The 114,053-nt window shown below is 65.3% G+C and carries 103 protein-coding genes, 3 tRNA genes and 2 pseudogenes (2 of these 108 cut by a window edge); 66 read left to right on the top strand and 42 right to left on the bottom strand.

Features of this window, described 5'->3' with window-relative positions:
- Both IEX72_RS04465 and IEX72_RS04460 read left to right on the top strand, forming a co-directional pair.
- Positions 1–45, top strand: partial view of a DNA-3-methyladenine glycosylase family protein gene (locus tag IEX72_RS04465; protein WP_188786177.1) — the final stretch only. The gene continues 921 nt to the left of window position 1, outside the view; 45 of the gene's 966 nt are visible here — the last part of the coding sequence; its start codon lies off the left edge, out of view; it ends in the stop codon at positions 43–45.
- A 59-nt stretch (positions 46–104) separates the two neighbouring features.
- Positions 105–557 (top strand): DUF555 domain-containing protein, encoded by a 453-nt coding sequence (locus IEX72_RS04460; RefSeq protein ID WP_188786176.1) that lies wholly within the window; start codon positions 105–107, stop codon positions 555–557.
- Positions 558–668: 111 nt separating this feature from the next.
- Here IEX72_RS04460 and IEX72_RS04455 read toward each other — a convergent pair whose 3' ends face one another.
- Positions 669–905, bottom strand: a complete 237-nt coding sequence (locus IEX72_RS04455) for a UPF0058 family protein (protein WP_188786175.1) — start codon at positions 903–905, stop codon at positions 669–671.
- Between the two features lie 250 nt (positions 906–1,155).
- On the opposite strand from IEX72_RS04455, the gene IEX72_RS04450 reads away from it, so the two are divergent.
- Entirely contained in the window at positions 1,156–1,563 is a 408-nt protein-coding gene (locus IEX72_RS04450) for a translation initiation factor IF-2 subunit beta (protein WP_188786174.1), read from the top strand.
- 24 nt (positions 1,564–1,587) lie between these two features.
- On the opposite strand, the gene IEX72_RS04445 is transcribed toward IEX72_RS04450, so the two are convergent.
- From IEX72_RS04445 to malQ, 5 genes and pseudogenes are all read right to left on the bottom strand, one after another.
- The gene (locus tag IEX72_RS04445; RefSeq protein WP_188786173.1) at positions 1,588–1,767 is read right to left on the bottom strand and encodes a DUF7836 family putative zinc-binding protein; all 180 of its coding nucleotides are present in this window, start codon (positions 1,765–1,767) and stop codon (positions 1,588–1,590) included.
- Positions 1,768–1,842: 75 nt separating this feature from the next.
- Positions 1,843–2,841 (bottom strand): transcription initiation factor IIB, encoded by a 999-nt coding sequence (locus IEX72_RS04440; protein WP_188786172.1) that lies wholly within the window; start codon positions 2,839–2,841, stop codon positions 1,843–1,845.
- 236 nt (positions 2,842–3,077) lie between these two features.
- Positions 3,078–3,785 (bottom strand): DUF6663 family protein, encoded by a 708-nt coding sequence (locus IEX72_RS04435; RefSeq protein WP_188786171.1) that lies wholly within the window; start codon positions 3,783–3,785, stop codon positions 3,078–3,080.
- A gap of 85 nt (positions 3,786–3,870) precedes the next feature.
- Positions 3,871–4,134, bottom strand: a pseudogene (locus IEX72_RS04430) (PfkB family carbohydrate kinase); the annotation flags it as partial.
- A 68-nt stretch (positions 4,135–4,202) separates the two neighbouring features.
- Positions 4,203–5,699 carry a 4-alpha-glucanotransferase gene (malQ, locus tag IEX72_RS04425; RefSeq protein WP_188786169.1) on the bottom strand — a complete coding sequence of 499 codons (1,497 nt, stop codon included), beginning with the start codon at positions 5,697–5,699 and terminating at the stop codon, positions 4,203–4,205.
- Between the two features lie 225 nt (positions 5,700–5,924).
- Here malQ and IEX72_RS04420 point away from each other — a divergent pair, with 225 nt between their 5' ends.
- Positions 5,925–6,821: an SDR family oxidoreductase gene (locus IEX72_RS04420; protein WP_188786168.1), complete on the top strand. Its 897-nt coding sequence runs from the start codon at positions 5,925–5,927 to the stop codon at positions 6,819–6,821.
- 59 nt (positions 6,822–6,880) lie between these two features.
- Here IEX72_RS04420 and IEX72_RS04415 read toward each other — a convergent pair whose 3' ends face one another.
- From IEX72_RS04415 to IEX72_RS04400, 4 genes are all read right to left on the bottom strand, one after another.
- Positions 6,881–7,954, bottom strand: a complete 1,074-nt coding sequence (locus IEX72_RS04415; protein WP_229663737.1) for an outer membrane protein assembly factor BamB family protein — start codon at positions 7,952–7,954, stop codon at positions 6,881–6,883.
- 285 nt (positions 7,955–8,239) lie between these two features.
- Complete coding sequence (locus IEX72_RS04410; RefSeq protein ID WP_188786166.1) at positions 8,240–9,535, bottom strand: ArsA family ATPase; 1,296 nt, start codon at positions 9,533–9,535, stop codon at positions 8,240–8,242.
- A 176-nt stretch (positions 9,536–9,711) separates the two neighbouring features.
- Positions 9,712–9,909: a hypothetical protein gene (locus tag IEX72_RS04405; protein WP_188786165.1), complete on the bottom strand. Its 198-nt coding sequence runs from the start codon at positions 9,907–9,909 to the stop codon at positions 9,712–9,714.
- 172 nt (positions 9,910–10,081) lie between these two features.
- Entirely contained in the window at positions 10,082–11,206 is a 1,125-nt protein-coding gene (locus tag IEX72_RS04400; protein WP_188786164.1) for a pyridoxal phosphate-dependent aminotransferase, read from the bottom strand.
- A gap of 109 nt (positions 11,207–11,315) precedes the next feature.
- Here IEX72_RS04400 and IEX72_RS04395 point away from each other — a divergent pair, with 109 nt between their 5' ends.
- Positions 11,316–11,678, top strand: coding sequence for an Hsp20/alpha crystallin family protein (locus tag IEX72_RS04395; protein ID WP_188786163.1), 363 nt, complete (start codon positions 11,316–11,318; stop codon positions 11,676–11,678).
- A gap of 6 nt (positions 11,679–11,684) precedes the next feature.
- Here the strand turns inward: IEX72_RS04395 and IEX72_RS04390 are convergent, their stop codons facing one another.
- On the bottom strand, positions 11,685–12,557 hold the full coding sequence (locus tag IEX72_RS04390; protein ID WP_188786162.1) for an ATP-grasp domain-containing protein: 873 nt from the start codon (positions 12,555–12,557) through the stop codon (positions 11,685–11,687).
- Between the two features lie 55 nt (positions 12,558–12,612).
- On the bottom strand, positions 12,613–13,143 hold the full coding sequence (locus IEX72_RS04385) for a 50S ribosomal protein L16 (RefSeq protein ID WP_188786161.1): 531 nt from the start codon (positions 13,141–13,143) through the stop codon (positions 12,613–12,615).
- A 188-nt stretch (positions 13,144–13,331) separates the two neighbouring features.
- On the opposite strand from IEX72_RS04385, the pseudogene IEX72_RS04380 reads away from it, so the two are divergent.
- A pseudogene (locus IEX72_RS04380) lies at positions 13,332–14,720 on the top strand (IS4 family transposase).
- A 51-nt stretch (positions 14,721–14,771) separates the two neighbouring features.
- On the opposite strand, the gene nucS reads toward IEX72_RS04380, so the two are convergent.
- The 4 genes from nucS to IEX72_RS04360 all read right to left on the bottom strand — a co-directional run bounded on the left by nucS (position 14,772) and on the right by IEX72_RS04360 (position 17,280).
- Positions 14,772–15,518 carry an endonuclease NucS gene (nucS, locus tag IEX72_RS04375; protein WP_188786160.1) on the bottom strand — a complete coding sequence of 249 codons (747 nt, stop codon included), beginning with the start codon at positions 15,516–15,518 and terminating at the stop codon, positions 14,772–14,774.
- An 87-nt stretch (positions 15,519–15,605) separates the two neighbouring features.
- Positions 15,606–16,052: a VanZ family protein gene (locus IEX72_RS04370; protein ID WP_188786159.1), complete on the bottom strand. Its 447-nt coding sequence runs from the start codon at positions 16,050–16,052 to the stop codon at positions 15,606–15,608.
- Positions 16,053–16,080: 28 nt separating this feature from the next.
- Positions 16,081–16,905 (bottom strand): aldo/keto reductase, encoded by an 825-nt coding sequence (locus IEX72_RS04365; RefSeq protein WP_188786203.1) that lies wholly within the window; start codon positions 16,903–16,905, stop codon positions 16,081–16,083.
- Between the two features lie 180 nt (positions 16,906–17,085).
- The gene (locus tag IEX72_RS04360; RefSeq protein ID WP_188786158.1) at positions 17,086–17,280 is read right to left on the bottom strand and encodes a cold-shock protein; all 195 of its coding nucleotides are present in this window, start codon (positions 17,278–17,280) and stop codon (positions 17,086–17,088) included.
- Between the two features lie 641 nt (positions 17,281–17,921).
- Here IEX72_RS04360 and IEX72_RS04355 point away from each other — a divergent pair.
- The 5 genes from IEX72_RS04355 (at position 17,922) to IEX72_RS04335 (ending at position 22,940) form a co-directional block, all read left to right on the top strand.
- Entirely contained in the window at positions 17,922–19,175 is a 1,254-nt protein-coding gene (locus tag IEX72_RS04355; protein WP_188786157.1) for an ABC transporter substrate-binding protein, read from the top strand.
- 28 nt (positions 19,176–19,203) lie between these two features.
- Positions 19,204–20,268 carry an ABC transporter ATP-binding protein gene (locus tag IEX72_RS04350; protein WP_188786156.1) on the top strand — a complete coding sequence of 355 codons (1,065 nt, stop codon included), beginning with the start codon at positions 19,204–19,206 and terminating at the stop codon, positions 20,266–20,268.
- A gap of 5 nt (positions 20,269–20,273) precedes the next feature.
- Positions 20,274–21,206 (top strand): ABC transporter permease, encoded by a 933-nt coding sequence (locus IEX72_RS04345; RefSeq protein WP_188786155.1) that lies wholly within the window; start codon positions 20,274–20,276, stop codon positions 21,204–21,206.
- Positions 21,207–21,208: 2 nt separating this feature from the next.
- A complete protein-coding gene (locus IEX72_RS04340; protein ID WP_188786154.1) occupies positions 21,209–22,021 on the top strand; it encodes an ABC transporter permease in 813 nt (270 codons plus the stop codon).
- A 184-nt stretch (positions 22,022–22,205) separates the two neighbouring features.
- Entirely contained in the window at positions 22,206–22,940 is a 735-nt protein-coding gene (locus IEX72_RS04335) for a helix-turn-helix domain-containing protein (protein ID WP_188786153.1), read from the top strand.
- Here IEX72_RS04335 and IEX72_RS04330 read toward each other — a convergent pair.
- Positions 22,937–24,265 (bottom strand): glutamine synthetase family protein, encoded by a 1,329-nt coding sequence (locus tag IEX72_RS04330; RefSeq protein ID WP_188786152.1) that lies wholly within the window; start codon positions 24,263–24,265, stop codon positions 22,937–22,939. The two genes, IEX72_RS04335 and IEX72_RS04330, sit on opposite strands and share 4 nt — an antisense overlap.
- A 379-nt stretch (positions 24,266–24,644) precedes the next feature.
- On the opposite strand from IEX72_RS04330, the gene IEX72_RS04325 reads away from it, so the two are divergent.
- The 3 genes from IEX72_RS04325 (at position 24,645) to IEX72_RS04315 (ending at position 28,901) form a co-directional block, all read left to right on the top strand.
- The gene (locus tag IEX72_RS04325; protein WP_188786151.1) at positions 24,645–26,093 is read left to right on the top strand and encodes an aldehyde dehydrogenase family protein; all 1,449 of its coding nucleotides are present in this window, start codon (positions 24,645–24,647) and stop codon (positions 26,091–26,093) included.
- Complete coding sequence (locus IEX72_RS04320; protein ID WP_188786150.1) at positions 26,090–27,559, top strand: M81 family metallopeptidase; 1,470 nt, start codon at positions 26,090–26,092, stop codon at positions 27,557–27,559. Before IEX72_RS04325 ends, IEX72_RS04320 begins: the two co-directional genes overlap by 4 nt.
- A gap of 148 nt (positions 27,560–27,707) precedes the next feature.
- Complete coding sequence (locus IEX72_RS04315; RefSeq protein WP_188786149.1) at positions 27,708–28,901, top strand: iron-containing alcohol dehydrogenase family protein; 1,194 nt, start codon at positions 27,708–27,710, stop codon at positions 28,899–28,901.
- Positions 28,902–28,973: 72 nt separating this feature from the next.
- Here the strand turns inward: IEX72_RS04315 and IEX72_RS04310 are convergent, their stop codons facing one another.
- Entirely contained in the window at positions 28,974–29,771 is a 798-nt protein-coding gene (locus IEX72_RS04310; protein WP_188786148.1) for a zinc ribbon domain-containing protein, read from the bottom strand.
- Between the two features lie 179 nt (positions 29,772–29,950).
- Between IEX72_RS04310 and IEX72_RS04305 the strand changes: the two genes are divergently transcribed.
- Positions 29,951–30,652 (top strand): TVP38/TMEM64 family protein, encoded by a 702-nt coding sequence (locus tag IEX72_RS04305; protein ID WP_188786147.1) that lies wholly within the window; start codon positions 29,951–29,953, stop codon positions 30,650–30,652.
- A gap of 60 nt (positions 30,653–30,712) precedes the next feature.
- Complete coding sequence (gene uvsE / locus IEX72_RS04300; protein WP_188786202.1) at positions 30,713–31,606, top strand: UV DNA damage repair endonuclease UvsE; 894 nt, start codon at positions 30,713–30,715, stop codon at positions 31,604–31,606.
- Between the two features lie 19 nt (positions 31,607–31,625).
- Here the strand turns inward: uvsE and IEX72_RS04295 are convergent, their stop codons facing one another.
- Complete coding sequence (locus tag IEX72_RS04295; protein ID WP_188786146.1) at positions 31,626–32,180, bottom strand: GNAT family N-acetyltransferase; 555 nt, start codon at positions 32,178–32,180, stop codon at positions 31,626–31,628.
- Positions 32,181–32,233: 53 nt separating this feature from the next.
- Positions 32,234–32,881 (bottom strand): hypothetical protein, encoded by a 648-nt coding sequence (locus IEX72_RS04290; protein WP_188786145.1) that lies wholly within the window; start codon positions 32,879–32,881, stop codon positions 32,234–32,236.
- 107 nt (positions 32,882–32,988) lie between these two features.
- Here IEX72_RS04290 and IEX72_RS04285 point away from each other — a divergent pair, with 107 nt between their 5' ends.
- The 5 genes from IEX72_RS04285 to IEX72_RS04265 all read left to right on the top strand — a co-directional run bounded on the left by IEX72_RS04285 (position 32,989) and on the right by IEX72_RS04265 (position 40,201).
- Positions 32,989–33,297, top strand: coding sequence for a hypothetical protein (locus tag IEX72_RS04285; protein WP_188786144.1), 309 nt, complete (start codon positions 32,989–32,991; stop codon positions 33,295–33,297).
- A gap of 251 nt (positions 33,298–33,548) precedes the next feature.
- On the top strand, positions 33,549–34,316 hold the full coding sequence (locus IEX72_RS04280; RefSeq protein ID WP_188786143.1) for a DUF429 domain-containing protein: 768 nt from the start codon (positions 33,549–33,551) through the stop codon (positions 34,314–34,316).
- 79 nt (positions 34,317–34,395) lie between these two features.
- Complete coding sequence (locus IEX72_RS04275) at positions 34,396–35,793, top strand: sulfatase family protein (RefSeq protein ID WP_188786142.1); 1,398 nt, start codon at positions 34,396–34,398, stop codon at positions 35,791–35,793.
- Positions 35,794–36,122: 329 nt separating this feature from the next.
- Positions 36,123–39,332, top strand: a complete 3,210-nt coding sequence (locus tag IEX72_RS04270; protein WP_229663734.1) for a right-handed parallel beta-helix repeat-containing protein — start codon at positions 36,123–36,125, stop codon at positions 39,330–39,332.
- A gap of 119 nt (positions 39,333–39,451) precedes the next feature.
- Positions 39,452–40,201 (top strand): pirin family protein, encoded by a 750-nt coding sequence (locus IEX72_RS04265; RefSeq protein ID WP_188786141.1) that lies wholly within the window; start codon positions 39,452–39,454, stop codon positions 40,199–40,201.
- 94 nt (positions 40,202–40,295) lie between these two features.
- On the opposite strand, the gene IEX72_RS04260 is transcribed toward IEX72_RS04265, so the two are convergent.
- Positions 40,296–42,101, bottom strand: a complete 1,806-nt coding sequence (locus IEX72_RS04260; protein ID WP_188786140.1) for a formate/nitrite transporter family protein — start codon at positions 42,099–42,101, stop codon at positions 40,296–40,298.
- A gap of 176 nt (positions 42,102–42,277) precedes the next feature.
- Here IEX72_RS04260 and IEX72_RS04255 point away from each other — a divergent pair, with 176 nt between their 5' ends.
- The 13 genes from IEX72_RS04255 to IEX72_RS04195 all read left to right on the top strand — a co-directional run bounded on the left by IEX72_RS04255 (position 42,278) and on the right by IEX72_RS04195 (position 63,742).
- The gene (locus IEX72_RS04255) at positions 42,278–42,796 is read left to right on the top strand and encodes a PAS domain-containing protein (RefSeq protein WP_188786139.1); all 519 of its coding nucleotides are present in this window, start codon (positions 42,278–42,280) and stop codon (positions 42,794–42,796) included.
- A gap of 101 nt (positions 42,797–42,897) precedes the next feature.
- Positions 42,898–43,608: a restriction endonuclease gene (locus IEX72_RS04250; RefSeq protein WP_188786138.1), complete on the top strand. Its 711-nt coding sequence runs from the start codon at positions 42,898–42,900 to the stop codon at positions 43,606–43,608.
- A 461-nt stretch (positions 43,609–44,069) separates the two neighbouring features.
- Positions 44,070–44,321 (top strand): tyrosine-type recombinase/integrase, encoded by a 252-nt coding sequence (locus tag IEX72_RS15150; RefSeq protein WP_229663733.1) that lies wholly within the window; start codon positions 44,070–44,072, stop codon positions 44,319–44,321.
- A gap of 64 nt (positions 44,322–44,385) precedes the next feature.
- A complete protein-coding gene (locus tag IEX72_RS04240; RefSeq protein WP_188786137.1) occupies positions 44,386–45,225 on the top strand; it encodes a BrxA family protein in 840 nt (279 codons plus the stop codon).
- Positions 45,225–48,944, top strand: a complete 3,720-nt coding sequence (locus tag IEX72_RS04235) for a hypothetical protein (RefSeq protein ID WP_188786136.1) — start codon at positions 45,225–45,227, stop codon at positions 48,942–48,944. Before IEX72_RS04240 ends, IEX72_RS04235 begins: the two co-directional genes overlap by 1 nt.
- Positions 48,941–49,528 (top strand): BREX protein BrxB domain-containing protein, encoded by a 588-nt coding sequence (locus IEX72_RS04230; RefSeq protein WP_188786135.1) that lies wholly within the window; start codon positions 48,941–48,943, stop codon positions 49,526–49,528. Before IEX72_RS04235 ends, IEX72_RS04230 begins: the two co-directional genes overlap by 4 nt.
- A complete protein-coding gene (locus IEX72_RS04225) occupies positions 49,528–53,325 on the top strand; it encodes a hypothetical protein (protein WP_188786134.1) in 3,798 nt (1,265 codons plus the stop codon). Before IEX72_RS04230 ends, IEX72_RS04225 begins: the two co-directional genes overlap by 1 nt.
- 102 nt (positions 53,326–53,427) lie before the next feature.
- A complete protein-coding gene (locus IEX72_RS04220; RefSeq protein ID WP_188786205.1) occupies positions 53,428–53,586 on the top strand; it encodes a hypothetical protein in 159 nt (52 codons plus the stop codon).
- A gap of 90 nt (positions 53,587–53,676) precedes the next feature.
- On the top strand, positions 53,677–53,844 hold the full coding sequence (locus IEX72_RS04215) for a hypothetical protein (protein WP_188786133.1): 168 nt from the start codon (positions 53,677–53,679) through the stop codon (positions 53,842–53,844).
- 5 nt (positions 53,845–53,849) lie between these two features.
- A complete protein-coding gene (locus IEX72_RS04210; RefSeq protein ID WP_188786132.1) occupies positions 53,850–54,356 on the top strand; it encodes a hypothetical protein in 507 nt (168 codons plus the stop codon).
- 81 nt (positions 54,357–54,437) lie between these two features.
- On the top strand, positions 54,438–58,673 hold the full coding sequence (pglX, locus tag IEX72_RS04205; RefSeq protein ID WP_188786131.1) for a BREX-5 system adenine-specific DNA-methyltransferase PglX: 4,236 nt from the start codon (positions 54,438–54,440) through the stop codon (positions 58,671–58,673).
- 2 nt (positions 58,674–58,675) lie between these two features.
- Positions 58,676–60,826 carry a BREX-5 system phosphatase PglZ gene (gene pglZ, locus IEX72_RS04200; RefSeq protein ID WP_188786130.1) on the top strand — a complete coding sequence of 717 codons (2,151 nt, stop codon included), beginning with the start codon at positions 58,676–58,678 and terminating at the stop codon, positions 60,824–60,826.
- A 6-nt stretch (positions 60,827–60,832) separates the two neighbouring features.
- On the top strand, positions 60,833–63,742 hold the full coding sequence (locus IEX72_RS04195) for a helicase-related protein (RefSeq protein WP_188786129.1): 2,910 nt from the start codon (positions 60,833–60,835) through the stop codon (positions 63,740–63,742).
- A 1,021-nt stretch (positions 63,743–64,763) separates the two neighbouring features.
- Here the strand turns inward: IEX72_RS04195 and IEX72_RS04190 are convergent.
- Together IEX72_RS04190 and IEX72_RS04185 are read right to left on the bottom strand one after the other, a co-directional pair.
- Positions 64,764–64,837 (bottom strand) — tRNA-Phe (locus IEX72_RS04190).
- A 313-nt stretch (positions 64,838–65,150) separates the two neighbouring features.
- A tRNA-Val gene (locus IEX72_RS04185) sits at positions 65,151–65,223 on the bottom strand.
- An 82-nt stretch (positions 65,224–65,305) separates the two neighbouring features.
- Here IEX72_RS04185 and IEX72_RS04180 point away from each other — a divergent pair.
- The 4 genes from IEX72_RS04180 to IEX72_RS04165 all read left to right on the top strand — a co-directional run bounded on the left by IEX72_RS04180 (position 65,306) and on the right by IEX72_RS04165 (position 68,637).
- Positions 65,306–65,827 carry a DUF192 domain-containing protein gene (locus tag IEX72_RS04180; protein WP_188786128.1) on the top strand — a complete coding sequence of 174 codons (522 nt, stop codon included), beginning with the start codon at positions 65,306–65,308 and terminating at the stop codon, positions 65,825–65,827.
- A 45-nt stretch (positions 65,828–65,872) separates the two neighbouring features.
- On the top strand, positions 65,873–66,142 hold the full coding sequence (locus IEX72_RS04175) for a DUF7538 family protein (RefSeq protein ID WP_188786127.1): 270 nt from the start codon (positions 65,873–65,875) through the stop codon (positions 66,140–66,142).
- 88 nt (positions 66,143–66,230) lie between these two features.
- The gene (locus IEX72_RS04170; RefSeq protein WP_188786126.1) at positions 66,231–68,171 is read left to right on the top strand and encodes an ABC transporter ATP-binding protein; all 1,941 of its coding nucleotides are present in this window, start codon (positions 66,231–66,233) and stop codon (positions 68,169–68,171) included.
- Positions 68,172–68,259: 88 nt separating this feature from the next.
- Complete coding sequence (locus IEX72_RS04165; RefSeq protein ID WP_188786125.1) at positions 68,260–68,637, top strand: truncated hemoglobin; 378 nt, start codon at positions 68,260–68,262, stop codon at positions 68,635–68,637.
- A 96-nt stretch (positions 68,638–68,733) separates the two neighbouring features.
- On the opposite strand, the gene IEX72_RS04160 is transcribed toward IEX72_RS04165, so the two are convergent.
- Positions 68,734–69,540, bottom strand: a complete 807-nt coding sequence (locus tag IEX72_RS04160; RefSeq protein ID WP_188786124.1) for a shikimate dehydrogenase — start codon at positions 69,538–69,540, stop codon at positions 68,734–68,736.
- 134 nt (positions 69,541–69,674) lie between these two features.
- On the opposite strand from IEX72_RS04160, the gene IEX72_RS04155 reads away from it, so the two are divergent.
- The 3 genes from IEX72_RS04155 to IEX72_RS04145 all read left to right on the top strand — a co-directional run bounded on the left by IEX72_RS04155 (position 69,675) and on the right by IEX72_RS04145 (position 72,789).
- Entirely contained in the window at positions 69,675–71,030 is a 1,356-nt protein-coding gene (locus IEX72_RS04155) for a sodium:calcium antiporter (protein ID WP_188786123.1), read from the top strand.
- A gap of 61 nt (positions 71,031–71,091) precedes the next feature.
- Positions 71,092–71,754: a DUF309 domain-containing protein gene (locus IEX72_RS04150; RefSeq protein WP_188786122.1), complete on the top strand. Its 663-nt coding sequence runs from the start codon at positions 71,092–71,094 to the stop codon at positions 71,752–71,754.
- A 189-nt stretch (positions 71,755–71,943) separates the two neighbouring features.
- Positions 71,944–72,789, top strand: a complete 846-nt coding sequence (locus tag IEX72_RS04145) for a pentapeptide repeat-containing protein (protein ID WP_188786121.1) — start codon at positions 71,944–71,946, stop codon at positions 72,787–72,789.
- Between the two features lie 29 nt (positions 72,790–72,818).
- On the opposite strand, the gene IEX72_RS04140 is transcribed toward IEX72_RS04145, so the two are convergent.
- Positions 72,819–73,181: a hypothetical protein gene (locus IEX72_RS04140; protein ID WP_188786120.1), complete on the bottom strand. Its 363-nt coding sequence runs from the start codon at positions 73,179–73,181 to the stop codon at positions 72,819–72,821.
- 336 nt (positions 73,182–73,517) lie between these two features.
- Here IEX72_RS04140 and IEX72_RS15345 point away from each other — a divergent pair, with 336 nt between their 5' ends.
- Positions 73,518–73,640 carry a hypothetical protein gene (locus tag IEX72_RS15345; RefSeq protein ID WP_268238873.1) on the top strand — a complete coding sequence of 41 codons (123 nt, stop codon included), beginning with the start codon at positions 73,518–73,520 and terminating at the stop codon, positions 73,638–73,640.
- A gap of 158 nt (positions 73,641–73,798) precedes the next feature.
- On the top strand, positions 73,799–74,005 hold the full coding sequence (locus tag IEX72_RS04135; RefSeq protein WP_188786119.1) for a hypothetical protein: 207 nt from the start codon (positions 73,799–73,801) through the stop codon (positions 74,003–74,005).
- Between the two features lie 144 nt (positions 74,006–74,149).
- Here IEX72_RS04135 and azf read toward each other — a convergent pair whose 3' ends face one another.
- On the bottom strand, positions 74,150–74,929 hold the full coding sequence (gene azf, locus IEX72_RS04130) for an NAD-dependent glucose-6-phosphate dehydrogenase Azf (protein ID WP_188786118.1): 780 nt from the start codon (positions 74,927–74,929) through the stop codon (positions 74,150–74,152).
- Positions 74,930–75,024: 95 nt separating this feature from the next.
- Between azf and IEX72_RS04125 the strand changes: the two genes are divergently transcribed.
- From IEX72_RS04125 to IEX72_RS04105, 5 genes are all read left to right on the top strand, one after another.
- Positions 75,025–75,384 carry a dihydroneopterin aldolase family protein gene (locus tag IEX72_RS04125; protein WP_188786117.1) on the top strand — a complete coding sequence of 120 codons (360 nt, stop codon included), beginning with the start codon at positions 75,025–75,027 and terminating at the stop codon, positions 75,382–75,384.
- A gap of 90 nt (positions 75,385–75,474) precedes the next feature.
- A complete protein-coding gene (locus IEX72_RS04120; RefSeq protein ID WP_188786116.1) occupies positions 75,475–75,921 on the top strand; it encodes a DUF5790 family protein in 447 nt (148 codons plus the stop codon).
- Between the two features lie 83 nt (positions 75,922–76,004).
- Positions 76,005–76,472, top strand: coding sequence for a helix-hairpin-helix domain-containing protein (locus IEX72_RS04115; protein ID WP_188786115.1), 468 nt, complete (start codon positions 76,005–76,007; stop codon positions 76,470–76,472).
- A 10-nt stretch (positions 76,473–76,482) separates the two neighbouring features.
- Positions 76,483–77,442, top strand: coding sequence for an aminotransferase class IV (locus tag IEX72_RS04110; RefSeq protein WP_188786114.1), 960 nt, complete (start codon positions 76,483–76,485; stop codon positions 77,440–77,442).
- A gap of 45 nt (positions 77,443–77,487) precedes the next feature.
- Complete coding sequence (locus tag IEX72_RS04105) at positions 77,488–77,898, top strand: Rieske (2Fe-2S) protein (protein WP_188786113.1); 411 nt, start codon at positions 77,488–77,490, stop codon at positions 77,896–77,898.
- A 483-nt stretch (positions 77,899–78,381) separates the two neighbouring features.
- Here IEX72_RS04105 and IEX72_RS04100 read toward each other — a convergent pair.
- The 3 genes from IEX72_RS04100 to IEX72_RS04090 form a co-directional block, all read right to left on the bottom strand.
- A tRNA-Met gene (locus IEX72_RS04100) sits at positions 78,382–78,456 on the bottom strand.
- 71 nt (positions 78,457–78,527) lie between these two features.
- Complete coding sequence (locus IEX72_RS04095; RefSeq protein ID WP_188786112.1) at positions 78,528–78,977, bottom strand: GtrA family protein; 450 nt, start codon at positions 78,975–78,977, stop codon at positions 78,528–78,530.
- Positions 78,978–79,787 carry a glycosyltransferase gene (locus IEX72_RS04090; RefSeq protein WP_188786111.1) on the bottom strand — a complete coding sequence of 270 codons (810 nt, stop codon included), beginning with the start codon at positions 79,785–79,787 and terminating at the stop codon, positions 78,978–78,980. It lies immediately after the preceding gene.
- A 234-nt stretch (positions 79,788–80,021) separates the two neighbouring features.
- On the opposite strand from IEX72_RS04090, the gene IEX72_RS04085 reads away from it, so the two are divergent.
- Positions 80,022–82,484, top strand: coding sequence for a DUF2298 domain-containing protein (locus IEX72_RS04085; protein ID WP_188786200.1), 2,463 nt, complete (start codon positions 80,022–80,024; stop codon positions 82,482–82,484).
- Positions 82,485–82,509: 25 nt separating this feature from the next.
- On the opposite strand, the gene IEX72_RS04080 is transcribed toward IEX72_RS04085, so the two are convergent.
- A complete protein-coding gene (locus IEX72_RS04080) occupies positions 82,510–82,767 on the bottom strand; it encodes an HAH_0734 family protein (RefSeq protein ID WP_188786110.1) in 258 nt (85 codons plus the stop codon).
- Between the two features lie 113 nt (positions 82,768–82,880).
- Here IEX72_RS04080 and IEX72_RS04075 point away from each other — a divergent pair, with 113 nt between their 5' ends.
- Genes IEX72_RS04075 through IEX72_RS04055 form a run of 5 tightly spaced genes read left to right on the top strand, consistent with a single transcriptional unit; the run spans position 82,881 to position 85,134 of the window.
- On the top strand, positions 82,881–83,162 hold the full coding sequence (locus tag IEX72_RS04075) for a 50S ribosomal protein L44e (protein WP_188786109.1): 282 nt from the start codon (positions 82,881–82,883) through the stop codon (positions 83,160–83,162).
- 2 nt (positions 83,163–83,164) lie between these two features.
- Positions 83,165–83,350, top strand: a complete 186-nt coding sequence (locus IEX72_RS04070; RefSeq protein ID WP_188786108.1) for a 30S ribosomal protein S27e — start codon at positions 83,165–83,167, stop codon at positions 83,348–83,350.
- A 23-nt stretch (positions 83,351–83,373) separates the two neighbouring features.
- Positions 83,374–84,174 (top strand): translation initiation factor IF-2 subunit alpha, encoded by an 801-nt coding sequence (locus IEX72_RS04065; protein ID WP_188786107.1) that lies wholly within the window; start codon positions 83,374–83,376, stop codon positions 84,172–84,174.
- A gap of 14 nt (positions 84,175–84,188) precedes the next feature.
- Positions 84,189–84,371: an RNA-protein complex protein Nop10 gene (locus IEX72_RS04060; RefSeq protein WP_188786106.1), complete on the top strand. Its 183-nt coding sequence runs from the start codon at positions 84,189–84,191 to the stop codon at positions 84,369–84,371.
- Between the two features lie 4 nt (positions 84,372–84,375).
- Complete coding sequence (locus IEX72_RS04055; RefSeq protein ID WP_188786105.1) at positions 84,376–85,134, top strand: proteasome assembly chaperone family protein; 759 nt, start codon at positions 84,376–84,378, stop codon at positions 85,132–85,134.
- A 27-nt stretch (positions 85,135–85,161) separates the two neighbouring features.
- On the opposite strand, the gene IEX72_RS04050 is transcribed toward IEX72_RS04055, so the two are convergent.
- Positions 85,162–86,064, bottom strand: coding sequence for a PhzF family phenazine biosynthesis protein (locus IEX72_RS04050; RefSeq protein ID WP_188786104.1), 903 nt, complete (start codon positions 86,062–86,064; stop codon positions 85,162–85,164).
- Positions 86,065–86,165: 101 nt separating this feature from the next.
- Between IEX72_RS04050 and IEX72_RS04045 the strand changes: the two genes are divergently transcribed.
- The gene (locus tag IEX72_RS04045) at positions 86,166–86,861 is read left to right on the top strand and encodes a phosphoribosyltransferase (protein ID WP_188786103.1); all 696 of its coding nucleotides are present in this window, start codon (positions 86,166–86,168) and stop codon (positions 86,859–86,861) included.
- Positions 86,862–86,868: 7 nt separating this feature from the next.
- A complete protein-coding gene (locus IEX72_RS04040; protein ID WP_188786102.1) occupies positions 86,869–87,825 on the top strand; it encodes an AEC family transporter in 957 nt (318 codons plus the stop codon).
- A 441-nt stretch (positions 87,826–88,266) separates the two neighbouring features.
- Here the strand turns inward: IEX72_RS04040 and IEX72_RS04035 are convergent, their stop codons facing one another.
- Together IEX72_RS04035 and IEX72_RS04030 are read right to left on the bottom strand one after the other, a co-directional pair.
- Positions 88,267–88,647 (bottom strand): PIN domain-containing protein, encoded by a 381-nt coding sequence (locus tag IEX72_RS04035; protein WP_188786101.1) that lies wholly within the window; start codon positions 88,645–88,647, stop codon positions 88,267–88,269.
- Positions 88,637–88,876, bottom strand: coding sequence for a hypothetical protein (locus tag IEX72_RS04030; RefSeq protein ID WP_188786100.1), 240 nt, complete (start codon positions 88,874–88,876; stop codon positions 88,637–88,639). The genes IEX72_RS04035 and IEX72_RS04030 overlap by 11 nt, the downstream gene beginning before the upstream one ends.
- 124 nt (positions 88,877–89,000) lie before the next feature.
- On the opposite strand from IEX72_RS04030, the gene mtnP reads away from it, so the two are divergent.
- A complete protein-coding gene (gene mtnP / locus IEX72_RS04025; RefSeq protein ID WP_188786099.1) occupies positions 89,001–89,861 on the top strand; it encodes an S-methyl-5'-thioadenosine phosphorylase in 861 nt (286 codons plus the stop codon).
- A 60-nt stretch (positions 89,862–89,921) separates the two neighbouring features.
- On the opposite strand, the gene IEX72_RS04020 is transcribed toward mtnP, so the two are convergent.
- The 5 genes from IEX72_RS04020 to IEX72_RS04000 form a co-directional block, all read right to left on the bottom strand.
- Positions 89,922–92,105, bottom strand: a complete 2,184-nt coding sequence (locus IEX72_RS04020) for an amino acid permease (RefSeq protein ID WP_188786098.1) — start codon at positions 92,103–92,105, stop codon at positions 89,922–89,924.
- 252 nt (positions 92,106–92,357) lie between these two features.
- Positions 92,358–93,077 (bottom strand): universal stress protein, encoded by a 720-nt coding sequence (locus IEX72_RS04015; RefSeq protein WP_188786097.1) that lies wholly within the window; start codon positions 93,075–93,077, stop codon positions 92,358–92,360.
- Between the two features lie 104 nt (positions 93,078–93,181).
- A complete protein-coding gene (locus IEX72_RS04010) occupies positions 93,182–94,174 on the bottom strand; it encodes a segregation and condensation protein A (RefSeq protein WP_188786096.1) in 993 nt (330 codons plus the stop codon).
- Positions 94,167–97,784: a chromosome segregation protein SMC gene (gene smc, locus IEX72_RS04005; protein WP_188786095.1), complete on the bottom strand. Its 3,618-nt coding sequence runs from the start codon at positions 97,782–97,784 to the stop codon at positions 94,167–94,169. Before smc ends, IEX72_RS04010 begins: the two co-directional genes overlap by 8 nt.
- 29 nt (positions 97,785–97,813) lie before the next feature.
- Complete coding sequence (locus IEX72_RS04000) at positions 97,814–98,266, bottom strand: DUF7518 family protein (RefSeq protein WP_188786094.1); 453 nt, start codon at positions 98,264–98,266, stop codon at positions 97,814–97,816.
- Between the two features lie 225 nt (positions 98,267–98,491).
- Between IEX72_RS04000 and gatB the strand changes: the two genes are divergently transcribed.
- Both gatB and IEX72_RS03990 read left to right on the top strand, forming a co-directional pair.
- Positions 98,492–99,982 (top strand): Asp-tRNA(Asn)/Glu-tRNA(Gln) amidotransferase subunit GatB, encoded by a 1,491-nt coding sequence (gene gatB, locus IEX72_RS03995; RefSeq protein WP_188786093.1) that lies wholly within the window; start codon positions 98,492–98,494, stop codon positions 99,980–99,982.
- A gap of 117 nt (positions 99,983–100,099) precedes the next feature.
- Entirely contained in the window at positions 100,100–102,643 is a 2,544-nt protein-coding gene (locus IEX72_RS03990; protein WP_188786092.1) for a DNA topoisomerase I, read from the top strand.
- A gap of 574 nt (positions 102,644–103,217) precedes the next feature.
- Here IEX72_RS03990 and IEX72_RS03985 read toward each other — a convergent pair.
- Positions 103,218–104,129, bottom strand: coding sequence for a hypothetical protein (locus IEX72_RS03985; protein WP_188786091.1), 912 nt, complete (start codon positions 104,127–104,129; stop codon positions 103,218–103,220).
- 75 nt (positions 104,130–104,204) lie between these two features.
- Positions 104,205–105,893, bottom strand: coding sequence for a hypothetical protein (locus IEX72_RS03980; protein WP_188786090.1), 1,689 nt, complete (start codon positions 105,891–105,893; stop codon positions 104,205–104,207).
- Between the two features lie 557 nt (positions 105,894–106,450).
- Here IEX72_RS03980 and IEX72_RS03975 point away from each other — a divergent pair.
- The 7 genes from IEX72_RS03975 (at position 106,451) to IEX72_RS03945 (ending at position 113,414) form a co-directional block, all read left to right on the top strand.
- On the top strand, positions 106,451–107,311 hold the full coding sequence (locus tag IEX72_RS03975; RefSeq protein ID WP_188786089.1) for an acyl-CoA thioesterase: 861 nt from the start codon (positions 106,451–106,453) through the stop codon (positions 107,309–107,311).
- A 27-nt stretch (positions 107,312–107,338) separates the two neighbouring features.
- Complete coding sequence (locus IEX72_RS03970; protein WP_188786088.1) at positions 107,339–107,512, top strand: hypothetical protein; 174 nt, start codon at positions 107,339–107,341, stop codon at positions 107,510–107,512.
- A gap of 102 nt (positions 107,513–107,614) precedes the next feature.
- On the top strand, positions 107,615–108,118 hold the full coding sequence (locus IEX72_RS03965) for a hypothetical protein (protein ID WP_188786087.1): 504 nt from the start codon (positions 107,615–107,617) through the stop codon (positions 108,116–108,118).
- An 83-nt stretch (positions 108,119–108,201) separates the two neighbouring features.
- Positions 108,202–109,665 carry a UbiD family decarboxylase domain-containing protein gene (locus IEX72_RS03960; protein WP_188786199.1) on the top strand — a complete coding sequence of 488 codons (1,464 nt, stop codon included), beginning with the start codon at positions 108,202–108,204 and terminating at the stop codon, positions 109,663–109,665.
- Positions 109,658–111,175 carry a UbiD family decarboxylase domain-containing protein gene (locus IEX72_RS03955; protein WP_188786086.1) on the top strand — a complete coding sequence of 506 codons (1,518 nt, stop codon included), beginning with the start codon at positions 109,658–109,660 and terminating at the stop codon, positions 111,173–111,175. Before IEX72_RS03960 ends, IEX72_RS03955 begins: the two co-directional genes overlap by 8 nt.
- A 3-nt stretch (positions 111,176–111,178) precedes the next feature.
- Positions 111,179–112,210: an MBL fold metallo-hydrolase gene (locus IEX72_RS03950; RefSeq protein ID WP_188786085.1), complete on the top strand. Its 1,032-nt coding sequence runs from the start codon at positions 111,179–111,181 to the stop codon at positions 112,208–112,210.
- Positions 112,211–112,259: 49 nt separating this feature from the next.
- Entirely contained in the window at positions 112,260–113,414 is a 1,155-nt protein-coding gene (locus tag IEX72_RS03945) for an acyl-CoA dehydrogenase family protein (RefSeq protein WP_188786084.1), read from the top strand.
- Positions 113,415–113,546: 132 nt separating this feature from the next.
- Here the strand turns inward: IEX72_RS03945 and IEX72_RS03940 are convergent, their stop codons facing one another.
- Positions 113,547–113,789, bottom strand: a complete 243-nt coding sequence (locus tag IEX72_RS03940; protein WP_188786083.1) for a PaaD-like zinc ribbon domain-containing protein — start codon at positions 113,787–113,789, stop codon at positions 113,547–113,549.
- Positions 113,786–114,053, bottom strand: the 3' portion of a protein-coding gene (locus tag IEX72_RS03935; RefSeq protein WP_188786082.1) for a Phenylacetic acid catabolic protein. It continues 503 nt past the right edge of the window; 268 of the gene's 771 nt are visible here — the last part of the coding sequence; its start codon lies beyond the right edge, outside the window; its stop codon occupies positions 113,786–113,788. The genes IEX72_RS03940 and IEX72_RS03935 overlap by 4 nt, the downstream gene beginning before the upstream one ends.

Genomic DNA, 114,053 nt, shown 5'->3' with positions numbered 1-114,053 from the left:
CAGACGTACCTGTTTTACTACCTCCGGGCCCGCGGCGACGAGTGAGCGCCGTCGGCGCCCCGGTCGCCGAACCTTTGATGCCACCGGCGACCCTACTTTCGCGTATGGACTGTAGCGTCGTCGTCGAAGCCGCCATTCCGGTGTATGACGTGACGACCGCCGACGAGGCCGTCCGGATCGCCATCTCGAAGACCGGCGGGATGCTCAACCCCGATCTGAGCTACGTCGAGATCTCTATGGGCTCGCGGCGCTCTCCCACCGGCGAGGAGCTCCCACCGGCGTTCATCGCGGCCGACGAGGCCCTGGTCGCCCTTGAGTTGGAGATGACCGTGTTCAACGTCGAACAGGAGGAACACGCCTCCCGGATCGCCCGGAAGGAGATCGGCCAGCGGCTGGAGAACGTCCCGTTGAAAGTACTCTCCGTCGAGGAACTCGACGCGGACGACGACACCGAAACGCGCTCTGACGACGCGGACGACGACGCGAGCGATGCGGGCTCGACCGACGACGCAGACGACCTCATCCCCGAGTTCGACGACTTGGTTGAGGACGGGTGAGCGGGTCCGACCCCGGCGAGGGTGGGTCGGTGGCGGAGCGTGACCGCCGCGAGCCACCTGGCGAAGCCGCAGCTGGATGGGTGGCGAGCCCGGAGAACAGTGAGTGGGAAATCAGTCGGCGGTCGCGGCGACGCGCGTCTGCTCTTCCTCGTCGAAGGATCCCGTAATTCCAGTAATCAGTCGGAAGACAGCGTCTTTATGATCCGTCTTGGATTTGTGGATCGATGTGGGTCGAACACCGAGTTCGTTGTAGGCTTCGAGCGGTACTTCGTTTTCGTCCCACGATTCGACCTGTGTGTGTACCTCCGCAAGCAGGCCGTGAAGGTGGATGAGCTCCTGCTTTTTCATAAGCATCCGTAGTTGAGACTGGAGGGATATATTATTATCCTGAGTCTCGTTAACACGGGACCTCCGGATACTGGCACGAAACGCTCTAATTCGACCGATCCACTGTGTTCGATGATGAAGGATACGGTCGGACTGCCGATCGCCCCACGCCGCGGTCTGTGCGCAGACCGGCCCTCGCACCGGCCCGGGTGGCGCCCGGCGACCGGGTGAGACACGAACGTTTTACACGCCGCCATCCGTCGCGTTGGGTATGGACTACGAGGACCAACTCGACCGCGCACTCGAACGGTCACCCGACATCGCCGACGCCGGGGAGCGCTTCGAGGTCCCCGATCCGGAGGTGCGCGCGGAGGGCAACAGCACGGTCTGGGAAAACTTCGGAGCGGTCCACGACCGGCTGGCGCGCGAACCCGATCACCTGATGCGGTTCCTGCAGTCGGCCCTCGGCACCAGCGCAGCGATCGACGACCGCGGACGGGCCCGGTTCACCGGCGCGTTCAAACAGCGCCGGATCGCCGATGCTCTGGAGTCGTACGTCGGGGACTTCGTCACGTGCTCTGAGTGTCACTCCCCGGACACCCAGTTGGTTGACGAACGCGGCACGACGGTGTTGCGATGCGACGCCTGCGGCGCGATCTCGCCGGTTCCGGAGCTGTAGCCCGCCCGAGACCGGCTGCGACGCCTACTCGAACTGTTTCACCGTGTTGAGGTCGCGTTCGGTCCGCATAAACTCCGCGAGCCGCCGGGTCGCACCGCAGGCCGAACACGTGGAGTTGTTCCGGTGGCCGGGGAGCGACGACGGTTCGTCCTGCCAGTCTTTTCCACACTCGGGACACAGCAGCCTGACGAACGCTTCGACCATACCGCTTGACTCTCCCGGTACGTCAATAAACCTTGGTACAGGACCACACGCGAAACGGGACCGCCTCCGCGTCGTCTACGCCGCCATCCCGGCGTCGCTGGCCTCCAACAGCTCCTTGTACCGGTTCCGGATCGTGACCTCCGAGACGTCCGCGACCTCGCTGACCTGGTTTTGGGTCACCTTCTCGTTGGTGAGAAGCGCCGCGGCGTAGACCGCGGCCGCGGCGAGCCCCACCGGTGACTTCCCGGAGTGGATCGCGGCGCGCTTGGCGCTCTCCAGCAACTCCCGCGCGCGGCGTTCGGCCTCGTCGGAGAGGTCGAGGTCGGACGCGAAGCGGGGGACGTACTGGGCGGGGTCGGCGGGCTCGACCTCCAATTTGAGCTCGCGGACCACGTACCGGTAGGTCCGAGTGAGCTCCATCTTGTCGACCCGGGAGACCCGCTCGATCTCGTCGAGCGACCGGGGCGTGCCGGCCTGTCGGGCGGCGGCGTACAGCGCCGCGGTCGCGACGCCCTCGATGGAGCGGCCGGGCAGCAGGTCCTCATCGAGCGCGCGGCGGTAGATGACCGACGCGGTCTCGCGGACGTTTTCGGGGAGTCCGAGCGCGGACGCCATGCGGTCGATCTCGCCGAGCGCCTGTTTGAGGTTGCGCTCTTTCGAGTCGCGGGTGCGGAACCGCTCGTTCCACGTCCGGAGCCGCTGCATCTGCTCGCGCTGCCGCGACGAGAGGGCGTTGCCGTAGGCGTCTTTGTTCTGCCACCCGATGTTGGTCGAGAGCCCCTTGTCGTGCATGAGGTTGGTCGTCGGCGCGCCCACGCGGGATTTCTGGTCGCGCTCTGCGCTGTCGAAAGCGCGCCACTCCGGCCCGCGGTCGATCGAGTCCTCGTCGATCACGAGACCGCAGTCCGCACACACCGTCTCGCCGCGGGACTCGTCGGCGACGACGTTCCCGCCACACTCCGGACAGACCAACTCCTCGCGTTCCTCATCCGCCGTGTGCTCGTGTTCGTCGACGTCGGCGTCCGTCCGTGCCGCGCTGTACCCCGTTCGGTCTCTGAGTTGTGTGTCGCTCATGGTTGGAAGCGGTTCACCCACGGCCGGAAAAAACTAATATTCGAGACGGACCCGCCGGGGTTGACCTTACCAAGTGTAAGCATCCTATATATTTAAAGCTTCCGTGACAGGTATGTCATTAAAATCAATGTATAGCCCCGTAACACGGTGTTTCAAGCGAATCCGACTGTCTCGAAGCCGGCGATTCGGGAATATATATCACTTCCGTCGATGTGGGGGGCGTCGGTCGGACGGCCTCAGCCGAGCACTCCCTCGCTATCCCCGTAGGTCGTCCGCATCGTCTCCGCTAGCACGCCGTCCCGTCGGAACGCAACGTAGACCACCAGGAACGGCTCGTCAGCCGGACGGAGCACGAAGACGGCCCGCGGCTGCTCTTCCTCCGGTAGCGCCGACGCCGCGTCGTCGACCCGGCTGACGAGCGGCGACAGCGGCGTGACGCCCGTCCGGAACTCCGAAAAGAGATCACGCGCGCCCGACTGTTTTGCGAACACGTAGAGCGCGCCGTTGGGGTCGCCGTCGGTGTCCCGAGTCACCCGCGCGTTCATCCCCTCGTTGTCGGCCTCGGCGACCATCCACGCGTTCTTGGCGGCCTCGAAGATCCCGGTGACGCCGTCGTAGAACTCGAAGACCGTGTCGGCGACGACCGAAAGCGATGTGAACCGGGGGTCACCGTCGCGCCACACGAGCGTTGCGTCCACCAGGCCGCCGGCCCGGAGCCCCTCGACAGCCGTTGCGAGGTCTCCGTCGTACCCCGTCGTGTCGACGTAGACGGGCGCGAACGCCCCCTCGAAGTCCGCGGGGCGATCGGAGTCGCCGTCGGCGGGGGCGTCGCGGTCACCGACCCCACCGCCGGCGTCGAGGGTCACGAGCAACAGTTCGTCGGGCTCCCGCGGCCGCCCGAGCACGCGGTACCGCCCGCCGGTGGTCGGATTCTGTCCGGTCATCGACTCACCGGGAGAGCCCCCGGCGCCGCTTTCGATCACAGACTCGACCTCGTTGGCGGTCACGGCCGCGACATCGCCGTCGACAGTTCGCTTCAGCGACGCCATCGCGGCGCCGTACGCCGTGGCTCCGGAGTTCTCCAGTAACCCGGCGGGCGAGCGGCGACGCCGGGAGCCTCGACAGCCACGTCGTCTCACACCCCAGGCGCGCGGCCGCGACTGCGACCGCGACCGCGACGTTGCTCTCGGCGCCGCCGATCCTGACGTCGAGGTCACGGACCCGTTCGAGGCGCTCACCCCGTGGCGGCGAGAGTCCGCGTATGGTCTCGTCGAAGGTCGCGATGTCCGTCATACGCTCCCGCTTTTTCGAGGGAGCTACATAAGCCCGGGTGTCGCCGCCCACACGCCGGTGGCCCCCCATCAGTTCCGAACGTGCTCGTCTGTGAGCCGCGCGAGGCGCGCCGCGCTGTCGCCGTCGAACGCGGCTTCGGTGCACCGCCACGCCCAGTTTCCGGTCACGGTCCCGGGGCGGTTGAACCGGGCCTCAGTGCCGAGTCCGAGCACGTCCTGGACCGTGGTGACGGCGAGCACCGCGTCGGAGCGCCACACCGCCTCGATCACCGACCAGTTGATGGCCGACCCGTCGGCGCCGATGTTGTAGTGGAGGCAGTCTCGCTGGTGGTCGGGCAGCGACTCGTAGTAGCCAATCACCGTGTCGGTGTCGTGGGTCGAGGTGTAGCCGACGCTGGCCTCGGGGTAGTGCATCGGCTGGTACATATCCCCTTCCTGGCACCAGTCGGCGTAGTGCGGGACCCGCATCGACGGGAACCCGAACCGCTCACGGAGGTCGATCACTCCCTGGTCGAGGAACCCCAGGTCTTCCACCACGAACGGGAGCTCTCCCAACTCCCGTTCGACGGTCTCGAAGAAGTCGTGCCCCGGAGCCCCGCGCCACTCACCGGCCGCCGGGTCGTCGGCGTCGGCCGGGATCGCCCAGTACTCGTCGAACCCTTTGAAATGGTCGACCCGGGCGACGTCAACGAGGTCGAGCAGCCGATCCACCCGACTGAGCCACCACCTGTAGCCGGTCTCCCTGAGTGCCTCCCAGTCGTATACCGGGTTGCCCCACCGCTGGCCGTCGTCGCCGGGGTTGGGCGGGACCCCCGCCACCGCCGCGGGGTCGTGGTCGGCAGTCAGGTCGAAGACTTCGGGGCTCGCCCACACGTCGGCGCTGTCGAGCGCGACGTAGATCGGGAGGTCGCCGACGAACTTGACGCCGCGCTCCGCCGCGTACGCCCTGAGCGCGCGCCACTGTCGGTCGAAGACGAACTGGACGAACTCCCGGTACCGGACCTCCTCGCCCAGCTCCTCGTGGTGGGCCGCCAGCGCGTCGGGGTCGCGGGTGCGGACGGGCTCAGGCCAGTCGGTCCACGCGCCGCCGTAGCGCGTCCGCAGCGCCATGAATAGCGCGTAGTCGTCGAGCCACCCCGACGTCCGCTCCCGGAACGCGTCGAACGCCGCGCGGTCGTCCGCGGCGGCGTCGGCGTGGAACCGCTCGGCAGCCGTCCGGAGCCGGTCGGTCTTGTAGGCTCGGACGCGGTCGTAGTCGACGTGGTCGTTGGGGAAGTCGGGAACCGCGTCACCCCGGACTGCTTCGTCGTCGAGGAGTCCGTCGTCGACGAGTCGGTCGAGGCTGATCAGGAGCGGGTTGCCCGCGAACGCGGAGTACGACTGGTACGGCGAGTCGCCGTGGATCGACGCGGTCGGTCCAACCGGGCAGAACTGCCAGTACGACTGGTCGGCGTCGGCGAGCCAGTCGACGAACGCGCGTGCTCCGTCGCCGAGGTCGCCGATGCCGTGCGGACCGGGCAACGAAGTGAGGTGGCAGAAAACGCCCGCCGATCGATCGAATCGCATACCCGATCCACCGACGCGGGGGAGTTAAGAATGTGGCACTCGGTCGCGACCGGCCGTGTTCCACCCCGAGGCGGGCGCTGCTCGCGACGAACCATCGTAGCGTGGTTTGGGGTGGGTAACTGACTAAGCCCAGGTTCTTTTGTTCCTCTCCGTCCTGTGGTACCCTATGGTTGGTTTGAGGCGTGAGTTCCAGCAAGTGTTGACGGCTTTTTGTAAAATGTTGCTATGACACCGGAGACGGTCCTGATCACCGGCTGTTCGTCGGGGATCGGTCGCGCGACGGCTCTGGAGTTCGTGGAGGAAGACTGGTGTGTCTACGCCACCGCTCGCAACCCGGCCGACATCGAAACGCTCGGCGAGGCCGGGTGTCGGATCGCGACGCTCGATGTCACCGACCCCGACGACGTCGAACGCGTGGTCGGCCGCATCGTCGACGAGGAGGGCCACCTCTCGTGTCTGGTCAACAACGCCGGATACGCGCAGTTCGGCCCGGTCGAGGACGTACCCACCGGACAGGTCCACCGACAGTTCGACGTGAACCTCTACGGCCCCCACCGGCTGCTCCGCGCGGCACTGCCGCACATGCGGGAGCAAGAGGCCGGGACAGTGGTGAACGTCTCCAGCGCCGCGGGGCGGCTGTCGTTCCCCGGCGGCGGGATCTACGCCGGCTCGAAGTTCGCCCTGGAGGCGATGAGCGACGCGCTCAGAAACGAGGTCGACGAGTACGGCATCGACGTGGTCCTGATCGAACCCGGGCCGGTCGAGACGTCGTTCACCGAGCGTGCCGAGGCCGAAGTGTACGGCGGCAGCGCGGACAATGGGGAGGCCGACGGCGACGGGGAGACTGTCGACGGCGGCGATACCGACGACATCGCCGGACTCGACCGCTCCGGCGCTTACGACTCGTTCTACGACCTGTTCTCCGACACACAGTTGGTCGGCGGCGGTGGGCTCGGCGCGATCTCACCCGAGCGTGTCGCCGAGGACATCGTCGACGCCGCCTCCTCGACGAAGCCGAAGGCGCGGTACCAGCCGGGGACCGCCGCACGGGTCGGCGCGCTCGCCCGGTTCCTGCCGTCGCGGTGGCTCGACGCTGGCTACCGGTATCTGCGGAAGCTCTGATAGAACCCGTTCCCCGCCGGACGAGTACCACTCAGTGCAGGCGCTACTACCGAGCATCACTACTCCATCGTTATCGACATAGCTGAAGTTCCTCTCGGAATCTCCGTCTGCGGCCGGTCGCTCGAATCGGCTAACGAGAGGTACAGCTTGGACCCGGAAGCGATCATATCGGAGGGGTTGTCGCTGTTGGACTTCTGTTGTTCGTCGTATATCGGATCTCCACTGCCGAGGTCGATCACGGACAGGTGTCCGGCATCGTCAAATACCCATACGACGCCGTCGACCAGCTCCACACCCCCGTCGTAATCCGAAACTTCCCCGGCAGTCCGGTATTCCCATTCAGCATCCCCGGTGGACGTATCGAAACACCGCACGCCGGTCTTCGTACCGACAACCAGTTTGTTTTGTTCATCCGACACCGCGGGGATGGCCGTGGTACGGCTCGGGACCTCCGTTCTCCAGGACGGCTCAAGCCCGTCGATGCTCAGCTTTGCTACGGAACTCCCCCCGGCGTATATCCAGTCTCCGTCGATCAATGCGTGAGAGAGATCCAGTTCTGTTGTACTGAGCACGCTCCCGGTCGCGACGTCACGGACCTCCACTTTGTTCCCGAACAGCAACAGCTTCTCGCCGTGGATCAGCACCGTCCGAACGAATCTGATGTCGGTGTCCTCGTCGTCCTCGTCGATCGTCGTCTTCGACAGCCGCTCGCCAGTCCGAATATCAACCGTCCAGATGTTCGTCGTAGAGTTGTCAGTGTTCTGTTGAGCAAAGGCCGCATACTGATCCGATGCGGCGAAGGGGTTCGAAGACGTGAACCACTGTGCGAACTCGCCTTCGAGATACCAGAGTTCAGCCCCGTCTCGTGGGTCCACCCCGAACAGCCGTACCGGTTCGTCAGTGTCCGGATCGGACCGTTCGAGAACACATACGACCGATTCAGTCGGTTGGACGGACTGGATGAGATTATCTTCTCGACCGTGTTCCGGCGTGGTTTCCCACTGTAACTCTCCTGTCTCACGGAAGAACTTGCGAACAGTGCTGCCAGACTCGCCGTACAACGAGTTGCGATGAACCTGAATCGAACCCATCTGCCTGTCAGTACTCCACTCGAGTTCAAACAGATCACTCACAGACTGTCGCTGCGGTACCGTTGTGCCGTCGGTGATGGTTGTCGACTGCGTCGTCGCGGTGTCACTGATCGGTGTGGCAGCGTCCGGCCCGGACTCCTGCGTGAGTCGGAGACACCCCGTCACGCTACTACTGCTTGCGAGTGCGGATATCTTCAGAAGATCACGTCGGTGCATCGTGTCCGGTCCTGTTGCCTCTGGAGTATTAAAATATCTGTAGAACGAGGGTTCGTGGATATCCGTACGGCGTCCCTCTGGATGCTCTATGCACCTGTCAGTCCCCGCCCCTTACGCCAGACACGCCGCCACGACGCGGAGCGCGTCGTCGCCGCGAACCTCCTCGGCGAGCAGCGGCACCCGCTTCACGCCGCGGCCGCGGAACAGGTCAGTGGCCCGCCGGATCGCGTCCTGCTGGACCTGCCACCGGCGCTGACAGAACTCACACTCCTCCAGGTTGGGGGAGACGACCCACCGGTCGTCGACCGTCGCCGTTGTCGCGTCGGCGAGATCCTCCATCACCCGGTTGACGACCAGGGTCTGGACGGGGATCCCGAACCCGTCGAGTCGGTCGACCAGCCGTTCGGTCTCGACGACGCTCATCTCTTCGGGGATCATCACGACGCGGAAGTCGGTCTTGTCGGGGTCCCGCAACACGGTCCGAAGGCGCTCGATCCGCTCGCGGAGTTCGTCGAGGTCGGGGCCGCCGGCCCCGTCGGCGCCCATCCCGAACATCCCCTTGACGCCCTCCATCATGCCGGAGAACTGCTGGCGGAGTTTGGCGACTCGGCCGAGCATGGAGTCCATCACCTCCGGGAGCTCCAGCAGCCGAAGGGTGTGGCCGGTTGGGGCGGTGTCGACCACGACACGGTCGAACCGGGGGTCGTCGAGGTACTCCAACAGCTGCTGCATCGCCGCCGCCTCGTCGGCGCCGGGCATCGACCCGGGATCCATCGCCCCCCCGAGGAGTTCGCCCATCCCCCCGAGGTCGCCGAACGGCGACGCGCCGCCCTCGGCACCGTCGGCGTCGAAGGGATTGCCGCCGGCGTCCGGGCCGAGGCCGCCGGCACCGCCTCCACTGCCGGCGCCGCTCCCGCCGTCGAAGCCCCCGCCCGCACCCGTCCCGCCGGTGCCCGTCCCCGGTCCGCTCGCCGCGGCCCCGCCGAACGGCCCCGCGACCGCGGTGTCGGGGTCGATCTCGGCGGCGTAGAGGGGAACGTCCTCGCGGATCCGCGTCGGCTGCGCCGGGACGTCGTAGTCGAGGGTGTCGGAGAGCGAGTGGGCGGGGTCTGTGGAGACCACGAGCGTCGCAGTCCCCGCGGCCGCCGACGCCAACCCGGTCGCCGCCGCCATGGTGGTCTTTCCGACGCCGCCTTTCCCGCCGTAGAGGACGTATTCGGGCGCTTCGACGCCCTCAGGCAGGGTTTCGTCGTCGGTGATCGTTTCGGGGGCGTCCCCCGACTCCGCGTTGTCGACCCCGCCGGCGTCCTCGACGGGCTCAACGTCGATCGTGGTGTCGTCTGTGGGGGGGTCACCCTCGGCGCCCCGCTCTTCGGGGTCGGCGGCGTCGGCATCGGTTCCTGACATACAGGGTGGGAAACGGCGGGGACTTGTGTACTTCCCGGTCGGCTTCCGCCGGCGTCGCCACGCCGTTCCCGGCCGCTGGCGCTCCTCCGATCGGCTCATACTGTCGGCTATAGTCGCGTGACGTATTTCGACACCCCGGGGTGTCGAAAATCTTCACGTAGTTATAGCCGACAGTATCAGAACCCGCCGATCCACAGCACCGCGCCGAGCGTGGCGCACACGACGCCGAGGACAACTCCGGCCGGAAGCCCGAGGCTGCCGCCGATCCCGAGCAGCAGCACGAACGCGACCACCGCCCACCCGAGGACGATCTTCAGCTTTTCCGGCGTCGTCAAGGCGCGAAACTCGCCGACGGGGAGCCATCGACTGCTCATATCACCTCGTTGGTCACCGTACGAACGCAAAGAACTGATGGAATGACTCGGCCCTGCGCGTCACTCCCAACGGCCGATCTGGTGGACCGCCCGGGGCGACAGTCGCCGTCCGGTCGGCCGCAGCCACACCCCCGGCTGCCGGGAGCGGGTCGGGCTCTCCCCGACAGCGCCGTCACCGGCCGTCGAAGTACGCCGCCAACCGGTCGGCGGCCTCGTCGACCCGGTCAGTACACAGGCTGAACCGAATCCACCCGTCGTACGTCTCACCGAACGCCGCCCCGGGCATCGCCGCGACGCCGGTGTCGTCGATCAGCCGCTGCACGTTCGCCAGGGTTCCCGGGAAGCCCTCGAACCGCACGAGGACGTAGAACGCGCCCTCCGGCGTGGTGTACGCCGCGCCGGCGGCGTCGAGCGCGGCGGTGAAGTCGTCGATCCGGCCCCGGATGGTGTCGCGGACAGACTCGTAGTACGCTGGTGGGGTCTCCTCGAGCGCCGCGAGCACGGCCGCCTGCGCCGGTCGGCTGGCCGCGATGTTCACGAGCGTGTGTCTGGTCAGCGCGGCCTCAACCAGGTCCGCCGGGAACACCGCGTACCCGACCCGAAACCCCGTGATCCCGAGCGCCTTCGAGAACGAGGTCGTGACGACGACGTTGTCGCGGTCGAGGGTGACCGCGCTCTCGAACCGCCCCGAAAAGTCGAAGTGGTCGTACACCTCGTCGACCACGAGCAGCGCGTCGACGTCGGCGGCGACGTCCGCGAGTTCCGCCACCGCCTCCAGGCTGTAGACCGCGCCAGTCGGGTTGTTCGGGGTGTTGAGAACGATCGCGGCGGTGTCGCCGGAGGCCGCAGCACGCATCGCGTCGACGTCGACGTGGCCGTTGTCGCCGACGGACACGCGGGTCGTCTCGCCGCCGAGCATCGTCGTCCGCCCGGGGTAGTAGGGGTAGACCGGATCGGTCACGAGGACCTCCGCCCCCGAATCCCGGTCGAGCGCCTCCGCCATCCCGAGGTAGTTGGCTTCGGCGGCCCCGTTGGTCACAATGACCTGCGACTCCTCGACCCCGCGTCGGTCGGCGATCTCCCCGCGGAGCGCCGGCAGCCCCTCCCGCGGCGGATACTGAAACGTCTCGGGGTCGCCGTCGGCGTAGGCGCGCAGTCCCTCCCGGAGCGCCGCCGGCGGATCCCAATCGGGGTGCCCCGAAACCATCCGCACGATGTCGCGGTCGGCCGCGGCGGCGTACTCGATCACGCGCTGGAAGAGCGGCTCCTCGTACGCGTCGTCAGCATCGTCTGCCATCCCGTATACCTCTGCCTCTGCCGTCGGCCGCTCCCGACGTGTGTCTTTCGACCCATCGAGACTGTCGGGGGGAGAAGGCTTTTGATCGGAACGCCCGTATCGGTATTCGATGAGAGACAACCGCGACGACCCGTTCGACGACTTCTTCGAGGGGATCGAGCGGATGATGGACGAGATGACCGGCGACGACGCCGCCGGGTTCACCTCCGAGACGCACGTCGATGTCTACGACGAGAGTGACGAACTCCGGGTGGTCGCCGACCTCCCGGGAGTGCCGAAGGAGGCGGTCGAACTGAAGTGTGACGGCGAGATTCTCACCGTCTCCGCCTCGGGCGAGCGCCGGGAGTACGACGAGCGCATCCGGCTCCCCGCACGGGTCGACGAACACACCGCCTCGGCGACGTTCAACAACGGCATCCTCCAGGCCACCTTCGGGAAAGTCGACGACTCCGCGTCGATCGACCTGGACTGAGCGCGGTCACGCCCGCGATGCCGATCCGGCGGTTCGCCGGATCACCCCCGCCAACCGGTCCCAGAACCCGGCGTCGTACTTCCGGTCGTCGATCGTCGGCCGCGCGTTGGTCTCGGAGACCACCGCCCGTCCACCCGACACGAGAATATCGACCCCAAGGTAGTCGATGTCGAGCGCCTCGGCCGTCTCAAGCGCGAGTTCCCGGAGTTCCGTGCCGACGTCGGTCGCGACGGCGGTCGCCCCGCGGTGGACGTTATGCTTCCACCCGCCCGCCGCCCGCGAAGACTCGGGGCGTCGGCGCTCGACCCCGCCGACGACCGCGCCGTCGACCACCATCAGCCGGTAGTCGCGGGCGTCGGGGAGGTACTCCTGGAGCACGTACGACTTGTCGCCGGTCGCCCGAAAGCCGTGAACCAGGTCGGGGTAATCGGTCACACCGAGCAACGAGTCCGGGTCGTGGACCTTCGCGACGCCGATCCCGCGGGTCGCGGAGTTGGGTTTGATGACGATCGGAAACCCGAGGTCGGTGGCGGCCGCGGCCACGTCGTCGTCCGAAACTGCGTTCGAGACGACGCGGGTCTCCGGGACCGGAATGTCCGCCCGCGAGAGCGCCGCGATCACCCCCGCCTTGTTCCGCGAGGTCGCCACCGCCGCCCGGTCGTTCACCCACGGGAGCCCGCGGCGGCCGTCCACAACGCCGCCGGCCATCAGCCGCGAGGGGTAGACGAACCCCGCGTCGAAGCGACGCTCCGGAGGCCGGCCGGGGTCGACCACCCGTCCCGTTGTTGTGAGGTGCTCGACTGCGATGTCGCGGGCCGCGAGCGGGTCGCGCATTCGGTCAAGCGTCTCGGCGGCGGTGGTCACAGCGAGCCGGAGCATCACTCACACCAGGAGGCGGCGGAACAAAAGCGGGCGGGTCGCGGGCGACCCAGACCTACGAGACCAGCAGCTTTTCGCCCTTCTCGACGTCGACCCGGCACGGCGGCGACATCTTGTTGTACGCGCGGCGCAGCGCGTCCTTCGCAACGTCGGCGTCCTCGGGGTCACAGTAGATCGTGAAGACCCGCTCGCCGTTCTGGACGCGCGCGGCGGTCCCGACGATCTTCCCGAACGCCTGGCGCATGCCGTCGGAGACGCGGTCCGCGCCCGCACCAGTCGCCTGTTTGTTCTCCCGGAGGATCTGGTGGGGGAACTTCCGGAGCACCATCTTGTAGTTCTCCTGGCCCACTTGCTTGAGCATGACGCGATTCGCCGACAGCCGCGCGGATTCGAGCGACCCGTGGCGGATCTGACACTCCTCCTCCAGGCTGAGGCTGATCTGGACCGGGTAGTCCTGCGGCCCGGTCTGGAGGTTACCCATGTTGTGCTGTGCGATCTTCGACCCGGGGATCCCCGTGACGTAATCGCGTCGTGTGTACGACGGCTTCGAGAGCTCCCGGTACATCGAGGCGGGTTTTTCAGACATAGCTACTTGTGAAGCACAAGGCATATTCGGCGTAAAAGCGCTTCGAAGCGTCCGTCCCCCCGACGCGCCGGTGTGGACCGTCCAGTACCACCGCGGTCTCACACGGAATCGAGGAGGTAGCCCACGGCTTCAGTCCTGTCTCTTACCCACAACTCCTATCGCCGTAGTTCGTCGAGAAAGAGACCAAGATGCAGAGCGGTTCACGAAGTCGGCGGACAGATCTAGACGAGGAAGAGCTGTGTCAGACCGATGTCTCTGGCACGGTTCGAAAGGAGTTCCAGTCTGCTGAGTTTGGTGACGAACGGCTCACTAACCGATTGGTGCAAGTCGGAGATCGGCTCGGCAGGGCACCTGCCGAGTCGATCCCGAATGTCTGCGAAGACTGGGCCTCCACAAAGGCTACGTATCGATTCTGTGATAACGAGCGTGTGGACCCAGACGAGATTCTCTCCGCACACAAGCGAGAACAACGCTCACGCGTCGGTAACAACGAGGACCTTCTGGTCGTCTCTGATACGACTGAGCTCGTGTTCCCGAGACATCCGTCCAAGGAAGGACTCGGTGACACCGGCAACTCCAAAACAGATCTCGAAGGCGTCAAGATTCACTCGACGATCGGAGTCGATCCACAGACGCACCATATGACCGGGGTCATCGATCAGTAGTCGCTGATCGAGGACCAACAGGCCAGCATCAAACACGATGCGAATGGGAAAGGTGAGCCAATCGAATTAGAGAGCGAACAGAAAAAATGGATTCGTGGAGACAGGCAAGCCAGCAACTGGCTTGCCGAAGGGATTCGGCCGATATTCATCCACGACCGAGGGGCTGACGCATTTGCGTTCTACCGCGAAGTGACAGACGAGCTTAACGCTGGATTCATCGTCCGTGCGAATCAGAATCGCTGTATTCAGACGCCGTCCGGAACGGACGGGCGTCTGATTGACTGGAGTGAAGAGATCCCTGAACAAGGTCGCACGTCGATAGAGATCGAACAAGGAAGTGGAAGGAAAGCCCGAAAAGCTGAGGTCACCGTCAAAGCCGGATCGTGCGAGCTTCTTCCTCCGCAGAACGATCCAACTCACACGGAACCAGTCGCAGTAAACGTCGTACGGATCGACGAAGTGAGAGAGCAAGACGACCCGATTCAGTGGGTGTTACTCACCACTGAATCGGTCGCTGAATTCAGTGACTCGCTGAGTGTGGTAGAGTCCTATTGCGCCCGATGGACGATCGAAGACTGGCACAAGGTGTTGAAAACAGGGTGCCGGATCGAGGAACGCCGGCTGGAAACGTGGGAACGGATGGAGGTTTTGTTGAGTGTCTATTCGGTGATTGCGTGGAAGGTGCTGGAGCTACGGGAACTTGCTCGGGGAGACGCATACTGCTCACCTGATGTTCTTCTGAGCGAGACTGAGCGGTCAATTCTGGAAACAAAATTTCCAGAATTGACCGATAATGAGGCTCAAGCGTACGCAATTGCGGTTGCGAAGATCGGTGGCTATCTTGACCGGAGCTCTGATCCACCGCCTGGTTGGGAAACGATGTGGAAAGGTCTCAAGAAACTTCAGACATAGGCAGAGGGATACGAACTGCACTCCTGAGAGTTATGCGTAAGAGACAGGGCTTCAGTCGTGGGTCACTGACCCGTCTTCGCCACCGTCCGGCGGTGACAGCGGTACGAACTCCAGATCCTGCTCCGTTAAGAGTGCGGCGGCCCGGTCGGTGACCGACGGCGCCACCAAGATTCCGCGGACGTCCTCGCCGGGGAACTCCTCGTCGACGGCCTCGACGTACCGGCGGAGTTGGCCGGCGGCCGAGGGACCGACCCGCCGGCGCTTCAGCTCCACCACCATCGGCCGACCGTCGGCGTCGTCGCCGAAGATGTCGACCGGGCCGGCGGCGGTTTCCCGTTCGGTCGCGGTCGGGCGAAAGCCCGGTTCCACCGACGAGGGATCGTCGAGGATCCTGGTTCGGAGGTCCTCTTCGCTCCCCGTCAGCGTCAGATCGCTCCGGTCTTCGACCTCGTAGGCCGTTACTTGCTCGAGTTGGCGGAAGCTGACGTCCAGGCGCTCAGACGGCGACGACCGCACGCTTCGGATCCGGAGCCGGCCGTCGCGCACGCCGGCGTGGTGGGTACACCCCGGCGGCTGCCAGTTGACCGGGTTCCGGTTCTCGTCGGTGTGGACCAGGACCGTGCCGTCGGGCTTGCAGACGACGAGTCGGTCGCCGGGGCCGAGGTCCGACGACGCGCGGCCGTCGTAGTCGACGGTGCACCGGCCGAACGCCGTCACCATCCGTCCCTCCTCAAAGGCGGTCTCTACCAGCGCCAGCGCGTCCCGGTGGGCCGGGCGGTGAAGCGTCGTGACCGACATCCGGTATCGACGGGGAGTTGGGGCCCGCGGGATAAAAGCCGCGCGTCCCGGCTGTGGTACCGCTGCCCGCGCGTCCCGGCTGTGGTATCACCGCCGTCGCCGACCGTCGAGTGCTGCGTGCAGCCCCGCACCCACCGTTGCGCCGACCGCGTTGACGAGGGCGTCAGGCGCGCCCGCGGTTCGGGCGGCGACGGGGGCCTGAAGGAGTTCGACCCCGACGCCAACCGCCGTTGCGACGGCGATGGCCGTGACGACGGCCCGGAACCCGTCGGTATTCGGGTCCAGTCCATCGCCGAGCAGCCACGCCAGAACGCCGTACGCCACCAGGTGCGCGGTCGCGAACGCGGCCGCGCCCCCCGTCCCGCCGGCGCCCGCCGTTCGCGACGCTCCGAGTGGCTTCAGGATCGCGGCCGGATCGACGAGCGACGCGGCGACAATCACCAGCGTCCAGGCGACCGCGGCGCGACGCGCGCGGCGTCCGGTGTGGCCTGTTGTCGTCCCGACGGAGGCTCGGGTATCGCTGTCTCCGGTCACGACCTCAGGTGCGAGTCGGTTCTGCTACTCACCGGAGTTCGCCGAGCATGCCGTCGAGCATCGCTCTCCCGGATTTGAGAAGCGACGGCTTGGTGAGCTCCTCAACCTCCGGGCCGGTGAGCTTGAAGTCGAACAGCGCGAGGTTCTGCCTCAGGTGCTCGGGGTCGGTGGTCTTCGGAATCACCGCGACGTCGCGGTGTTGGGTCGCCCACCGGAGCACGATCTGTGCGGGCGTCCGGTCGTACTCCCCAGCGAGCCGCTGGACCGTGTCGTCGTCGAGAACGGTCCCGCGGGCCAGCGGGCTGTACGCGGTCAGGAACGGGCCTTCCCCCTGGCAGTGGCTCAGCATTCCGCGCTGTGGCTTGTAGGGGTGAAACTGGACCTGGTTGGTGAGGATCGGCGTGTCGGCGGCGTCGCGGGCGCGGTCGAGCAGCACTCGCGGGAAATTGCTGACGCCGGCGTGAGAGACCATTCCCTGTTCGACCAGGTGGTCTACGGCGGCCATCGTCGACTCCACCGACACGAGCGGGTTCGGCCAGTGGAGGAGCAACAGGTCGACGTACTCGGTACCGAGACGATCGAGGCTTTCGCCCGTGGAGTCGATCAGGGCGTTGCGGCCCGCGTTCCGGGGAGAGACCTTGGTCGTGAGGAACACGTCGTCGCGGTCGACGGCGGAATCGGTGATCGCCCGCCCCACCTCCCGCTCGTTGTCGTACAGCTGTGCGGTGTCGACGTGGCGGTAGCCGAGGTCGAGCGCGGTCGACACCGTCTCGTAACACTCCGTGCCCGTGAGCTGCCACGTCCCCAACCCGACTGCCGGCACGCGCGCGCCGTGGGCTTCGACGTACTCCATCTCCGCTCCGTCTCGGGTCATACGGGTTGTTGGGCCGCCGCCCCCGAGAACGTGTCGGCAGTCGCAGAGGCGTTCCGGCGCCCACGACCCGGGCGGTTCGACTCAACAGAGGTGAAAGAAGGCTACATTCGGTCGTCGCTCGGTGCGTGCTGTCGGATCGACCATGCGGTCGGGTCCGACTTACAGGCGCTGGAGGTTCGTCGCGCGCGGGCCCTTGTCGGCCTGCTCGATGTCGAACTCCACTTCCTGTCCCTCTTCGAGGTCGGGGCCGCCGATGTCTTCCATGTGGAAGAACACGTCCTCGTCAGCGTCCTCTGTCTCGATGAAACCGTAACCGCCCGTGTCGTTGAAGAAATCAACCGTGCCGTTTGCCATTGCAGTCGTACTCAATCCGCCCGGGGGAATAACGCTTGTGCGATACGAGGTATCACGCCTGATGCCCCCACAACCCGCCGTATCACACCGCGGTTGTCTCGAAGAACCGACTCGATCACCGTCTGATCGCCCCGATTCGGGTCATCCACGTCGACGACCCGACAGTCCGCGCGGACCCCCGACGCTTCCGAGGCATCCTCGAGGGCTCGTTCCCGAACACACCGGTGCACGCGGTTCGAGTCCAGACCTCATACTGTCGGCTATAGTCGCGTGACGTATTTCGACACCCCGGGGTGTCGAAAATCTTCACGTAATTATAGCCGACAGTATCACTCCTCCATCGCGTCTCCGCACCGCACGGGCGACGGGTGTCGATCCCGAACAGTCGGTTCGGACACCATCCGGTTGTGTAATGGCTGTTGTCGGAGCAAACGCTCGAAATTCCATCACAATCCGAAAAAAATACCTCAAAATAACGTCCGTACGGACACTGATATCTGGCCGGACACCCGGTCCATTATAAACAACCGTCGGTTGACGGCACAATGGTAATGACCCGCTCTTCGGGATTTTGTGGCACACCATCGTGTCCGCTGCGTGGACGACTGCCGTCAACACGCGGGTCACGGATGGAGACCACAATGTCACGAGAAATTCCGTTCACACGGCGGGAGTTCACGAAGAGGGCGGCGGCGACGGCCGGGTTGGCCGCGATCGCGGGTTGTACCGGCGGCGACGGCGGGGGTAGCAGCGGCGACGGCGGGGGCAGCAGCGGCGACGCACCCTGGTACCAACAGGAACTCGCCGAAGTCCCGGCCGCGGAGAACGAGGCGCTGTATGAACCCGGCGAGACCGACGAGACCGGCGAGACCATCAATCACCTGACGTGGACGGGCTACGACGCCTCAAACGTCCAGGATCCCTTCCGGAATCAGTTCGAGTGCGACACCCAACTGGATCTGTTCACCTCAAACCCCAAGGCGTTCAACCGGCTTGAATCCGGGGAGTGGGAGCAGTTCCACCAGGCGACGTTCGACATGGCGTGGCTTCCGGACCTCGCGGAGGCCGGCCTCATCCGGCCGCTGAACTACGAGCAGTGGAAGCCGTACACCTTCGACAAGTACATTGACATGTTCACCAAAGACGAAGGGTACGCCTTCGCGTTCCTCAACGAGGACGACTACTCCTTCGACACCGACGGAACGATGTACGGCGTCCCCCAGCGGTTCGGGTGGGCGTCGTTCGTGGTGAACAAAGATACCGTCGCGGAGTCGGACTACGGCAGCTACGACGCCGCGTGGATGGACGGGTACGACGTCGGCGTCTACGACCTGATGTTCTGGGGGATCCAGATCATTATGCTCCGGGAAGGCATCGACCCGTACAAAGAGCACACCGACGAGGAGATCGAACAGGTCCGGCAGGCGACGTTCGATCTGTTCGACAACGCGAAGACGCTGCTCCCGGACTTCGCGTCCATGAACCAGGCCATGAAATCCGGCGAGATCGACATCGGGTTCATCTCCGGCAGCTGGATCAACGGCACGCTCCGACGCGGCGGCGACCTCAACTTCGAGGCCCACGTCCCCGAGGAGGGGTCGGTCATCTGGGTGGAGACGACGTGTATGCTGAAGGGTGATCAACCCACTGTCTCCGACAACTACCTGGCGTACATGCAGCGGGAACAGACCGCCACGAACCTCATGTGGCCCACCTCCGGCGGCACCAACGCCGTCCCCCACCAGACCGCACTCGACGGGGCGACCGACGAGCAGCGGGAGGTCCTCCGGATCGACGACATCCCGGGCATCGTCGACAACTCCGTGTTCTACACCGGGGTGCCGGACCTTGACAAGTTCGAGCCGATCTGGCGGGAAGCGAAGTCGCGGATCTGAGCACGCGGGACGTTCTGACCTTCTTCAAATGCTACAATCAACGAATCTCAGGGCGGAGTATGGGGCGCTCGTGGCGGTCAACGACGTGGATATCCGGATCGAAACCGGCGAGTTCGCCACCATCGTCGGCCCCAGCGGGTGCGGGAAGACGACACTGCTCAGGATGCTCGCGGGGCATCAGGCGCCGACCGACGGACGGATCGAACTCGACGGGGTCGACATCACCGACGCTGAACCCCAGAACCGGCCGACGAGTCTGGTGTTCCAGTCGTGGGCGCTGTTCCCGCACATGACCGTCAGAGAGAACATCGAGTTCCCGATGCGGAACAGCGGGCTGGAGGTCGGCGACCGCGTCGAGGAACTGCTTCGGCAGGTCCGGCTCGACCCCGAGATCCACGCCGACAAGCAGGCAACGGAACTCTCCGGCGGCCAGAAACAGCGCGTCGCCCTCGCGCGGTCGCTCGCGTACGAACCCGACATTCTACTGCTCGACGAGCCGCTGGCGTCGCTGGATTACGTCCTCCGGAAGCGGCTCCAGCGCGAGCTGGCGGATCTCAACGAGGAGTTGGGGATGACGTTCATCTACGTCACCCACTCGCTGGAGTCGGCGCTTCTGATGAGTGACAAGCTGTTCGTCCTCGAGAACGGGAACATCATCCAAACCGGCTCTCCCGAGGACATCTACCGGGCGCCCAACACCAAGTTCATCGCGGAGTTCATGGGCGACGCGAACACGTTCGAGCTCGACGGCGCGACCGAACGCGACGGCAGCTACGAGGTCCACGCGGCACCCTTCGATCAGACGACGACGGTGCCGTACGAGGACGGCCGCGACACGCCGGCGTACCTGGTCGTCCGGTACGACGACACCGCCGTTGGGACCGAACTGACGGCGGACCTCGGGCTCACAGTCGCGGTCGAGAACGTCCTCGTTCGTGGAAACACCGTGTTAGTCGAGTGCAAGCAGCCTGGAGACGACGACGAGTACGTCGCGGAGATGCCGGTCGACGCGTTCAGAGCCACCGGCATCGAGAAGGGCGACACGGCGTACCTCCAGTGGAACGCCTCGAAATCCATCCTGGTGCCGGAGTGATCCCGATGTCGACGCTACAGCGGCTTCGAACCCGGCTGGGTCGGTCCGGTGCCTCCGAGGGTGGGGTCGTCGAGTTGCTCGCCCCGCCGTGGATCCTCCTGGTCCCGATGAGCCTCCTGTTGCTTGTGATGTTTGTCGGACCGATGGTGGCGATCGTCGTCTTCTCGTTCCAGACCGGCAACAGCATCGTCGCAACCCCCCTCGAGTGGTCGATCGCCACCTATGAGGAGGTCGTCGGCGGGGTGATCTCCGGGGAAGGGGTCTACGGCGACGTCCTCGTCAACACCGTCGCGGTGAGCGCCACCACGACAGCCCTGACGTTGATCGTGTCGTATCCAGCGGCGTACGCGCTTGCACGGCGGATCAAACGGTACAAGCTGGTCTTTCTGATGCTCCTCATCATCCCGCTTTTCACCAGCGTGAACATCCGGGTGTTCGGGTGGGCGCTGTTTCTCGTTCAGAACGGGGTGCTCGACAGCATTGTCGGGCTGTTCGGGATCGAGGAGTACGCGTCGCTGATGTACCAACGCTCGACGATCATCCTGGGGACAACGTACGTGTATCTGCCGTTCATGCTGTTCCCGATCTACCTCTCTATGCTGAGCATCGAAGACGCCACCATTGAGGCCGCAGAGGACCTCGGCGCGAGCAGCTACACGCTGTTCCGGCGGATCCTGCTGCCGCTGAGCAAGCCCGGGATCGTGATCGGGTCGCTGTTCGTCTTCGTTTTGAGCCTCGGGGCAAACGTCGAAGCCGAAATCCTCGGCGGCGGATCGATCTTCACAATTGCGAGCAACATCCAGTACTCCTTCGGCTACTCCCAGAACTGGCCGCTGGGGTCGACACAGGCGGTCGGGTTGCTCCTCATCACCGTGGTGTCGGGGATCGTCATCCTTCGGACAATCGATCTGCGTGAGATCGCCGAACGGGGGGACTGAACATGTCAACACGCACCCTCAGCTTCGGCGGCCGGTCGTCGGGGTGGATCTGGTACGGCTACGTCACCCTCGTGGCGCTGTTTCTGATGATCCCGCTCGTGAGCCTCGTGATCGCGTCGTTCTACGACGGCCGGTTCTTCTCGATCGTCGACTACCAGTTCACCCTCGGGTGGTACAACGCGGCGCTGTCCTCGGGTAGCATCCGCCGGGCGTTCACGAACACGCTGTTCATCTCGGTCCCGGTCACCGTCCTGAGTACGATCATCGGGACGGCGGCGGCGCTCGCGTACACCCGCTATGAGTTCCCGTACCGCGAGTCGTTCAAACTGATCGCGCTGCTCCCCATCTTCTTCCCGCTGATCCTGCTGGGGCTTGGGATGTCGATGTGGGCGAGCCAGATCGGGCTCGGCTACGGACTCGTCCCTTCGATCATCGGCGAACTCGTGTGGATCTCCCCGATCGTGATGTTCGTTGTCTCCATTACCGCGCTCGGAATCGACCCGAACACCGAGGAGGCGGCTCGGGATCTCGGAGCCGACACCCTCACGCTCTACCGACGGGTGCTCTTCCCGCTGGTCGCCGACGGCGTGGTCTCCGGCGCCATCTTCGCGTTCGTGTTGTCGTGGAACAACTACTACATCGTGTCGTATCTCTCCGGCCCGCAGAGCACGATCACCACCTGGATCCACGGCCGGATGACCCAGGGGTTCACGCCGGTGGTGCCCGCTGTGGCGTCGCTGATCTTCTACGTCTCGATTCTCCTGGTCGTGGGGGCGATTGTGATCGAGTACCGAAAGGACGACACCGGGGAGTGAGGCTCGAGCCCCCGTCAGGAGGGACGGGCATCCGTCTCGGTTGGTTATACCACGTGACGGATGTCGACACCCCGGAGTGTCGACATCCGTCACGTGACGATAGCCGACCGTATCAACAGCGGACTCCCGACACGCATATGTACCCAAGCGAGTTGAGTTCACACACCTATAGACGGACCACACCATGCTCGAATACACGTTCAGTATCAAACACCACGGGTGCTGGACCGCAGACTTAGTTGAGTCGTACCCGGATCTCCGGGCGACGATCATCTACTCCTACCGGATTGCCGGCACCAGCATCACCATGATCGAGACTGCTGGCATCGACGAGAGCCTGCTCGATGGGCTGGTCGAGTGGCTCGGATCCCACGCGGTGATGAACTCGAGCCAGCTCGTCACGTACGACGAGACGCGCCGGAAGGCGTTCATCAGTCTCGCCGGCGACTACGACACCGACACCGAACCGGTACTGAACGTGCTACTCCGGAACGACTGCTTTCCCACGATCCCCGCAACGGTGGCCAACGGACGGGAGCACTGGAGCGTTCTCGCGTCGAGTCACGAACGGGTCAGCACAGCCCACGACGAGCTCCGCGAGATCGGCTCGGTCAACGTCGATTCGCTCTGTTCGCCGGACCTCGACGCGTTGCTAACCGACCTCACCGGGATCAAGCAGGCGGTTCAGGAGCTTTCGCCCCGACAGCTCGAAGTGCTCTCCCGGGCGATCGAGGAGGGGTACTACGACTCGCCGCGGTCGTGTAACATCGAGGAGTTGGCCGCGCTCGACGACGCGAACACCTCCACGGTGGGTGAACACCTCCGGCGGTCGGAGGCGAAGATCCTCCAAGCCGTCGCTCCGATGCTCGATCGGCCGACACCGGAGGCACGCGGCGCGCCGCGGCGACAGCGGAACTAGAACTCGTCGAGATACTCCTCGCGCTCCCACGCCGACACCTGATCCATCGAGCGGTCGAACTCGTCGCGTTTGAGCGTCACGAACGACTCCACAAGCGCGGGCCCCAGCGCCGCTTCCAGTACGTCGTCATCCGCCAGGTGGTCGAGCGCTGCCCACAACGTCCGTGGGAGGCGCTCGTAGGACTCCTCGTAGGCGTTCTTCGTCGTCGGGTCGCCGGGATCGGTCTCGTTTCGAATCCCGTCCAGCCCCGCCGCCAGTGACGCTGCCAGCCCGAGGTAGGGGTTACACGCCGAATCAGGCACCCGGTGTTCGATCCGCGTGGCCGACCCCAACTCCGGCGGGAGCCGCAGGACCGTCGACCGGTTGTCGGGGCCCCACGCGATGTTGACCGGGGCCCAGATCCCGGGCAACAGCCGCTTGTAGGAGTTGACTGTCGGCGCACAGATCGCGGTCAGCGCCTTCATGTGGTCCAGGAGGCCGCCGACGAAGTGGCGGCCGGTCTCCGAGAGTCCCGACCCGGACGGGTGTTTTCCGGCGGGGAAGTCGATGTCGTCGTCGTCGCTCCGGAACGCGTTTTCGGACCCCTCGAGATCCCACAGCGAGAGGTGGAAATGCAGCCCGTTTGCGTCTTCTCCAGTGTAGGGCCGCGGCATCAGCGACGCCTTGTGGCCGTGCCGGCGGGTGACCGACTTGAGCATGTGCCGGAAAAAACAGATCCCGTCGGCGGTGGTCAGCGCGTTGTCGTACGCGAGGTTGACCTCGTACTGGCCGGGTTGGGACTCCTGGTGGACACCGAGGACGTCGTGACCCGCGGCCTCCATCGCGTTGATCCAGCCGTCGATGAGCGCCGACGCCGTGTCGACGGCGCTGAGGTCGTAGGAACACCGATCGTTGTACGGCTCCCACCCGCCGTCGCCGTCGGGCGAAAGCACGGAGAACTCGCTTTCGACCCCCGCCATCGCGCGGTACCCCTCGTCTTCGAGCTCTTCGAGGATGCCGCGGAGCGCGCTGCGGGCACAGAGATCGAACCGGGTTCCGCCGACGTCGGTCAGGTCGGCAAAGACGGCTGCGGTGTCGTCGGCCCACGCCACGGGCCGCACCGAGTCGGTGTCAGGAATCGCGAGCATGTCCCCGCTTTCCGCACCGTACCGCGGGTCGTCGAGAAGCCCAGGGTCAAGCGTCAGTTCCGCGACGCCGTTCGCGAACCCGACCCCGTCTTCGCAGGCGGCTGCGGCCTGCTCGCCGGGCAGCGTGATGCCGCGGGCGACGCCGTTGAGGTCCGTCCAGACGACGCGGACGTCGTCGTACTCCGAAAGTGTGGCCATCGCACCACTCACGTTGCTATCGGAGTATAGTAGTTCGCCCGTGGGTTTGCGGCCACCTATACGTCGGCCGTCGCGCCGGGGTAGGGTAGTTCACGAGCAACAGCCATGATGATGACGGAGCGATCACCTCGGGACCGCACGCGCTCTCGATCGGCGAGACCGCGGCCTCGTCCAGTTCGGATGGACGCTTCGGGTCGATCGACGTCTCGCTCGTTCCATCGCCGGCGCTCCGCGCCGGCTTCCGGCGGGACTCCCACCCACCGGCGGTTCTCCGGTCGGTCGTCGCGTAACTACACACGGCCCCGCCGGGACGGCTCGAATTTAAACACTCACACATCCACCCGGTAAGGTTTACCACGGGACTCCGCGAGGAGAGAGTGTGCACTCATACGACCTGTTCATCGACGGCGGCGCGCGGTCGACCGCCGGCAGCATTGAGGTTACCGACCCGGCGACGGGCGACCCCGTTGGCCGGGTTGCGCGCGGCGACGCCTCGGACGCCGATGCCGCAATCGCGGCCGCCAGCGGCGCGGCCGACGGGTGGGAACGGACCGCCCCCGGTGACCGCGAGCGGGCGCTCCGGACGGTCGCAGACCGGATCGAAGCCGATGCCGACGCCATCGCGGCGCTTCTCTCCGAGGAGACCGGCAAATGCCTCGCGACGGCCGAAGGCGAGGTCGCCGAGACAGCCGCGCAGTTCCGGTTCTACGCGGGCGTCGCCGACAAGGTACGCGGCGACACGATCCCGACCGCCGCGAACCGCCTGAACTACACCCGCCGAACCCCCTACGGCGTCACCGCGCACATCATCCCGTGGAACTACCCGCTGCTGTTGGGCACACGGGGCATCGCGGCGGCGCTTTCGACCGGCAACACGGTGGTGGCGAAGCCGCCGAGCCACGCCCCGCTGACGACGATGTGGGTCGGCGAGCACCTCGTCGAGGCGCTACCCGACGGCGTCGTGAACGTCGTGGCCGGGCCGGGCAGCGCGGTCGGGTCGGCGTTCACGTCGCACACCGATGTCGACGCGATCACGTTCACCGGCTCGACCGGTGTCGGCCGCGGCGTACTTGAAGACGCCGCAGAACACATCACCCACGTCGACGTCGAACTCGGCGGGAAGTCGCCCGCCCTTGTCCTCCCCGACGCCGACCTCGAGAACGCCGCCCGGGGAGTCGTCGCCGGGATCTTCTCGAACGCCGGTCAGAACTGCGTGGCGACCTCGCGGTGTCTGGTCCACGAGTCCGTCCACGACGACCTCGTGGAGAAACTGGTGAACAAGGCCGAGCGCATCACCCTCGGCCCCGGAACCGACCCCGACACCGATATGGGACCGGTGATCTCCGAGCACGCCCGCGAGGAGATCCTCGGCTACGTCGACGGCGCCGTACAGGATGGTGCGACGCTCCTGACCGGCGGCGGCGTCCCGGACGACCCTGCCCTCGCCGACGGCACGTTCGTCGAACCGACCATCCTCGACGACGTCGAGACCGACATGGCGGTCGGCTGCGAGGAGATCTTCGGGCCCGTGCTCTCGGTCATCCCCGTCGAATCGACCGACGACGCGATCGCGGTCGCCAACGACTCGCCGTACGCGCTCGCGGCGGCTGTCTGGACCGAGGGGCTGGACGCGACGCGGCTGGCCCGGCGGCTGGACCACGGCCTCGTCGCGGTCAACACCTACCCGGTCTCGATGCCGCAGAGCCCGTGGGGCGGCAACAAAGAGAGCGGACTCGGCCGGGAAGGCGGCCTCGAGGGCGCCGACGCGTTCACCACGGTCGACAGCGTGGTGGTCGAGTTCGACGAGCTGGCGGAGCCGTACCGATGACCGACACCGTCCTGCTCGCCCGGCTCAAACACGAGACGAACACGTTCTCGTCGCTGTCGACCGGCCACGAGGAGTTCGCGTCGACCTCGCTGTTCAGGGGCGAGGCGATCGTCCCGGAGTTCCGCGACACCAACACCGACCTCGGCGGCTTCCTCCGGGTGGCCGACGAGGAGGGATGGGAGGTTGTCCCAACGGTCGCGGCCAACGCCACCCCAGGTGGGGTTGTCACCCACGACGCGTTCTCGTCGTTTCTCGACCGAATCCTCGATGGAATCGACGCTCACGACCCCGACGCGATCCTGCTGGGACTCCACGGCGCGATGGTGAGCGAACGCCACCGCGACGGCGACGGCCACATCCTCGAATCGGTGCGGTCGGTCGCGGGCGACGACGTTCCGGTGATGGCGACGCTCGACCTCCACGCCAACGTCTCCGACCGGATGGTCGACCACGCCGACGGCCTCTTCGGGTACGACACCTACCCCCACGTCGACATCGGCAACACCGGCGAAACGGCTGCCCGGGCGATGGCGGCGACCCTGGACGGGAGCCTGGAGCCGACGATCGTGATCGACCGTGCGCCGCTGCTCCCGCCGCTGCCGCCGCTGCAGACCGCCGCTGAGCCGATGGCGTCGCTTCTCGCGACCGCGGCCGACGCCGAATCCGACCGGATCCCGGACGTGTCGGTGCTCGGCGGGTTCGCCCACGCCGACGTCCCCGAGGCCGGATTCAGCGTCGTCGGTGTGGCCGACGAGTCCGCAGCGAGCGAGGCGGCCGGCGCGTGCACCGACCTCGCGGCGGCCGCGGCGGATCGGCGCCACGAGTTCGACCGGACGTACACGAGTGTCGACGACGCCGTCGCGGCGGCCGCAGCGTGGGACCGGACCGACCCGCTGGTGCTCGCAGACATCGCGGACAACCCCGGCGGCGGGAGCGCCCAGGACGGCACCGTGCTCCTCGCGGCGCTGCTGGAGGCGGGCGTCGAGAACGCTGCGGTCGCCGCCATCTACGATCCGGCCGCGGTCGATGCGGCCGCCGAGACAGGGGTTGGCGAGCGGGTCACGGTCGACCTCGGCGGTCACACCGAGCCCAACGGCGACCCGATCACCGTTGAGGGGCACGTCCGACGCCTCTCCGACGGCACCTACCGGAACCAGGGACCGATGTCGACGGGGCTTGAGGTCTCCTTCGGGCGGACAGCGGTGCTCGCGGTCGACGGGATCGACGTGATCGTCGCCTCACACCGCCAGCAGCCGTACGATCCCGAGGCGTTCCGGAGTCACGGGATCGTCCCCGAGCGAAAGCGGGTGTTGGTGCTCAAAAGCACCGTCCACTACCGGGCGGCGTTCGACCCGATCGCCGGCGGCGTCAAGGAAGTGTCGGCGCCGGGGCTGTGCAGCCCCGACCTCTCGTCGTTCAGCTACGAACACGTCCGGCGGCCAATGTATCCGCTGGATCCCCAGTGACCGGGACCGGACCCCGGAGCCGGGAGACGATCCGGACCACCATTTAACAGCCCATTCATGTGAGCCTGAACAGTGATGTGGCGGACTAACGACGGGCCGGACACAACGCCTCGGGGGACCGGCCACCCGAGGAGCGGAGACATTTCCCATGACAGAGTCACTCGAAGCCTGGAACGCCCCGAACCGCATGCTGTTCGGGTGGGGTGCCGTATCGGAACTCGGAAGCTACGTGGCGGAACTCGGGGGCACCCGGCCGTTTCTCGTCACTGACGAGGGCGTCCTCAACGCCGGCGTGCTCGACCCGGTCCGCGAGTCGTTGTCGGCGGCGGGCCTGGAGTACGAGGTGTGGTCCGGCGTCCAACCCGACCCGACCGACGAGGTCGTCCACGCCGCGGCCGACGCCTACGCCGCGGCCGACAGCGACTTCATGATGGGCATCGGCGGCGGGTCGTCGATCGACACCGCGAAGGCGGCGAGCGTTCTCGCGACCAACGACGGCCATATCCTGACGTTCGAGGGCGGCGGCAACGTCCCGAACCCAACGCCCCCGACCGCGTACGTCCCCACGACCGCGGGCACGGGTAGTGAGGTCGGCCACTGGACCATCGTCACCGACAGCGACACCGACGTGAAAGAGGAGATCGGCGACCCGCACCTGCTTGCGGACCTCGCTCTTGTTGACCCGGAACTGACCGCGAGCGCGCCCGCACCGGTCAAAGCCGCAACCGGGATGGACGTGCTCACTCACGCGATCGAGGCGTACGTCTCGATCAACGCCCAGAGCCCGACGTCGGCGCTGGCACTGGACTCGATCGAGACGGTCGGCGCCCACCTGCCGCACGCCGTGGAGTACCGCGGCGGCGACCGCGAGGCGCTCACCGCGATGGCCCGGGCGAGCATGCAGGCGGGGATGGCGTTCAACGGCGCGGGGCTCGGCGCCGTCCACGCCATCTCCCACCAGGTCGGCGCCAGCTTCGGCGTGCCCCACGGCCTCGCGAACGCGATCATCCTCCCGTACGTGATGGAGTACAACCTCCCGCAGGTCCCCGAACTGATGGTCGACATCGCCGAGGCGCTCGGCGAGGACGTCGACCGCGCGAAGCCGGCCGCACTCGAGGGCCGGAAGGCCGTCGCCGCGGTCCGCCGGGTCGGGGATGCGGTTCGGATCCCGGAGACGTTGGCCGAAACGGACGCCGAGCAGGCGGCGACGCCCCGGCTGGCCGAGCAGGCGCTCGACGACGGAAGCCTGACGGGCAACCCCCGAACCACCGACGCCGACGACCTCGAACGGATCCTCGAACGCGCGTTCAACGGGGAACTGGCGTACGTCGAGGAAGACTGATCCGACAGTGTCGCGCGTCCGTGTGCCGAGTTAGGCCCCGTGGGGGCGCTGGATTCCTTTGCGCTGCGGTTTTCACACCAGTTCCGTCGACACCTTCACTGTCGCGTCACAGTACGGACACTCCTTTGTTTCGTCCGCACCAATCGTGTCGATCGCGGATCCGACTGCGTCGACCGCGTTCGACGATCCGGTGTCCGCCTGTACATCCGTCACCTGTCCCTCGACGACCATCTCGACGTTCCACCCGCACCCGGGACACTGGACGTAGGTCTGCTTCCGCTGTTCTTTCCTCTTCCGTTCCTTCCGTTCCCGCTTCCGCCGCTGCTCGTTGACGTACTCCTGGGTCCGGTGCAGCTTTTCGGCGCGGTCGACGTCAGCAGCCGACGCCTTCTCTGCTTTCGAGCCCTGATAACTCGCATAACTGTTCGACAGGACCGAAACGCTCCCCCCCAGGAGCACCCACACCCCCGCAGTGATGAGAACGATGAGCCACATAAACCAGGTGAACAACGTGCCGAGTATCCCGCCGCCTACCATCCCCTGAAGTATGGATATCAACACCCAGCCGACACCGACGAGCGCCACGAGCCCGCCGCCCACGTATTTTAATTTCGAGAGCGAGTTCCGCTCGGCTTTCTCCTCGTGGTCCGCTCCGGCGTCGTACCCGCAGCTGGGACACTCTCTCAGGTCCGCACTGATCTCCGTTCCGCAGTTCTCACAGGGCGCGTTGGGCGCGGCCGAACAGGATTTACACGAGTGGTTGATGATCTTTTCGCCGCATTCGATACAGTCGGACCGTTCTTCACCGCAGTAGTTGCAAAACCATTCGTTTGCTCCCAACGATGTCCCGCAGTTTCGACACGCTGTCACGGCCGAACATAGTTGTGAACTATCAAAAAAATTTGTGGACTCCACGACTGCAGTGGGGTGGTGGACCTCCCACACCGACTCCGTATCGGCAGTTGAGACTCCGTCTACCGGCCGCCGCGGACGGCGCGGCCGAACCGACAGACAAGACTCAAGTCGCCGTGTGACCACTGTCGACGCGAATGCCCGTCTTTTCTTCGAGCCGGGACCGGTGGCGCGGGGTCATCCTCCTCGTTGCCGTGGTGCTCGTCTTCCTTGGACTCTACGTCGGGGCCCGACGGTACGCGCCATTCGTGTTCACCGCCGCGGAGCTCCGGGCCTGGATCGCGCAGTTCGGGCTCTTCGCGCCGTTGGTGTTCGTCCTGATCCAGGCGACCCAGGTCGTGGTCGCGCCGATCCCCGGCCAGGTGGTCGCCCTGGTTGCGGGCTACCTGTTCGGCCCGCTCTGGGGGACGGTCTACAGCCTCACTGGCGTCCTGATCGGGAGCACGGTTGCGTTCAACCTCTCGAAGCGCTACGGCCGGTCGTTCGTCGAGGACATCCTCCACGAGGACGTGGTCACACGGTTCGACGACTTCGTTGACACCGTTGGCGTCCCGGGGCTGTTTGCGTTCGTCATCATTCCCGGACTCCCCGACGACGCGGTCTGTTTCCTCAGCGGGCTCACGAAGTGGCGGCTCCGGACGTTTATTGCGGTTATCGCAGTCGGGCGACTCCCCGCGTACGTGCTCACGGTCTACGCCGGCGGCGAACTCGCCAGCGGCCGGTTCATCGAGGGGATGGCGCTGATCGGCGTCGTGATCGGGGCCTCTGCGATCGGCTACTACAAGCAGGAGGCGGTTCGGGATCTGGTGGCACGGTTGGAACCCCGGCTGCCGTTCTGACCCGCCGGCTGCTCGCGTGGGACCGAACGCGTCTATATGTCGGCGCCCGAAACCCTCGTTGTGTTTGGCTACGCCGCCATGAACCGGACGCTCCGCGAGCACGACCCACCCCGGCGCTGCAACCGCGACATACGCAAACGGACGTGGGAGCGGGAGGGTATCGACCGGGTCGCAGAACTGACCGAGCGGAACTTCGAGGACCTCCGCGCGATCCTCCGGTGGAACATCGACCACGGGATCCGGTTCTACCGGTGTAGCTCGACGCTCGTCCCGTGGAACTCCCAGTTCGAGCTACCGGAACTCCCAAACTACGACCGGATCGCCTCGCTCGCGACACAATGTGGGGCGTTAGTCCGGAACAACGGGATGCGGCTCACCTTCCACCCCGACCACTGGTGCAAACTCGCGAGCGAGTCGGCGGACACGGTTGAGCGGTCCGTCGAGTCGGTCGAACACCACGGCCGGTGGCTGGACCTGCTGGGGCTGCCGCGCTCTCCACGGTACGCGATCAATGTCCACATCGGGGCACACTACGGCGACAAGTCGGCCACCGCCGAGCGGTTCTGTGCGGTTGTCGACGACCTCGCGCCGCGCGCCCGCGAGCGACTGGTCGTCGAGAACGACGACACGGACTCGCTGTGGGGTGTCACCGAACTCGTCGACGCCGTCTCGGAGACGGTCGCGGTCCCGGTGACGTTCGACTACCACCACCACACCTTCACTGCCCGCGGGCACTCCTACCGCGAGGGGTTCGCGGCGGCCAGCGACACGTGGGGCGACGTTCGGCCGATCACACACTACTCCGAGCCGGCACGGCTCCACGACGACCCGGAGGCGCGCCCGCGGGACCACGCCCACCACGTCGCTGGCGTCCCCGAATGGCTCGCCGAACAGTCGGACGTGATGCTCGAGTCCGGTGGGAAAGAACGGTCCGTCCTCCGACTGCGGGACTGACCCCCGGCCCGCGCTCTGTTCACCCGTCGACCGAACGGACCGCGAGCGCCGCCGTACAGACACACGGCGTCCCGCACTTCGGACACGGCCCGTCGGTGTGGCCGGCGATCGACCGCGTGGAGACGATGTCGTACCCGTGGGCAGCCAGGAGCCGTGCCGGCGAGTCGGGACCGCCGTGGAACCACGCGTCGGCGACGAACGCCGCCACCCCCTCGGCGAGACCGATCTCGTGGAGCTGTTCGAGCAGGCGGCTCCCAACCCCCGCCCCGGTGTGGTCCGGCGCCACGTATCCGGCGTGGATGAGGCCGTACCGGGGCGTGTCAGGTATCGACAGCGGGTCTGCGCCGTCGAACAGGTGCATCGCGTCGCGAACGGCCGCCCGCTCCTCGTAGAGGCTCAACGCCATCACTCCGACGACGTCCCCCTCTCTCTCCGCCTCGGCGACGCGGACGAACGTGCCGCTCGTCGGGTCGCCGGTGGGAACGTCGTACGACCACCCCTCGGCGAGGTGAGCGGCGATGATCCCGGCGACCGCCTCCCGATCGGACTCCTGCAACGGGCGCACCGTCCCCATTCGCGTTTCAGACCCCGCTGCAGCGGTATGAGTCTTTCAGTTCGCCCCGCCGGTCAGATCCCGTAGGGGTCGAACGTCGGCCGGGTGTCGGCGTCCAGCGGGCACGCGTACTCCGAACGGAGCCGTTCCGCGAACGCCGTTCCGGACCGGGTGAACAGGAAGACCACGCCGTAGGGGTGCGTGTACGACGACGCGTCCGGGGGGTCGGGATCGAGGAACACCGCCTCAACGGCGGGGTCACCGACCTCCGGGACGGCGTCGAACCGGGGCTCGAGCGGGAGCAGCCCGGTCAGCACGTTCGGCACGAACGCCCCGTTCGGCAGCGGATCACGTGGCTGGACCCCGCAGACGCCGATCCGCTCGTCGGCTTCGGTCACGACGGCGTACGCCGGCTCCGTCAGACCGGACGTCCAGCACGCCCGCGCGAGGTCCGGTGGGTCGACGTCGGTGGCGAAAGCGGTTCGCACCCGCCCGACCCGTTCGACGGCCCCCAACCGCCACGGCTCGGCGTCGTCGTCGGGGTCGCCTTCGAGGGTCGCCTCGACCAGATCCCCGGTCGCTAACTCGTCAACCGCGGGCTGGCGGTCAGGGTAGCCGGAGCTGTAGACCGAGTACAACGTCGGCGAGTCGACGGCCTGGAGGTTGATGTGCGGGACCGACTCGACAACGCGGTACACCCGGAAGCGCCCGGACTGTTCCATACGACACACCGGTCGCGAAGCGGGCTATGGGTTTCGGTCACCCGAACGCGCCGACCCGCCCCACTGGGTGCCGGAACCCCCATACGACTCGGGGCCGTGGCTATTGTATGGACCCATCCCAGGTCGAGACGGCCGCCGACCCGGAGGCGCTCGCGGCGCGGTTGCCGACGACCCCGCCCGCGGGGTGGCAGCGGACGGACAGCGGCGGCGGTATCATCGAGTACCGGCTTCCGGACGAACGGGGGCTCTGTGCCGCCGGCAAGGTGACGGTCAGACCGGACGTTCTCGGCGACGCCGCGGTCCGCGTTGACCTCGCGAAGGGCTGCCGGAGTGCCGGTACGACCTACTACGACACCGTTGCGGCAGCCGCTGCGGGCGTCGCGGAGACACTCGAAACGGCGCCATCGGGCGAGTGAATACACCGAAAACCGGGACTGTGGGGCGACGGGCCCCCGACCGCGTCGACGTCGAAGCGCCGCGGCGTCACGGTCACGTTGCGGTCAGTGATCCGGCTTCAGTTGTGGGTTTCCTCCTCGATGCTGTGTGAACCGCCGCGGCGGTTGCGGCGTGCCGGACGGGCGCCGGACCGCCCGGGATCCGGCGCCACGCCGGCCGTTCGGCGCTCCGTTGATCAAAACCTATTGCGCTGCTCCGAGTGAGAGCCCGTATGGCGAAGTACGTCGGCCTCGATTGGGCCTCGACCGGGTGGTTCGGCGTGGTCTTCGACGACGACGGTGGGTGGGATACCGGCGTCTACCCGTCGGTCTGGAGTGCCTGGAAGTACCACAGCGACGCCGCCCGGATCCTGATCGGCATCCCGATCGGGTTGCCCGCCGACCGAAAGCGAGCCTGCGACGTGGCGGCGAGGCGGAAACTGGGCCGACGCGGGAGCAGCGTCTTTTACACGCCGCTCCGTGCTGCGGTCTACTGCCAGACCCTCGAGAAGGCCAAGGCGGTGAACGAGGCCGGCGCCGACTTCAGCATCCAGAACCAAGCGTGGAGCATTGTCCCCCGGATCCGGGAAGTCGACGAGTTCCTCGACATGTTCCCCAGCGCCCGTGACCGGTTGGTCGAGACCCACCCCGAGGTCTGTTTCTACGCGTTGAACGGTCACACGCCGCTTTCGGAGCCCAAGCGGACACGCGCCGGCGTCCAGCGCCGGATCGACCTCCTCGCCGACGAGGACCCCGACACGCGGGCGGTGTGTGCGGACGCCATCGACCGGTACACCACGCCGAGCTACGCCCCGAGCGTGGGCGGCGCCGACGACGTCGTCGACGCGGTGGCGGCGGCCGTGACGGCACGACGCGGTCCCGAGGAGTGGTCGACGCTGCCGGAGACGCCCCCGGCAGACGACCGTGGGCTGCCGATGCGCATCGTCCACCCCGCCGACACCGCACAGACCCGGCTGACGAACCTGTCGTCGCCGGAGTGACCCGATCCTGCTGCCGGCTGTCTCCGGTCTGACGAGTCGCAACTGTTTTCTTTGCTGTGGTGGTCGTTCACGTAGAACAATGAAGGTACTCTGTCTCGACGTCGACTCCTTTCGCGCGGACCACGTCGGGGGCTACGGCTACGACCGGCCGACCACCCCGAACATCGACGGCCTGATCGACGACGGCGTCGCGTTCGAGCGCGGGTACGTGGCGAACTCGCCGTGTATGCCCTCGCGGGCGGGGTTTTCCTCCGGGCGGTACGGCATCGCCAACGGCGTCGAGACCCACGGCCAGCAGTCGCAGTCGACACACCGGCCGGCCTCGGAGACCGACTGGGCGGGGTCGTGGACCGAGAACCAACCCGGCCGGCCGTGGTGGACGCTGCCGGAGCTGTTCTTCCAGAACCGGATCCGGACCATCGGGGTCTCGTCGTTCCCGCGACACCCCGCGCCGTGGTTCTATCACGTCTGGCACGAGTTCCGCCAGCCACAGGAACCGGACGAGGACATGACCGTCGAGTGGGGGCACGTTTCGTTTCAGACCCCGCGGGCGTCTGCCGTCGTCAACGAATCGATCGACGCGCTCGACCGCACCGACGACGACTTCTTCCTGTACGCGCAGTTCTGGGACCCCCACGCGCCGTACAACCGCTCCAAGGAGGAGATCGACCGGTTCCGCGACGGCGACCTCCCTCCCCACCCGACCGCCGACCAGCTCGAGGAACACCGGACGTGGGACGCGGTTCGGTCGGCGTCTCACACCGGCATCGACTCCCGCGAGGAGCTCGGAGAACTGATTGCGACCTACGACGCCGAGATCAGGTACGCCGACCGCCACATCGGCCGGCTGCTCCAGTACCTCCGCGACACCGGCCAGTACGACGACACCCTGATTGTGTTGCTGGGCGACCACGGCGAGGAGTTCGGCGAACACGGCCTCTACCGCGAGCACTGGTCGACCCACGACGGCACCCAACGGGTCCCCATGGTGATCAAACCGCCCGGCGACACCCCCGTCGAAACAGGGACGCGCGAGCACCTCGTCACCAACGTCGACCTCGCGCCCACGATCGCGGACTACCTGGGCGTCGAACCCCCGGCGCGGTGGCAGGGCCGGTCGCTCCGCCCGATCATCGAGGACGGTTCCGCAGCGGGGCGGGACGCGATCGTGGTCGATCACGGGCTCTACACCGCCCAGCGCGCGGTCCGGACCGACCGGTGGAAGCTGATCCACACCCTCCACCCCGGGATGTGGGGTGGTGTCCTCCCCGAGTACCAACTGTACGACATGCACGACGATCCCTGGGAACAGACCGACGTGAGCGACGCCCACTCCGACGTCGTCGACGACCTCGACGAGCGGAAGTTGGTGTGGGCCGGCCGCCACCGCGAGGGCAGCGTCGACACACTGCAACGGGTCGCCGAACACGGGCCGTCGGGGCACCTCTCGTTCGCCGACGACTTCGAGGGAGTGTGACATCCTCCTCGCCCTGAAAGGCGAGGCTTTCGCCTCGAATTTTCCGTAACGCGGGTCGCTACCACGAAACACACGAGCCCTCTCCAACCGACACACCTACCACGAAACACACGAGCCCTCTCCAACCGGCACACCTACCACGAAACACGCGAGCCCTCTCCAACCGGCACACCTACCACGAAACACGCGAGCCCTCGATCCGAACCGACCCTGCCGGCCGGCGTCGTCGGCCCGTGTCCCGCACACCCGCGACTCTCTCCGCACCTTTTTACACTACCGGTGAGATCACTCACGTATCGCAGGACCGCCGGGTGACACAATTGACACGGGTGAGTGAGGGCTGGCCGCAGACGGTCGCGGTTGCACTGGTTGGCGCAATAGTCGTGCTGTCGGTGTGTGCGCCCGCAGCCGCGGCAACGGCAACGGAAACGGCAACGGAAACGGCAACGGAAACGGCAACGGCAACGGATACCGACGTCACCTTCGTCGAGTCCGGGATCACGTCGAATACGACCTGGACGCCCAAGGACGGCCCATACCGAATTATCCAGGACATCGAGGTCGCGCCCGGCGCGACCCTGACGGTCGACCCCGGGACTCGAATCGAACTCGCCGAGGACATCACCGTGACCGTGAGCGGTTCGTTCCGGACGAACGGGACGGCGACCCGCCCGGTGTCGGTCACGCGCTCCGAGGGCGCCGACGCGGATCGCCGGTGGGCGAGCCTCCGGTACAACGGAACAGCGGAGAGTTCACTCAGACTCGCCCACACGACGCTTGCGGGCGGCACCACGGGACTCAGCGTGGTGAGCAGTGCTGGCACAGTCGAGGTCGTCGACTCCACAGTGCGGGATTTCACGACGGCCGGACTCGCCGTCGAAGAGACGACCGCTGCACCGCTGATCTCGGTCAGCGGATCGACGTTCCGAGCCATCGGCGACCACGCGATCCAGGCGAGTCCCGGTGCCGGGACGACCGACCGGATCTCGCTGACGGCTGCGCCGAACACGAGAGACGAGGACGCTGTCCACACCCTCGAACTACAGCCCGGCACCGGTGTGTCGATGGATTCGATCCGGCTGCGGTACCGCTCGGACGGGTCAGTCGCGTCGGTCGACGCCGGGAGCATCGAGCGCATCGGCCTCGACCGGGACCGCGACGGCAGCATCGAGCGGTCGTTCGCCGAGTCGGTGGCGTCGGTGTCGTCGACGGACGCCCGACTGGCGGTCTCGCTCTCGGAATCCGTCGAAATCCCGAGCGACGGGGCGTTGATCGTGGAGTACGACGACGCGGTGAACCCGACGACACGCGGGATCTACCCCGTCGGCGTCCAACTCCGTGACGCGGGGGTGTCACAGCTCGCCGCGGGTGTGGAGGCCGCGTTCGTCGTCGGCGGCGTGACGCCGCCGACCGACCTGGCCCGCGGCCCCGAACCCAGAGTGGTCGCCGTCGGCGACCCGTCCACCGTGGTGTACCGTCGCGACGCCGACCAGCCCTCGACACGGGTGCGCGGGCTCTCGGTCGTCGATTCCACGTTCCGCGAGGTTGACGGGGCGGGCGTGTTCGTCGCCGCCGACCGCGTCACCCGAGTTTACGCGCTCCGAAACCGGATCACCGGGGTCGCCGGGAGCGGCGTTGTGGTCCGCGCCGAGCGCACCGAGGCCCTCTTCCGGAACAACGAGATCACGGATGCGCGTGACGGCATCCGAGTCACCACCAGCGACGACGTGTCGGTGACGGCCACCAGGAACCGGATCCGGGGCACCCGAACCGGGGTTCGGGTCCGCCAGATTGGGGCAGAGAGTCTGGCCGACGGGACGGTCACGCTGCGGCGGAACACGCTCACGGACAACACCGCCCACGGTGTGGGGATCGACACTGACAGCCTCAATCTCGCGGTCGACGCCGCCAACAACACGATCGGGAACAACGGCGGTAGCGGGGTCTCCGTTTCGGGGTGGCGGGTCCAACGGGGAATGCTCCACGACAACGAGATCGTCGGGAACGCCGACAACGGCGTGTCGGTTCGAACGAACGCCGTGACGCGGGAGCTTGCGGTGTCAGACAACACGATCACCGACAACGGTGGTCACGGGGTTGAACTCCGGTCGGACCTCGTCGTCCACGCCACCGCCCTCACCGGCAACCAGCTCACGAACAACGCCGGGGCGGGGCTCGTCGTCACCAGTCCCATCACCCACCGTTCGAACCTCTCGGTTGCGGACAACGTCGTCGCCGCAAATACCTACGGGCTGATCCTCCGGGGCGTGATGGCCACGACAGTCCGCAACAACGACATCGTGTTCAACACCAACCGCTTTGCCGACCCGCCCGGGGTGCCGGATGTCGACCCGGGCACGGGCATCCACGTCGCCGGGGGCGACGCCGGGGTGATTCTCAACCAGGCCGACTCGGAGATCCCGCTCTCCGAACTCGTCTCCGACCCCGCGATCGACGACCAACTCGAGGCCGTCCGCGTCGGCGACGGGGTCGTGGCCGTTCTCCGGACCGACGGACCGGGCTCCACGCGGAGTGTTGCCGCGACTGCGGTCACGATCAGGGGCGTGAGCGCCGACATCCCGACCGGGATCCGAGTCCCGAAAACCGGGTCGACAAACAGCAGCTACCGCGTCAGCGGGAACGGGATCTACGGCCAGGATCGGGGGCTAACGGTCGATGTGGAGTCGCTTGTCACGACCAACACGACGGCGCGCATCCTGACCGAGCCGACGCGGACCGTCCACGCCGAATCCAACTACTGGGGCGATCCGGACGGCCCGTACCACTCGTCGATCCTCCCGGAGGGCGAGGGGAACCCGGTCGTTACCGAACGGGGGTGGGTCGACTTCGTCCCGTTCCGGGACACGCCCACCACACCCGAGTACACCCGGCCGGCCGCCGTGATCGACGCCCCCACGAACGCAGCGCCGGGCGCGGAGGTCCGACTCTCCGGGGCCGACTCGACGAGCGACCAGGGGTCGGTCGTGCGGTACCACTACCGGCGGGACGACACCGCCCAACCGGTCACCGACCGCCCGTCGTACACCTTCGAGATGCCAGCCCAGCGCGTTGAGGTGGGGCTCGTCGTCGAGAACACCCTCGGAATCGACAGCGCCGCCACGTCGGTCGCGATCGACCCGGGGACGGAGACGCCGTCGGCGACACCCACGGCAACGCCAGCAGCCGGGACCGAGGCTCCCGCGACACCGGCCACGACACCGTCGGTCGACTCCGACCAGACACTCCTCGGGAGCCTGGGCTCGATCCCGGGGCTCCTCGGCGGGGTCTGCTACCTCCTGGCGCTGCTGTTCGGGGTGTACGGGATGGCACTCACACTCACCGGCCGCACCCCGCCGGTCAGCGGGCTGCGGATCCAGGGTCTCGCGGCGTTCGGGGTCTTGGTCTGGGTTGTCGCCGGCGTGCTCGGGTCCGGTCCGCTTCTGACCGTCGGACTCGCGGCTGCGGTCGCCTGGGTGGTGTTGACCGGCGCCGCGTACGCCGCCGCGACACGAGGCCTGCTCGATGGCGTCCTCGGGTGAGTCCGGCGCCGTCAACGGGGCGGGGCGCCCGTCCGGCCGCCCGGCCGCGCTCGCTGCCGGACGGCCGAGGGGTCGCCTCCGACAACGTGTATATGCCGCTGTGGCGCCAACGCGAGGTAATGCACTCCGACTCCGCGACGTTTCACGAACTCCCGAGGAGCGATGTGACCCAGACTCAGGGGACGTTCCGGATCCGACTCAACTTCCCCGGTCGCGCGGTTCCCGGCCACGATGACCACGGGTACGGTCCGCTCGCGACGGTCGTGGAGTCGTTCATGGATCCTGACACGCTGATCCCGATGCACCCCCACCGGAACGAGGAGATCGTCTCGTGGGTGCCGGCGGGCGTTATGCGTCACGACGACCGCGAGGGCAACGATCTGGTGACCGACCCCGAGACCCTGCTTGTGATGAACGCCGGGAGCGGGTTCTGGCACGCCGAGCGGACCCTCGCAGAGGATCCGCCGCTGCGGATGCTCCAGATCTTCGTCCGGCCGCACACCCTGGGCCTCGAACCGGAGATCCAACACGAACCGCTCCCCGACCCGGTCGCAAACCAGTGGCGGCACGTGTTCGGTCCCGAGGGGTCCGAGGCGCCCGCGTCCGTCCGCAACGCGGTCCACCTCCACGACATCCGACTCGACGCGGGTGAGACCGTGGCCCTCCCGACCACCCCCGAGTGGGACACGTACCTGTACGTGTTCGACGGCAGGGTCACCGCCGCGGGCACCGACCTCGACGCGACCGAGAGCGGCGTGTTCGTCGGCGACGCCGCCGCGTCCGTCTCCGGCCGGACAGACGCCACGCTGGTCGCGTTCGTGGTCGATCCCGACGCGCCGATCACCCGGCAGGGGACCATCGGCCGGTAGCGGTCCCGTCGCCGGGCGTCGTCGGTACCCCGCAGCGCCGGCGGCCCGCACGCCCCACGTTCCGCACCACCGCCCCGGGCGGCGCTACTTCCCGCTACTTCCCGCGTCGCCCCCGACCGAACAACCGATCGGCAAACGACCGGTCGGTCGGGCGTTCGGCCAGGAGCACCGACGCCTCGACCTCGTCGACGACCTGCAGGTGGAGGGAGTTGGTGACCAGCCGGGCCAACAGCCCGCGCTCGGTCGCGCCGAGCATAACCATGGTGTTGCCGTTGGCGGCGCGTTCGATCGCAGCCTCGACGTCCCCGGAGTCGTCAACGGTTGCGGTCGCCTCTGTGAGGTCGTGTTCGGCCGCCCACTCCCGGAGGAACGCCTCGCCGGCATCGCGTCCCCCGGGGCCGTCGACGACGTGCAACAGCGAGACCTCGGCCCCGACAGTCGTGTTGAGCGCGCGGGCGACCTCGGCGCTCAGATCCGAGTCGGGGCCGCCAGCGGTCGGCAAGAGTACCCGCGAGTAGTCCAGATCGCGGTCTTTCACCACGAGGAAGTCACACGGCAGTTGGTTCGTGAGTTCGTCGAGCGGGCGCTCCGCGCGGGCCGAGGCCCACAACTCGTTGCGCTCCCACTCCATCACGACCAGGTCGGGACGGGTCCGGTTCGCCCGGTCGAAGACGTCCTCGAACGACCGGTGGGTGATGATGGTCGAGGTTTCGAGGGTGACGCCGTACCGGTCGCCGATCCCTCTGACGTCCTCGAGCAGCCGTTCGGATTCGGCGGTGATCCGGTCGCGCCGGTCGTGTCCCGACGCCCGTCTACGCTTTTCGGGCGCCTGAACCACGTGGACGACGTGGACGGTTCCCGTCTCGCGGTTGCTCGCGACCGCACACGCCAGGTCGACGATCCCGGTTTCGGTCCGGGGGTTTGCGATCGGGACCAGAATGCGGTAGGAGTCGGGGTCGCGGACGAACTCCTCGACGGTGTCGACCAGGGGCACGTACGAGCGCCCCGCCAACCCGCCGAGCAGCCACTCGCGGACCGACAGCTGGCGGACGTTCTCGAAGCGCGCGGTCTCGAGGCGCTGTTCGGTGGTCTGATAGTAGTTCACCACAGTCACCAACACCACCCCACCGATGGTGTTCCCGAGCAGCACGGGGATGACGAAGTCGGTGAACGCGAGCACGACTCCCACGTCGCCGACAAAAATCAAAAATAGCGCCTCGGTGAACGAGACGACGACGTGGAACAGGTCCCCGAGCGGGATGACGAGAAACGCGAGGTAGACAGTGAGCAGCCGGGTGACCGTGTCGCGGGCCGCGAAGTTCACCCACACCACGCCGGCGACGACCAGCCCCGCGAACGCGGCCTTGAAAAACAGCTGGATCCGAGTCACGTCGTAGACACCGTGACGGGCGAACTCCGCGGCTGCGGCCGCGGCCTCCGGTTCGAGCACGCCGCCGAACGCGAGCACGGCCGCGCCCACCGCGCCCCCGGCGAAGTTGCCCGCCAACACGATCACCCAGTGGCGAAACAACACTGGGATCGACGCCAGCCGTTCGAGGGTCAGCGCCACCGGTGGGAGGGTGTTTTCGGTGTACAGCTGATAGCCGCCGATGATGATGTAGATGAACCCGATGGGGTAGAGCAGCGCCGCGACGACGCTGCTGTCGGTCTTCGGATACATCGACGCGTAGACGAGCAGGGTGATGGTGATCGCGAACCCCCCGGCCACGGCGCTGAAAAACAGCTCCCGGGCGCCGGAGGTGATCTCGTGGTCGGCGTCGGCGACGATCCGCTGGAACACCTCGTCGGAGGAGAACATATCGGCGATAACGCCGCCGGCGGTCGGAACGCCGTCGTCCCCGCCGTCGGGTGGGCCCACGTCCCCGCTAGCATCGACCATTGGTTGATTCAGGAACACACCGGGTGAAGAGCTTTGCTTTCCGACTGTTCGCGCTGTGGCACCGGGTGCGGACCGAAGCGCGGTCCCGGTTGACGAGTACGGGATCGACGACTCTCGGCTTCGCCTCCCGTCACACACCGCCACCGGTTTGTTCCCGCGGCCGCACTCTCGAACCGTTGACGCAACTCAGACGGGCGCTCGCCGACTGCCTGTGCTGCGAACGCGGATTCGAGGACCGGTGCGAGCTGCTGATCGACACGCGCGACCTCGGTGACGTTGCCGCTGCCGGAGAGCCGACGCCGCGTGTCACCGCCGGCCTCGACGACCGCGGGGCGGCGCTTCTCGGTCGCATTCGGCGATTCGACGCGGGCCCGCTCGGGATCACGCTCTCGGGGCCGGCGTACCGGGACAATCCGATCCTCTACGCGAACGAAGCGTTCAGGGACCTCACCGGCTACCCGCTCGGCGAACTCCGCGGGGAGAACCCGAGGCTGCTTCAGGGTCCCGCCACCGACCCCGAGGCTGTCGCGACGCTGCGTGAAGCGGTCGACACCTGGACCGAGGCGACCGTCGAACTCCGGAACTACCGCCGCGACGGTACCGGCTTCCGCAACCGCGTCACCGTCGTCCCCGTCCCGGACGAGAGCGGAACGGTCGCCCACTGGCTCGGTATCCAGTCGGCTGTCGATGGGTGATGCGGTCGAGTGCACAACTCACTCAAATGGAAATCGTGTAGAGTCTCGGGTAGTAGCTGTACCGAGGCGCTAAGCCCCCTTCCTCAGCGAGCGCCGACCGAATGGGAGGCGCGAGCAGGGAGGGGATACACCGCCGCACGGTTCTCATACACTCTACGGTTGCAGGCCCACAGGCCCACGCAATCGTAACGTTTTTCTCAGACATCGCGCAGGCTGACCCTGCCGAGCGCCCTACTGATCTCAAGTCTCTGAAAGAGATAGTTGAGCGCGGGGCGCGGATCGCAGCGTTCCTTGACCGCGTCGACCACGACCACCCCTCGGTTGCGGTCACGGAATGGCAGGACGCGCCGGTGATGGCCGTGAACGATACGTTTCCGAACGTCTTGGGGCCGATCGACCGCCGGACCGAAGCGATGGGGGAGAAGACGTGGGAACGCTCGGATCTACTTGTGTACGACTGGGAGGCATTCGAGTCACTGGTTGGGTCGCTCTACGCAGACGAGGGCTACGACGTGGGGGTCACGATTGCCACCAACGACGGTGGTGCCGACGTCTGGGCGCGGTCGCCGACCGAAACCGTCGCAATCCGGGTCAAACAGAATTCCCAAGGAAATACGGTCGGCCGTCGCGTCCTCCAGCAACTGGCCAGCACCATCGCCAAGGGCAGTGCAGACCGGGTCGCGGTCGTGACCAGCGCGGATCTCACTGACACCGCAACCGAGTACGCGACCGAATTCTGGCCAGAAATGGAACTTGTCAACGGCAACGATCTAGTGCGGCGGCTCTCAGCATCAGATCTCCCGCCGCCATAGATGACCAAGGTCTGATCGAGTTATGGAATAACCCGGTTAGGAACAGCCGGGGTTCCCCAGTTGAAGCCGATATCTGGTCCTGTTGACCGAAAGAACTAGGCGGATTATCTGCATTATTCGGTTATGATTCGCGTCGACGACGCGGGAGATGTCACGAAGTGCTGGCTTTCTCCAGATGAGCTATCGACTCTCGAACGGTCGGCTGGGGAAGGTGGCTGGGAAAGAGAGATCGCAGTACAACTGATACAGCGGTGTGGCCTCCGGGTATCTGAGGTAAGCTACCCCGGTGATGACCGTCTTCGCTACTCCAAAGACGGTGGTGCGTGGCTGTTCGAGGTCCGCGGAAAGAATACGAAAGGTGGTGACCGCAAAACGAGAGACGCCTGGATGCCCGATGACGTCGCTGATGATGTCCGCACAGCCGTGAGCGACAACTGGACCCGTCTGAGTCGTGGGTTGACGTGAGTACTCCATCGGTTCGTCGGTGGGTCAAAGAAGCGGCAAAGGCGATTGCTGAGGATCTGGACGAACCACGATGGCGGTCTGTATCCTCGCACGATCTAAGACGCTCTTGGGCGACATACCATCTTATCGAGCGCCAGGTGGACGTTCGGACGATGATGAGCATCGGCGGTTGGTCCGACTATTCCGCGGTTGAGCCATCCCTCGCAGAGCCAACTGAGGCTCGGATCGGGGAGGCGATGGAAACGTAGACTCAACCACTGATCTCTCCGCAGTAGACGAAACATAAAGTGACTCGGTTCAATCTACGAACGTATGAACTTCGTATCTGACGGCGGCAGCTCTCCCGTCCCATCGCTGTCTCGCCAGTTCCCGCCGGGAGACGTGAATATGGATCTGACTATGTGTGGTCTCCTTGTCGAACGAGCCGAGGAACTCGCCCAACTCTACGCCGAGCACGGCAACTGGAACGAAGTCAAAGAGGTCTGGTTTGACGAACGACTGTCGAACCGAAGCACACGAGGCAGCTCCCAGAAAATATACCGCGTGTTGACGTCGCGGTTCAAGAACGCCCCCAGGGCGCTCCCGAATCCGAGCGTTCTACCAGCGATATTCGACGACTGTCACACGACTCGCGACAAAGCGCAGATTCTCTATCTCTACCTTGTTTCGGATGATTCGCTCGTTCGGTACGCCGTCCACGAATATGTCTCACGTTTTATGAAAGACAGACCGGATTCGCTTAATTTCTCGAATGAAACGCTTGTCGATATCCTCACTCGGCTGGAGTACTCTGACGGAACCTCCTTCGACTACGCCGAGTCAACGACCAGGCGGTGGTGCGAAGGCTTTCGCTCGGTACTGCGTGAAATCGGTGTACTCGACGGACAGCAATCGGTCGCTGGTGCATCTCCGTCGATAGGCGACATCCCGCTACTTGTCGCGATGGACTATTCGTACGAGAGCGATGACGATGAGTGGCTCACTGCGCCGCGAGGGTTACTCTATCTCTTCCAGCCTGAGAACCGTTGGGAAGAGCTCTTCGACCGAGTTGTGAGCACCGGCGCGTGGGAGTACATCGAGCTGCACGGTGATCTCGACGTACGTCCCAGTGATGGACCGTATTCGTGGCCACACGACGGAGGTGACAGCTAATGGTCGACGGGAACTGGTTCGACGACCTCCCGGATGATTTCGAGGAGTCGGTCCGTATTGATCGGGACGAGCAAGACCACCGTCAACGAGCCATCCGGTCGTATCATATGACTGCTGACTCCCGCCGGTTTATTGGGGACTTCGTCGACCGAACGCTCGGCCAGGCAGACGATATGCGGACGGGATCGAACTACTGGCTCTACGGCTACTACGGAAGTGGGAAGAGCCACCTGCTGACCGTCCTCGATGGACTGCTGGACACCGACTGGCTCGACGGACAACAGGATGCGATTTGGTCAGATCTCGTTCAGGCCTCCGGTGACGAGGAGTTCGAGAAACTAAGCGATCGTTGGCAAGCGGTTCACGAGGAGTACTACGTTATCCCGATCTCAGTCAATCTCCTGAAGTACCAGGGTCAAAAGCAACGGAGCTTCAGCGAAATTGCTCTCAGACACGCCCACAAAGATGGGGATCTAACCGGCGTTGATGATGGTATCTCGGAAGGACTGTCCTCGCAACTCGATGTTGCATACTTCGAGAAATGGTTCCGAACGACGGATGCGTGGCCCAATCGGCAGGCTCGTGCGGAAGCCGTGCTTGCGGATGTGACAACCGCGAATAACGATTACAACTGGCAATCTGACGGCCTCTGGAAGGATGTGCAGAGCTATGGTGTACTGGCAGACGTCGTGCTTCCCAAGCTCTTCGAGGCGGTCAACGAGACACGTGACGGATATACAGACCTGCAACCGTCTGACATCGACCCAGAGGAGGTCGTGAGCAGGCTGGAAGAGCTACGGACCGAGCGGGAGGCAGAGCTAGGGAAACCAGTGAAGCTCGTGTTGCTCCTCGATGAGGTGAGCCTCTTTATCGGGACCGATTTCGGGCGACTGACCGAACTTCAGACACTTGCCGAGAACGTCGACGACATCGGCGATGGCGACATCCAGTTGGTCGCGACCGCGCAAGCGAAGATCGAGGACGTCCAGCCAAAGTTCGCTGCACACGGTGCGGATTTCAGTATCGTCAAAGATCGATTCCCGCACCGGTATCAGCTCCCCAGTAAGCACGTCGGCGATATCGCAAAGCGCCGTCTCTTCGAGAAGTCCGATGTTGGGGAGACGGCAGTTCGAGAGGTGCTCGACGAAGCGTCGGTGAAGCCGACCGAATCATTGGTCTACAACGAAGTCAAGCAGAATACGAAACCGCCACTCGACAGCATCGACGACGAGGAACTCGTCGAGTTCTATCCGTTTCTCCCGTACCACGCCCCCTTGTTCCTCGAGATCCTATTCAACCTCCGCCAGGAGGCAAGTGACCCGGCGAAGTCCATCTTCTCGGGCACGGCACGAGCCATTCTCGCGCTTATGCACAACCTCCTACAGGAGTGGGTTGATGAGGGTGAGGATGACCGTGTTATCACACTCGTGGATTTCTACGAGTTGGTGAAGCCGGAGATCAGAGAGATACTCGAACAGGATATGCGCGTCATCGAAGGCTCTGACGCGAGTCGAGGGATCGAAGACGAGGTGCGTGATGGGGACTTGGAGGAATTCGATCTCGATGTCGCGAAAGCCGTTCTCCTACTCCAACACATCCACGATATCGCCCCACTCAACGAGGGGAACATCGCGGTTTCCGTGATGTCGGATCTCAACGGTCAGTCCTGGATCAGTACCCAGAACCGAGTCGAGGAGTCACTTGGACGCCTCCAGAAGTTCATCCGGCCGACAGGGGATGAAACGGGGGCTCGGTACCGCTTTGCGACCCAGGTAGAGCGGATTATCTACGAAGATACGGAGGCAAACGAAGACGACCCCGACTGGGACGCTGTACTGCAAACGCTGGACGAGCATCTCTGGCATCGGATCATACAAGACCTCTCACTGCCAGAATCGGTTCCGTACGGAGAGTCTGGCGATGAATATCCCGTATCGTATGAATTCCGTCTCGATGGAACCGACTTCGAGACTACTGTCGACGCTGATGGGGGACTTGATATCCCTATCGAAGTACAGGGTATTCGCCCAGATTACACCGCCGATAACAGTGATGAGGAAACTCTCTACTGGACGATAGACACGGATGGTCTTGAGGATCTTCGAAACCATCTCGTCGAATGGTGGGCACTCCGTGACGCGATTTCGACACAAAAAGCACCGAGAGCTGTTGAACGAGATCTTGAGCAGCGTGCTAGTGCTGTTCGGAGTAAACTCGTTAGTGCGATGCAGAGCGGTTCGTATACGGTGAAAGACCGAACGGATCTTACTGGTATCTCCGCGGCCGTTCAGACTGCCGTTGATGTCGGATATCCCGATGACTTCCACCCGATGATGCTGCAGGTGACCGACAATCGACTGCAGGAATTGGCGGAGCTCTCGACAGGAGATCCACTTCCTGCGTGGGCGCACACGATTCAGGTGCCATCGTCTGATTCGTCTGCAAGCCAGGGGAAGAAATCAATTCAGCGTAACGTGATGGCTCTCACGGGGCGACAGTTGAGAGACCGCGACGGCGGCCTCAATATGAATACTGTTCTCGATGGCATTACCTCGGAGAAGCCGTTCTACGACGACGCTCGTCCAGCGCTCTGTGCGATCATTTGGGGGTTCTGTCGGGAGGGCCGATTGGTTCCCGTTGACGAAGACGGGAATACGCTGGAAAACTCGGTTGTACTCGATCGAGAGCAGCTCTCGACGACGAGGCTGAAGCTACTCCCGCGGGAGCCGATTGGGAAGCTCCTCGAAGAGGGTGGTTTCAAGAAAACGACAGAAACGGTCGCAGACGGACTCATCAACCTACAGGAAGCGAACCAGCAGTTACGGTCGTCACTCATTGGACTTCAGGAGGATGTCCAACTGGTCGTCGATACCGATATCCACTCTGACGCTGTCGCTGGGCTCCTCAAAGCGCTCATCGAGGAGCTGGCAGATCGTATCACCGCCACTACTGATCGGTTGTCCGTCGTGAAATCGCAAGGAGACGGACTCGGAGACGCAATCGAACAGACGAACGACGCACAGAAGTGGTTCGATGAAGTGAAAGACGTCTGGACCCGTCGGCTCGGGTCACTCTACCGGTTCGACGCGCAACTCACGGTGGGCGACGACCGGTTCGAGTGGGTCGACGACGAAGCATTATCCGCAGTCATTAGACAGCGCGATGCGCTCGAAAACTTCGGTGGAAACTGGTGGACGACAGGCGGATGGAAGACTCTCGTCGCAGAGACAACAACCGGGCTAGATAACGAATTCCAGCGCTCTTGGAACACCTACAGCGACCAGCAAGGGCTCACTGACCTCGTTGAGGGCATCGATAGCAATCCGTGGGTCATCCCAGCTACAGAGCTTCCAGCAGGTGTACAGCCTACGATGGAACGTGAGTATATCAAGCCGCTACGAGAGATGCAGCGCTGGTACGAGACGATCGACCAAGTTGTCGCGTCGCTCGCTTCAGACGATGAGGACACACTGGTCTCGGCTGCTGCTGATATCTCTGATACAGATCCACTATCCACAGCGACTGATTGCGATATGGATGAGTTGTCATCCAGGCTCACGCGACTCACTGCAATCGTTGGCAACCGGACGCCCGATGACGTCGATCAGATCGGTATGCTTCCGGACGACCGCGAGAGCATCGACCGGCATCTCGAACGTCTCGTCGAGAGTCGAGAACTATATATCGACACGACGGACTCGGGGGTGGTCATCCGATGACCGAGTCACCGTATCGTGGGTTTAAAAAGAAGCTCTGCACGTTCGCCGACGGTCAGGCCGGTATCCGGAATCCATTCGTCATCGCTGCTATCGACCCAGCGATCGAACACCGCACTGCAGAACGGCTGAGTGCGTGGGCAAATGGAGCTAACGAAGCACCCTCACCCGACGATGGAGTCACCGTGCAGCCGATCTGGCTTGACGAACTCCTCCCCAAGACGAAAGTATACAATCTCTCGGTGGTGCTCGGTGGGGAAACAACCTCAGAACGTATCGAAGGGACGATGCAGGACCGGCTTGCCGACGAACTGGTCCAAGAGATGATCTCGAACGAAATCGACGATGACAAACTCGAAACCCAGAGCCACATCGTCCTGTTACTCAACCTCGGCAGCCTCTATCCGTTCACGCGCGCCTCGGAACTCCTTGACGAACTCGACCGTCGAAACGTCCGATCGACGATCGGGATTCCCTTCCCAGGTGATGTCGTTGGTGGGAAGTTGAGCTTCTTCGGCGGCGATTCGCGGCACTACTACCCGGCGCACCAGATCGACGGCCAAATCCGGGAGGTGCATCTCCAATAATGAGTATCAGCAATCTATTCCGCAGCGACCCAACCCGACAGCTCGAAGAAGTCCAGAAAGTCAACGCTCGGGAACGGGCTGAGACCGATGTCGTCGAGTTCCACGAGACGGAGAGTGCAAAGCGTGTCCTTACTGAACTCGGTAGCATCATCGAGACACATCCAGGAGAGGCCGCTCGCTTCCTCTATCTCCACGCGACGTTCGGATCGGGAAAGACACACCTGCTGAAGCTCATCGGTCTCGTCGCCGATACCGAGTCCGAGTTTGCACATCTGGGTACCAAACTCGCCAAGCAGTGGCCTGGGTTCGATAACCTCGCTAAGTCGATCGACGACTCACACGTGGAGCGTTTGAAACCGGTGTTCCTGAACCTCCTCGACCGGGATGCCTCGAAGGAACCGCCACTCCCGTTCCTCATCTTCGAGGCGATCGGACGCGAACTCGGTTATCCGACCGACCCCAACTGGCTGCTCGAGTGGGCCTGGACCGTCGATATGGAGTACGACGGCGTCTGGGGCGCGCTCCAAACCACCGAATGCGATGGGCAGACGTTCGAAGACGTGCTCGAAGAGCGTGCTTCGCTGCGGCGGTGGCTCTACGAGGCACTCCCAGCACTGTCGGAGACGACAGGGACCGAGCTCGACAGCCGGGACGGCGTGAAAGCGTCCATCGAGCGGGCCGAAGCGGAGGTCGACCCCGAGTCGTTCGATCCCGGTGAGTTGGTCGAACGCGTCGAGACCGTGACTGCAGCACTAAACGGAGAAGGCCCGCATACCGAGCTCCTCCTTGGCCTCGACGAGGTCGCGCTGTTTGTCGGCGATAGCCGGCATCGCTATCGCGAGTTCGAGGAGACGATGGAAGCGCTCCAATACGGGCCGAATCCGGTCGTCGTGACCACCGGCCAGTACTCGCTTCCTGCGACACGGGAAAGCCTCATCGGAAACCCCTCCGAGGACCACTGGACGCATCAGCAGGTGCCACTCGAAGGGGCGGACACGGAAATCATCGTCCGGAAACGCTGGCTCAAGAAGGACGGTACAGGCAGGTCCCGAGTCTCCTCGCTCATCTCATCGACGCCGGACCTCTCGCTGGAGGCGTATTCACCAGTCGGGAGTGCAGATCCTGACCCCGTCGAATCGTATCCGTTCCGCGAGTACGACCTGACCCTGTTGCGGACGGTGATGCAGGAGCTGATCACGCAAGGCCGAGCCACCGACCGTGACTACATCCAGGGCCGTGCGTTGCTCGTTCTGGTGCGGTCGCTGTTCACGAAGTTCGGCTGGGCCGATGCGGAGGAGGGTGCCCTCGTTACGTGGGACGAACTGTTCAATCTGCTCGTTGAGGAGACGACATACGTGCCGCTGTGGGTGCAGGAGATGCTCGAAAACACGTTGATCCCGACCTTCGATGGGAACACCGAGGCGTGGGAAGTCCGCGTCTCGAAGGCGCTGTATCTACTGAACCAGATACCGGCTGTCCCTGCGACGCCGGAGAATCTCGGGCGGTTGATGCTTGACAACGTGAATGCATCGGTTGACGAACGCGTCGAGGAGACTCGATCGGCACTCAACACGCTCGTCGATAAGCGGAAAGTGCTCACCGAGACGAACGATCAAGACGACGAGGTGTACACGCTGGTCTCGGAGGAACAGGAGAGTATCCTGAGTCGGGCACAGACGAAAGCAGAGCAGATCTCGCCACACCAACTCTCCGCCTGGCTGGAGACGCGACTCCGGGAGAACGACGACTTCTTCAGGAGCGACAACAGCCGGCACGAGGCCGATGTCGGTGACGAGCGACTCGTTCCACTCCGCTACGAGTATTCCATCCTCGACCCAGTGGACAGAGCACCGAGCCCGGAGTACGATGCCGTCCGAATTCGCGTCCTCGCCGACGACCCCGATACGGTCTCTGATCAGGTGGAGACGTGGCAGGATGTGAACGACGGACGCGATGGTGGCGAACACGTCCTCATCGCGATCGACGTTCCCGAGACGACACTCGACAGGATTCGCAACGTTATCGGGATGGGGCAGGTGCTGGACGAGGAGACCGAGAGCCACGAGGAGCTCGAACGGGAACACCGGACTGATAAACGGCGGCTGGAGTCGTCCGTGAGCGAACTCCTCGAAAACGCGTCCGTCCACACAGTCCACGATTACCGAGGTGAGCGACCAAGCGTTCTGGACGAGGTCGTCGAAGACCAGGTGCAGGCGGTCTTTGGCTCGACTCGGAGGGTCCTCTCGCGGCCGCTCGTCGAGGTGGACGACGCAAAGGAGCTGGCGAAATTCTTCCGTGGAAGTGGGAGCTGGCCACTCGGCGATGGTGACGCTGTGATGCTCGGCGTCGATACGTCGAGCACGGAGATCGCGGATACCGGCTGGTGCCGGGAGTTCATCGACGAGTACGAATCACAGACTGCAGTGGACGTCGAAACGCTGCTCCAGCAAACGCGTACAGCGAACGGGGACTACCGCGGGACGCCACAAGAGTCGATTGCAGCGCTGCTCGTCACGCTCGCGACATCGAACGAGAGGGTCGCACTGAAGCAGGACACAGACTACGTGACCGATCCAGCGGCGATCGGGCGGCAGGTCCGGACGAAAGGCGGTCTCACGTCGTTACAGGTGCGCTTCGGCGTCGACACGGTCAATCCCAAGGAGATTCGGAAGGTCGTATCGACGGTCATCGGGCACGACCCCGGAGGCAGCGATCCAGACGAGTGGGTAGCAGAACTCGCCTCGTGGGTTGCTGATAACAGCGTGCTCGTCAAGCGGACGTTCAAGAGTGTTTCACCCGAGTTCGACGTGTCTCTGGATTCCCTGGAGCGTGTGCTGTCGCCCGCGTACAGTGGTAACGATATCACCACGTCAGAACTGGTCGAGGACGGTATTCAATCGGAGGCGGAGACGTTCGCGGATGGCCGTGAACTCTTCGCTGTAGTAGACGGCAGAGAAACGCTCTGGGGTCAGTTCACCAGTACGCTCGAACTGATGGAGGACCTCTACCCCGGTGCGACGATCACCTCGCGGATGCAGACGACCGCGGAGAGCGGGTCTGTTCAGACGAAGACGACCGTAACGTCGCGCCTTGCGGATGCGACGGGCCACCGTGTCGACGAACTCTCGGCACAGTACCGTCGGGTGACGGGTGAGCCCGCCGACTCGTCAGACCCCGACGAAATTTGCGTGGAGCTGACCGAATGGCTTCGCAAGAACGAGTCGACGGTCAACACGCTGCTTGACGATGCCACAGCAACGTTCGACGGTGTGTCGTTTGGCGATATTGAGTCGGTGCTCGAAGCCGCGTCGAATGATGGTCAGATCGAAGAGGCCCAGATCGTCGATGCTGCGTTCGATCAGCAGATCAAGGCGTATCAAAGGGCTCGAGAGATCCTACAGGGGGATCCGAGCCCGTGGTCACAACTAAAAGACAGGTACAGGACACTCCGTGCCGAGCACCCACAGTCGCCCACTACGGAGTCAATCGGGGATGCACTGGATGCCTCGCGTCCACCGTCACTCGAGGAGGTTCAGCGACTCCTCACTATGCCAGTTATTGGTGGGGACGACATCTGGGCGGAGCTCCAGCGCGTCGCCGAAGAGCTCCGGCAAGAGCTTCCGAACGCTGACGTCACTGATGAGGTGACGGGGTTAGTCGATGCGAACGACAGACCGACTGACGAACGGGCGACGGAGCTCCTCGACGAAGCCGAGAAATTGCTTGCTCGGATCCGCGCAGTCAGGGATGCTTTGGACGACGTCGACGATGGGGATATCGTGCTGATCGAAGAGTAGCCTCTCAACCAGATGAGGGGTTCCAGAACTCCAAAGTCGATACTCGGGTTGCTAACCCCGCTGTTTTCGACGTACACACAGGGAGAGAACCGCGTCACTTCGATGCTCCTCGCAGTGCTTGAGCACGTCAACACCCGGCTGGCTGAGGACATCCTCGAGGCACTCACCGACGAATCAGACCTCTTGCTGGCACCGTTCGACAATCAGGTTATGATCGAACCCGACGTACACAACCGACTTCGAAGCGTAGAGCTATCGTAGCGCCCGAGCGTGCCATACCTGTCTCACAGCCGGTCGCCAAGATTATTATGCGTGGCTACACTACTGACCAATAGCAGCAGAGAGACCGTTATGAGCGAAGAAACAGCAGAACTGTGGGCCCGTGCGAAAGACGGTGACGATGAGCCCGCCGAGCTGGAAGCGGAGCTGGCGGCGCTCAATCGGGGCGTCGACTGGGACCGAGCGAATCTCAGCACCGAGTCGTCGGACGAGAGAGAGCAACTCGCGGCTGACGACTGACCTGGATGCTGATCCTGGATAGTAACGTCTGGATATACGTAGCAACAGCCGAGGAATTTCCAGTTGAGATCTATTCCAACGAACTTCGCGAGCGGCTGTACTTCTTTGAGGAGTTGTACGAGGGCCGCCACCAGACGGTCCTCTCGGCGTATATGCTGGAGGAGATACAGCAGGGGCTATTTCGGTCCAAACGAGTCTCTGAAGCCGAAATAGAGGATATCCTGACGAAACTGTTCACGTTGCTATACTCGTGTGAAGACGTTCTCGTCCCGTTCGATCAAGCGCAGCTCCGAGACGTGGATCTCGCGGAGGTCCGTGGCCGAACGAACAACAGGCTTCTTGCACAGCTACTGGACATCCAGGCGAAGGACGTCCCGATTCTATCACTCGCGTACGAGCATCGGACCGAGCACCCACTCATCCTAACCGACGACGGCGGATTCAGCGACTTGTCGCCCCCAGCGGTCGGCTTGCCGAACATTACGATCGAGGGGCTCTCGCTCACCTGGTGACCGTCGCGGAGGGCGACTGGCTCGTCGGCAACATTAAAGACGCTCGTGTCAGTCGGTGGTAGTATACTGGGTTATGTTTTAATGAATGCCGATTCACCCTCTCACCGAAAGGCGCAACTGGACAAGGCCGAACGCGAACATCTCGAAGACGTCGTCGAAGACCTCCGCGAGCGTGTCGAGGACAACGTCCGGTTCCAACTGACACAAAAGGGTCTCGATGACGAGCCGGAGGAGTCCGAATCGCTGGACGAGGATACGGAGCTCGTCGACGCGATCGAACTCGAAGCCGTCGACGGAACCACCTGGGACGAGGCGTTCGAGCAGTACGTCACGGGTGTTGGGTACACCATCGTCAACCGTCTTGCAGCGCTGCGGTGTATGGAAATCCGGGAGTTCATAGACGAGGAGGTTACCGTATTCAAGCAGAACGGCCTAACGCCAGCCGCCGAGACCTTGGTCCACGAGGAGTTCCTCCTGGAAGACGAAGCGATTCTGGAGGCGTATCACAGCGCCTGTGACGATCTCGCTGAGGAAATCGAGATACTGTTCGATCGTTCCTCGGCGTACAGTCTGATTGACCCGGACAATGATACCTACGAAGAGCTTTGCAGAAAACTCGCTGAGGTCCCTGACAGCGTATGGCGGGCTGACGACGTTCTTGGGTGGGTCTACGAATACTATAACACACCGCGCTTAGAGGAGGTGCAACGGAAGGCACGAGAAGGACGGTTAGACATTGAGGATGTTCCGGCTGCTAATCAGTTTTACACCCCGCATTGGGTAGTTCGAAGCCTCACAGATAACAGCCTCGGGAAACTGTATCTTGAATCTACGAATCAACTTGACAGTACGATTGAGGAGCAGTCCTCATTAACACCTTCAGAGCGGATTAATCGGGACGTTTCATCTGAAAACGCGACAGACATCGCAGACCTCTGTACTTATCTAGTTGAGGAAGGAGACCATATGTCGAGTACTGATTTCACTCACCCCTCTGAAATACGGGTCATCGATCCAGCCTGTGGTAGTGGGCATTTCCTTCTTTATGCATTTGATGTTTTAGAACGTATTTGGTGGAACGAATGTTCGGAAATACCTCGTGAAGAGGTTCCCAAGAAAATTCTTCAGAATAATATCTATGGAGTGGATATCGACCTCAGAGCGTGCCAGATCGCGGCACTCAGTCTGTATCTCAAAGCCAGGGAACGTTCTGAACAAGAGGGGGAACACGGTTTTGAACTTCCAGAAGTCGGCATCGTGTGTGCCGATGCACGTGTGGCAGATTCCGAAAACGCGGTAGATATTTTCAGCCAAGTTGCAGGAGAAAATCAAGAACTCCAAGACTCACTTGAGGACCTCCTTACTCAGTTTGAAGATATTCAGGGGCTCGGAAGCCTTCTTAAGATCCGGGACTCCATCTCAGAAGAATTCCTAGATCGCCAGGCGAAACTTACGGAATCTTGGGGTAGCGCGCGGAGTTTAAGTGCATTTCTTGATGAACTACACGACGCTATCTCAGAGCAACGGGACAATGAGTCCTTCTTGGCACAAGACCTGAAGAGTTTCCTCAGGCTGCTTCAAGTGCTTTCACAGGACTACGATGTGGCTCTTATGAACCCGCCCTATGGCGCAAAAAAGCGTATGCCTGAGGAAGTCTCTGATTACGTCGAAGAGCACTACGAATACGGGCCAGAATACTATATAAACTTCTTCGAAGTTTGTGAATCCGTGTTGAAGAAAGGCGGTCGAATTGGTATGATCGTCCCACGGACGTTTATGTTCAAAAGTAGCTTCCAAGATTTCCGTGAAGATTTCATCGGCTCTGAAGGCTCATTTGACTTCTTGGCAGAGTACGGAAACGATGTTCTGGATAATGCGACAGTTCGAACTGCGGGCACTGTCGTCAGGGTTGACACACAGACGAACAAAGAGTCATCAGGCACATTCTTCCGCCTCCATGATGTGGATACCTATGATAAGCAAGAAACTTTTGTTGAAGCTGCCTTCGGTGAGCAGTCAGGAGATATTCCTCGAAAATACGTCCGGCCCATTTCCGAATTTGACCTGATACCGGGGTCACCTCTTTCCTACTGGACTTCAAATGATCTCAGGGCACTATACGACTCAGAGACAGTATTTGATGACGAGAATGGAAGCCTAGAGAAGCGCAAAGGGCTAGGCTCTGCAAAGCAAGGCCTTAGCACCGCAGACAACGCAAGATTCGTTCGGAAATTCTGGGAAGGAACTAGTGATTATTGGACCCCATTCGCGAAGGGGGGGAAGGACGCTTGGATCCTACCCAATCTTAATCTTGTTCTCGGTTGGGGGAAGAATGGGGAGGAATTGAAGCGGTTCGAAGGATCTTACATAAGGAACGAAGACGCGTATTTCAAAGAAGCTCTGACTTGGACGTATATGAAAGCCGGCGGGCGTCGTTTCGGCTATCTCCACCCAGATTCTGTATTTGGCCGCGCAGGGTGCGTTTTTGTCCCAGACCGTGACGTGTGGGATATACTATCGTACGCTAATAGTAGTCTGACGACATATCTAATGATTTGTCAGACTCCGGACCGTCAATGGGAGGTCGGGTACGTCTCTAGACTTCCGTGGCGTGAGGACATTATCAACCAGAGTGATCTAGATGTTCAAGCTAAAGAGATTGCAGGAATCCTGCTTGCTCTTAGAAGCGATGATATTACATCCCCCCATTATACTGGACCAGCCCTCCTGAAGCAAGTTGAGGACGGTGAACCTGATGCTCTCTTTGACCATCCTCATAGAACGGTACTTGACGAGCTTCCAATACCCAAGAACGACCAGAAGCTGAGCCCAACTGCCAGTATCAGTGAACTCTCCACCGCCACAGATAAACGAAAGGAGAAGCTCCAGGGGCGGCTACAAGAAAAAGCAGATTATATTGACGAATACGTCTTTGACCTCTTTGAAGTGGATGAGGAAGGACGAGAAGAGGTCTACCGCGAAATAGCACTTCGTACTAACGAGGACCCACGACAGACGGAAGAATACGATCCTGAATCAGTCACCGAAACGAGGGAAAATACAGTCAAGTATGTGAAGGATTTGCTCGTACATCTCACTCACCGAATTATTCAGGAAGACCCAGATGGGATTGTTGAAGTCCCAACCGAAGTTCAGTCGTCGCGAGAAACCCTACAGGAGGACATCGTATCAAAGTTTGAGTCGATATTTGCGGAGGAGTACGAGAGTCGTCTCGCAGAAATAGACAGTCTATTGGGGAATAAAGAACGTGCTGAAGAGGCGTACCCCAATCTCCGGGATTGGCTTCAGCAGGGTCTCTTCGAATACCTCACCCAACAGTTTGAGAACAGACCGGTACTATGGAAGCTGACCACGAAGAACCTCGTTCCTGATCCGGAGGGAGAGGGTTTCTCCTGTCTTCTCAATTATCATCAATTCGACACAGGTACATTTGATCGACTAGAAAGTCAGTATCTCGAACCGCGTAAAGCCGAGCTCCGAGAACGTCGGAATGCTGCGGAGAGAAGGCGTTCAGATGACTCTCTATCTGCTAGTGAACGGGCAAAAGCAACGGAAAGATTCGAGCAATGTAAGAGCGGACTGCAACAAATTGAGCAGTTCCAAGACGCAATTCAAAACCTGATTAAAGAGAGCCCGCGAGATTGGGGTGAAGAAGACCGCGAGACCGCGAAAGCTCTCGAAGACAGTGTTGAGCAATTTCGTGAGATCACTGAAGAAAAGATCCGGTGTTACGAACGGTTGATGGAAATAAAGGATGAGAGTGAGTTGGAAGATACCTTCAGCGCCTCCTTTGTAGAAACCCTTCGAGAGAACAAAGAGGAGTGGATTAGTGCTATAGAGGATCTTGAATATGCTGCAGAAAGCCACGCCACGAGCGCGAATGAACCCGTTGAGGCACACCTGTACGATTTACTCACCTACTTCGGTGATGAGCTGAAGGGGTCTGTATGGCCGACCAGTACCGGAATATTATCCATCGGCTACTATCCAAAAAAACAGGCGGACGACCTCCTAAACGAGAACGGACAGCCGAAAGAGTCACTAATCGACGAAGAAGCGAAGCTCTTGGCCCAGATTGCATCTGAGTTTGAACAGTACGAAACGCTAGCAGACGAGATTGAATCTAAGTGTGACGACCTCGCGAGCAGGATTCCGTCCGAGTGGGAAGAACGAGCACTTTCAGAAATTACAACCGCCGGCTACCACCCGAACCACAAACACGGCGTCGAGATCAACATCACACCGCTCGCCGACGCCGAGATCGTCCCGAAGACCGTCGACGACGACGTCCTGTAACGATGCCCGCGACGAAAACCCTCCCACAGTGCGCTGAAGACGCCATCCAGACTGCCATCGATGACGCTGCCGACGAGGATCCAGTCATCCTCTGGTGGGATGACGGCGGCTACCTCCGGGACATCGTCAAGCACGCGAGCACCAAACTCCGTTGCGAATTCCGTGCCGCCGAGCAGACGCCGCTGGAACTCCGTGCCGACGCCCCACGCGACCGGACCGTCTGGTACGTTCCCCAGTCCAGCAGCGACGACGTGGACTGGTTCAAAGACGTCGAACACACTGGCGAAGTCGTCGAACAACACATCGGCAAGCTCGCGGCGCGCTGCTTCGAGAACGACCGTCTCCAGGCAGCGACGATCCGCACCGCCTACGAGGATGCCGAGAATCGTGAGAAAGTCGCCCAGACGCTCTACGAGGAACTCAACGGCGAGGGAGGCCTGCCGTCGCTCCAGGGCCTCCAGACGAAGATCGTACTCGACGGCCAGGACGACCCCGTGCAGTTCGTTCTTGAGCACGGCACGCGGAACCTCCCGGACGGCGACGAGCTGCTGAAGATCCGCGACTTACTGGTCGACAACGGTGTCACGGCCGCCGAAGGCCAGTCCGACGCCCGCACCATCGTCGACCGAACGCGCCGCTGGGCGGTTGCCGAGTGGCTCGTCGACGAAGGACTGGACAAGTCGCGTCTCCCGAACGAGTACCAGCCCGAACCCAATACAGGATTCGGAATCTCCAGACCCGAGCTTCGCTCGGTGCTGAGCAAGACCGCACAGAAGCGCGAACTGGCGGACGTATACCTCGATCCGAACCGGCGGTTCTGGCACGACGTCCTTCGGACCTACGACGAGCCGTGGAAGCTCGTCGACTGTCCAGTTGATGCCGCACTCGAACACCGGCTCTGGGACGAGTGGACCCAGTCGTTCAACAGCGGCGAGTACGAGGAGTGTGTCACCAACGCGAGACAGCGTCACGATCGGCTGGAATCGACCTACGGCACTGTTCCGTGGACGAATGTCTGGGAACAGGCCATCGATGTGGCCACGCTCGCGGACGAACTCGCGACCTGGGACGAACGCGGCGACACCAGTGACGTCGTCGACCTCTACGGCGACATCGACGGGGGAACCTGGCAGATCGACAACGCCGTTTTCAACCTCATCGTCTCCGGCGAACCGGAGACCGGACTCCCCGAGGAGCACCCGGCGACGGCGACGCTCGATGATCTTCGGTCCTCGCTGACTGAATCGCGGTACCTCGAATATCTCACTGATCTCGGCGATCTCGTCGTCGACCAGATCGACGCAGGCTCACCCTTCGTCGGCGAGAACCACGCCCACCAGTTCTTCGCCGAGGAGCAGGAGCACCTTCAGAGTGGGCAGAGCGTTGCCCTGTTCATCATCGACGCGTTACGCTTCGACCTCGCCCACGAACTCGCCGACTCGATTCGTCGCGAGCTTCCCCGACTCGAAGTCGATGAGAGCACGTGGGTCGGCACGCTGCCCTCCGACACCGAGTTCGGGAAGGCCGCGCTCACGCCCGGCAGCAAGTTCAGTTTCAACATCGAACTCCAGGACGGGGAACTGGTCCCCGAGCGCAACGACCGAAAGATCACGACCCACCGCCGCCAGACACTCCTCGAGAACGACGGCTGGAGCTACATTATGCAGGACGCTGGAGACGAGGTGGGCTGGAGTAACACCCGCGTCGCCTACTACTGGAATGACATCGATGAGACCGGCGAGAAGGAGTTGACGAACTTCGAGGAGGTGTTCAGCGACCGAATCGAGTCGATTTCGCGCATCATCTGCGAAAAGCTGGACAAAGGTGAGTGGGATCGGGCATACATCCTCTCGGACCACGGCTTCGTCTCACTGCCGACACACGTCGACATCGACGACCTCTACCCGCCGGACAACGCCGAACAGGTGACCCGACGCTGGGTTGCCGGCGCAGATCTCGATGACGACGGACCGGGCGTCATACTTGACGAGGATACCCACCTGGGCTATCTCGACGACCACGCCAGGGTTCGTGTCCTTGCGGATCCGATCCAGCGGTTCCGAAACCAGGGTCTCCCTGACGCGCGGTTCTACCACGGCGGCGTTCTTCCCCAAGAGTTCGTCCTGAACTTCGTCACTATCACGCAGGAATAACCACCTATGAACGACCTCGCACCCGGAGACACGATTCTGCTCAACGGCAACCCTGCTGAGGTCATCAAGACGTACTCCGTCGGCGACCTCGAATATCTGCGGGCCTACGTTGAGGACGTCGGCGTCAAGACCGTCTGTATCGACGACGTAGAGATCGAGCGGGAGCAGGATCAATTCGGTGCGCTTGACCCCGCGACAGCGACCCAACTCCATCCTGACCACGAATCCGTCTCTGCAGAGTGGTTCGACCTCCGTTCGCAGGCGCTCCAGCTCCAGATTGCCCACGAGCAGGGGCAACTCCTCTCCATCTCGAACTCGCTGGTCCGCCTCGAACCGTACCAACTCGCCTGCGTCAACTGGGTGATGCAGAAGCTTCGACAGCGAGCACTCATCGCCGACGACGTCGGGCTCGGGAAAACCATCGAGGCGGGGCTCATCCTCAAGGAACTCACAGCACGCAACCGCGCTGACCGCGTCCTGTTTGTCGTCCCCGCACACCTCCAAAAGAAGTGGATTCGCGATATGGACCGCTTCTTCGACATCGGCCTCACACCAGCGGATCGACAGTGGGTCGAAGGCGAACGCCGCCGTCTCGGCGAGGAGGCGAATATCTGGAACCAGGATCACCAACGGCTGGTCACGAGTATGGCGTTCCTCCGTCAGGAAGAATTCCGCGGGGAACTCGACGACGCCTTCTGGGACGTCGCGGTCGTCGACGAGGCACACAAGGCAGCCAAGCGAGGCGAGTCTCCGAGCAAGACGTCGAAGATGGTCGAGCGCGTCGCCGACAACTCCGACTCCCTACTTCTTTTGAGTGCGACGCCGCACGACGGCAAGGGCGAGGCGTTCCGCTCGCTGATTGAGTACATCGATCCGTTCCTCGTCGCTGAGGACCAAGACCTCTCCAAAGAGGCGGTCGATCGCGTGATGATGCGCCGTGGGAAGCAAACCATCTATGACGATGACGGCGAGCGCATCTTCCCGAACCGAGATGTCGGGACGATCCCGGTCGAGATGACCCACGAGGAGCGTCAATTCTATCGTGCGGTCACGGACTACGTCAAGCACGTCTACAACCGCTCTGAGCAGCTCAACGAGCCTGCTGTGGGATTTGCGATGGCGCTAATGCAGAAACGCCTCGTCAGCAGCATCGGAGCGATAAAGGCGACGCTCAGCCGTCGCCTCGGGAATCTCGTGGATCAACAGTCGTCGTCGACATCCCTCTCCGAGGAGGCCGCAGCATATCTTGAGGGGGAGGACCTCGACGAGCAGGACCAGCAGAAGGCCGAGGAAGAACTCGCAGGGCTGACCATCACCGAGAGCGACGCACAACTCGAAGAAGAGATAGAGACGCTCCGAGACCTCGTCTCGCTCGCAGAGGGTATCCCTGTCGACTCGAAGGCCCAGAAAGTCCGACGGTATATCCAGCAACTGCTCGAGGAACAGCCTAACGAGAAGGTGTTGCTGTTCACGGAGTACCGCGATACGCTCGATTACATCCTCGAACTCGTGAAAGACGAGCCGTGGGCTGACGAAATCCTCGTCATCCACGGGGGCGTCGACAAGGAAGACCGTGCTCGCATCGAAGATGAGTTCAACCACGGCCAGTCCCGCCTGCTCTTCGCGACTGACGCAGCTAGCGAAGGGATCGACCTCCAGCATAGCTGCCATATTATGGTCAATTACGAACTGCCGTGGAACCCAAACCGCCTCGAACAGCGCATCGGTCGTCTCCACCGATACGGGCAGGACAAGGAGGTCAAAGTCTGGAACTTCTCGTTCGAGGACACTCGCGAGAGCGAGGTGTTCGAGATGCTCCAAGAGAAGGTTGAGAGCATCCGCGGCCAACTGGGTAGCACTGCCGACGTGCTGGGGATGCTTGACGACATCAACGTCGACTCGCTCATTATGGAGTCCATCCGGAACGACGAGCCAGCGAGTGCGACCAAGGAGGAGCTCGAAGAGCTCATCGACGAGCGCCAGCGCACGCTTCAGGAGTGGTACGAACGAAGCCTCGTCGACACGAGCACGTTCGACGAGGAAAGCCGTCGAAAGATCCAGGAGGTGATGGACCAGTCAGAGGATGTCTATGGAAGTGAAGCCGACATTCGACAGTTCTTCGAGCTAGGGATCTCCGCACTCGGAGGAAACGTCGAAACGGCTGGAAACAACCTCTTCCGTGCAGAACTCCCCGATTCCCTTCAACGCTCGCGTGATGGTGAGCCATACGGACCATTCACGTTCAATCGTGAGTTCGCGATGAACCACGACGGAATCGAGTACATCTCTCCGGACGCAGAACTCGTCCAGGAACTGATGCAGCAAGTGCTCGGCAGTGAGCAAGGTACCGTCGGGCTCAAGTTGCTCCCATTTGTGGATGAGCCGGGCATCACCTACAACTACCGCATCAGATTCGAGGATGGGGCGAGTGAGGTGATTCGTGAGGAAATAATGCCTGTTTTCGTCGATGCGGCGCATCGTGATCCCCAGCAGCGCCTTGGCCAACGAATCATCGAGGGAGACACGATCAAGGGCTCTCCGAATGAGGACCGTGTACGCTCGCTCCTTGACCACCAGAGCGAGATGCGCTCGTCTGCCGACCGATACGTGAGTCAACGTGTCGAATCACGACGCGACAAACTCCAAGAGCGCCGTAGAGAGGAAACGCAGCAAGAGCTTGATGATCTTGAGGCATACGCGGAAGCCGAACGGGAGCGGATCGAGTCGTTCATCGCAGACTACGAGCGGAAAGCCGAAGCGGGCTCGAATATGGATATCGCGATCCGGAAGCAGCGCGATCGGCTGTCGAAGTTGGAGGAGCGGATCGAGAAACGTCAAGATGAACTACAGCGGAAAGCGCAGGTGATTTCGCTGGCGCCAGAAGTCGAGAATATTTGCCTTGCCCTCCCGATATAGCAAGGCGCGCCGAGTCAAGCGCGCCGACCAACCCCGGTTTCTGCTGGACATCTGCCGAGTGAAGCGAGGCAGTGGTTCACTCAGGTGGCTCCTTAGCCACACCCCTAACGGAGAAGTCGGCACCCCCTGTAGAATTCACGATTCTCTTCAGACGCGGCTGGAGAAAAATAGGGAAATCTCCACGCGAATTGCTGCTAATCACACCCGAAAACAAGCAACAAGACCCGCTAAAATCAGTTGCCGACAGTGATGCCTCTCACGAGTCGCTGCGTTAGCCGGGGGTCCCGAGCGCGTCAGCGAAGCGTTCTGGTGCGTATCTCTTCCCGTCGATGGTCGTGACAGCCGGGGCAAACTCGAAGGCAAACTGACGAAGTGGCTCGCCGCTCACTTTGGACCACTGTACTGCCCCCTCACGAAGCAGCCGTCGAGCCTCTTTCAGATTCGCCGGCTGGAAGCCGATACCGAGATCGTCGGATCCGCGTTATCGCTCCGGTCGATTTTCCGCCGTGCCGATCGAGCCAGCGATTCCACGGATTATCCTCTCCGCCGTGTGCTTCCGCCCGGGTGAGGCTGTCGAGTGCGCTCTCCCAGCCGGACTGGATGCCCTCCGATACCGAATTGATGTACCCCGTCAGCTCTTGAGCGATGTACTTCGACCCGACCTGAACCTCTCTGTAGGAATAATCAACGACCGGAGAGAGACGTTTCAACGCCCGGTAGACGTGGCGCCAGACGTTTCGGCACTCGATCTGAGATGATCGGCCTCGGATTGTTCGACAGATGATTGGACCGAGTCCGTCTCGTCATCAGTGAGGGGTTCAGCCGCGTCGAGCCGACCGAACGCGTCATCGGGGTCGGTCACGCAGCCGCACCCCCCGAGCTACGGACGGCTCTCTCCGGGATTACACCGTTATGAGAAGTAGTCCCACCAGGATATGAAGGAAGTGCAGCAAGCTTAGACCAGGATACGCCATCCCGCGCTATATTGAACGTCTTACGGGCATCTGAACCGAGAAGGGGATGCCGCCTCCCGGATTTGAACCGGGGACAGCTCGATCTTCAGTCGAGTGCTCTCCCAGTCTGAGCTAAGGCGGCGCGCATTCCGATCGATGCCGAGTATATAAAAAAGCGTTTCGATAGCCGGGGAGAACGCCGGCCGAACCGGGGTGTCCTACTCGGGCGCTACTCGATTCATTCCGGAAGTGACCGATCTCACCCCGCCTGCTCAGACCACGAGCAATCGTCCTTCGGTCCCCGGACGCTCGTCACAGAACTGGGGACTCGGGCGGGTTCGAACCTGATGAAGACGGTCCAGGCTGCTCACTGCGTTGCGCTGCCGGGCTGCGACTTCCAGGGTTCGACCCGCCCTCGGAACATCGAACACGACTCGCTTCGCTCGTCGTTCGAGTGGGCTCGGGCGGGTTCGAACCGCCGACCTCTTCCTTGTAAGGGAAGCGTCATTACCACTAGACCACGAGCCCGCACCTCCAGCCAGTCCACACACGGGTATAACGGTTTCCAATCGGCGGAATCCTTTCTACCCACACACCCGAATCGTGGCGTATGATCGACCGGAATCGACTCGCCACCGTCGCGTTCGTCGTCGTCGCCGTGCTCGCAGTCGGCGCCGTCGCGGTCGCGACGAACCCGGGGCTCCTCCCGACCGGCGAGTACGACCGGACGGCCGTCACCGCCGTCGACGGAGAGACCGACGAGGACCTCGCGACCGTGCAGGTCAGGGTCGCGGACACCCAGGGGAAGCGCTACACCGGACTCAGCGACACCGACTCGCTCGGCGAGAACGAGGGGATGCTGTTCGTCCACGACGCCGAGGGCGAGTACGCCTACGTGATGCGGGAGATGGCGTTCCCCCTCGACATCGTGTTCGTCGACGCCGAGGGGACAGTCACCCGGATCCACCACGCCGAACTCCCCGACGAGGGCACGAGCGGCGACGATCTCACCCGCTACCCCGGCCGCGGGAAATACGTCCTCGAGGTCCCTTACGGCTACACCGACGACCGCGGCATCGAGGTCGGCGACCGCCTCCGGATCCCGGGGCCGTGGGGGCCGACGGCGGCGTGAGCGGGGACCGAAACACCGAGAGGGTCGGGCGACCAACGCGACCGTATGACTGACCGGACAGCCGACCTCGACGCGCTCGACGGCTGGCACGCCGAGGGGTACGCCGCGCGCGTCCACTACCGTGGCGCCGACGACCACTACAGCATCGAGTTCTACGACCTCTCCGAGTGCGTCCTCTACTGGAAGGTAAAGGGCGACGGCGAGACCGCAGTCCCCGTGGGGCGCGAGACGGTCCCCGACCCGCTCCGGGAGCGCATCCGAAACGACCTCGAAACCGCCGGGATCGACCCGGAGGTCGAGCGTCGCTCGCTGTGAACGGCGCCGGGCGTCGGGCGTCGGGCGTCGGGCGTCGGAAGCCCCGACTGTGGAACCCTTTAGTAGCGACAGACCCAACAGGCGGTGAATGGTCAGCCCCGCCGACGAGGACGACCCGTTCGAGGAACAACGCGAACGGGCGGAGAACCCGATGCGCCGGCTTTTCGACGAGTACGGCCGGGAGAACGCCGTTGCGTTCGTGGTCGGAATCGTCTCCAGCGTCGTCGCCCGCGCGCTGGATCTCCTTCCCCCAGTTCTGCTCGCGGTCGCGGTCGACTCGATCTTCTTCGATGAGCGCCCGTTCTCACTGTGGCTCGTGCCCGACGCGCGGCTGCCGACGACGCAGGTCGAACAGCTGTACGTCGCCACCGGGCTGATCGCGCTGTCGTTTGTCGGCGGTGCGGCGTTCCACTGGACCCGAAACTGGGGGTGGAACTCCTTCGCCCAGCACATCCAACATGCCGTCCGGACCGACACCTACGACAGGATGCAGCGGCTGAACATGGACTTCTTCGCCGACAAGCAGACCGGCGAGATGATGTCGATCCTCTCGAACGACGTCAACCGCTTGGAGCGCTTCCTCAACGACGGTATGAACTCCGCGTTCCGGCTGGGCGTGATGGTGATCGGGATCGCGGCCATTCTCCTCTATTGGAACTGGCAACTCGCAGTCGTGACCCTCACCGTGGTCCCGGTGATCGGCTACTTCACCTACCGGTTCGTGCAAACGATCCAGCCGAAGTACGCCGATGTCCGGTCGTCGGTCGGCCGGCTCAACTCCCGGCTGGAGAACAACCTCGGTGGGATCCAAGTGATCAAATCCTCCAACACCGAGACCTACGAGTCCGACCGCGTCGACGACGTGTCCGACGAGTACTTCTCGGCCAACTGGGACGCGATCGGCACACGGATCAAGTTCTTCCCCGGGCTCCGACTCCTGTCGGGGATCGGGTTCATCCTCACGTTCGTCCTCGGCGGCGTGTGGGTGCTGACGTACCAGCAGACCGGTTCGGCGCCGCTGTTTTTCTCCGGGGGGCTCTCCCCCGGGGAGTTCGTCGGCTTTATTCTGTTCACCCAGCGGTTCATCTGGCCGATGGCGCAGTTCGGCCAGATCATCAACATGTACCAGCGCGCGTACGCCTCCGCCGCCCGCATTTTCGGACTGATGGACGAACCCGCCCGGATCATCGAGGACCCCGACGCCGACGAGCTCGTGGTCGACGACGGCCGGGTCGTCTACGATGACGTGACGTTCGGCTACGACGACGAGACAATCGTCGAGGACATCTCATTCACCGTCGACGGCGGCGACACCCTCGCGCTGGTCGGCCCCACTGGCGCCGGCAAGTCGACTGTCCTCAAACTCCTGCTCCGGATGTACGACGTCGACGAGGGATCGATCGAGATCGACGGCACCGACCTCCGGGACGTCACCATCCCCAGCCTCCGGCGGTCGATCGGCTACGTCAGCCAGGACACGTTCATGTTCTACGGCACGGTCGCCGAGAACATCCGGTACGGCACGTTCGGCGCGAGCCACGACGACGTGGTTGACGCCGCGAAGGCCGCCGAGGCCCACGAGTTCATCCAGAACCTCCCAGAGGGGTACGACACCGAGATCGGCGAGCGCGGCGTGAAGCTCTCCGGCGGCCAGCGCCAGCGGCTCTCCATCGCGCGGGCGGTGCTCCGCGACCCCGAGATCCTGGTGCTCGACGAGGCCACCTCCGACGTCGACACCGAAACGGAGATGCTGATCCAGCGGTCGCTCGACCGCCTCACGGCGGATCGGACCACCTTCTCGATCGCCCACCGGCTCTCGACGATCAAAGACGCCGACGAGATCGTCGTCCTGGAGGACGGCCGGATCGCCGAGCGCGGCGCCCACGAGGAACTCCTCGGAAACAACGACCTCTACGCCCACCTCTGGGGCGTACAAGCGGGCGAAATCGACGAACTCCCCGACGAGTTCGTCGAGCGCGCCAGCCGCCGGGCCTCGCGGGCACCCATCGAGGGTGACGCCGACGACTGATTCCGATCCTCACCCAGGATCGCTGAGTGACGGGACATCCCGGCATCTATCCGAACCGTTTAGTCGGAAAAAGACAAATAATCGGCTGATGTCGGAACAAACGTTGTACGACCGGCTCGGCGGCCACGACGGGATCCGGGCGGTCGTTGACGACTTCTACGACCGGCTCGTCGCCGACGAGGAGATCGGGCCGTTCTTCGAGGGGTCGGACATGGAGTTGCTCCGGCGGACCCAGACCGACTTCCTGTGTGAGGCGGCCGGCGGGCCCGAGACGTACGACGCCGCACCCATCCGCGAGGCCCACCTCCACGTCCCGTTCACGCCCGAACACATCCAGCAGGCGGTCGAGCTGCTGGAGGAGAGCCTCGACGCGTTCGACGTGCCCGAGGAGGACGCCCAGAAAGTGGTGAACGCGGTCGCGGCCTACGAGGCGGACCTGCTGGCCGACCCCGACGACACAGAGTAAACTACCCCACCCTACTCCCTCGGCGCATACGCGCCTCGGTCCTTGAGGCCGGAGGCTCCACCTCCAAAACGCTGAACCGACGGCCGCCTGTCGACGTCACCCCAACTCGGCCCGCAGCGCGTCGTTCATCGCCTCGACCGGCGCGTCGCGGCCGGTCCAGATCTCGAACGCCGCCGCACCCTGGAACAGCAGCATCCACGCGCCGTCGACCGTGGTTGCGCCCGCCGCCTCGGCCTCCCGGAGGAGCCGCGTCTCGATCGGGGTGTACACCGCGTCCAACACGGCGAGATCGCTGTGGAGATACTCGGCCGGCACCGGCGTCTCGTCGCCGTCGGGCTCCATCCCGACGCTCGTCGCGTTGACCAGGAGGTCCGCGTCGGCGACCCGTCCGAGGGTGTCGAGGCCGCCCGCCGTCGCGCCGGGAACGTCGGCCGCCAGCGACTCGGCACGCTCGACGGTCCGGTTGGCGATGTGGACCGCGGCGCCGGCGTCGGCCAGCGCGAACGCGACCGCCCGGCCCGCGCCGCCGGCGCCGACCACCACGGCGTCGCGGCCGTCGATACCGATCCCGTGGTGTGTGAACGCGCGTTCGACGCCTGCGACATCGGTGTTGTATCCGCGCGGTGGGGACGTCGAGAGATCGACGGTGTTCACCGCGCCCACACGCCGTGCGACGTCGTCGGGTTCGACTGCGTCGAACACGTCCCGCTTGAACGGAATCGTGACGTTCACCCCCGCGATCCCGAGCGTCTCGGCCGCCGCGACCGCGTCGGCGCCGTCGTTGCGGTCGGGCTCGAAGGTCACGTACCGGGCGTCCATCCCGAGCGCGTCGTACGCCGCCCCGTGCATCGGCGGCGACAGCGAGTGTTCCACTGGGTTCCCCAGGATGCCGAATACCTGCATACCTGTCCGTCCCGTTGCGGCCGAATATAACCCCTCCTTCGAGCCGCTCCGGGACACGGTGTCGGCCCGCGACCGGGGGCCCAACCGCGGCCGAACCACAAGAAATACCCCCGGCACTGACCGACCACCGCGCAATGAGTTCCCGGCTCCGGCACCCGCTCGTGGCCCTCGTCGCTACCGTCGCGGTGACGGCCCCGTGGGTCATGTCGTGGGCCACGGGCGCCGCCGACGCGCTCGGCTCGATCACGGTCGTCGGCGTCAGCGGGCTCGCGGTCCTCGGGGCGTCGTTCCTGCTGGCGTGGGGCGCCGAGACCGCCGAGAAAGACGTGCCGCGGGCCTTCGCGATCGCGGTGCTCGCGGTGCTCGCGGTCGCGCCCGAGTACGCCGTCGACGCCCTCTACGCGTGGCAGGCCGCAACCGACCCCTCCCGGGGCAACCTCGCGGTCGCGAACATGACCGGCGCCAACCGCATCCTCATCGGACTGGGGTGGTCGGGGATCGCGCTGTTTTCGGTGTATAAGACCTCCTTCGGGGGGCGCAACGATCCGAGCGTGGTCAGCCGCGCCGGCGCGCTCGACGACAAGGTGAAGCTGGATCCGGGCATCTCCACGGAGATCCTCTTTCTGCTCGTGGCGACGGTCTTTGCGTTTCTCGTCCCGCTCAACGGCGGAATCGACATCATCGACACGATCGTCTTGGTTGGGCTCTACGTCACCTATATCGCGATCATCATCCGTGGCGACGTCGACGACCACGAGGCCAACGTCGGCGTGCCGGCGTACTTCCAGGCGACGCCGAAGAGAGTACGGATCCCGGTGGTGCTTTCGCTTTTCGTCTTTTCCGGGGGTCTGATCTTCACCGCGGTGGAGCCGTTCGCCCACGGCCTAGAGAACATCGGACTGCGGTTCGGGATCCCGGAGTTCTTCATGATCCAGTGGATCGCCCCCTTGGCTTCCGAGAGTCCCGAACTCATCGTGACCGCCTACTTGGTGAACAAAGCACGGTCGACCGCGGCGTTCAACGCCTTGATCTCCTCGAAACTGAACCAGTGGACGCTGCTCGTCGGGACCCTGTCGGTTGTCTACAGCCTCTCGTTGGGCGCGTACGGTGTGCTCCCCTTCGAGTTCAAACAGGCCGCGGAGATCTGGCTCACCGCCGGCCAGAGCTTCTTCGCGATCGCGATCTTGGTGAATTTCCGGATCAGCGTCCGCGAGGCGCTGACGCTTCTCGGGTTGTTCGTCTCCCAGGTCGGCCTCGAGTTCGCGCTCATCCGGATCTACCCCGAGGCACTCGCGGAGACGTACTCGATCTACCTGCTTTTGACGTACACTGCGGTGTATATCGCCCTCGGGGCCGGGCTCTTGGCCTCCCGCCGGCGCGCGCTCCGGCACCTCGCCCGGGTCACGGCCGCGAACGTCCGCGGGACCGCGGTTCCGGAACCGCCGGAGCCGGATCCGGACCCGGACCCGGAGCCGGATCGCGCTGACTGACCGGCGACCGCCCCGCCACAGTGCCGCCGCGTATTTATTCGCCCGCCGTCGACGTGCTGGCGTGGACGACGCGCTCCGGGTCGGCATCGCGGTGTTCAACGCGGGTGACCACCGCGCCGCACACGAGGCTTGGGAAGAGGTGTGGCTGCCGCTCGACGAGGGGGCGCCGGACGAGCGACTGCTCCACGGACTGATCCAGTACACCGCCGCGGTCCACCACGCCCGCCGGCGGAACTGGAGCGGCGCAGGACGACTCGCGGGGAGTGCACGTCGGTACCTCGCCGACCTCAACGCCGACGCACGAGGGGTGAACGTCGGCGAGGTCCGGGCCTACCTCCGGCGACTGGCTGCCGACCCCGAGTTCGCCGAGCGACGGCGGCCGCTCGCGCTCCGGGTCGATAGCGACGCGATCGACCCGACTGACCTCACGTTCGAGAACGCCGCGAGTGCGGCGACGCTGCTCGCCGCGGAGTACGACGCGTTCGAGGCGTCGGTCGTGGCCGACGCGGTGCGGTACGCCCGGGCGGAACTCGACCGCGAGCGGTCCGCGACGGCGGACGCCGGACCCACCAGGCGACCGCAACGCCGCGACCCGGGGTTCGTCGGGATGGTGTTCGACTTCGCCGCCGACCGCGACCGCCGGTCGCTGGTCTACGACCGACTCCGGGCACACGTCGAACGGCGGCGGAGCACGGAACGGGACGCATCGGGACTGTTCGAGTAGGGGCCGGGGGGCGACGGTAGAGCAGTTCGAGTAGGGGCCGGGGGGCGACGGTAGAGCAGTTCGAGTAGGGGCCGGGGGGTGACGGTTGGGCGGAGTGATACTGAAAAACACTCGACACGAGACGCCCGGAGTACCGGTCAGATCGTCGGCCGGCGATCGATATAATTGGCCCCGTGTCAACCACGCTGTATGGTGAATATCCCGACCGACAGGACGGTGGCAGCGGCCGACATTCACCCGGGTGCGGACCTCGCGGGTGCGGACCTCGCGAACGCCGACCTCTCACAGACCGACCTCACCGGTGCGGTGCTCGCGGGGACCGACCTCTCGCGGTGTAACCTTTCGGGTGCCGACCTCTCGGACGCGGTTCTCTCGGGTGCAAACGTCGAGGAAGCGCTGCTCTCACACGCCGATCTCACGGGTGCCGCCCTGTCCCAGACCGACTTCACCGGCGCCGACCTCCGGTACGCGGAGCTTCCTGTCGAGGCTTCGGACGCGGTCTTCTCCGGCGCCAACCTCTCGAACGCGGTCCTGCCGCGTGACCTCTCGGGCGCCGACCTCACCGCCGCCACGCTGTCGGGAGTGGAGTTCCGGAACGTCCGCTCCGACACCGACTTCACCGGGGCTGACCTCTCGAACGCGGACCTGTCGGGTGCACGCCTCGGGGACGCGAACCTGACGCACGCCCGACTCGGTGGTGCTACCCTGTCGGGCGTCGTCGTCTCCGGGACGCTGTCGTACGCCGACCTTCCGGGTGCTGATCTCACCGACGCGACCCTGGCGAACGCCGCGATGCCCGGGACGTACCTTCCGAACGCCGACCTCTCGGAGGCGGTACTGGACAACACCGACCTCAGCGGCGCGTATCTCGTCGGCGCCGACCTCTCGAACGCCAGGCTGCGGGGGGCCGACCTCTCCGAGGCCAACCTCTCCGAGGCCACGCTGTCGGACGCCACGCTCGAGAAGGTCACAGTCGCGGATGCCACGTTCACCGGCGCCGACGTCGAATCCGCGGCGTCGTTCTCCAGACGGTAGTCCGGCGTTCGAGACCCGCTTGCCGCCGGTCAGCCGTCCGCCTCGTCGGTCTCCTCGGCGTCGTCGCCGTCGGTCTCCTCGGCGTCGCCATCATCAGTCTCCTCGGCGTCGTCGCCGTCGGTCTCCTCCGCGGACCTGTCACCATCGGTAGCGTCAGCGTTGTCGCCGTCGGCACCGCCGTTCAGGTACCCCTCGTCGTCGAGGTATCCGATCCCGCTGCCGACGACGGCACCCACGACGCCGCCGACCGGGCCGAACACGGCCGCACCGACGAGGGTCCCGATAGACGACCCCTGCACTGTCGCCGGGGCCTGCTGCCTGGCCCGTTCTTCGATCCGCTGCAGGTAGTCTGTGAGGTCACTCTCGTCGGGTGGTAGCTCCGGAAGGTCCATACATCGGCTCATACCGCCTGTCTCGTATGACTCTGTCGGCGTCCTGACGCGGGCCCCCTGAGTCGATCAGACGCTGTGTTCCTCTCGAGCAGCGACGACAGCGCGCGGCCGCGATGCGTGCGACAGGCGACCCAGCGGGGGGTCACTCGGTTTCCGAACGCGTCAACAGCGGGAACAACTCCAGGAGAGCGACGAGGCTGATCACGATGCCGGCCAGAATCACCAACGTGTCCGGGTCGGTTCGATCCATACCGACACATTAGCCCACGGCGGCAAATCGTTTGCCGTCGATCCGGCCCCAGACTGATACCGCTGCGGGGTGTAGGATATGTCGATATGACTGAACTCACAGACCGGGTCGCGGCCGACGGGGAACTTCGGTTCGCCGGGCTGATGCTCGTGGTCTCGGTGCTCGTCCTCGTCGCGATCATCCGTGACGCACGGGCCGACGCGGACTGATACTGCCCCGACCTCCCGGCCCGGTGCTGGGCTCGCCGCCACCACGGGCGCGGCCGGGATCCGACTGCGAGCGCACCGGCGCGGCCGTCGCCAGGAGCGGCCTCGCCCACCGGCGCGTGGTTTATAATCACGGCGTGACAACGACGAACCGAACTAGTATGTCCGGAAGCGCCACCGACACCGACCTTGGACCGGCCGCGTTCGCGTCGATCGGATCCGTCGCACTCGCACTGTATTTCTACTACGTTCGCGACGACAAACAGCGGGGACAGTTCGTCGGCCTGTGGCCGGCAACGATCCTCGCGTTCGCGGCGTACCTCCAGCTCGACAACATCCGAAGCCTGATGGAATCGGACGCGGAGTGACGCCCGCGCACGGGGACGTCTCCAGGCTGCGCGGCCGTTGTGTGAGTCATCCTCCGCACGTCCGTTGCGCGGCCGGTCGGGTGTGTCCCGCGAGGACGACGCCGAAACACCGCCACCACTGACTCTCGGACGGAGTGAGACCGCTTACGCGGTTCGCTCGTCGCCGTCCCACTCCGCGGAGTTGTCTTGGGGGGCGTACCCCAGCACGTCCTTCGCGCGGTCGATCGAGTAATATCTCCGATCGTTGTCGGAGATGCCGTAGACGATTTCGTAGTCGTACTCCGCGAGCAGGCAGCGCTTGAAGAGGTGTGCGCAGTCGGGGTACGACAGCCACATCGCCTGGCCGCGCTCGTAGTCGATCGGTGGGTGACCCTCAGTGAGGTTGCCGATCCGGACGTTGACAACTGAAACGCCGTGGTGGTCGTGGTAGTACCGCCCGATCGACTCGCCGGCGGCCTTGCTCACGCCGTAGAGGTTGCTCGGGCGGGGGAGTTCGGCGCCGTCGAGCCGGAACTCGTCGTCAGGACGGTACAGCTCCGGCTTCCGGGTGTCGGTCTCGTACGCGCCGACGGCGTGGTTCGAGGAGGCGAACGCGAACTTTTCGACGCCGGTCTCAACCGCCGCGGCGAACATCGTCTGTGTGCCGTCGATGTTGTTTCTGAGGACGCTGTCCCACGGCGCCTCCGGCCGCGGGTCGCCAGCGAGGTGGATCACCGCTCGACACCCCGTCATCGCCTCCCGAACCGCGTCGCCGTCGGTGATGTCGGCGGTGCACACGTCGGTGTCGTCGACTCCCTCCGGAAGCTTTCGGTCCGGGAGCGGTTCTCGGTCGAGCAGCCGCCACTCGAAGTCGGCACCGGTGTGGCGGAGGATGGCCTGCCCGACGCGCCCGCCTGCCCCAGTCAACAGCACCGGGTCGTCCATTCGGGAGAGTCTCGGGACACCGGGGGCAAGAAACGACCGGTTTGTTCCCGCTTCGCCGACGGCAGCCATTTGCGTGTCGGCAGCGAAGCCGAGGTATGCCAACCGACGCCGAACGCGCGTGTTTCGAGGCGGGAATCAAGTTTGGATCGCTCTACCACCAGTTCGCGGGCACGCCGGTGAGCCCCGACAGCGCCGAGAGCTTGGGGCGAGCCATGGAGGCGGCGATCGAGAACCAGCCCCACTGCGTCGACGTCGACGTCGCGGTCCGGACCGACCGGATCGCAGCGGAACTCGACGCCCAGTCGGCGGACTACACCGAACTCACCGGCCGGTTCATGGACGTCGGGATGCGGATCGAGCGCGCCGGCGTGACCGTCCGGACGCGGATGGAGATGGACGGCGACTACCCGACGATGCAGCTGGTTGACGTCGAACCTGACGGTTCAAACGGGTGAACGAGCCGAACTGCGGCGGTTCGTGCCCGCCGGAGTTTCACTTTCACTTTCGGGCGTGTGTTTAATCCCGTCGGTCCCGAACCCCGTGGTATGAGCGACCAGACCACGCTCGCGGACGACGATCTGTTCGGCGAGGCCGCCGCGGAGATGCGCGAGGAGGTTGCGGGACACCTCGACGACGCCCGCGCGGTGTTGCCCGACCCCGACGCGGTGTGGGACGTGGAGGCCGACAACGTCCTCGGCGTCCTCAACACCCTTCGCTCCGCGCTCGATGTCGGTGACGCCGCAGAGCACCTCCGGCAGGCGAAAAAGACCTTCATCGTGGGGCAACGCGCCGACGCGTTCGACGACCCCGACGACCTGGAGGCGAAAATCGAGGATCTCGAAAGCCTCGTGACGGCGATCGAGGACGCCGAAGACACAGTGGGCGACCTCACGGGGACGGTACCGGGAATCCGGAACCAACTGCGGGAGGCGGTCGAGGGGGACGGCGCGGCCGCAGACGCCGCCGACGACACGTCCGACGCCGAGGCGTGACGGGGATCGGCGCGGCTCCGCCGGCCCGTGTGTCCGCACTGCGGACTGATTTTTAAATACTCGACTCTCCTACTACCGGTAGGATGAGCATTTTCGATACGATCGTGTCGGCGCTTCGCGCGCTGACCGGCGGCGGGAGAGCCGAGGAGCCGACCACCGAACCGGGGCCGACCGAACCGCAGGACGGACGGGTAGCCGTCGAACACGATCCCGACGCGGCGCAGCCGACCCCCGACGCGGCGACCGAAGCGGCGGTCAAAGGCGGCGATGCGCCGACGGAGGCCACGAGCGGCGATACGGCCGCGGGCGAGTCCAAGGACGACGCGCCGACGGGGAGCGCGGACGACGCCGAACCGACAGCGGACGGCGCGACGGCGTCCGTCGAGACGATCAAAGGCATCGGGCCGGCGTACGCCGGCCGGCTGGAGGAGTTCGGTATCGAGACCGTGAGCGAACTCGCCGCGGCCGACGCCGTTGAGGTGGCCGACGGGATCGACGTCTCCGAATCCCGGGTGAGCGACTGGATCGGGCGGGCGAGCGGGGGGTCGTAGCCGCCGCGCGATGGCCGGGTTGTCCCACGTCGACGGCGACCTCGTCCCGGCGGCGGAGGCGTCCGTGAGCGTCCACGACCGCGGATTCCTATACGGTGACGCGGTCTTCGAGACGCTCCGGATCTACGGCGGTGCGGTGTTCCGCTGGGATGACCACGCCGAGCGCCTCGCCCGCTCCGCGGCGGCGCTCTCGCTCGACCACGGGCTCTCGTCGGCCGACCTCCGGAGACGCGTCGCGGAGACGCTCCGTGCGAACGGCCTCGACAACGCGTTGGTCAGGCTCTCAATCACCCGTGGCGTCGGGTCGGGCGGTCTCAGTCCCGACCCCGATGCCGACCCGACCGTCGTGGTCCACGCCGAGTCGCTCCCCCGCGGCGGCGTCGGCTCCGACCCGGTCCGGGGCGGGCCGGCAACGCTCCAGACGGTGAAGACCCGCCGCGTCCCCGACGCCGCGATCCCCTCGGAGGTGAAGACACACAACCACATCAACGCCGTCCTGGCCCGGCTCGAACTCCGTGTCTCCGGCGCCGACGAAGCCGTGATGCTTGACGGCGACGGCCGCCTCGCGGAGGGCACCACGAGCGCTCTCTTTTTTGTTGACGGCAACGCCCTCTGCACCCCGAGCCTCGACGGTCCCGTTCTGCCGGGTGTCACCCGCGCCGAGGTCATCGACATCGCGGAGGGGGAGGGGATCCCCGTGACCGAGGGCTCGTTCACCCCCGAAGACCTCCGGAGCGCCGAAGAGGCGTTCGTCACGACCACGACCCGCGGAATCCGGCCCGTCGGGACGGTCGACGGGATCGACGTCGGCGCCGGCCCGGTCACGGCGCTCCTCCGCCGGGTCTACAACGCCCGCATCGAACGCGAGTGCTACGGCGGCGAACGGCTGTCGGGCGCTGGCGGCAGCACTCCGGGCGACAGCGAAGCCGGAGACGGGGACGGAGACGGGGACGGGGACGCGGACTCCTGACCCCGGAACCGTCACGTTTGAACGCCTCGGACCCGGAATACGCATATGAACGAGGACCGCCGCATCGTCGACACCGACGAGGTGACCGCCGAGGACACCGTCGTCTTCACCGCCCGATCCGGGTTCGAGACGACGGAGGGGCTGCTCACCCGCCTCGGCGACGGCACGGTCGTGGCGTACACCAACTACTGTCCCCACTGGCGTGACGTCCGGCTCGACAAGGGGCCGGGCGCCACTGTCCGGGACGAGGAACTCGTCTGCGGGAAACACGGCGCGAGCTTCGAGAAAGCGACCGGCCACTGCGACTTCGGACCTTGCGAGGGGGCGGTCCTCGATACGTTCGAGGTGACTGTCGCCGAGGGAGGCGTGTACCTGACCGACGAGGAGTGGGAGAGTGCCGACCCCGGACTCTCCGAGGAACGGGATCTCTCCTCGGGGAGCCGGATCGACTTCTGATACTGTCGGCTATAACTACGTGAAGATTTTCGACACCCCGGGGTGTCGAAATACGTCACGCGACTATAGCCGACAGTATGAGATCCGCAGTCGAGAACTCGACTATCCACGGCGCATCAACGTTCCGCTCAGGGTCAAATTCTCGGGAAAATAGCGGGAGGTGAACTGCCTCGGTGTCAAGTGGTTCGAGACGCAACACGTCTCGTTACACGAAAATCGAGATTTCCGTACGAGCGCAAGGCTTCCCGTGGATTAGTCTTTTCAGCGTCGATGCATTGCTTCGAGAACTCCTTGTACAGGTCGTCCTCGAAGTCAACAGTGAGTCGCTTGGTCATCTCACGCGTATTATCTATTCACGCGATTACTTAATATTCATCCGCGGAACGAAACTGTTGAAGAAGCACTAACGCCTGTAGTGCGGTCGAAAACTCGGGTCGTCGGAGGCACATCATCAGGCAGATCAAAAGTCGATCTCGCGCGGAGTAGCGGGAGGTAGATTTGAACTACCGATCTCCGGGTTATGAGCCCGGCGGAATCTCCTGGCTATCCCATCCCGCTACCAAAATGAAGTCGAGGGGTACGGTTAAGGATTGTGTTTCGGCCGCAGTATGGCAGTTTGCCACGGCGCGTCAGGAGCGCGTCACGCGCCAGGTAAGGAGGCTTTCGGCGATGTAGTTCAGCAGCACCGACGCTCCGATCGCGATCGGGATCGGGATCAGTTGCCAGACGTCGACCCCGAGAACCACCATCGACAGTTCGAGTTGCCGGAACCCGCGGACGATCAGGAACTGGACGGCGAGCCCGCCACTTCTCACCAGGTTCGATCGGAGAAACCGGGCCAGGGTGGGCCCCACCCCGGGTGCGCCGAGTTCGGAGAACGTCCACCGCTCGTTGATCGCGAACATCACGACGATCGCGACCTCCGCGCCGACGAGTTTGGCGTACTCTCCGAGGACACCGAGCCCGACGATGAGCGCCGTGGTGATGGTGACGTCGAACGCGGCCCCGACCGCGCCGACGGACACGAACTTCCCGAACCGGACGCCCGAGGCGAGGGCCGCGACAGTTTCGCGGACCATTCAGTCGGCCTCGGTGGGGTCGGCCGCGTCGGCCGCCGCGAGGCGTTCGATCAGCGCCGGGCCGGGTCGCCGTTGCGAAGCGACCAACTGGTGAAGCCGATCCTCCCGGAGCAGCCGCGCCCGGTGGCGGGAGGTCACGAGCGCCCGCGCCAGTCGGAGCGTGGTGTCGACGGTCGACACGGTCGAATCAGGGTGGTCCTCCCACTGGACCGGCACCTCGACGATCCGGCGGTCGAACGCGCTCGCGACCGCGACGAGTTCGATGTCCCACGCGAACCCCCCCTCGTAGAGGTGTGGCCGGACCCTCCGCCACGTGTCGGCGGTGAGTGCCTTCGCGCCGCACTGGTAGTCGTAGAGCGGCTCGTCGAGGAACCGGCGTGCGAGCCACGCGAACCCGTCGCCCAGCCGCCGCCGGGCGAACGTTTGGTGGGCGCGTACGTCGGCGTCGGGGTGGCGGCGGGAGCCGGCCGCGAGGTCCGCCCCGTCGAGCACCCTGTCGACGACGGCGGCAAACGAATCGGCGGGCGTGCTGCCGTCGGCGTCGGCGAAACCCAGGACCGAAACCCGGTCGACCACCGCCTCGAACCCCGCGGTGATCGCCGCTCCCTTCCCGCGTCTGCTGTCCGCCACCGCGACCTCGACAGGGGCGGGGAGGGGCGTGAGCCGTTCGCGGAGCCCCGGTTCGGGGGCGTCGAGTTCGACCCTGATCACGGTCGGGTCGAGCCGATCGTCCAGTGCCCGAAGATAGGGACCGAGCTGGTCGGCGTCGGGGCGGTAGGCGGGGACAACGATCCCGACGGGACGGGTCATCACCGCGGAGTACCGGCTCCCGTGTAAAAAACGAACCGCTACCGTCCGGAGGTTTATGACCGATAGCGGGGCCACACCCCGCGTGCCCTGATGTTCGCCCCGCGCCGGTCTGCGGCCGTCCGGCACGTCGGCGCGGGGATTCCGGTGTGCCGGCTGTTCGCTACACGACCCACCCTCAGACGACCGTCGGGCGAAAAACGTATGCCCCGGCGTCTCGGCGGATCCGATACGGCAATGGAGTACGCCCTCGTCGCCCGGTGGCTGGTCCTCTACGCCGCGCTCTTCGCGCTCGGGCTCCCCCTTGTCGCCCGGCTCCTCCCCCGGGCGGACGGCCGCGGGGCCGGGCTTGCGGTTCCGGCTGCGCTCGTGACGCTCAGTGTCCCCGCCTACTGGGTCGGACGGGTGACGTGGGGACCGACCGCGCTCGCGGCCGGCGTCGCGACGCTCCTCCTCGCCAGCGCGCTCGCCGGTCTCGACGTTGCCGCCCTCCGCCAGGGTCGGATACGCCTCGCCGTCGACATCGACCGCGGCGCTGCAACCGACGCCGCGGCCGTCTTTCTCCTCGGGTTCGGGGTCGTCGTCGCGATCCGGGCGTTCGACCCCGCGGTGCTGCCGATCGGTGGGGAGAAGTTCCTGGACTTCGGCCTGCTGAAGACCCTCGACCGGTCGACCGTCCTCCCGCCGGAGGACTTCTGGTTCGCGAACCAGCCGGTGAAATACTACTACGGCGGCCACCTGACCGCGACGCTTTTGTCGTGGCTGACCGCGACGCCGCCGCGGTTCGCGTACAACCTTGCGCTCGCGGGGTTCTACGCCGCGTTGGTGACGGCGGCCTTCGAGCTCGCGGCCGCTGTCGGCGCCGACCGCGGACTCTCCCGGCGGGTCGCCGGCGGGTTCGCGGCGTTCTTTGTCGGGGTCGCGAGCAACCTGGTCACCACCGGCCGGCTCGCGCTGTCGGCGCTCCCGGGGTCGTTGGATCGGACCGCCGCAGGGTACGTCGCCGAACGGACCGACTACACCGTCGAGACCGTCCTCGCGGGCGCGGAGTCGTTCAGCTACTGGAGCGCCTCCCGCGTTATCCCCGGCACGATCAACGAGTTCCCGCTGTTTTCGTGGCTGAACGGTGACCTCCATGCCCACATGATGGGGACGCCAACCCTGCTGCTCGCGGCGGCGGTCGGCTACGCGTACTACCGGACGCCCGCATCGTCGGTGCGCCGCCGGCGCGCGCTACTGTTCGGCGTGCTGCCGATCCTTGCGGCGTGGCAGGCGGTGGTTGACACCTGGAGTTTCCCGAGCATCCTCGCGGTCGGATGGCTGGCGGCGGCGTTCGCGCCCGCTGATCCGTGGACGCTGCTTCCGGGCGGCGGTCGGCTCCGGTCGCTGCTTCCCGGTGATAGCGACCCGGCTGCTGCGGCGACCGCCAGGGGAGACCCACCGATCGCGACCCGGACAGCGGCTGCCGAACTCCGGCGCGTCGGCGGCGCGCTCGCGGTTGCCGCGATCGGCGCGACCATCGCGTCCGTCCTCGCGGCGCCGTTTCTCCTTGGGACGGCGACGGGTGGCAGCGAGCGGTCGATCGAACTCCTCGGCCCGGAGCTCCGGAGCGGGCTCGGGCCGCTGCTCCTGGTTCACGGCGCGTTCCTGGGCGGACTGATGGGCTCTCTCCTCACACGGGTCCGGGTCGCCCGCCCGTGGTTGCTCGTCGGTGGGGTCGCCGCCGCGGTGGCCGTCGGACTGCAGATCGGGTTCGCGGCGCTGGCGGTGTCGGTGCCGCTGCTCCTGCTGGCGTGGATCGCGCTCCGAACCTCGGAGTCGGTGGGCTACGAGGCTGTCCTCGTCGTCGCGGGCGCGGGACTCGTGACGCTCGTCGAACTGGTATACGTGAACGAGCAGGCTGGTCCCGGCCGGATGAACACCGTGTTCAAGACCTACATCCAGGTGTGGGTGTTCTTTGGGACCGCGACGGGAGTGGCGCTCGCGGGGCTGTGGGCCGGCGACGGGGCAACGGACTCCGGTGCCGACAGGCCGGATCGGGCGGTCGAACCTGACGGCGGCGACGCGAAGGCGTCGGGAGCCGAGACCACGACCACCGGCAGCGACATCGGCGGGATCCCGTGGCGGCGGGTCGCGGTCGTCGGGCTCGTGATCGCGCTGGTCGCATCGACCAGTATCTACGGCGTTCTCGCGGTGGGGGCACATTTCAGCAACGCCCCGGCCGACGGCCCGACACTCGACGCCACGCAGTTCGTCCGGACCGACCACCCCGACCAGGCGGCCGCGATCGCGTGGGTCGACGCTCGTGAGGGCCAGCCCACGCTGTTGGAAGCGCCGGGGACCGCGACATACCCCGGGGGCACCGACGGCCGCGACCGCGTGATGTACAGTTGGAACGCCAACCCCGCGTCGAGCCTGACCGGGGTGCCGACCGTCGCGGGGTGGCAGCACGAGGTTGGCTACCGCGGGCAACGGGGATACCTCGATCGCGTCCGCGACGTGGACGCGATGTACACCGGCAACGCGGCGACCCGGGCGGCGCTCCTCGAGCGGTACGGCGTGGACTACATCTGGGTCGGGCCGGGCGAGCGAGCCCGGTACGGCCCGGTGTCGTTCCGAACGGGCGGGATCGAACAGGTCCACCAGTCGGGCGACGTGACGATCTACGCGGTCGACCACAACGCGCTGTCAAAAGAGTAACGCGCGGAGTGAACGGAAAGACGCGTCACGACCCGCGCTTCTCGACGATGTCGATCGCTTCGGCGTCGACGGCGACAACGTCCAGGAAGTGGGGAACGAACTCGCGTTTCTCGAAGGTCTCGCGTTCGTCTTCGGTGCCGACCGTACACCACAACTGCGGTCGGTCGCCGCCGTGGTAGCTGCTCTGGCGATCCAGCGAGAAGCAGACAACCTCCTCGCCATCAACCTCAATGATCGCGCCGCGGCCGATTCCGGGGTCCCCGCGGATGATGACCTTCTTCATACCACGCTCTTGCCACACTCGGGGCTTAACCGCTTCGGAGACGTGTCGCGGCCGCGACCCGAACCAAACGGGTTTTAACCGATCGACGTGAACTCAACGTAAGGTCGATATCTATGGAGATGCCACGCCGATTCAACACGTACTGTCCGAACTGCGACGGCCACCACGAACACGAGGTCGAGAAGGTGCGGACTGGGCGCTCGACCGGAATGAAGTGGAACGCCCGCCAGACCCGCCGCGGCAAGGCCGTGATCGGGAACGCCGGGAAGTTCTCGAAGGTACCCGGTGGGGACAAGCCCACGAAGAAGACCCACCTGAAGTACATCTGCTCGGACTGCGGCAAGGCCCATATGCGCGAGGGCTGGCGCGCCGGGCGCCTCCGGTTCCAGGAGTAACGATGGCGGGGAACTTCTACCGCGTGCGGTGTGAGGACTGTGACAACGAACAGGTCGTCTTCGGCAAAGCCTCCTCGACGGTCAACTGTGCCGTCTGCGGAACGACGCTCGCGACGCCCACCGGGGGCGACGCTCAGATCCACGGCGAGGTTGTCGAGACGGTCGAGCGCCGCTCGGCCGAGGCGTAACGTAACCACGGAGGGTTCAATATATGAAGTACAGCGGATGGCCCGAGTCGGGTGAACTCGTTGTCGGCGAGGTCGACGAGATCACCGACTTCGGTGTCTTCGTCGATCTTGACGAGTACGAGAACAAGCGCGGCCTCTGTCACATCAGTGAGGTCGCAAGTGGGTGGATCAAGAACGTTCGCGACCACGTCCGCGAGGGACAGACCGTCGTCGCGAAGGTGCTCGACGTCGATGAGGGGGCCCAGCAGATCGACCTCTCGGTTAAAGATGTCAACGAGCACCAGCGGAAGGACAAGATCCAGGAGTGGAAGAACCAGCAGAAGGCGGACAACTGGATGGAGATCGCGTTCGGCGAGGACGTCGACGACGAGCGCTACAGCGCCGTCGCAAACGCCATCCTCGCCGAGTTCGAGTCGCTGTACGAGGGATTCGAGTCCGCCGCGATCCACGGCGCCGAAGCCTTAGACGATGTCGATCTCGACGACGAAGAGGTCCGGGCGGTCGTCCAGACCGCCCGCCAGAACGTCTCGGTGCCGTACGTCACCGTGACGGGCTACGTCGACATCCGGTGTCCTACCGGCGACGGCGTCGACTCCATCACGGAGGCGCTGCAGGCCGCGGAGGGCAACGGCGAGGTCCCCGAAGAGATCGACCTCGCGGTCACCTACGTCGGCTCCCCCGAGTACCGGATCCGGGTCCAGGCGCCGGACTACAAGACCGCCGAGAACGCACTGGAGTCGGCCGCGGGTCGGGCCCGCGAGTCGATCGAAGCGGCCGCCGGGACCGCCGAGTACCACCGCGAGCGTCGCGAAGACGACGAGTAAACGCGGGGCTGGCGATGAAATCTGACATCCGGGTGTGTGCGGCGTGGCGTGACGCCCACAACCGCCCGGTCTACACCCTCGGCGACACCTGCCCGGAGTGCGATGCCGAGACCGAGAACTCTGCACCCGCGCCGTTCGACCCCGAGGACGCCTACGGCGAGTACCGACGCGCTCTTAAACGACGCGGCCGCGAGTGAAGGTATGGACGATATCGAAGTTGAGACGGTCGCGGAGCCGACGCTCCACGATCCGGCGCTGATCGAGGGGCTGCCCGGCGTCGGCCACGTCGGTAAACTGGCCGCCGAGCATCTGCTTGAGGAGTTCGACTCCGAACTCGTGGTCCGGGTCCACTCCGACGAGTTCCCCCCGCAGGTCGGGATCGGCAACGAGGGCGTCGCGTCGCTGGCGTGTGCGGAGTTCCACGCGGTTGACGCCGGCGACCGCGACCTGCTGGTGTTGACCGGCGACCACCAGGCGCAGTCGCACTCGGGACACTACCACGTCACCGACGCGTTCCTGGACGTCGCGGCGTCGTTCGACGTCGCCGACATCTACGCGCTGGGGGGCGTGCCGACCGGCGAACTCGTCGAGGAACCCGACGTGCTGGGCGCTGTCGGCAACGAGGAGGGCCTCGGCCCGCTGCGTGAGGCCGGCGTGGAGTTCCGGGAAGGCGAACCCGCCGGCGGGATCGTCGGTGTCAGCGGCCTGCTTTTGGGGCTCGGCGAGCGCCGCGGGCTCGCCGCGTCGTGTCTGATGGGCGAAACCAGCGGCTACCTCGTCGACCCCACCAGCGCGCAGGCGGTACTGGAGGTTCTAGAGGAAGTCGTCGGCTTCGAGGTCGGCTACGACTCCCTGGAAGAACGCGCCGAGGAGATGAAAGAAGTCGTCGAGAAACTCCAGGAGATGCAGAGCCAACAGCAGGGGATGCCGGCCGACGACGACCTCCGGTATATCGGGTAGCCACCCGACGCGTCGGTTTTTCGCCGGTCACGCCTCGATGATGTCGTCGTCCTCGCCGGGTGGAACTGCGAGCCGACCGTCGAGCGACGTGACCGCACGCCCGCCGACTCGGACCGTCGCGCCGACCCGCACCCGGATCCGGCCGGGGCGGTCGACGAAGTGGCCCTGCTCGAAGATCATCTCCTTGGGGAGTTCGCCGTCGAAGCCGGAGACCTCGCGGAGGTACGCCCCACACGCGCCGGCGGCGGTCCCCGTGACCGGATCCTCCCGGATGCCGAGTCCGGGGGCGAACGCGCGGGCGTGGAGCGTCGAGTCGCCCTCCAGCGTGTCGAACGTGAACGCGTAGACGCCCGCGGCGTCGTACTCCTCGGCGAGGGTTTCGACCGCCGGGTGGTCGGGCGCGGCCGAACTCAGGTGTTCCAGGAAGTTCACCGGAACCACCAGGAACCGCAGCCCGGTCGAGGCGACGGCGGTCGGGAGGTCGGCACCGACGTCCCGGAGCGCGGCGGGATCGATTCCGAGTGCGTCGCCCAGTCGGTCGTAACCGATGTCGACGCGGCGGACCTCCGGCCGGTTCTGTGTCATCCAGACGATCCCGTCGTCGCCGACCTCGACGTCGAGCAGGCCCACGTTGGTCTCGACGGTGTGTTCGCCGGCGTTGATGGCGCCCTCCTGATAGAGGTGCGCGTGGGCGGCGATGGTGGCGTGGCCGCAGAGGTCCACCTCCTGGGTCGGCGAAAAATACCGGAGCCGCCGGTCAGCATCGTCGGCGGGCAGCACGAACGCGGTCTCGCTGACCGACAGCTCCGCGGCGACGGCGCCCATCCGGTCGGCTGACAACCCCGCCGCGTCGGGGATGACACCGGCGGGGTTTCCGGCGAGCGGGTCAGCGGTGAACGCGTCAACGAGTAGCGCGCGGCGGGTGTCCATACTCCGACCAACGCCCGCCCGGCTCAAAAGTCCTCGTCGGGGCAGCGAGACGAACGAATTAAGCCGTCGGCTCGACGGATAAAACACGGTGACTGATACGTATGGGCGAACTGCCCGATGAGTTCGATTGCACGATAACAAACTGGGAGTACATCTACGGGTTGTGCCGCGACGTGAGCGACCAGGTGAAGGCCGTCGACTTCGAGCCGGACGTGGTGGTGGCACTCGCCCGTGGCGGGTGGTTCGCGGGGCGGTGCATCTGCGACTTCCTGGGGCTCGACGACCTCACGAGCCTGAAGATGGAACACTACGTCGGGACCGCCGAGAAGACCGGCGAGCCGGAGATCCGGTACCCGATGCCCGAGGGCAGCGTCGCGGGCAAGGACGTGCTCGTCATCGACGATATCGCCGACACCGGCGGGTCGATCGAGCGCGCCTACGAGTACGTGACCGACCGCGACGCGGGTGAGGTCCGGACCGCAACGCTCCAACTGCTGGGCACAAGCGAGTTCGACCCCGACTTCGTCGGCGAGCGGTTGGAGGAGTGGACCTGGATCGTCTACCCCTGGAACTTCGTTGAGGACATGGTCGATCTCGTGTCGGGTGTGATGGCGACAGCCGACGCGGAAACCTTCGACGCCCAGTCAATCCGGCATCACCTGGCGGCGTTCCACGGCATCGACCGGATCGAAATGGAGATCGCCCAACCCGACCGGATGGACGAGGTGCTCGAGGAGATGCAGCGCCGCGGCGTGATCGAGTCCGCCGCCGGCGACGCCTGGCGGCTCGCCGAGTGACCTCGGCGTGGTCGCGCCGATCTCCGTGTTCACGACAGCGATCCTCCCCATCGTCGCGGTCGGCGGTGTCGGCTACCTGCTGGGGTCGATCCGCGACGTTGAGACCAACGCACTCAACACGGTCGTTGTCTACGTCTTGGCACCCGCGCTCGTTTTCCACAGCCTCGCGACCACAACACTCGCGGGGTCGACCCTGGTCCGGATCACGGCCGCAGTCGTCCTGTTTCACCTCGGTGCGATCGTACTCGTCGAGGCCGTCGGCCGGGTGGTCGGGGCGTCGCAGACGGCGCTCGCGGCGCTCATCCTCGTCACTGCGTTCCCCAACACCGGGAACTACGGGATCCCGGTCTCGAACTTCGCGTTCGGCGAGACCGGGCGGGCGACGGCGGTGGTGGCGCTGTCGGTCCAGGCCGTCCTGATCTACACCCTCGGGGTGTACGTCGCCGGCCGCGGGGGCAGCGACGGCGTGGCCGCGGGCGTCCGGCGGGTGTTCAGCGTGCCGCTGGTGTACGCCGTCGTCGCCGCACTCGTGGCGCGGTGGCTGGATGTGCTCCCACCCGCGGACACCTCGGCGATGTCGACGCTGCAACTGGTCGGCGACTCGGCGATTCCGGTGATGCTGCTGGTGGTGGGGATCCAACTCGCCCGGACCGATGTGGGGTCGACGCTGTCGGCCGTCGGCGGCGCGGTCGCCCTGAAGATGGTCGTCGCGCCGGTGCTCGGCGTCGGCGTCGCGCTCGTGATCGGGTTCTCCGACCCCGTGGTCGCGCGGACGTTCGTACTTGAGACCGCGATGCCCTCGGCGGTCACCCCGATCATCCTCGTGGGGGAGTTCGCGGAGGGCGAGGTCGCGGGCGTCCCGATCGGGGAGTTCGTCTCGACCGCCATCTTCGCGACGACGCTCGTCTCGGTGGTCACGCTGACGGCGGTCATCGCGATCCTGCAGACCGGCGTCGTGGTGTGAGTATACGTTCTTCGGGGAGTATCCAGGAGCGTGTCAGAACGCCTCGGTTGCGACGCCGAGCGCCTCAAAGTCGCGCACGTTGTCGTTGACATCCTCCCCGCGGTGAAGTGCGAGGATTCCTTCGTGGGACAGCAGGCCGTTCCTCCCTCCCTGAAGGCACCCTGACCGAGGCCACGAGGGTCTCGGCTGTGGTTCGTGAGTAGTGCGTCGGGCCACCGAAGTGGCGTGGTGTGCTTTGTGTATCCGCTTGCACCTCACGGGCCGTGCCATCGACCCGACTCAACCCCGCTGGGTGAGTAGAACACTCGACACAGGGTTGCTTTTTGATGACGGAGACCCCAATCCAACTCCAATTTTCGCCTGATGTGCTTGTGTTACAATATGCTGTCGGGCTACTTACTACTCGTGGTCAGCGTCCCTGTTGTCGGATTCATCCCCGCGCTAAATCACGGGGCTTTCTCCTTGATTCTCCGTAAGGACCGGATCGCCGAGGTGCTCTGACACCGCGGCGACCATCGCGTCGACATCGTCGACGCCCGCAGCGCCCGGCCCGCCCGCTTCCCGGTCCGCCTTCGCCAGTAGACGCCCCGCCCGACGAGCGATCTCGGTGTCGATCTCCACGACTGGGTAGAGCCGACACGCGTTCCGCACCTGCCGTTTTTCCTCGTCGGTGCCGGCCATCTCGACGCCGTACTCCAACTCCCCGACAACCGGCGCCGGGAGCCACTGGACCTCCCCGGACGCTGCCAGTTCCTTGCCCCTCTCGAACGCACCGCGGTCGCCGTTCCCGAGTGCGATCAGAAACGACGTGTCAATGATCATCGCGCAGACGTTCGGTGAGTCGCTCTCGCTTCTCGCCCGCGTTTTCCGACGTCGCGTCGATGGCCTCACGCATCCCCGCCGCGGTTTCGTCAGAGAGGATACCCGCGCTCTCCGTCGGCGATGGACCGCCGATCAGCCTCCTGAGGGTGTCTTCCATCGTCTCGTCGTCGCGGTTGTGGGCTCTGATCCGCGCGTGGAACTCCTCGGAGAGACGGACCGACTTGCTCATACTGTATACTCGAATATATCATTTGATCAATATTACGCAGCCCGGAATGTGATGGCGGACGCGAACACCGTCCGTTCGCCCCGCACCCGCCACGTTTTAACGCCGCCGCGTCCCCACGACGCGTATGGCCATCGGATTCATTGGCGGCAGCGGGATCTACGACGCCCTGCCGCTCGAAGACACCCGCGAGGTCGACGTCGAGACGCCGTTCGGACGCCCCTCCGCGCCGCCGACGGTCGGGGAGTTCGGCAACACCGGCCGGGAGGTCGCGTTTATCCCTCGGCACGGCACCGACCACCAGTACTCGCCGACGACGCTGCCGTACCGCGCGAACGTCTTCGCGCTGAAGCAACTCGGCGTCACGCACGTGCTGGCGTCGAACGCCGTCGGGAGCCTCCGTGCGGACCTCCCCCCGCAGACGCTGGTGCTGCCCGACCAGATCTACGACCGGACGAAACACCGCGATCTGACCTTCTTCGACGACGGGATCGTCGTCCACCAGGGGTTCGCGCAACCGTACTGCCCGGAACTCAACGCGATACTCGAAGACGCCGCCGACTCGGCCACCGACGCCGACGTGGTCCGCGGCGGCACCTACGTCTGCATCGAGGGCCCGCAGTTCTCCACGCGCGCCGAGAGCGAGTTCTATCGCGCGCAGGGGTGGGATGTCATCGGGATGACCACGATCCCGGAGGCGAAACTCGCTCGGGAGGCCGAGATGGCGTACGCCACGATCGCTGGCGTCACCGACTACGACGTGTGGAACGGCGACAGCCAGGTGAGTCTGGAGGAGGTGCTTGAAAACGCGGCGGCCAACGAGACCGCGATCAAGGAGACCGTCGAGGCCGCGATCGACGCGATCTCTGAGGATCACGAGTGCGACTGCCACTCTTCGCTCGCGAACACGATCAACACGCCCGAGGAGGCGATCCCGGAGTCGACGAAAACGGAGTTGGAGCCGCTGATCGGGAAATACGTGGGGTAGTTGCATCCATCCGGCGGTGTGGCGTCGTGTGATGGCAACGTCCTCGAGCGCGGGAGAGCCTCAGGACTCGTTGGACCCGCGGACGATTCCTACGTTACTCGTCGCCTCCTGACTGACACGTTCGGCGATCGTCCCGAACATAACCCGGGAGGCTGCGCTCCGTTCGGACAGCCCGACACAGATCGTGTTGTATCGGTTGACCGTATCGAGTATCGCGGCCTCGATGTCGTCATCGACGATCACCTCACGCTCGAACGCCTCCGGATCGAGCCCCGCCTGTTCGGCAACATCTTCGATGACGACTTCTCCCCGCTTCCGTGCCGCAGCTTCGCCGTCCGCCATCGGTTGTTGGACGTTCAGCAGCGTCGGCACGGTCCCGTCGACGGTGGCGAAATCGGCTGCTCGCCGTGCGGCGACCGGTGAGTGGGGGCCGGGACCCGCAAGCGCGACGGGGGTGCCGATAGTCTCGTCGTGGAGCGTGACGAGCGTCACTTCACACGGGGCCTTCTCGACGACGGAGTCGAGGTTCGGACCGAAGACGTGTCCTTGCCGCGTCAGCGTCCCTCCCCATCCGAGCAGCACTTGATCCGGCTCCTCGTCGACGATCGCCTCCAGAATCGTCCCGTCGACGCGTTCGCCCGTCATCGCGACCGTCCGTAACTGCACGTCCATTTCGGCCGCGATGTCGCGAGTCGCTTCGAGAAGGTCGCGTTGGTTCTCCAGCCGCTCGGCCGCGACGTTCTGCTGCGGGTCGGGATCCTCGATTTGGAGGACGTTGACGGCGACGAGTTCGGGCGTTCCTTCGTCGGTATGCGCGCGTGCGGTGGCGGCCGCGAGCCGGATGAGACCACGCTGGGTGTCGGGGTTCGCAACCGGGACGAGGACCCGGTAGGCGTCCGTCGTTGGCGCGATGGCTTCGTCGATGAGTCCCCGGTCGACGGCGTGGTCTCTGACGTACACGAAGTACCAGCCGACGCCGAGCCCGACGATGCCGAGTCCCAGGACGATGATGATGGGTGCCATCTGTGAGATGACGACGACCGTCAGGATCACGCCCAAAACCGGGACTGCCGGGTACAGAACGTCCGGGATTCTGAACGACGGGTCGTAGTCCTCCGGATCGGCTCGACGGAAGACGACGAGCGCAACGTGGACGAGCGAGTAGGACACGAGGAAGCTGAAGCTGGCCACCTCGGCCAGGAGGGCGACGATGGTTTCGACCTGAAGCCCGACGGCGATCAACAGCGCGATGACGGCGCCAGTGACGACGATCGCTCGGTGTGGCGTTCCGAACCGACCGTGCGTAACGCTGAGCCAGTCGCTCATCAGGTCGTCCCGGCCCATCGCGAAGTTCACTCGTGCCGCGGCGAGCACCGAGGAGTTCGAACTCGAGATCGCGGCGATGGCGGCAGCCGCCACGATCGCCACCACGCCGACGGCGCCGGCGAAGACGACCGCGACGTCCGACACCGGAACCAGCGAATCCCCGATCGCCTGATACGGAAGCACGCCCGTCGTGACGATCATCACCAGGGCGTAGAGGATCGTCACCAACACGACGGAGAGGATCATCGTCAGCGGGATGTTCCGACTCGGATCCTTGATCTCACCCGCGACTGTCGCAATGATCTCGAACCCGAGAAACGAGACGAAGACGACGCCGGTCGTCGCGATGATGCCGCTCGGCCCCGTCGGGGCGAACGGGTCGAGGTTCGTCGGGTCGATGAAGAACAGCCCGAGCGCGACGTAGGCGAGGACGACGACGGTCTCGGCGCCGATCATTATGTTCTGTAACTGGCTGGACTCCTCGGTGCCGTAGTAGTTGACGCCGACGATCAGCGACAGTCCGACGAGGCCGAGGAGCACAACGAACGCCCGACCGTCCAGAAACGGGATCGGTTCGACGAGATACTGCCCGAAGCCGATCATGTAGAAGCCACTTGCGAACATCAGGCCGGTCCACATCCCCCACCCGACGATGCTGCCAAAGAAGCCGCCGAGCGCCCGGTTGACGTAGTGGTAGCTCCCGCCGGCGATCGGCATGCCGGTCGCCAACTCCGATAGGGAAAGCGCCGCCAGCAGTGCGACGAACCCCGCGATGAGGAACGAGACCGAACTCGCTGGCCCCGCACCCTCGGCCGCGATCCCGGGGAGGATGAAGATCCCGGCCCCGATCATCGTCCCACCGCCGAGGGTCATCGCCTCGAGAAAGCCGATGTTGCGCTCGAGTTGACCCCCGCTCATCGATTCACCAGCTGACCGTCCGAAAAGGGGACGGAGTGGACATCACACGTCCTCGAGCGACGCTCGCCAGGGGGTTGTTCGCCGATCGTCACTCCCCTGTCGGTGAGTGCCGCGTAGTGGTGGGTGAGCTTCAGCCAGCCACGGTCCTCTCGCCCGATCCTCGCCGGTACTGGCGTCGCTGGTCTTGTCGGGCATCCGAGGGAGAGCTGTACAGTCGCTACTGGTGTCCTCGTGTCCATCAATTTGAATTCCTCACTCGATGTCTCTCACGATGACTGCCGGCGTCTCGATTTCCGCAAGAATGGGCGTGAGCACGGCCCCGAGAATCCGATCTCTGAGCGACGGCTCTCCTTCCCCGAGGACGACGAAATCGTAGTCCGCAACGAGATCGATGATTTTACGCTTCGGAGAGCCGCCCTCCGAAAGCTGCCAGTCGATCCGGTCGCGGTCGACCCCCTCCTCGGTGAGTCGGTCGGCCGCTCCACGGAGCACGAATTCGCCCTGACTCGGATCAGTCCCTTGCGGCACGGAGTGAAACAGCGTGACCGTAGCGTCACTGGCCCGGACTAACTCGCCGACGAGCGAAACGATCCGTTCGAGGTTCACGTCGCCGCGCAACGGGACGAGAATCCGATCAATCGCGTCAGTTTCACCGGGAACGAAGACAGCATCACAGTCATACTGATCTGCGATCCGGTCGATCGTATCCTGTCGGTCCTTCGTAAACACGAGAACGTCCTCGACCTCGTGGTCTCCGCGGGCGAATCTGGATACGATGCTCTCCAATCGCTCTGCTGCCTCTGCCTCGTGATCTTCCTTGAGGTGTGCCGGGGCCGTCTGTTTCGGGACGGGATAGTATCCGAGGACGACGAGGTTGACCGGCTGCAACAGATCGAGGATCACCTGATCAGGCGGCTCCGTGGTCGACACGTCCACGGGCACGAGAATCGTCGCGTCGTCGGTGAGCGGCATCCTGTTGGGATGCTTTGCACGCAATTGGCTTGATTGTTCGTGTGCCCTGCTCGTGTTTCGACACGCGTGCCAACTGAGATGAAACAGGGGCCGTTAGCCGAGCGTCAATCGTCGTCTACAGCCGGAGCTATTTCGTCGCCGACCCCCGGGTCGTCGCTCTCGGCCGCCGCGTCGGCGTCGTCCCCGCCGCTTGCGTCGGGATCCTGGATCCAGAGGTCACCGAAGAGGTCGTCCTGCTGGAGAGTGACCGCGCCACGGTGCGAGAGGAAGAGGAGGGCGAGGTACGTCGTGACCGGCGTGGCGGCGGCGTCTCTCACTTCCGCGAACAGTACCTCGTCGCGACCCTTCTCGTAGTGGATCCCGGTGGCCTCCCGGACCGCCGCGATGGAGGATTCGATGTCCTCGGAGTGAGCGGTGTCGGTCACGTCTGCGGCGGTGGGCTCGGCGTCGTCGCGGTGGTCGCCGGCCGACCGGTAGTCGAGCGTCTGCGTGCCCCGACGCCCCCCTCGCGGGGAGTCGGAGGTGTCGTACTCCCGGCGGCGCTTCCACCACGATTTCCCTTCGGCTTCTCGGAGTTCGCGGACGAGTTCGTCGAGCGTCTCGGGGGAGCCGCGGGCCTGTTTCCGTTCGAGCCGCCGGTCCATCTCCGCCTCCAGGGCGTCGACCGGGTCGAAGCCGGCCGGTCCGTCGTCGGCGTGATCCGCGAGCGGGCCGCCGCCCGGGCCTTCCAGCGCCGCCTCCCACGGTTCGGGTTCGGGCTCTTCCTCGTCCTCGTCGTCGGGCTCTACCAGCGCGTCGCTCTTCATCCGGAGCAACACGGCGGCGTAGAACAACGCCCGCCCCGAGGTCCGGAGGTCGGTCTCCGTCAGCCGTTCGAGGAACGCGTCGGTGGCTTCCACCAGGTCGACGTCCCACGGGTCGATCTCGCCTTCCTCGGCGAGTTGGACGAGGACCTCGACCGGCTCGACTTCCTCGGTATCGTCCGCGCTACCGTCGTTGGGCGGGCTTCCACCCGGATCGCGGCCGGCGGCGACACCGTCGGGAAACGGGTCGTCCGGGGCATCCGTGGGCGGCGACGCCCCCGCGGAGTCAGTCATCCGCGGGCACCTCCTCCTCTTTGCTCTCTCCCACTTGGATCCCGGTGACGGCGCTGACGTTGTCGCCCTGCATAGTCACGCCGATCGCGCGTTCGGACCGTTCGAGCAGCGCCGAGCGGTGTGAAACCACGACGAACTGCGCCTCCGCGGAGAGGTCATCCACCATCTCGCCCACCCGCTCGGCGTTGGCGGCGTCGAGAAACGCGTCAATCTCGTCTAACGCGTAGAACGGCGCGGGGTTGTGCCGCTGGATCGCGAAGATGAACGCTAGTGCCGTCAGGGACTTCTCCCCGCCGGACATCGCTGCCAGTCGCTGGATCGGCTTGTCGCCCGGTTGGGCTTTCATAGTCAACCCGCCGTCGAACGGATCCCCTGGGTCCTCGAGGTGGAGTTCGCCGGTCCCGTCAGAGAGCCGCTCGAAGATGTCGGTGAAGTTCGCGTTGATCGCGTCGAAGGCGTTCGTGAACGTCTCCGTTTTCTGCCGATCGAAGCGGTCAATCCGCTCCTCGATTGCCTCCCGCTCGTCGACGAGGACATCGCGGCGCTCCCGGAGGTCGTCGAGTTCGGCCTCAACCTCGTCGTACTCGTCGATCGCGAGCATGTTCACCGGCTCCAGCGCCTCCATCTCCTCGGTGAGCCGGTCAATAGCGGATTGGACCTCCTCGTGGCCGGGGATCGCCTCGGGATCGTAGTCGCCGACCTCGGCTTCGAGCTCGTCGACCTCCCACGACAGCCGCTCTTCGGTCTCCCGGAGGGAGTCGAGCCGCGACTCGATCCGGTCGACCTCGTCGCGCTTCCCGTTGCGCTCTGTCTTCGCAGCCCGCAAGGCGGCCTGGAGATCCTCGCGGTCGGCCTTCAGCTCCGCGAGTTCGGCCTCGAGTTCCTCGACCGCCGCGCGTTTCTCCGCGAGTTCGGCCTCTCGACCGTCGATCTCGGCTTCCAACTCGGTTATCTCGTCGCGGGCGTCGGCTTTCGTCCCCTGGGCCGACTCGATCCGGCCCTGGAGGTCGTCGATGGCCTCCTCGGCGTACTGCTGTTCCAGTTCGAGCTGGTTGAGATCGCCGTCCAGCTCGTCCATCCGCGACTCCTTGGTCTCGATCTCGGCGCGGATTTCGTCGGCGTCGGCTGTCAACTCGGGGATCTTCGAGTCGGCGAGTTCGGCTTCGAGGTCGTCGATCTCTCCATCGACGGTTCGGATCTCGGCTTCGAGCTCCTGGATCTCATCGTCGATCTCCTGCATCTCCGCGTCGACCTCGGCGCGCTTCTCGCGGAGCGCTTCGATCTCGGCCTCTCTCTCCTGGATCTCCGCTTCGGCGGCCTCGACGTCGGCCTCGGCGCTCTCGATATCGGATTCGACAGACCGGACGCGGTCGCGGGCGTCGGCGGCACGGCCACGGGCGTCATCGATGTCCTCGTCGAGTTCGCGAATCTCCGCCTGGAGCCCCCGCCGGCGGTCCTCCAACGCCTCGATCTCCCCGGCCAGCCGCTCCAGCCGGCCGCCGCCGGATTTCGAGAACGAGTACCGCGACCCGCCGCCGGAGCCGCCGGTCATGGCGCCGGAGCGTTCCACCAGGTCGCCGTCGAGTGTCACCATCCGGTAGTCGCCCATCAGGTCGCGGGCGGTCGACATGTCTTCGACGACGACCGTCGACCCCAGAACGTACGAGAAGACCGACTCGTACTCGGGGTCGTAGTCGACAAGGGTCCGCGCGAAGTCGACCACGCCCGGGTGGCTCGGGAGCGACGGCAGCCCGCGGTCCTCCATCTCGGTGATCGGGAGGAACGTCGCCCGGCCGGCGTTCCGGGATTTCAGGTAGTCGATGCAGTCGGAGCCGACGCCGTCGTCGTCGACCACGACGTGGGCGAGCCGACCCCCGGCGGCGGTCTCACACGCGGTGGCGTGTTCGCCCTCGACCGCGCCCAACTGCCCGACCGTGCCGTGGACGCCCGGCTTCCCGGCGTTCAGGATCGTGGTGACCGACCGCGGCCAGGAGGTGTCGCCGTCGTCGCTCGCGCGCGCCTCCAACGTGGCGTACTCCGATTGCTTGGATTGGATCTCCTCGACGACCTCGTCGAGGTCGGACTTCAGCTCCGACTTCTCGTCTTGGAGGTCGTCGACGATCCCTTCGATCTTGTCGCGGTTCTTCTCGGCCTTGTCGCGTTCCGAGTGCAGGTCGGACGCCTCGGCCTTCAGGTCGGGCAGGGTCTCGCGGAGTTCCTCGATCCGACCTTCCGCCTCCGAGACATCGGTGGCCCGGCGTCGGGTATCATCGAGGAGGCGGTCCTTCTCGCGCTGGCGGTCGTTCCGCTCGGTCTTCAGCTCCTCCAGGCGCTCTTTCCTCCCGGCGAGGTCGGCTTTCAGTTCGTCGTACTCGGTGTCGACGTCGTCGATCTCGGCCTGGACTTCGGCGAGGTCAGTTTCTAAAGAGCTGATATCGGACTTCACCGACGCCTGCTCGACTTTCACCGACCGGATGTCGTCGTCGAGGTCGCCGATCTGCTCCTGTTTCCGATCGAGTTGGACGAACGCCTCCCGGCGGTCGCTCTCCGCATCCTGAATCCGGGCTTCCGCGGCGTCGATCGCGTTCTCCAGCCGGTCGATCTCGCCTTTGATCTCCTCGATCTCGGCTTTGATCCGCAGCTGCTCGTCCTCGCCCTTCCGCTCGATCTCCGTCCGGAGCCCGTCGAGTTCGTCTTCGAGCCGGGTGACGCGCCCCTGACGCCGGTCGAGTTCCGCCTGTTCGGCGTCGAGTTCGGACTCCACGTCGTCGACTTCGGCCTCGGTTTCGGCGACCTCGGCGCGTTTGTCTTCGAGTTCGGCCGCCTTCCGGTACCCCTCGTACTCCTCGCGCTCCTCGCGGAGCGACTGGTACTCAAGAGCGGTTTCCCGTTCGTCCTCGAGCTTTCCGAGCCGCGTTTCTTTCTCCTCGACCCGGAGGTCGGCCTCGCCGATCCGGTCTTCGACCGCGTCGAGCTCCTCGAAGGCGGCCTGCTTTTTGTCGTCGAACTCCGCGACACCCGCGATTTCGTCGATGATCCCCCGCCGCTCGAAGGCGGTCATGTTGATGATCTCGGTCACGTCACCCTGCATGACGACGTTGTACCCCTCGGGGGTGATCCCGGCCTGCGCTAGCAGGTCCTGGATGTCCGAGAGGTTACACGCCCGGCCGTTGAGGTAGTAGTACGAGTAGTAGTTGTCCTCGGTCTGCTTGACCCGTCGCTTGACGGTGACCTCCGAGACGTCGCCGACGTCCTCGCTGCCGACGGCGTTGACCACCTGCGTACGGTTGAGTGTCCCCCCGCTGTTGTCGAGAACGACCGTGACGGCGGCTTCCCGGGGACCCCCGGTCCCGTCGCCGTCGCCGTCGCCGTCGCCGTCGCCGTCGCCGCTCCCATCGGCGTGGCCGGGGTTGTAGATCAGGTCCGTGAGCTTCTCCGCGCGGATGCCGCGGGTCCGGGCCAACCCCAAAGCGAACAGCACGCCGTCGATGATGTTCGACTTCCCGGAGCCGTTCGGCCCGGTCACGACCGTGAAGTCCTCGTAGAAGGGGATTCGCGTTGTTCGCCCGAAGCTTTTGAAGCTGTCGAGGACGAGCTCTTTGATGTGCATGGGTTGCTCGTGTCGGGCGGTGTGCCCGATTATGCGACGATGATGTCGTCGTCTTCGGTCGTCGCGTCGTCGTCACCCTCGGCCCCCTCCGTTTTAGTCTCGTCGCCATCGGTGGCCCCGTCGGCTGCGGCCTCGCTGGGAATCGGATTGTCGCCCTCGGCGTTGATGAAGTCGACGTCGTTGGACTTCGTCCCGGTTGTCTGGCTTCGCGAGGCCATCTGTGCCCGCGACTCGGTGAGAGAGTCGTTCCCGGCGCCCGCCCCCGTTTCGGGTGCGGCGTCCGCTCGGCCGTCCGCGCCGGCGTCACTCCCGGAGTTGGGGTCGTAGCCGACCGCCCGGCTCCCGGTAGAGAGGTCCACGTCGACGGACTCTTCGAGGAGCCGCACCCGCTCTTTGGTCTCGACGAGTTCCTCGGTCAGCCCGTCAACGGTGGCCTGTAGCTTCGCAACCTGGGATTCGAGTTCGTCCACGCGATTGGTCATACGCCGTATAGGTCGGCTCCGGCCACATAAACGTACGTCAGACACTTCCTCGGAATCTGATAGGTACCGGGGCCGTAGTCGACTCACCGGCCGCCGACCAGAGCTGTCACTGGGCGGGCGCTTCCGGGGTCCCGCTTGCACCGTTCTCGACGACTTCACACCCCCCGACCAGTACGCACAGGAGTCCCGTTAGGCTTTAGCCGCGGTGCACCGAAGCGTGGCGTAATGACCGCGAAGGCGCTCTCGGAGGGGGAACTCGTGTCCGTCATCGGGCTCGAGGTCCACGTCCAACTCGAGACGGACACGAAGATCTTCTGTGGGTGTTCAACCGAACCGGCCGACGGCGAGGCGCCCAACACCCGGACCTGTCCGACCTGCCTGGGGCTGCCGGGCGCGCTCCCAGTCGTCAACGAGGGGGCCGTCGAGGCCGCCGTCAAGGTCGGCAAGGCGCTCGACGCCGATATCGCCGAGCAGACCCGGTTCCACCGGAAGAACTACTACTACCCCGACCTACCGAAGAACTTCCAGATCACCCAGTACGACGCGCCGATCTGCGCCGACGGCAGCCTGGAGGTCTCCGTGGCGGGTCGGCGCCGCGAGATCGGAATCCAGCGCGCCCACCTCGAGGAAGACCCCGGCAGCCTCCAGCACCAGGGGGGGAGCATCGACACCGCCGACTACACCCTGGTCGACTACAACCGCGCGGGCACCCCTTTGATGGAGATCGTGACCGACCCCGACTTCCGGACCCCCACGGAGACGCGAGCGTTCCTCGCGAAACTCGAGGAGGTCTTGGAGTATCTCGGTGTCTTCGACGCCGCCCGCGACGGGTCGCTCCGGATCGATGCCAACATCTCGCTCATCCCGGAGGCGGACGTCGGCGAGGGCGGTTCGATCGACACCGACGCGTTGGCATCGGCAAACCGAACGGAAGTAAAGAACATCTCGAGCCACAAGGGCGCCGAGCAGGCGCTGGCCTACGAGGTCACCAGACAGAAGAACGCGGTCCAGCGCGGCCGCGCGGTCGAGCAGGAGACGCGCCACTGGGACGAGTCGCGAGGGATCACCGTCTCGATGCGCTCGAAAGAAGCGGAGAAAGACTACCGCTACTTCCGGGAGGCCGACCTCCCGCCGCTGTCGGTCCGGGGGTGGCGCGAGCGGATCGATATCCCCGAACTCCCCGACGCTCGCCGGGAGCGGTTCCGCGAGGCGTACGGCCTCGACGAGGAGTCGGCGGCCAAACTCACCTCCACGAAGGCGGTCGCGGACTTCTACGAGGACGTCGCGGGCCGGTTCGACCCCGACCTGGCGGCGACGTGGGTCGCCGACAACCTGCTCGGCGAGCTCAACTACCGGGACATGTCGATCACGGACGTCGACCACCGACTCGAGGAGTTCGCCCGCCTCGTCGAACTCGTCGACGCCGGCGAGATCACGACCAAGAACGCCGAGGAAGTCGTGTTGCGGACGATGCTCGACGAGGGTGACGATCCCGACGCCGTCATCGATGCTGAGGGGTTGGGAACCGCCCCCGACGAGGAGGTCGCCGTCGCGGTCGGGGAGGCCATCGAGGAGAACTCCGACGCTGTTGCGGATTACCACGCCGGCGAGGGCGGCGCGATCAACTTCCTGGTTGGACAGGTGATGGGGAAGACCGGCGGCAGCGCCGACCCCGGCGACGTCAACGAACTCCTCCGGGAACGGCTGGAGGAGTAGGCCGCTGCGAGCAACGAACGCGCTTCGCCGGGATTCCGCGCGCACGGCCGCGCTGGCGACTGTTCGGCTGGTCCGGCCGCGAAAGGTTTAGGCCACCACCTCGCGTAGCGGCGGCCAATGAGTCAGGGCCCGGAGCTCATCATCACCGAGAAGGACAACGCCGCCCGGCGGATCGCGGACATCCTGAGCGGCGGGTCCGCCGAGGCCGAGCGGACCCGCGGCGTGAACGTCTACACGTGGGGCGGCAGACGGTGTATCGGCCTTTCGGGGCACGTCGTCGGGGTCGACTTCCCGCCGGAGTACGACGACTGGCGGGACGTCGAGCCGGTCGAACTGATCGACGCCCCGATCGACAAGCGGCCCACCCAGGAGAACATCGTGTCGGCGCTCCGGCTGCTCGCCCGGACGGCCGGCCGGGTCGTGATCGCGACCGACTACGACCGCGAGGGCGAACTCATCGGGAAGGAGGCCTACGAGTTGGTCCGGGAGGTTGACGACGACGTCCCGATCGACCGCGTTCGCTTCTCGTCGATCACCGAGCGGGAGGTGACCGAGGCGTTCGCCACCCCCGACGACCTCGATTTCGACCTCGCGGCCGCGGGGGAGGCCAGACAGATCGTCGACCTGGTGTGGGGTGCGGCGCTCACCCGCTTTCTGTCGCTTTCGGCCCGCCAACTCGGCGACGACTTCATTTCGGTCGGCCGGGTTCAGGGGCCGACGCTCAAGCTGATCGTCGACCGCGAACGAGAGATCGAGGCGTTCGACTCCGAGGACTACTGGGAGCTGTTTGCGGACCTCGCGAAGGGCGACAGCGACGCGGGCGACGACCCCGACGGCGCCTTCGAGGCGCAGTACTTCTACCACGACGACGACGGCACCGAGGCCGAGCGCGTGTGGGACGAAGGCGCCGCGAGCGGGGCGTACGAGACCCTCGAAACCGCGTCGACCGCGACGGTCGACTCGGTGCGCCGGCGAACCAGGACCGACGACCCGCCGGCGCCGTTCAACACCACCCAGTTCATCCGCGCGGCGAGCTCGCTGAACTACACCGCCCAGCGGGCGATGAGCATCGCGGAGGACCTCTACACCGCGGGGTATATCACTTATCCCCGGACGGATAATACAGTGTACCCCGACGACCTCGACCCGCGGGAACTGCTCGACGCCTTCGTCGGCACCCGACAGTTCGGCGACGACGCCGAGAGCCTCCTTGACCGCGAGGAGATCGACCCCACGGAGGGCGACGAGGAGACCACCGACCACCCGCCGATCCACCCCACGGGAGAGCTACCGGGCGCTGCCGACCTCGACGACGACGAGTGGGAGGTCTACGAACTCGTTGTCCGGCGCTTCTTTGCAACGGTTGCTGACCCCGCGACCTGGGAGCACCTCCGGGTGGTCGCGGCCGTCGCCAGCGAGGGGGAGGACCTCTTGCTGAAGGCGAACGGCAAACGGCTGGTCGAACCGGGCTACCACGCGGTCTACCCCTACTCCAGCGCGAGCGAGTCGTTCGTCCCCGACGTGCGTGAGGGCGAGGAACTCACCGTGACCGACACCAGCTTCGAGGCCAAACAGACCCAGCCGCCGCGACGGTACGGCCAATCGCGGCTCATCGAGACCATGGAGTCGATGGGGATCGGGACAAAAGCCACCCGCCACAACGTCATCCAGAAGCTCTACGACCGCGGCTACATCGAGAGCGACCCGCCGCGGCCCACCCGGTTGGCCCACGCGGTCGTCGAGGCCGCCGAGGAGTTCGCCGAGCGCGTCGTGAGCGAGGAGATGACCGCCCAACTCGAGGCGGACATGCAGGCGATCACGCGGGGCGACGCCACCCTCGAAGACGTGACCAGGGAGTCCAGGGAGATGCTCGAGGAGGTCTTCGAGGGGCTGATGGAGTCGGGCGAGGCGGTGGGCGACCACCTCCGGGAGTCGCTGAAGGCCGACCGGACCGTCGGCGCCTGCCCCGAGTGCGGCAGCGACCTCGTGATCCGACAGAGCCGGCAGGGGTCGTATTTTATCGGGTGTGACGCCTACCCCGAATGCACCCGCACGCTGCCGCTGCCCTCGACCGGGAAACCCCTGCTACTCGAGGAGACCTGCAACGACCACGGCCTCACCCAGGTCAAGATGCTCGCCGGCCGGAAGACGTTCGTCCACGGCTGCCCGCTGTGTCAGGCCGAGGCCGCAGACGCCCAGGAGGACCGCGTCATCGGGGCGTGTCCGGATTGTGGTACTGACCACGGTGGTGAACTCGCGATCAAACAGCTCCGCTCGGGGTCGCGGCTGGTGGGGTGTACCCGGTATCCCGACTGCGACTACTCGCTGCCGCTGCCCCGTCGCGGCGACCTCGAGGTGACCGACGGCGTCTGCGAGGAGCACGACCTGCCCGAACTCCGGATCACCTACGACGACGAGGATCGAGAATCCTGGGCGTTGGGGTGTCCGATCTGCAACTACCGGGAGTACCAAGCCGAGCAGGCCGGCGGCTCGGAGCTCGAGAGCGTCTCCGGTATCGGCGAAAAGACCGCCGAGAAGCTCCAGAACGTGGGCATCGACGACGTGCCGTCGTTGAAAGAGGCTGAACCCGACGCGGTCGCCGACCGGGTCGACGGGGTCGGCCCCGACACCGTTCGGGAGTGGCAAGCGAAGGCGGACTAGGTTTAATCCACCCTCACCACGGACGCGTGGAGGACGGAAACGCACCCAGGAACCGGCATCAGAGTTATTACTAGTGCACTCAACCTCGGGCTGTGGGAACCATTATCGAATGCCCGTATGCGGGATGTGACGGCCACCAATCGGTAGAGCCACCGGACGATGTGTGGGCCGATCTTCTCGGAGAGTATACGTACAACGAGGCTCTCGGTGAGGAAGACCCTGTCACATGGATGCGGGACGCAGAATATGATGTGCAAGTGGAGTGCGATCGCTTTGACATCCTCCCCGCGCTAAAGCATGGGGCTTTCTCCACGATTCTCCGTAACTCGGACATCTACAGAATATCAAGGCGAGTGCCTCGGGGCTTGTCCCCGAGGTACTTCACCTGTGCTGGGGCTGATAGCCGAGAACAGATCGGGGTAGCGTGTTGCAGCCAGGACGCCTTCGATTCGCACTCACGTATCCGCTGATGGCAGATCCACCTGTCTTCCGATGAGCGAAACCACGGCAGTAAGGGCCGCACGGCACACATTATAAGGGGCGATGCGCACAGACAAAGAGTCGGCAGTACCTATTAGACCGCAATCTCGGTCTCGCCCGTCGCCGCCGCCAGCGCCTCCCGGACACGACTCGCGGGGTCGTCGCCGTCGGTCTCGACGACGTTCTCCATCAGCACCGTCTCGGAAGGAAAGAGGTGTTCGCCCAGGATGAGGCCGTGGTCCCGCGCGGTCGACCCCGTTACCGTCAGGTAGACCCCGAGGCCGACATCGGCGATCGCGGCCTCCTCCTCGTCGCAGTCGGGCGCGGGGTACGCGAAGTCGACGCCCGCGAGCGGCCGCGTCCCGAGTACCGCCTCAACCAGCCGCTCGTACCGCGGGGAGATGCAGAGCCCCCCCTCGTAATCTGCGACGAACGCCCGGTCGAGGTCGGCGCCGGGCGGGAGGATCTCCGGGCGCGCCATCAGGGTGTGGAACACGGTGTCACCCAGCCCCGAGACCACCCGGACGTCGGTGTTTATCGGGTCGATCCGAGCGTTGATGTCGGCGATCGACCCGATCCCCTCGGGTTCGAGTTCCACGACCTCCTCCAACACGAGGTCGGCGCTGTCGAACCCCAGGCCGAAGGCGTGGGTTCGGAGCGCCCGGAACGGTTCCTCGCGGCCGATCAGCTGTACCGGGACGCCGTCGATGTCGACCCTGAGGCTGTCGAAGACGATCCGGCGGGGCATCCCCGGTCTGTCGTCGCGAAGCAGGGTGTACTCCGGTGCGTCGTCGGTACCGAGATCGGAGTACGCGGCGAGACGGTCGTACACGTCCTCCTCGGGCGTTGTCCGGCCTTTCGTGATCGCCTTCTCGTGGCGGATCGTCGAAACGATCCGGTCGGCGACGGTCTCGGCACCCGCCACGTCGGCGACGCGTTCGAGCACGGCTTCGAGCGGCCGTCCCTTCCGCGGCACCGCGACCCGAACCGCCTCCGTCGGTGTCATTGACGAGTGATGGCGGCGAGGCGTAAAACGGGTTGCGTTCCGCGCCCAGGACGGTCGCCGACGGTGGCGTTGGGGCTACGTCCCGCTGCCGTCGCCGCCGTCACTGCCGCCGCCCCCGGGGCCGAACGCGCTGTTGAGGCGGTCGCGGAAGGTCTGTAGCTCCTCGATTTCGGCCTCGATGTTGTCGACGCGCTGGAGTGCGTCGGTCAGCGCCGTCACCTCGGCCCGGAGGTCGGCGACGTCCGCCGACACCGACTCGCGGACGTCGGCCACGCCGGCGTCGACCGCCGAGACCTCCTCGCGGACCTCGTCGAGGTCGTCGTCGACCCTGGCGACGTAGTCGTCAGTATCGTCGAGGCCCGCGGCGACGTCCCCAATCTCGGCCGCAACGTCGTCGATGTCGTCGGTGAGGTCGTCGATGTCGTCGGTGAGGTCGTCGATGTCGGACTCGACACCGTCGAAGTGGTCCTCGATGGCGTCGGCCCGGTCGTGGACGTCGTCGACGCCATTGGCGGCCGTGGTGGCAGTCTCGTCGACGGTGTCGACCCGGTCGTCGGTCGCTGCGAGGTCGTCGCCCAGGGCGCCGACGTCGTCGCGGATCGCCTCGCGGTCCTCGGCTGCGGCGTCGAGTCCGTCGCGGAGGCCATCGAGTTCCGTGGTGACCGATTCGACCTCGGCGTTGAGCCGCTCAACGAGTTCTGCGCCGGTCCCCGTGTCGTCGATGAACTCCTTGATCGCGTCGCTGTAGGCTTCGAGGTCGGCCAACTGCGACTGCAACCGCCGGATCCTGACGTCCGCGCTCCGGGGCAGCCCCGGGTCGAGTTCGCCGCGGAGCGTGTCGAGGTCGGCGTCCGACACCGCTCCCGCCCGGATCTCCGCGGCCAGCGCGGCCGCCAGCCCGGCCTCGACGTCGAGCGCCGGTGCGGCCGCACCGGCGGAGTCACCGGCTTCGGCACCGATGTCGACGTACTCGTCCGCGTCGGCGTCAGTCTCGATGTCGGCGGCGACACCACCGCTCCCGACCGGTGTCACCGAGTCCGTTTCGCGGCGCACCGCTGCTGGCAGCTCCGATGTGATCGCGCGCGGCTCCGGCGAATCGTCGCCGCCCGCCACTTCCGTGTCGTCTGCGTCGGCTGTTGGCTTGCCCGCGGGCTCGACTGCGGGCTCGGCGTTGCCATCGATCGGGTCGGGCTCGCCGTCGGGTGACTCCCCGTTGCCGTCGGCAGAGGGCCCGGATATCGGCTTGACGCCGGGGCCGGCGTCCGCGGGACCCGCCGGCGGTTCCTGGTTCGCAAGCCGGCCGTTACCCTGGAGCGCGTCCCGGACGAGCTGGCTCCGGTCGGCCCCCAGGATGTCGTCGACGTCCGTGCCCGCGCGATCTTCCGGTGGCTCACCCGGCACTGGCGGGCGTTCGAGGACGGGTTCGCCCAGAAACCCCGCGGCGTCCGAGGGGTCTTCCAGCCGAATGCCGTACACGGTGGTCGCGGACTCGCCGGGCTCTAAGGTCCGCTCGTACTCGACGCGGTGATTCTTGTACGCGATCCAGTTGTCGCTCCCATACTCGGGGTGGAATCCGACGCTCTCCATCGGCAGATCCTCGGGGATCCGATCCACCAACCGAACGTGGACCGAGTCATCGCTTTCGGAGACGAGGCGAAACTTGATCGCCGGAACGGGAAACTCATTGCGGGCGAACGACTTCTCGACGCGCACGTCGCCGTCGGACACGGAGACCGTTCGATCGACGTCGGACTCGTGGCTCATAGCGCCCTGTACCCGAACACGTCATATAAAAGGACCGGGCGGAGTACTGTGGGTCCGCAGCGACACAGTCGGTCAGGGCCCGTCTCGAGTGATTGGACCCCCTCTCGAGTGACTGGACCCCCTCTCGAGCCCGGTTGGACCGACTGAATATTTGGCTTCTTTTATGAAATAATGACTTATGAAATAATGACAATATTTCTCGTGTAGTGATGTTATAAATATATAATATCCACTGGCCAAATCGAAATCAGGGATCACAGAACCGTAACAGAGCAACGCAGCAAGAACGGAGCAATGCGACGGGAACAGAGTCACACAGCAAAAAAATAGTAACGAAACGGAAACAGAGCAACGCAACAAAAACAGCGCAACGCAACAGAAATAGTTTATTAACACGTTAATTATATTACTTGCTCACAGAACAGATCTCTCCGTGCATCCTCGTCGCGTTCCGCCATGGGGGGCACGCCGCCGGCCCGGTGCGGTGGGCGTCCCCCCGAGCGGCGCGTTTGCCGACACCTAAACCGGCTTACGTCGGGGTAGCAAACCCGGGTTCTATGCGAACCATCCGCGACCACCCGGTGCGGTTCGGGGAACTGGCCGGCCCGCTGGTTCACGGCGCCACCATCTTCGATTGGCAACTCGTCTCGACGCAGGAACTCGCGACCGCGGTTGACTACGGGTTCGAGGACCTCGTTGCCGACGGCGCCATCCCCTACGCGCCGGTCGGCGTCGACACGACCATCCACCGATACCCGACGTTCGGGGACACCGTCTCGGTCGCGGTGACCCCCACACGCGTCGGTGACTCCAGTTTGGAGCTGGTCTACGACGTCGTGGACGCCGACGGGGAGCCGTTCTCGACCGCCCGCATGACGCACGTGACGATCGCACCCGACGGCGGGGCGCTCCCGCTTCCGGACGGGGTACGCGACCGGCTACGGGCGGATCACGCCTCCCGCGACGTCAACCCGGGGCCGGCCGACAACGACACGCCCCGCGAGAACGGGGCGGCCGGCGACGACCACCCGACGTTTGAGGATGCCTTCCGCATCCACAGCCCGCACATCGAGGGCTCGGAGTTGGCGTACTTCGAGGAGTACCCTCGCTTTGCAGCTGTCGCGCTCGAGTCCTTTCTCGCCGACGCGGGGCTCGACCCGGCCGAGATTGCCGGTGAGAAGCAGCCGTTCCGACTCCGCGCGTGGCACTGGGAGTTCACTTCGACGGTCGAGTTCGATTCGACGCTGTCGGTCACGACCGACGTGCGGTCGGTGACCGACGAGGCGATCAGGGTCGACCACACCTTCCGGACCGACGGGGAGATCCGCATCGAGGGGGTCACCGAATACGGGTGTTTCGACCGCGAGGGGGACCCGACGACCTACACCGACGAGATGGTGGCGGCGTTCGAGCCGTAGAGAGCGGCCGAGCACGCAACTCCCTCCGTGCGGACGGAGTTCGCAAGCGAGGAGCGTGACTCCTCCGAGGGGCGGGTCGAGTCGGGCGGGGTGACCGCCCCCGAAGCGGTTGCCGACGCCGTCGCGTTCGCCGCCGCCCAGGACCGGTCGACGGTCCGCGGGATCGACCTGTACCGGCGCGACAAGTTCGACGGGTGGTAGCGCCCCGGTGGGAGCGACAGGGCCAGTCGGGAAGGTTTTATACTTGTCCGCGTTCGGACTGTGGCGTATGAACACGCTGGCCGGTCACGAGGGGATGGGTCCGTGAGCGACCAGTATATCACCTCCGAGGACCACCTGCCCGCCGACACCGCCGGCGAGATCTCACTCCAGGTGACCGACCAGGAGACCAAACACATCTTCACCACCCGAGCGCGGATCGCGCGCGAGGCCGCCGAACTCGACGATCCCGATCCGCTGACCATCCTCCGTGGGCCGCACGAAAACCGCGAGGAGCGGTGGTACATCGAGATCATCGAGGCCGACATCTCCGAGCCCACCGTCGACGAGGCGACGCTGGCGGCCTGTTTCGAGCGGAGCCGCGAGGGGTCGAACGTGCTGACCGCCCGCGGTGCGGACGTGAAGACACTGGTCTCATACCTGGTCGAGACCGGCGAGTACGACTCGGTCTCGACTGCGATCCGGTCGCTGTTGGGGGAGCACCTCTCGGAGACCCGGCCCGGGCTGGTTGACCGGTACGTCGAACTCCGGACCGAGCGCGAACGCGAGGAGGCGGAGATCCGGCTCGGCGGGGGTCGCGAGGAGTGACCCGTAAGCGACGGGGTGGTGGTCCCGTGACCGATGGCGGCGCCCCCAACGTCCCGGCTGACAGCTTCCGAGACTACCTCGGGATGATAGACGCCGCAGAGGAACTCAACCGGATCGGCGCCAGAGTCTCCTGGAATCTCGAGGCAAGCGCGATCACGATGCTTGCGAACGACCGCGACGACCGCGTCCCCGTCTTCGAGTCGGTCACCGACTGCCAGGTCCCCGCGCGGCTGGTGGGTGACCCATACCGCGGCACCCGGGGTCGGCCGTGGGATCGCCCGGCGCGAGCGCTCGGACTCCCCCCGGACCTCTCGGGCGAGGAGTACTACCGGACGGTGATGGAGCGGCTCCGGAACCCGGTCGCCCCGGTCGAAGTCGACGCCACCGACGCCGCCTGCAAGGCGGTGATCCGCCGCGGCGCCGACGTGGACCTCTTTTCGTTCCCTTGGCCCTACATCCACGCCGCCGACGGCGGGCGCTACTCCAACCTCCACACGATGGTGGCGCCCGACCCCGACTCCTCGTGGACCGACTGGTCGGCCCACCGCGCCATGATCCAGGACGGCGCCCGCGCGAGCGTCCTGCTGCTGGCGGGTGAGCAGACCCCGAACCTGTTTTATTACCGGTACGAGCGGCGCGAGGAGCCGATGCCCGTCGCGTTGGCCGTGGGGGTCGAGCCAGCCGCGCAGTTCACCGCGTCGATGTGGATCCCCACCGGTAGCGACGAGGCGGCGTTCGCGGGTGGGCTGAAGGGCGACCCCGTCGAACTCGTCGAGTGCACCACGAACGACCTCAAAGTCCCCGCGAGCGCTGAACTGGTGATTGAGGGCCGAATCATCCCGGGCGAGCGGCTGGACGAGGGACCGTTCGGCGACTACTTCGGGTACATGCACGGCCCGCGGCGGTCGATGCCGGTGCTCCGCGTCGACGCGGTCACCCACCGTGAGGACCCGCTGATCCCATTCTGCGTGGAAGGTTCGGGCGTCGGCTACTCGCTGAACACCACTTCCACGACCGAGGTGGCGTGCACCGGGCCGGACGCCACACTGGGGCTCCGAGCGGCCGGATATGACGTCGAAAAGTGCGTTCCGTGGCGGTTCACCCCGCGGTCGGTGTACGTTGTTTCGACGGACGTCCCGCGGCCGGGCTACCTCCACGAACTCGCGAACTTCATCTTCACAACGTGGGGGATGCTACACGTTGATTTCTTCGTGTTCGTTGATGCCGACGTTGATCCGCTATCGACGCGGGACGTTGTTGAGGCGCTCGCGCTCCACGCCGACCCCGATTCTGACTTCCACCAGTTCGGCGCCGAGACGATGCCGAAGGTGCCGTTGAACATCTATCAGACCCCCGAAGAGAAGGGCGACGTTGAGACGGGGACCTCCAAATCCAAGACCGCGAAGGCGTACATCGACGCCACCTCGAACGGTGAGTCGGGCGTGTCGGAGTCGGCAGGCGGAGACGGTGCGCTGCGGGAACGCGCGCGGTCGGTGCTCGACCGCGCCGGGGTCGACCGCGATCCGGGGGTGACCTCAGGTGAGTGACCTCCGGACTCACCTCGACCGACTCGACGCCGCGAGTGACCTCGCGACCGTCAACGAGCGGGTCCACTGGGCCGACACCGCAGCCGCAGTCGCGGGGGAAGCCGCCCGGACGAACGCCCCCGCGGTCCGTCTGGCCGACACCGGCGGGCGCGCCACCCTGGTCGGCGGGGCGTTCGGCGGCCCGGACCGGCTCTCGGTCCGATCGCGGGAGCCGTGGTCGCGGACCGGTAGCGCGCTCGGGGTGGGCCACGACGCCGCGTACCTCGATGTGCTCGACGCGTTAGTGGCGGCCCGGCGCGGCGGCTCCGACCCGGAGCCGGTCGACCACCCGGTGGCGACGACCGACGCTGACCTCCGCACGCTGGGGCTGCCGGCGGTCGGCGACGCCGACGTACCGACGCTCACCCTCGGCGTCGCGGCGGTCCCGGCGGCCGCAGTCGGGGACGGCGCCGCCGCCGCGAGCGGGTCGTTGCCCGCAGCGGTCCCCGAGGACAGCCGGACGGACCCCGGCGCAGTGCGGTGGGTCCCGGTCCGCGGCTCCGTCCACGGCAGCGACGGCCTCCGGCTCTCGGTTCCCGCACCGGCGGGCAGCACGCCCGAGGGAACCCGGGTGACGATCGCACTCGGGACACCGCCAGCGGCGCTGTTCGGGGCGACAATGCGGTGGCTGGGGGAGTCCCAGGTTGCGGGCGCGCCCAGTATCGCCGATGCCTTGGGGCCGGTCGACATCGCCCCGACTCCTGCGGGGGCGGTGCCTGCGGCGAGCGAGGTGGTGATCGAAGCGACGGTCTCCGGCGCGCCCGCGTCGGTTTCGACGCCCGACCGCCGGCCGTCGGGGCCGCCGTCGCCGTGGGAGCGCGCCGTCGCCACCGCCACGCTCCGTGCCCGCGTGAACCGCGTCCGGGTCCGCGAGGACCCGGTCGTCCCGTTCGCGCCGACCGGCGCGCCGATGGCCGACGGCCGACACCTCCTGTCGACCACCGAGTCGGCGCGGCTCTACGGTCGGGTGAACAACTACTGGGGCGTCGCGCCCGCGGAGTGGCTCGCGCTCCCCGTCGAGGCGGGCCTGGGAATCTGTCTGGTGGCGAGCGACGTTCTCTACGCCGGCTTCGAGTGGCAGCTCGCAAACACCCTCTTCTCGTTCTCGCGACTGTTCGACAAGGTGGTCATCCTCGACACCGAGACGCCGCCGATGGATCTGGGTCGGGCGTTCGACGACGTCTGGGTGAAAGCCCACCCCGCCAACGACTGGGAGTTCTCCGATCCGGAGGCGCCCGCGGCCCGGGCGCCTCACTACCGGCGGGACGGCGCGACCGGCTCGAACATGTACGTCGACGCCGCGTGGGATCCCCGGTGGGACGAGGAGTACATCGCGCCGCGAGTCACCTTCGAGGCGACGTATCCCGAGGAGATCCGGGAGGCAGTGCGCGCGGACTGGTCGGAGTTGGGGTTCGACCACGGCCCCGGAGACGACCCGACACACGACAGAGGCGCCGACGGGAGTGCCTGAGCGATGTCGAGCACAACAGTCCAACGGATCGCCCACACCGCTGCCAGCCCCGAGGGAGAAAACAGCACCTATGTCCTCCCGGACCGCGGGCTCGTCGTCGACCCCGGGCCACCGGGGGAGGCGCCGTGGGAGACGCTGACAAACGGACTCGCTGCGGCGGGGCTGCCGGTCGACGCCATAGGGACGGTCGCGGTCACCCACTGGCACGCCGACCACGCCGGGGTGGCGCCCAGGCTGGCGGCGGCCGCCGACGCCGAACTGGTACTCCACGAGAACGATGCCCCGCTTGTGGCCGACTACGCCGCCGAGCGGGAGCGCCGCCTCGACCGCGACGCCCGACGGCTCCGGGCGTGGGGCGTTCCCGACGCGACGGTCGCAGACATCGTCGACGGCGACACTCCCTCGCCGATGCCGGACGCCTGTCCGGTCAGCGCCGTCACCGACGGCGAGTCGGTGGCGGGCGCGGAGGCCGTCCACACCCCTGGCCACACCGCGGGTCACCTCGCGCTTCTGGCGGACGACGCGCTGCTCGTCGGCGACGCGGTCCTGCCGACGTACACGCCGAACGTCGGCGGCAGCGACACGCGGCTCGACGCGGCGCTGTCGACGTACCTCGACACGCTCGACGAGCTGGTGGAGCGATTCGGCGGGGACACCGGGTCGGAGGCGGCAGCACCCCCGGACGCCTACCCCGGCCACGGGCCGACGGTCGACCTGCCGGATCGGATCCGGACGATCCGGGACCACCACGCCGACCGGACCCTCGACGCGGTCGCGGCGCTGCCCGACCCCGGGGACAATACCGACGACGGTGAACCGGGACCGACGCCGTGGGCGGTCGCAAACGACCTGTTTGGGGAGATGGCAGGGATCCACGCCAAGATGGGCGCCGGGGAGGCAGCGGCACACCTCGCCTTCGCGGCCGACCACGGCTTCGCCGAGCGCGTCGGTGAGGCGCCCGACCGGTACGTTCGGGCGCGGCGGACCCTCGACATCGACTCCGGCGGGGACGGCCTCCGATTCGGACCGCTGTAGTCCCGCCCGTCACGGTATACATAAGTCCCCGCGCGACGCCAACGCAGGTATGACGTTACTCGACCGTGCCCTCTCCGAGGAGCACTACGACGTTCTCGACCGCACCGATTCCTTCGTCGAGGAGACGCTCGCGCCCCGAACCGAGGAGATCGAACGGAGCCGGGAGTTCCCCCGCGACGTCGTCGAGGCCGCGGGCGACGCCGGACTGCTCGGGATCGTAGTCCCCGAGGCGTACGGCGGACTCGGCGGCGATTTCGTCTCGTACTGTCTGGCGCTCGAACGCGTCGCCGCCGAGAGCGCCGCGGTCGCCGAGACCATCCAGGGCCACACGTTCGCGACGCTGCCGGTCCTGAACTTCGGGACCGACGCCCAGAAGGACCGCCTGCTCCCGAAGATGGTCTCCGGCGAGTCGGTCGGCGCGATGCTTTTGACCGAACCCGGCGCGGGGTCGTCGCCGACGGAGCTCGGCACCGTCGCGGAGGCGACCGACGACGGCTACCGGCTCTCGGGCGAGAAATCGTTCGGGACGAACGCCGGCGTCGCCGACGTCCACCTGGTGGTCGCCCGGAAGCGCCCCCAACCCGACGACTCCCACGGCGTGAGCGTCTTCCTGGTGCCGAACCCCGACGACGTCGAGGGGTTCACCTTCGACCGCGGGGAGTACCTCGGGATGCACGGCCACGTGACCGGCGACTCGACGCTCGACGATGTCGCGGTCGACGCCGACGCGCTCCTGGGGTCGATCGGCCAGGGCTTCCGGATCGCGATGGGCACGATCGACATGGCCCGGACGGGACTGGGCGCGATCGGGTGTGGGATCGGCCGGGCCGCCTTCCAGCAAGCGGTCGACTACGCCGGCGACCGCGAGCAGGGCGGCAAGCCCGTCGGCGAGTACCAAGCGGTCCAGGTGTTGGTGGCGGAGATGGACTCACGCCTCGAGTCCGCGCGGAGTCTGGTGTACGGCTCTGCGGTCCGGATCGCCGACGGTGAGGGCGACACTCGGGCGTCCTCGCGGGCGAAGTTCACCGCCAGCGACGCCGCGGAGTTCTGCGCCCGCAACGCGATGCAGATCTACGGCGGCAAGGGCTACCGGACCGACTACCCCCTGGAGCGGTACTACCGCGACGCCCGCATCCTCTCGATCATCGGCGGGACCTCGGAGATCCAGAAGACGACCGTCGCGGGCGAGGCGTTGGGGCTGTAGCTTCGGGCGAAAGGGATCGTATTCGATCGAACGATGGCCAGCTAACGAACCGCCATCGGGCTTCCGAGGGCCTCTCGACATCGTTCGTCACGAATCCACCGCTAACTATACCTCAACAAAAACGAATCGTTCTCAGCGTGAACCGTCGCGCTCGCGGCCGGTTGACGGCATCGCGCCGTCGTATTTGATCCGCTCGAAGACCGTGTGGCAGTTGTTGCAGTAGTACTGGCTCTTCGAGACCTCCGACCCGAACGTGGACTCGAGATCGGAGTCCTCGGAGCCACAGAACGGACAGACAGCTTCCGGGGGGTCCTGGCGGTCGTCGTCGACAGCGGTACCGGCGTCGCATCCGGGTGAACTGTTCGAGGAGCTCATGCGATCACATACTCCCGGTTGGAGACACCCTGTAGTTGGTCGACCACGTCGGCGTCGACGTGGCCGTCGCCGACGCGGCGGCGGGTCTCGTCCCACGCGTCGGGGTCCGGTACGCCGTCATCGAGCGGCGGCACCGACACCTCGGTCCCCGCAAAGAGGTCCGCGTAGTGCTCGGCGAGCGCGCGCCTGATCTCCGCGGCCGGACGGTCGGTGAACCCGGCGTCGACGAGCGGGTCCGACTCCGCGTCGTGGGTCGCGGGGCCG

Origin of the sequence: Halobellus salinus, from assembly GCF_014646875.1 — an archaeon.
GTDB classification, from domain to species: domain Archaea; phylum Halobacteriota; class Halobacteria; order Halobacteriales; family Haloferacaceae; genus Haloquadratum; species Haloquadratum salinum.
This window is presented reverse-complemented; position numbering and strand designations above follow the sequence as displayed.

What these genes read in the sequence shown, in the direction of transcription:
- IEX72_RS04460 (WP_188786176.1), top strand. Translation starts at nt 105, where the DNA reads ATGGACTGTAGCGTCGTCGTCGAAGCCGCCATTCCGGTGTATGACGTG.
- IEX72_RS04455 (WP_188786175.1), bottom strand. Translation starts at nt 905, where the DNA reads ATGAAAAAGCAGGAGCTCATCCACCTTCACGGCCTGCTTGCGGAGGTA.
- IEX72_RS04450 (WP_188786174.1), top strand. Translation starts at nt 1,156, where the DNA reads ATGGACTACGAGGACCAACTCGACCGCGCACTCGAACGGTCACCCGAC.
- IEX72_RS04445 (WP_188786173.1), bottom strand. Translation starts at nt 1,767, where the DNA reads ATGGTCGAAGCGTTCGTCAGGCTGCTGTGTCCCGAGTGTGGAAAAGAC.
- IEX72_RS04440 (WP_188786172.1), bottom strand. Translation starts at nt 2,841, where the DNA reads ATGAGCGACACACAACTCAGAGACCGAACGGGGTACAGCGCGGCACGG.
- IEX72_RS04435 (WP_188786171.1), bottom strand. Translation starts at nt 3,785, where the DNA reads ATGACCGGACAGAATCCGACCACCGGCGGGCGGTACCGCGTGCTCGGG.
- malQ (WP_188786169.1), bottom strand. Translation starts at nt 5,699, where the DNA reads ATGCGATTCGATCGATCGGCGGGCGTTTTCTGCCACCTCACTTCGTTG.
- IEX72_RS04420 (WP_188786168.1), top strand. Translation starts at nt 5,925, where the DNA reads ATGACACCGGAGACGGTCCTGATCACCGGCTGTTCGTCGGGGATCGGT.
- IEX72_RS04410 (WP_188786166.1), bottom strand. Translation starts at nt 9,535, where the DNA reads ATGTCAGGAACCGATGCCGACGCCGCCGACCCCGAAGAGCGGGGCGCC.
- IEX72_RS04405 (WP_188786165.1), bottom strand. Translation starts at nt 9,909, where the DNA reads ATGAGCAGTCGATGGCTCCCCGTCGGCGAGTTTCGCGCCTTGACGACG.
- IEX72_RS04400 (WP_188786164.1), bottom strand. Translation starts at nt 11,206, where the DNA reads ATGGCAGACGATGCTGACGACGCGTACGAGGAGCCGCTCTTCCAGCGC.
- IEX72_RS04395 (WP_188786163.1), top strand. Translation starts at nt 11,316, where the DNA reads ATGAGAGACAACCGCGACGACCCGTTCGACGACTTCTTCGAGGGGATC.
- IEX72_RS04390 (WP_188786162.1), bottom strand. Translation starts at nt 12,557, where the DNA reads ATGCTCCGGCTCGCTGTGACCACCGCCGCCGAGACGCTTGACCGAATG.
- IEX72_RS04385 (WP_188786161.1), bottom strand. Translation starts at nt 13,143, where the DNA reads ATGTCTGAAAAACCCGCCTCGATGTACCGGGAGCTCTCGAAGCCGTCG.
- nucS (WP_188786160.1), bottom strand. Translation starts at nt 15,518, where the DNA reads ATGTCGGTCACGACGCTTCACCGCCCGGCCCACCGGGACGCGCTGGCG.
- IEX72_RS04365 (WP_188786203.1), bottom strand. Translation starts at nt 16,905, where the DNA reads ATGGAGTACGTCGAAGCCCACGGCGCGCGCGTGCCGGCAGTCGGGTTG.
- IEX72_RS04360 (WP_188786158.1), bottom strand. Translation starts at nt 17,280, where the DNA reads ATGGCAAACGGCACGGTTGATTTCTTCAACGACACGGGCGGTTACGGT.
- IEX72_RS04355 (WP_188786157.1), top strand. Translation starts at nt 17,922, where the DNA reads ATGTCACGAGAAATTCCGTTCACACGGCGGGAGTTCACGAAGAGGGCG.
- IEX72_RS04350 (WP_188786156.1), top strand. Translation starts at nt 19,204, where the DNA reads ATGCTACAATCAACGAATCTCAGGGCGGAGTATGGGGCGCTCGTGGCG.
- IEX72_RS04345 (WP_188786155.1), top strand. Translation starts at nt 20,274, where the DNA reads ATGTCGACGCTACAGCGGCTTCGAACCCGGCTGGGTCGGTCCGGTGCC.
- IEX72_RS04340 (WP_188786154.1), top strand. Translation starts at nt 21,209, where the DNA reads ATGTCAACACGCACCCTCAGCTTCGGCGGCCGGTCGTCGGGGTGGATC.
- IEX72_RS04335 (WP_188786153.1), top strand. Translation starts at nt 22,206, where the DNA reads ATGCTCGAATACACGTTCAGTATCAAACACCACGGGTGCTGGACCGCA.
- IEX72_RS04330 (WP_188786152.1), bottom strand. Translation starts at nt 24,265, where the DNA reads ATGGCCACACTTTCGGAGTACGACGACGTCCGCGTCGTCTGGACGGAC.
- IEX72_RS04320 (WP_188786150.1), top strand. Translation starts at nt 26,090, where the DNA reads ATGACCGACACCGTCCTGCTCGCCCGGCTCAAACACGAGACGAACACG.
- IEX72_RS04315 (WP_188786149.1), top strand. Translation starts at nt 27,708, where the DNA reads ATGACAGAGTCACTCGAAGCCTGGAACGCCCCGAACCGCATGCTGTTC.
- IEX72_RS04305 (WP_188786147.1), top strand. Translation starts at nt 29,951, where the DNA reads ATGCCCGTCTTTTCTTCGAGCCGGGACCGGTGGCGCGGGGTCATCCTC.
- IEX72_RS04295 (WP_188786146.1), bottom strand. Translation starts at nt 32,180, where the DNA reads ATGGGGACGGTGCGCCCGTTGCAGGAGTCCGATCGGGAGGCGGTCGCC.
- IEX72_RS04290 (WP_188786145.1), bottom strand. Translation starts at nt 32,881, where the DNA reads ATGGAACAGTCCGGGCGCTTCCGGGTGTACCGCGTTGTCGAGTCGGTC.
- IEX72_RS04285 (WP_188786144.1), top strand. Translation starts at nt 32,989, where the DNA reads ATGGACCCATCCCAGGTCGAGACGGCCGCCGACCCGGAGGCGCTCGCG.
- IEX72_RS04280 (WP_188786143.1), top strand. Translation starts at nt 33,549, where the DNA reads ATGGCGAAGTACGTCGGCCTCGATTGGGCCTCGACCGGGTGGTTCGGC.
- IEX72_RS04275 (WP_188786142.1), top strand. Translation starts at nt 34,396, where the DNA reads ATGAAGGTACTCTGTCTCGACGTCGACTCCTTTCGCGCGGACCACGTC.
- IEX72_RS04265 (WP_188786141.1), top strand. Translation starts at nt 39,452, where the DNA reads ATGCACTCCGACTCCGCGACGTTTCACGAACTCCCGAGGAGCGATGTG.
- IEX72_RS04260 (WP_188786140.1), bottom strand. Translation starts at nt 42,101, where the DNA reads ATGGTCGATGCTAGCGGGGACGTGGGCCCACCCGACGGCGGGGACGAC.
- IEX72_RS04250 (WP_188786138.1), top strand. Translation starts at nt 42,898, where the DNA reads ATGGGAGGCGCGAGCAGGGAGGGGATACACCGCCGCACGGTTCTCATA.
- IEX72_RS04240 (WP_188786137.1), top strand. Translation starts at nt 44,386, where the DNA reads ATGAACTTCGTATCTGACGGCGGCAGCTCTCCCGTCCCATCGCTGTCT.
- IEX72_RS04235 (WP_188786136.1), top strand. Translation starts at nt 45,225, where the DNA reads ATGGTCGACGGGAACTGGTTCGACGACCTCCCGGATGATTTCGAGGAG.
- IEX72_RS04230 (WP_188786135.1), top strand. Translation starts at nt 48,941, where the DNA reads ATGACCGAGTCACCGTATCGTGGGTTTAAAAAGAAGCTCTGCACGTTC.
- IEX72_RS04225 (WP_188786134.1), top strand. Translation starts at nt 49,528, where the DNA reads ATGAGTATCAGCAATCTATTCCGCAGCGACCCAACCCGACAGCTCGAA.
- IEX72_RS04220 (WP_188786205.1), top strand. Translation starts at nt 53,428, where the DNA reads ATGCTCCTCGCAGTGCTTGAGCACGTCAACACCCGGCTGGCTGAGGAC.
- IEX72_RS04215 (WP_188786133.1), top strand. Translation starts at nt 53,677, where the DNA reads ATGAGCGAAGAAACAGCAGAACTGTGGGCCCGTGCGAAAGACGGTGAC.
- IEX72_RS04210 (WP_188786132.1), top strand. Translation starts at nt 53,850, where the DNA reads ATGCTGATCCTGGATAGTAACGTCTGGATATACGTAGCAACAGCCGAG.
- pglX (WP_188786131.1), top strand. Translation starts at nt 54,438, where the DNA reads ATGAATGCCGATTCACCCTCTCACCGAAAGGCGCAACTGGACAAGGCC.
- pglZ (WP_188786130.1), top strand. Translation starts at nt 58,676, where the DNA reads ATGCCCGCGACGAAAACCCTCCCACAGTGCGCTGAAGACGCCATCCAG.
- IEX72_RS04195 (WP_188786129.1), top strand. Translation starts at nt 60,833, where the DNA reads ATGAACGACCTCGCACCCGGAGACACGATTCTGCTCAACGGCAACCCT.
- IEX72_RS04180 (WP_188786128.1), top strand. Translation starts at nt 65,306, where the DNA reads ATGATCGACCGGAATCGACTCGCCACCGTCGCGTTCGTCGTCGTCGCC.
- IEX72_RS04175 (WP_188786127.1), top strand. Translation starts at nt 65,873, where the DNA reads ATGACTGACCGGACAGCCGACCTCGACGCGCTCGACGGCTGGCACGCC.
- IEX72_RS04170 (WP_188786126.1), top strand. Translation starts at nt 66,231, where the DNA reads ATGGTCAGCCCCGCCGACGAGGACGACCCGTTCGAGGAACAACGCGAA.
- IEX72_RS04165 (WP_188786125.1), top strand. Translation starts at nt 68,260, where the DNA reads ATGTCGGAACAAACGTTGTACGACCGGCTCGGCGGCCACGACGGGATC.
- IEX72_RS04160 (WP_188786124.1), bottom strand. Translation starts at nt 69,540, where the DNA reads ATGCAGGTATTCGGCATCCTGGGGAACCCAGTGGAACACTCGCTGTCG.
- IEX72_RS04155 (WP_188786123.1), top strand. Translation starts at nt 69,675, where the DNA reads ATGAGTTCCCGGCTCCGGCACCCGCTCGTGGCCCTCGTCGCTACCGTC.
- IEX72_RS04145 (WP_188786121.1), top strand. Translation starts at nt 71,944, where the DNA reads ATGGTGAATATCCCGACCGACAGGACGGTGGCAGCGGCCGACATTCAC.
- IEX72_RS04140 (WP_188786120.1), bottom strand. Translation starts at nt 73,181, where the DNA reads ATGGACCTTCCGGAGCTACCACCCGACGAGAGTGACCTCACAGACTAC.
- IEX72_RS15345 (WP_268238873.1), top strand. Translation starts at nt 73,518, where the DNA reads ATGACTGAACTCACAGACCGGGTCGCGGCCGACGGGGAACTTCGGTTC.
- IEX72_RS04135 (WP_188786119.1), top strand. Translation starts at nt 73,799, where the DNA reads ATGTCCGGAAGCGCCACCGACACCGACCTTGGACCGGCCGCGTTCGCG.
- azf (WP_188786118.1), bottom strand. Translation starts at nt 74,929, where the DNA reads ATGGACGACCCGGTGCTGTTGACTGGGGCAGGCGGGCGCGTCGGGCAG.
- IEX72_RS04125 (WP_188786117.1), top strand. Translation starts at nt 75,025, where the DNA reads ATGCCAACCGACGCCGAACGCGCGTGTTTCGAGGCGGGAATCAAGTTT.
- IEX72_RS04120 (WP_188786116.1), top strand. Translation starts at nt 75,475, where the DNA reads ATGAGCGACCAGACCACGCTCGCGGACGACGATCTGTTCGGCGAGGCC.
- IEX72_RS04115 (WP_188786115.1), top strand. Translation starts at nt 76,005, where the DNA reads ATGAGCATTTTCGATACGATCGTGTCGGCGCTTCGCGCGCTGACCGGC.
- IEX72_RS04110 (WP_188786114.1), top strand. Translation starts at nt 76,483, where the DNA reads ATGGCCGGGTTGTCCCACGTCGACGGCGACCTCGTCCCGGCGGCGGAG.
- IEX72_RS04105 (WP_188786113.1), top strand. Translation starts at nt 77,488, where the DNA reads ATGAACGAGGACCGCCGCATCGTCGACACCGACGAGGTGACCGCCGAG.
- IEX72_RS04095 (WP_188786112.1), bottom strand. Translation starts at nt 78,977, where the DNA reads ATGGTCCGCGAAACTGTCGCGGCCCTCGCCTCGGGCGTCCGGTTCGGG.
- IEX72_RS04090 (WP_188786111.1), bottom strand. Translation starts at nt 79,787, where the DNA reads ATGACCCGTCCCGTCGGGATCGTTGTCCCCGCCTACCGCCCCGACGCC.
- IEX72_RS04085 (WP_188786200.1), top strand. Translation starts at nt 80,022, where the DNA reads ATGGAGTACGCCCTCGTCGCCCGGTGGCTGGTCCTCTACGCCGCGCTC.
- IEX72_RS04080 (WP_188786110.1), bottom strand. Translation starts at nt 82,767, where the DNA reads ATGAAGAAGGTCATCATCCGCGGGGACCCCGGAATCGGCCGCGGCGCG.
- IEX72_RS04075 (WP_188786109.1), top strand. Translation starts at nt 82,881, where the DNA reads ATGGAGATGCCACGCCGATTCAACACGTACTGTCCGAACTGCGACGGC.
- IEX72_RS04070 (WP_188786108.1), top strand. Translation starts at nt 83,165, where the DNA reads ATGGCGGGGAACTTCTACCGCGTGCGGTGTGAGGACTGTGACAACGAA.
- IEX72_RS04065 (WP_188786107.1), top strand. Translation starts at nt 83,374, where the DNA reads ATGAAGTACAGCGGATGGCCCGAGTCGGGTGAACTCGTTGTCGGCGAG.
- IEX72_RS04060 (WP_188786106.1), top strand. Translation starts at nt 84,189, where the DNA reads ATGAAATCTGACATCCGGGTGTGTGCGGCGTGGCGTGACGCCCACAAC.
- IEX72_RS04055 (WP_188786105.1), top strand. Translation starts at nt 84,376, where the DNA reads ATGGACGATATCGAAGTTGAGACGGTCGCGGAGCCGACGCTCCACGAT.
- IEX72_RS04050 (WP_188786104.1), bottom strand. Translation starts at nt 86,064, where the DNA reads ATGGACACCCGCCGCGCGCTACTCGTTGACGCGTTCACCGCTGACCCG.
- IEX72_RS04045 (WP_188786103.1), top strand. Translation starts at nt 86,166, where the DNA reads ATGGGCGAACTGCCCGATGAGTTCGATTGCACGATAACAAACTGGGAG.
- IEX72_RS04035 (WP_188786101.1), bottom strand. Translation starts at nt 88,647, where the DNA reads ATGATCATTGACACGTCGTTTCTGATCGCACTCGGGAACGGCGACCGC.
- IEX72_RS04030 (WP_188786100.1), bottom strand. Translation starts at nt 88,876, where the DNA reads ATGAGCAAGTCGGTCCGTCTCTCCGAGGAGTTCCACGCGCGGATCAGA.
- mtnP (WP_188786099.1), top strand. Translation starts at nt 89,001, where the DNA reads ATGGCCATCGGATTCATTGGCGGCAGCGGGATCTACGACGCCCTGCCG.
- IEX72_RS04020 (WP_188786098.1), bottom strand. Translation starts at nt 92,105, where the DNA reads ATGAGCGGGGGTCAACTCGAGCGCAACATCGGCTTTCTCGAGGCGATG.
- IEX72_RS04015 (WP_188786097.1), bottom strand. Translation starts at nt 93,077, where the DNA reads ATGCCGCTCACCGACGACGCGACGATTCTCGTGCCCGTGGACGTGTCG.
- IEX72_RS04010 (WP_188786096.1), bottom strand. Translation starts at nt 94,174, where the DNA reads ATGACTGACTCCGCGGGGGCGTCGCCGCCCACGGATGCCCCGGACGAC.
- smc (WP_188786095.1), bottom strand. Translation starts at nt 97,784, where the DNA reads ATGCACATCAAAGAGCTCGTCCTCGACAGCTTCAAAAGCTTCGGGCGA.
- IEX72_RS04000 (WP_188786094.1), bottom strand. Translation starts at nt 98,266, where the DNA reads ATGACCAATCGCGTGGACGAACTCGAATCCCAGGTTGCGAAGCTACAG.
- gatB (WP_188786093.1), top strand. Translation starts at nt 98,492, where the DNA reads ATGACCGCGAAGGCGCTCTCGGAGGGGGAACTCGTGTCCGTCATCGGG.
- IEX72_RS03990 (WP_188786092.1), top strand. Translation starts at nt 100,100, where the DNA reads ATGAGTCAGGGCCCGGAGCTCATCATCACCGAGAAGGACAACGCCGCC.
- IEX72_RS03985 (WP_188786091.1), bottom strand. Translation starts at nt 104,129, where the DNA reads ATGACACCGACGGAGGCGGTTCGGGTCGCGGTGCCGCGGAAGGGACGG.
- IEX72_RS03980 (WP_188786090.1), bottom strand. Translation starts at nt 105,893, where the DNA reads ATGAGCCACGAGTCCGACGTCGATCGAACGGTCTCCGTGTCCGACGGC.
- IEX72_RS03975 (WP_188786089.1), top strand. Translation starts at nt 106,451, where the DNA reads ATGCGAACCATCCGCGACCACCCGGTGCGGTTCGGGGAACTGGCCGGC.
- IEX72_RS03960 (WP_188786199.1), top strand. Translation starts at nt 108,202, where the DNA reads ATGATAGACGCCGCAGAGGAACTCAACCGGATCGGCGCCAGAGTCTCC.
- IEX72_RS03950 (WP_188786085.1), top strand. Translation starts at nt 111,179, where the DNA reads ATGTCGAGCACAACAGTCCAACGGATCGCCCACACCGCTGCCAGCCCC.
- IEX72_RS03945 (WP_188786084.1), top strand. Translation starts at nt 112,260, where the DNA reads ATGACGTTACTCGACCGTGCCCTCTCCGAGGAGCACTACGACGTTCTC.
- IEX72_RS03940 (WP_188786083.1), bottom strand. Translation starts at nt 113,789, where the DNA reads ATGAGCTCCTCGAACAGTTCACCCGGATGCGACGCCGGTACCGCTGTC.